Annotated in this window: 72 protein-coding genes (1 of these 72 running past the window's edge); 41 read left to right on the top strand and 31 right to left on the bottom strand. The window is 40.7% G+C overall.

Annotated elements, in window-relative coordinates; genetic code table 11:
* The 5 genes from ACFQZJ_RS13680 to ACFQZJ_RS13700 form a co-directional block, all read left to right on the top strand.
* Window positions 1-818 (top strand): T9SS type A sorting domain-containing protein (locus ACFQZJ_RS13680; protein ID WP_379935318.1); only part of this gene is annotated, 818 nt, incomplete at its 5' end.
* 610 nt (window positions 819-1,428) lie between these two features.
* Complete coding sequence (locus ACFQZJ_RS13685) at window positions 1,429-2,295, top strand: class I SAM-dependent methyltransferase (RefSeq protein ID WP_379935320.1); 867 nt, start codon at window positions 1,429-1,431, stop codon at window positions 2,293-2,295.
* Window positions 2,296-2,623: 328 nt separating this feature from the next.
* Entirely contained in the window at window positions 2,624-9,313 is a 6,690-nt protein-coding gene (locus ACFQZJ_RS13690; RefSeq protein WP_379935322.1) for an amino acid adenylation domain-containing protein, read from the top strand.
* 67 nt (window positions 9,314-9,380) lie between these two features.
* A complete protein-coding gene (locus ACFQZJ_RS13695) occupies window positions 9,381-16,604 on the top strand; it encodes an amino acid adenylation domain-containing protein (RefSeq protein WP_379935324.1) in 7,224 nt (2,407 codons plus the stop codon).
* The gene (locus ACFQZJ_RS13700) at window positions 16,567-17,349 is read left to right on the top strand and encodes a 4'-phosphopantetheinyl transferase family protein (protein WP_379935326.1); all 783 of its coding nucleotides are present in this window, start codon (window positions 16,567-16,569) and stop codon (window positions 17,347-17,349) included. The genes ACFQZJ_RS13695 and ACFQZJ_RS13700 overlap by 38 nt, the downstream gene beginning before the upstream one ends.
* 24 nt (window positions 17,350-17,373) lie before the next feature.
* Here the strand turns inward: ACFQZJ_RS13700 and ACFQZJ_RS13705 are convergent, their stop codons facing one another.
* Both ACFQZJ_RS13705 and ACFQZJ_RS13710 read right to left on the bottom strand, forming a co-directional pair.
* Window positions 17,374-18,162: a glycosyltransferase family 32 protein gene (locus tag ACFQZJ_RS13705; protein WP_379935328.1), complete on the bottom strand. Its 789-nt coding sequence runs from the start codon at window positions 18,160-18,162 to the stop codon at window positions 17,374-17,376.
* Between the two features lie 803 nt (window positions 18,163-18,965).
* A complete protein-coding gene (locus ACFQZJ_RS13710) occupies window positions 18,966-25,322 on the bottom strand; it encodes a PKD domain-containing protein (protein ID WP_379935330.1) in 6,357 nt (2,118 codons plus the stop codon).
* Between the two features lie 468 nt (window positions 25,323-25,790).
* Between ACFQZJ_RS13710 and ACFQZJ_RS13715 the strand changes: the two genes are divergently transcribed.
* Together ACFQZJ_RS13715 and ACFQZJ_RS13720 are read left to right on the top strand one after the other, a co-directional pair.
* Window positions 25,791-27,335, top strand: coding sequence for an FAD/NAD(P)-binding protein (locus ACFQZJ_RS13715; RefSeq protein ID WP_379935332.1), 1,545 nt, complete (start codon window positions 25,791-25,793; stop codon window positions 27,333-27,335).
* 349 nt (window positions 27,336-27,684) lie between these two features.
* Entirely contained in the window at window positions 27,685-31,152 is a 3,468-nt protein-coding gene (locus ACFQZJ_RS13720; RefSeq protein ID WP_379935334.1) for a PQQ-dependent sugar dehydrogenase, read from the top strand.
* Window positions 31,153-31,870: 718 nt separating this feature from the next.
* Here ACFQZJ_RS13720 and ACFQZJ_RS13725 read toward each other — a convergent pair.
* The 9 genes from ACFQZJ_RS13725 to ACFQZJ_RS13765 all read right to left on the bottom strand — a co-directional run bounded on the left by ACFQZJ_RS13725 (window position 31,871) and on the right by ACFQZJ_RS13765 (window position 42,847).
* Window positions 31,871-33,052: an OmpA family protein gene (locus ACFQZJ_RS13725; RefSeq protein ID WP_379935336.1), complete on the bottom strand. Its 1,182-nt coding sequence runs from the start codon at window positions 33,050-33,052 to the stop codon at window positions 31,871-31,873.
* Between the two features lie 121 nt (window positions 33,053-33,173).
* Window positions 33,174-33,647, bottom strand: coding sequence for a hypothetical protein (locus tag ACFQZJ_RS13730; protein ID WP_379935505.1), 474 nt, complete (start codon window positions 33,645-33,647; stop codon window positions 33,174-33,176).
* Window positions 33,610-34,749 carry an N-acetyl-alpha-D-glucosaminyl L-malate synthase BshA gene (gene bshA, locus ACFQZJ_RS13735; RefSeq protein WP_379935338.1) on the bottom strand — a complete coding sequence of 380 codons (1,140 nt, stop codon included), beginning with the start codon at window positions 34,747-34,749 and terminating at the stop codon, window positions 33,610-33,612. The genes ACFQZJ_RS13730 and bshA overlap by 38 nt, the downstream gene beginning before the upstream one ends.
* 17 nt (window positions 34,750-34,766) lie before the next feature.
* Window positions 34,767-37,676: a glycoside hydrolase family 3 N-terminal domain-containing protein gene (locus ACFQZJ_RS13740; RefSeq protein WP_379935340.1), complete on the bottom strand. Its 2,910-nt coding sequence runs from the start codon at window positions 37,674-37,676 to the stop codon at window positions 34,767-34,769.
* A gap of 199 nt (window positions 37,677-37,875) precedes the next feature.
* Complete coding sequence (locus ACFQZJ_RS13745) at window positions 37,876-38,367, bottom strand: ABC transporter ATPase (protein WP_379935342.1); 492 nt, start codon at window positions 38,365-38,367, stop codon at window positions 37,876-37,878.
* 13 nt (window positions 38,368-38,380) lie between these two features.
* Window positions 38,381-39,172 carry a (Fe-S)-binding protein gene (locus tag ACFQZJ_RS13750; RefSeq protein WP_379935344.1) on the bottom strand — a complete coding sequence of 264 codons (792 nt, stop codon included), beginning with the start codon at window positions 39,170-39,172 and terminating at the stop codon, window positions 38,381-38,383.
* Between the two features lie 14 nt (window positions 39,173-39,186).
* Window positions 39,187-40,512, bottom strand: a complete 1,326-nt coding sequence (locus ACFQZJ_RS13755; protein ID WP_379935345.1) for a 4Fe-4S dicluster domain-containing protein — start codon at window positions 40,510-40,512, stop codon at window positions 39,187-39,189.
* A 3-nt stretch (window positions 40,513-40,515) separates the two neighbouring features.
* The gene (locus tag ACFQZJ_RS13760) at window positions 40,516-41,481 is read right to left on the bottom strand and encodes an MlaD family protein (RefSeq protein ID WP_379935346.1); all 966 of its coding nucleotides are present in this window, start codon (window positions 41,479-41,481) and stop codon (window positions 40,516-40,518) included.
* A gap of 46 nt (window positions 41,482-41,527) precedes the next feature.
* Entirely contained in the window at window positions 41,528-42,847 is a 1,320-nt protein-coding gene (locus ACFQZJ_RS13765; RefSeq protein WP_379935348.1) for an N-acetylmuramoyl-L-alanine amidase family protein, read from the bottom strand.
* 81 nt (window positions 42,848-42,928) lie between these two features.
* Between ACFQZJ_RS13765 and ACFQZJ_RS13770 the strand changes: the two genes are divergently transcribed.
* Together ACFQZJ_RS13770 and ACFQZJ_RS13775 are read left to right on the top strand one after the other, a co-directional pair.
* Window positions 42,929-45,709: a putative LPS assembly protein LptD gene (locus ACFQZJ_RS13770; RefSeq protein ID WP_379935350.1), complete on the top strand. Its 2,781-nt coding sequence runs from the start codon at window positions 42,929-42,931 to the stop codon at window positions 45,707-45,709.
* Window positions 45,710-45,726: 17 nt separating this feature from the next.
* Complete coding sequence (locus tag ACFQZJ_RS13775) at window positions 45,727-46,107, top strand: RidA family protein (RefSeq protein ID WP_379935352.1); 381 nt, start codon at window positions 45,727-45,729, stop codon at window positions 46,105-46,107.
* 113 nt (window positions 46,108-46,220) lie between these two features.
* Here ACFQZJ_RS13775 and ACFQZJ_RS13780 read toward each other — a convergent pair whose 3' ends face one another.
* From ACFQZJ_RS13780 to ACFQZJ_RS13795, 4 genes are all read right to left on the bottom strand, one after another.
* On the bottom strand, window positions 46,221-47,072 hold the full coding sequence (locus ACFQZJ_RS13780) for an N-acetylglucosamine kinase (protein WP_379935354.1): 852 nt from the start codon (window positions 47,070-47,072) through the stop codon (window positions 46,221-46,223).
* Window positions 47,073-47,156: 84 nt separating this feature from the next.
* On the bottom strand, window positions 47,157-48,158 hold the full coding sequence (gene gap / locus ACFQZJ_RS13785) for a type I glyceraldehyde-3-phosphate dehydrogenase (RefSeq protein ID WP_379935356.1): 1,002 nt from the start codon (window positions 48,156-48,158) through the stop codon (window positions 47,157-47,159).
* Between the two features lie 24 nt (window positions 48,159-48,182).
* The gene (gene pfkA, locus ACFQZJ_RS13790; RefSeq protein ID WP_379935357.1) at window positions 48,183-49,169 is read right to left on the bottom strand and encodes a 6-phosphofructokinase; all 987 of its coding nucleotides are present in this window, start codon (window positions 49,167-49,169) and stop codon (window positions 48,183-48,185) included.
* A 235-nt stretch (window positions 49,170-49,404) separates the two neighbouring features.
* Window positions 49,405-53,754 carry a translocation/assembly module TamB domain-containing protein gene (locus tag ACFQZJ_RS13795; protein ID WP_379935359.1) on the bottom strand — a complete coding sequence of 1,450 codons (4,350 nt, stop codon included), beginning with the start codon at window positions 53,752-53,754 and terminating at the stop codon, window positions 49,405-49,407.
* 89 nt (window positions 53,755-53,843) lie between these two features.
* Between ACFQZJ_RS13795 and tsaD the strand changes: the two genes are divergently transcribed.
* The 10 genes from tsaD (at window position 53,844) to ACFQZJ_RS13845 (ending at window position 71,056) form a co-directional block, all read left to right on the top strand.
* Window positions 53,844-54,866, top strand: coding sequence for a tRNA (adenosine(37)-N6)-threonylcarbamoyltransferase complex transferase subunit TsaD (gene tsaD, locus ACFQZJ_RS13800; protein WP_379935361.1), 1,023 nt, complete (start codon window positions 53,844-53,846; stop codon window positions 54,864-54,866).
* A 242-nt stretch (window positions 54,867-55,108) separates the two neighbouring features.
* A complete protein-coding gene (locus tag ACFQZJ_RS13805; protein ID WP_379935362.1) occupies window positions 55,109-55,816 on the top strand; it encodes a 16S rRNA (uracil(1498)-N(3))-methyltransferase in 708 nt (235 codons plus the stop codon).
* A 307-nt stretch (window positions 55,817-56,123) separates the two neighbouring features.
* Complete coding sequence (locus tag ACFQZJ_RS13810; RefSeq protein WP_379935363.1) at window positions 56,124-56,774, top strand: DUF4159 domain-containing protein; 651 nt, start codon at window positions 56,124-56,126, stop codon at window positions 56,772-56,774.
* A gap of 3 nt (window positions 56,775-56,777) precedes the next feature.
* Entirely contained in the window at window positions 56,778-57,878 is a 1,101-nt protein-coding gene (locus tag ACFQZJ_RS13815) for an AI-2E family transporter (RefSeq protein ID WP_379935365.1), read from the top strand.
* Window positions 57,879-57,885: 7 nt separating this feature from the next.
* The gene (locus tag ACFQZJ_RS13820) at window positions 57,886-59,076 is read left to right on the top strand and encodes a THUMP-like domain-containing protein (protein ID WP_379935366.1); all 1,191 of its coding nucleotides are present in this window, start codon (window positions 57,886-57,888) and stop codon (window positions 59,074-59,076) included.
* Between the two features lie 306 nt (window positions 59,077-59,382).
* The gene (locus tag ACFQZJ_RS13825; RefSeq protein WP_379935368.1) at window positions 59,383-60,033 is read left to right on the top strand and encodes a TonB-dependent receptor plug domain-containing protein; all 651 of its coding nucleotides are present in this window, start codon (window positions 59,383-59,385) and stop codon (window positions 60,031-60,033) included.
* A gap of 963 nt (window positions 60,034-60,996) precedes the next feature.
* Window positions 60,997-62,220, top strand: coding sequence for a multiheme c-type cytochrome (locus tag ACFQZJ_RS13830; protein WP_379935370.1), 1,224 nt, complete (start codon window positions 60,997-60,999; stop codon window positions 62,218-62,220).
* A 406-nt stretch (window positions 62,221-62,626) separates the two neighbouring features.
* Window positions 62,627-65,836, top strand: coding sequence for a SusC/RagA family TonB-linked outer membrane protein (locus tag ACFQZJ_RS13835; protein WP_379935371.1), 3,210 nt, complete (start codon window positions 62,627-62,629; stop codon window positions 65,834-65,836).
* A 37-nt stretch (window positions 65,837-65,873) separates the two neighbouring features.
* Window positions 65,874-67,628 (top strand): RagB/SusD family nutrient uptake outer membrane protein, encoded by a 1,755-nt coding sequence (locus ACFQZJ_RS13840; protein ID WP_379935373.1) that lies wholly within the window; start codon window positions 65,874-65,876, stop codon window positions 67,626-67,628.
* Window positions 67,629-67,735: 107 nt separating this feature from the next.
* Window positions 67,736-71,056, top strand: a complete 3,321-nt coding sequence (locus ACFQZJ_RS13845) for a VCBS repeat-containing protein (RefSeq protein WP_379935375.1) — start codon at window positions 67,736-67,738, stop codon at window positions 71,054-71,056.
* A 90-nt stretch (window positions 71,057-71,146) separates the two neighbouring features.
* Here ACFQZJ_RS13845 and ACFQZJ_RS13850 read toward each other — a convergent pair whose 3' ends face one another.
* From ACFQZJ_RS13850 to ACFQZJ_RS13865, 4 genes are all read right to left on the bottom strand, one after another.
* Window positions 71,147-72,550, bottom strand: coding sequence for a T9SS type B sorting domain-containing protein (locus ACFQZJ_RS13850; protein WP_379935377.1), 1,404 nt, complete (start codon window positions 72,548-72,550; stop codon window positions 71,147-71,149).
* Window positions 72,551-73,154: 604 nt separating this feature from the next.
* Window positions 73,155-74,255 carry a Gfo/Idh/MocA family protein gene (locus ACFQZJ_RS13855; RefSeq protein WP_379935378.1) on the bottom strand — a complete coding sequence of 367 codons (1,101 nt, stop codon included), beginning with the start codon at window positions 74,253-74,255 and terminating at the stop codon, window positions 73,155-73,157.
* 101 nt (window positions 74,256-74,356) lie between these two features.
* On the bottom strand, window positions 74,357-75,052 hold the full coding sequence (locus ACFQZJ_RS13860; RefSeq protein ID WP_379935379.1) for a carboxylesterase family protein: 696 nt from the start codon (window positions 75,050-75,052) through the stop codon (window positions 74,357-74,359).
* A 638-nt stretch (window positions 75,053-75,690) separates the two neighbouring features.
* Window positions 75,691-84,297, bottom strand: coding sequence for a T9SS type B sorting domain-containing protein (locus tag ACFQZJ_RS13865; RefSeq protein ID WP_379935380.1), 8,607 nt, complete (start codon window positions 84,295-84,297; stop codon window positions 75,691-75,693).
* Between the two features lie 139 nt (window positions 84,298-84,436).
* Here ACFQZJ_RS13865 and ACFQZJ_RS13870 point away from each other — a divergent pair, with 139 nt between their 5' ends.
* Window positions 84,437-85,561, top strand: a complete 1,125-nt coding sequence (locus ACFQZJ_RS13870; protein WP_379935381.1) for a PQQ-dependent sugar dehydrogenase — start codon at window positions 84,437-84,439, stop codon at window positions 85,559-85,561.
* 3 nt (window positions 85,562-85,564) lie between these two features.
* Window positions 85,565-85,966: a c-type cytochrome gene (locus tag ACFQZJ_RS13875; protein ID WP_379935383.1), complete on the top strand. Its 402-nt coding sequence runs from the start codon at window positions 85,565-85,567 to the stop codon at window positions 85,964-85,966.
* 118 nt (window positions 85,967-86,084) lie between these two features.
* Here ACFQZJ_RS13875 and murQ read toward each other — a convergent pair whose 3' ends face one another.
* Window positions 86,085-86,897 (bottom strand): N-acetylmuramic acid 6-phosphate etherase, encoded by an 813-nt coding sequence (gene murQ / locus ACFQZJ_RS13880; protein WP_379935384.1) that lies wholly within the window; start codon window positions 86,895-86,897, stop codon window positions 86,085-86,087.
* Window positions 86,898-86,903: 6 nt separating this feature from the next.
* Window positions 86,904-87,653: a DeoR/GlpR family DNA-binding transcription regulator gene (locus ACFQZJ_RS13885; RefSeq protein ID WP_379935385.1), complete on the bottom strand. Its 750-nt coding sequence runs from the start codon at window positions 87,651-87,653 to the stop codon at window positions 86,904-86,906.
* A 190-nt stretch (window positions 87,654-87,843) separates the two neighbouring features.
* On the opposite strand from ACFQZJ_RS13885, the gene nagB reads away from it, so the two are divergent.
* Genes nagB through ACFQZJ_RS13910 form a run of 5 tightly spaced genes read left to right on the top strand, consistent with a single transcriptional unit; the run spans window position 87,844 to window position 95,286 of the window.
* Window positions 87,844-89,772, top strand: coding sequence for a glucosamine-6-phosphate deaminase (nagB, locus tag ACFQZJ_RS13890; RefSeq protein ID WP_379935387.1), 1,929 nt, complete (start codon window positions 87,844-87,846; stop codon window positions 89,770-89,772).
* 60 nt (window positions 89,773-89,832) lie between these two features.
* Entirely contained in the window at window positions 89,833-91,347 is a 1,515-nt protein-coding gene (locus ACFQZJ_RS13895; protein WP_379935389.1) for a glycoside hydrolase family 10 protein, read from the top strand.
* Between the two features lie 2 nt (window positions 91,348-91,349).
* On the top strand, window positions 91,350-92,615 hold the full coding sequence (locus ACFQZJ_RS13900; RefSeq protein ID WP_379935391.1) for an MFS transporter: 1,266 nt from the start codon (window positions 91,350-91,352) through the stop codon (window positions 92,613-92,615).
* Window position 92,616: 1 nt separating this feature from the next.
* Window positions 92,617-94,191 carry a glycoside hydrolase family 3 protein gene (locus tag ACFQZJ_RS13905; RefSeq protein ID WP_379935392.1) on the top strand — a complete coding sequence of 525 codons (1,575 nt, stop codon included), beginning with the start codon at window positions 92,617-92,619 and terminating at the stop codon, window positions 94,189-94,191.
* Between the two features lie 18 nt (window positions 94,192-94,209).
* The gene (locus tag ACFQZJ_RS13910) at window positions 94,210-95,286 is read left to right on the top strand and encodes an anhydro-N-acetylmuramic acid kinase (protein ID WP_379935394.1); all 1,077 of its coding nucleotides are present in this window, start codon (window positions 94,210-94,212) and stop codon (window positions 95,284-95,286) included.
* 4 nt (window positions 95,287-95,290) lie between these two features.
* Here the strand turns inward: ACFQZJ_RS13910 and ACFQZJ_RS13915 are convergent, their stop codons facing one another.
* Window positions 95,291-96,508: a multidrug effflux MFS transporter gene (locus tag ACFQZJ_RS13915; protein ID WP_379935395.1), complete on the bottom strand. Its 1,218-nt coding sequence runs from the start codon at window positions 96,506-96,508 to the stop codon at window positions 95,291-95,293.
* A 112-nt stretch (window positions 96,509-96,620) separates the two neighbouring features.
* Here ACFQZJ_RS13915 and udk point away from each other — a divergent pair, with 112 nt between their 5' ends.
* From udk to ACFQZJ_RS13960, 9 genes are all read left to right on the top strand, one after another.
* Window positions 96,621-97,235, top strand: coding sequence for a uridine kinase (gene udk / locus ACFQZJ_RS13920; protein ID WP_379935397.1), 615 nt, complete (start codon window positions 96,621-96,623; stop codon window positions 97,233-97,235).
* The gene (locus tag ACFQZJ_RS13925) at window positions 97,235-97,567 is read left to right on the top strand and encodes an FtsB family cell division protein (protein ID WP_379935398.1); all 333 of its coding nucleotides are present in this window, start codon (window positions 97,235-97,237) and stop codon (window positions 97,565-97,567) included. Before udk ends, ACFQZJ_RS13925 begins: the two co-directional genes overlap by 1 nt.
* 182 nt (window positions 97,568-97,749) lie before the next feature.
* On the top strand, window positions 97,750-98,523 hold the full coding sequence (locus ACFQZJ_RS13930; RefSeq protein ID WP_379935400.1) for a ParA family protein: 774 nt from the start codon (window positions 97,750-97,752) through the stop codon (window positions 98,521-98,523).
* Window position 98,524: 1 nt separating this feature from the next.
* Window positions 98,525-99,427 (top strand): ParB/RepB/Spo0J family partition protein, encoded by a 903-nt coding sequence (locus ACFQZJ_RS13935; protein WP_379935402.1) that lies wholly within the window; start codon window positions 98,525-98,527, stop codon window positions 99,425-99,427.
* Window positions 99,420-100,052 carry a DUF5683 domain-containing protein gene (locus ACFQZJ_RS13940; RefSeq protein WP_379935403.1) on the top strand — a complete coding sequence of 211 codons (633 nt, stop codon included), beginning with the start codon at window positions 99,420-99,422 and terminating at the stop codon, window positions 100,050-100,052. Before ACFQZJ_RS13935 ends, ACFQZJ_RS13940 begins: the two co-directional genes overlap by 8 nt.
* Before the next feature lie 2 nt (window positions 100,053-100,054).
* Entirely contained in the window at window positions 100,055-100,756 is a 702-nt protein-coding gene (gene dapB / locus ACFQZJ_RS13945) for a 4-hydroxy-tetrahydrodipicolinate reductase (protein WP_379935404.1), read from the top strand.
* Between the two features lie 100 nt (window positions 100,757-100,856).
* Window positions 100,857-102,617: a signal peptidase I gene (gene lepB, locus ACFQZJ_RS13950; protein WP_379935406.1), complete on the top strand. Its 1,761-nt coding sequence runs from the start codon at window positions 100,857-100,859 to the stop codon at window positions 102,615-102,617.
* 2 nt (window positions 102,618-102,619) lie between these two features.
* Window positions 102,620-103,252, top strand: coding sequence for a WbqC family protein (locus tag ACFQZJ_RS13955; RefSeq protein WP_379935408.1), 633 nt, complete (start codon window positions 102,620-102,622; stop codon window positions 103,250-103,252).
* The gene (locus ACFQZJ_RS13960) at window positions 103,245-103,568 is read left to right on the top strand and encodes a DUF6122 family protein (protein ID WP_379935409.1); all 324 of its coding nucleotides are present in this window, start codon (window positions 103,245-103,247) and stop codon (window positions 103,566-103,568) included. The genes ACFQZJ_RS13955 and ACFQZJ_RS13960 overlap by 8 nt, the downstream gene beginning before the upstream one ends.
* Here the strand turns inward: ACFQZJ_RS13960 and ACFQZJ_RS13965 are convergent.
* The 7 genes from ACFQZJ_RS13965 to ACFQZJ_RS13995 form a co-directional block, all read right to left on the bottom strand.
* Complete coding sequence (locus tag ACFQZJ_RS13965; RefSeq protein ID WP_379935411.1) at window positions 103,542-104,573, bottom strand: endonuclease/exonuclease/phosphatase family protein; 1,032 nt, start codon at window positions 104,571-104,573, stop codon at window positions 103,542-103,544. The two genes, ACFQZJ_RS13960 and ACFQZJ_RS13965, sit on opposite strands and share 27 nt — an antisense overlap.
* Before the next feature lie 5 nt (window positions 104,574-104,578).
* The gene (locus ACFQZJ_RS13970) at window positions 104,579-105,460 is read right to left on the bottom strand and encodes a rhomboid family intramembrane serine protease (protein WP_379935413.1); all 882 of its coding nucleotides are present in this window, start codon (window positions 105,458-105,460) and stop codon (window positions 104,579-104,581) included.
* 3 nt (window positions 105,461-105,463) lie between these two features.
* On the bottom strand, window positions 105,464-106,195 hold the full coding sequence (locus ACFQZJ_RS13975) for a rhomboid family intramembrane serine protease (protein ID WP_379935504.1): 732 nt from the start codon (window positions 106,193-106,195) through the stop codon (window positions 105,464-105,466).
* Window positions 106,195-108,042: a DNA mismatch repair endonuclease MutL gene (gene mutL, locus ACFQZJ_RS13980; protein ID WP_379935414.1), complete on the bottom strand. Its 1,848-nt coding sequence runs from the start codon at window positions 108,040-108,042 to the stop codon at window positions 106,195-106,197. Before mutL ends, ACFQZJ_RS13975 begins: the two co-directional genes overlap by 1 nt.
* Before the next feature lie 2 nt (window positions 108,043-108,044).
* Window positions 108,045-108,314 carry a riboflavin synthase subunit beta gene (locus tag ACFQZJ_RS13985; protein WP_379935415.1) on the bottom strand — a complete coding sequence of 90 codons (270 nt, stop codon included), beginning with the start codon at window positions 108,312-108,314 and terminating at the stop codon, window positions 108,045-108,047.
* Between the two features lie 172 nt (window positions 108,315-108,486).
* Window positions 108,487-108,972, bottom strand: a complete 486-nt coding sequence (gene ribH / locus ACFQZJ_RS13990; protein ID WP_379935416.1) for a 6,7-dimethyl-8-ribityllumazine synthase — start codon at window positions 108,970-108,972, stop codon at window positions 108,487-108,489.
* Complete coding sequence (locus ACFQZJ_RS13995; RefSeq protein ID WP_379935417.1) at window positions 108,972-109,739, bottom strand: tetratricopeptide repeat protein; 768 nt, start codon at window positions 109,737-109,739, stop codon at window positions 108,972-108,974. The genes ribH and ACFQZJ_RS13995 overlap by 1 nt, the downstream gene beginning before the upstream one ends.
* Before the next feature lie 123 nt (window positions 109,740-109,862).
* On the opposite strand from ACFQZJ_RS13995, the gene recF reads away from it, so the two are divergent.
* The 3 genes from recF (at window position 109,863) to ACFQZJ_RS14010 (ending at window position 111,833) form a co-directional block, all read left to right on the top strand.
* Window positions 109,863-110,942, top strand: a complete 1,080-nt coding sequence (gene recF / locus ACFQZJ_RS14000) for a DNA replication/repair protein RecF (RefSeq protein WP_379935418.1) — start codon at window positions 109,863-109,865, stop codon at window positions 110,940-110,942.
* Window positions 110,943-110,944: 2 nt separating this feature from the next.
* Window positions 110,945-111,373: a hypothetical protein gene (locus ACFQZJ_RS14005; protein WP_379935419.1), complete on the top strand. Its 429-nt coding sequence runs from the start codon at window positions 110,945-110,947 to the stop codon at window positions 111,371-111,373.
* A gap of 163 nt (window positions 111,374-111,536) precedes the next feature.
* A complete protein-coding gene (locus ACFQZJ_RS14010) occupies window positions 111,537-111,833 on the top strand; it encodes a DUF721 domain-containing protein (protein WP_379935420.1) in 297 nt (98 codons plus the stop codon).
* Between the two features lie 224 nt (window positions 111,834-112,057).
* Here ACFQZJ_RS14010 and ACFQZJ_RS14015 read toward each other — a convergent pair whose 3' ends face one another.
* Both ACFQZJ_RS14015 and ACFQZJ_RS14020 read right to left on the bottom strand, forming a co-directional pair.
* Entirely contained in the window at window positions 112,058-112,477 is a 420-nt protein-coding gene (locus ACFQZJ_RS14015; RefSeq protein ID WP_379935421.1) for a nucleoside-diphosphate kinase, read from the bottom strand.
* 45 nt (window positions 112,478-112,522) lie between these two features.
* Entirely contained in the window at window positions 112,523-113,542 is a 1,020-nt protein-coding gene (locus ACFQZJ_RS14020; protein WP_379935422.1) for an alkaline phosphatase D family protein, read from the bottom strand.
* Between the two features lie 75 nt (window positions 113,543-113,617).
* Between ACFQZJ_RS14020 and ACFQZJ_RS14025 the strand changes: the two genes are divergently transcribed.
* The 3 genes in view from ACFQZJ_RS14025 to ACFQZJ_RS14035 are tightly spaced (at most 10 nt apart) and all read left to right on the top strand, a layout consistent with a single transcriptional unit that may run on beyond the window.
* Complete coding sequence (locus ACFQZJ_RS14025) at window positions 113,618-114,634, top strand: DHH family phosphoesterase (RefSeq protein WP_379935423.1); 1,017 nt, start codon at window positions 113,618-113,620, stop codon at window positions 114,632-114,634.
* Window positions 114,631-115,182, top strand: coding sequence for a gliding motility-associated peptidyl-prolyl isomerase GldI (gene gldI / locus ACFQZJ_RS14030; protein ID WP_379935424.1), 552 nt, complete (start codon window positions 114,631-114,633; stop codon window positions 115,180-115,182). The genes ACFQZJ_RS14025 and gldI overlap by 4 nt, the downstream gene beginning before the upstream one ends.
* A 10-nt stretch (window positions 115,183-115,192) precedes the next feature.
* Window positions 115,193-115,343, top strand: partial view of a peptidylprolyl isomerase gene (locus ACFQZJ_RS14035; RefSeq protein WP_379935425.1) — the 5' portion only. 986 nt of this gene lie beyond the right edge of the window; the window shows 151 of its 1,137 coding nt (coding positions 1-151); it begins with the start codon at window positions 115,193-115,195; the stop codon falls past the right edge of the window.

The raw sequence follows: 115,343 nt of genomic DNA on the forward strand, positions 1-115,343 counted from the left end.
AACAAGCGGGCAACGATACGGACTGTACCGGAACCCTGGCAGATGTAACGGAGCCGGTAGGAAGCGGAACCATCACCTCAAGGAACGACTTCGTACCCGCGGAGGACAGGTTCAAGGCATTCGACAACAGGCGTACCCGTGGGGACCACAGCAAATGGCTCGACGGAGCAGGCATCCCCACCACCACCGAGCCGAGCTGGATACAGATCGTACTGGAGGGACCTAGGCGCGTGGAGGCCATTACCCTGACAAGCGCAAACGACGATTACGGCCGAGACCCAAGGGACTTCAGGCTCATGGCATCGAACGGAGGGGCGTTTACCCAAGTGGGAAGCTGGAGCGACCAAGCGTTCCCGCTTAGGTACCAGACCAGGACGTTCGAACTCTCCGCACCCGGTTCCTATACCACATACAGGTTGGAGATTACAAGGAACGACGAAGGGGTTGAGCTCACGCAACTGGCAGAAATAGAGCTGTTGGGCTGTGACGCTCCAATACCAGAAAGTGTATCTCTTTCCGCTAGACTTATCCCCAACAAGGATAATATACAAGGAGAAATCTTTAGTTTTTCACCAAATCCAGTTGGTGAAGCACGTAATATTAGGCTTGACCTGCCCAGTTCCCTTCGGGACACGGAAGTAAAAGTTACCCTTTACAGCATGGAAGGTAGGTTAGTTCATTCCACGAAATTTATGTCCGGAATTAAGGGGATATCTCACGAAATCCAACTAGACCAGAGCTTACCAACAGGCATCTATCTACTGGAAGTAAGTAACACGGAGAAAAAAGTTTATCGTAAAAAAATGATAGTAAAATAAGGTTAGGACTACATTGTCCCAAGGGTTTTTAGGTTGGTATTGGGAGCTTTAAATCCGTACTCCTTGTTTAGGTGAAATATGGGCTATAACAGCATTAGTCTATAGGGTGACAAATCTACAACTGTACTCCTATTCCTTATTTACGGGTACCAGGATATATGAAAAAAATAAAATATCATATTCAGTTTCCCTTTATGGGGTTCGTAGTAAAAAATTCTTTGTGATGATCATCTACTTTCCTAGTACGATCATTGTCCAAAATAAAAATCAAATACTGAAGCGGAAACAACGCCAACAACTGAACAGGAAATCGTTAAAAATTAACACCAATACCCCACTAACTAAAAAGCCTATTTTACAACTCAGATATTTCAACTATTTTAGTATGAGACTAGTATTTTGATGGTATCCAATAAAAAATTAAGGTCTTTAACCCTATTTTAAAGCGATTTAAAGAATATACTTTTAAAATTTAACGCGTATGGATTTTCAGCTGTAAATTTGAATAAGATACTTTTATTATGAAAAAGGCAGCTTAATAGTTTACGAGTACAGTTGGCATTATTTAGATATCTATAATGACCGGCCTAAACCTAAATTTACAATACAAATGAAAAGCAAACTAAAGTCGATTTTATACAAGCTACTTGCAGGCACTATAGGCAATTTACTGGTATTTTTACAACCTAAAAAGGCGAAGGAACTATCTAAGGATAGAATAACGCTTATCCATAAAAATAAAAATAGCATGACCATTTCGGAGCGTTTAATGCGTGCGGCCTTGGTAACAAAACTAGATAAAATAGAAGACCATGAAGCCATTCGCGAGGCGAACAGAAACTTTTGGCTGAACAAATCTGCAACCGAACTATTTTCAGAAACCGAAGATGGTTTTGAAAAGGATTTCCTGCCAAACTGTGCGTTCATATTCAAAAAGTTAAAAAAAGAATTGGCAAAGACCAATAGTAAAGAAAAGTTTACTACCGTAGTGGAAGTCGGTACTGGTAATGGTGATGTATTGAATTGGTTGAGCGAAGAATTTCCCAATATCAATCGTTTTGTGGGCATAGACCTAAGTGCTGACCAAATCAATATAAACAATGCTAAATTTCATGCAAACAAGAGGTTGGAATTTGTGGCGGCGGATGCTTTTGAGTGGGTTCAAGAACACGGACAAAGCCATACCATCTTTGTCTCATCTAGGGGGGTCTTAGAATATTTTATTGAATCTAGGTTACAGGAGTTTCTGATAGAAATTAACAACTTGGGCAATACATTCTTTGTTGCCATAGAACCAAATGGCGGTGACCACGATTTTGAAAAAACCTTAAATTCCCAACTTTACGGAAATGAACCCTCATTTTCGCACAACTATCCTCACCTATTCAAAAATGCAGGGTTTAGTTTGTGGCACTTTTCGCAACAACCTTGGCTTGGAGGAAAAGATATGCAAACCTTTGTCGGTGCGAAAAGCTAAGGGTTTTATATATGCTTTATCCGTTTAATCAATTACTTAACGTGACTCCGGTCCTTAGTCTTGATTTTAAACGAGAAAAGAAACGGCTTATCTGATTTTAATTATACAGATATGATTTTTTTATAACTTTCGTCTTAAAAAGTCAGTTTAAACTGATAATTAATCAAGTGAAGTCGAAATTACCGGTAGTATAAAATATCCGTGGTAAGCTTTTGGAATACAATACCATACTAAATATAGCTTACGGTCGTTTCTACCCTAGTGTACGTAAAGTATCTCATTACAACACGATTCGACGGAGCTTTAAGTATTATAAATTGCAAGAAAAATGAGTAACCCAAACAACCTTTACCTTCTTTTTGAAAAATCAGCTAGTTTATATCCCGAAGCTGATTGCATCGTCCTAGAAAACAACAAGCTGAGTTACAAACAAGTACAAGATGAGGTTGCAAAAGTCTGCGGTACAATACTGAACCTGGCTCCAAATGAAGAATTTATAGGTGTACCGACCACCAGGTGCATTCAACAAATAGTTTTTGTGCTTGCAGTTCTAAAAGCTGGTAAAGCCTATCTGCCCATAGATTTTGGATACCCAAAAAAGAGATTGGATAGTATGATCGGGAATTCCAAGCTATCTTTTTGTCTTACGACCAAGGAAGACAAAAAAAACGTAATAGCAAATGGACTTACAACAATTGAAATAAACAATGTTGAAGCACCTAACCCTAATACAGGTACAACATCAAGTACAAAAAATTTAGCTACGTATGTGCTTTATACTTCTGGCTCTACCGGCGAACCCAAAGGAGTTTGCATGGGGGAAAAGGCCCTATTGAACCTGATCGACTGGCAAAACGAAAATTCGATTAGCAAAAACGGCTCACGAACCTTACAATTTGCACCTTTAAGTTTTGATGTTTCCTTTCAAGAGATATTGGCTACGCTAAGTAATGGCGGAACGCTTGTACTGATCAATGATGCACTACGTCTTGATATGGTAGCGCTTTTGGACTATATAAAGAAGCAAGAAATCAATAGGTTGTTTTTACCCTTCGTCGCCTTACAGGCATTAGCGGAAACAGCAATAAGCACCAAGTTATTTCCCAAGTCGCTCAAAGAAATAATGACCGCTGGCGAACAACTTAAAATTACCTCCCAAGTAAATACATTTTTTACCAAGTTAGAAGACTGTGTGCTCTATAACCAATATGGGCCTACGGAATGCCATGTGGTAACGGAATTAAAGCTTCAAGGGAATCCCTCTGGTTGGCCCGCATTACCTACCATAGGAAAACCAATAAAAAATACATCCATCTACATACTGGACAAAAATCTAGAAATTGTTCCCGATGGCACTACCGGGGAGTTATGCATAGCCGGAGACTGTTTGGCAAAAGGGTATCTGAACAATCCTGAACTGACAAATGAGAAATTTGTGGATTGGAACTCACCAGATGGCAACACCTCAAGGGTGTACAGGACAGGGGATATTGCCCAATACCTGCCAGATGGGAATATTGAATTCCTTGGTCGACAAGATGATCAGGTTAAGATTAGCGGACATAGAATAGAATTAGCGGAGGTTGAATTAGCGATCAATACATTACCGGGCATACATCAAACAGTGGTCGTAGCCTCTAACCATCTGGCCGGTCAAACGCAACTAGTAGCTTACATAGAACCCAACCAAGAAAATTTGGATGTAGCGGCTATTCGCCAAAAGGTTTCGGAGATATTACCGGACTATATGCTCCCATCCTATTTTGTAGCTGTTGCTAGTTTTCCAAAAACCTCTAGTGGAAAGATAGACAAAAAGAGCTTGCCCGCACCCGAGTATAGCAGGCCCAGCTCTGCCCCTCTTTTCAAAAAGGCCACCACAAAAATTCAAAAAAACCTTAGTAAGGTTTGGAGCGGTCTATTACACATACCGGAAATAGGAATCGATGACAACTTCTTTGAATTAGGTGGTACTTCATTATTGGCTCAAAAAGTAGTAGCCACTATGTTAATGGACTATCAGTATAAATTACCGATAACAAAACTTTACCAGTTTCCTACTATAGCAGAAATTTCTAGCTATTTAGAACCAACCAAAAAGGCAAAAAGCAGAAAAACCGTTAAAAAAAGTGGTACATCCAAACTATCGAACGATGTGGCCGTTATTGGTATGGCCGGAAGATTCCCCGGTGCCAATACCATTCAAGAATTATGGGAGGTATTAAAGGAAGGAAGGGAAACCATATCATTTTTCTCAAAAGAAGAGTTGGATGCAAGTATCCCCGAATCCTTGCGGAACGACCCACTTTACGTTAAGGCCAGAGGTATTATTTCCTCCGCTCAAGAGTTTGACGCCTCCTTCTTTGGCTTAAACCCAAAGGTAGCTTCTGTAATGGACCCCCAACAACGCTTGTTTTTGGAAATTGCGTGGGAGGTATTGGAACAATCCGGTTACTTACCAAAGCATTATGACGGTAATGTGGCCGTTTATGCAGGAACAGGTACCAACACATACTACAAGAACAATGTGCTAACGAACCAGGATGTACTAACGCAGGTTGGGGAATTCCAAGCCAACACGCTCAACGAAAAGGACTACATCTCCTCAAGAACGGCATATCACCTAAATTTAAAAGGCCCTGCCGTTAGTGTACATTCCGCATGTTCTACCTCGCTACTGGCTATCGCCGAGGCAGTTGAAGCCATCAGAAGTGGCCAATGTGATGTGGCCCTAGCCGGTGGATCAAGTGTAACGGTCCCAATTTATAGTGGTCATTTATATCAAGAAGGCTCCATGTTGAGTCCGGACGGACGGTGCAGATCTTTTGACAAGGATGGTAAGGGAACTATCTTTAGTGACGGCTGTGGGGTTGTGCTCCTAAAGAGTCTTGAGGCTGCAAAAAATGATGGCGATAAAATATATGGCGTTGTAAAAGGAGTTGGAATAAATAATGACGGAGGAGGAAAAGGAAGTTTTACAGCTCCTAGCGTAGAAGGCCAATCCGATGCCATATCCAGGGCTCAGAACGACGCGAATATTTCTCCTGCCGATATTAGTTATATAGAAGCCCATGGCACAGCAACCCCCATAGGAGACCCTATAGAAATGGAAGGTTTGCATGAAGCATTCGGAACGCAATCCAAGAAAAATTATTGTGCCGTTGGTTCCATAAAAAGTAATATAGGCCATCTTACGGCGGCAGCGGGCGTAGCTGGATTCATTAAGACGATTTTAGCTTTAAACCACAAACAGATACCCCCGTCCCTAGGATTTTCGGAACCAAACCCTCTAATCGATTTTGATAATAGTCCGTTCTTTGTAAACAATGTATTACGTGATTGGAATTCCAAAAATTCTCGTATTGCAGGAATTAGTTCTTTTGGTGTTGGTGGTACGAACGTTCATATTGTAGTCGAAGAATTTGAAAACAAGAAGGTACCTTCCGGAGATAGTAAACCTGTACAACTGCTTACATGGTCCGCAAAAACGGAAAATAGCCTTAAAGGGTATCAAACCGCTCTAGGTAATTTCATTACCACTTCGGAAGATATTAAAATAGCCGATGTGGCGTACTCACTTACTGCAACTAGGGACACCTTTAGAAAACGAAGTTTTACATTGGCATGCGATTCGGAACATGCAGTGCAAAATCTGTTAGCAGACGATACAACTTCGGTAAAAACATCCGATTTGAAGTCGGTTCCTACGAATCTGGCATTTCTTTTTCCAGGCCAAGGAGCGCAATACCTTCAGATGGGAAAATCTCTTTACGACCATGAAAACGTGTTCCGTGAGGCTGTTGACCAATGTGCCGAAATTTTAGAGAAGGAATTTAAGTTTGATATCCGTACCATAATTTATCCCGATAATAACGGTGATGAAGAAGAGAAAAAAATAAAGGACACCCAATTTACACAACCCGCTTTGTTTGTTGTGGAGTATGCTCTTTCCAAGCTTTGGATGAGCTGGGGGATTGAACCGACCATGCTTTGCGGTCATAGTATAGGCGAATTCGTGGCAGCGCATTTGGCCGGGATATTTACGCTAAAAGATGCATTGATATTGGTAGCACTACGCGGTAGGTTCGTTAGCGAACTCCCCGGAGGCAGTATGTTGTCCGTAAGAAGCACCTACGATACCGTTTCGGAAATACTTCCGAAAACACTTTCCATCGCTGCCGTAAATTCTGATTTATTATGTGTGGTTTCCGGAGAAGACGCCCCTATCGAAGCTTTTGCCAAACTATTGGAGGAAAAAGAAATTCCGAATAGATTATTGTTGACAAGTCATGCCTTTCATAGCACCATGATGGATCCTGTTTTAGAGAAATTTGAAGCAGAAGTGAGAAAAACAAACTTGAACGTACCCCGTGTACCCATACTTTCTACCGTAACAGGAACATGGCTAACCGACGCGGAAGCAACCGACCCTCTGTACTGGACGGACCATTTAAGGGCTACCGTACGTTTTTCCGACGCTATGGAAACTGCACTTGAATTAGAGGATATTTTATTATTGGAAGTTGGGCCTGGTCGTGCTTTAACCACCTTATCCCAACAAAAAAAGAAGGCAAGGTCAGCCACTTCGATATCCAGTTTGGTAAAGCCTGGAGAAAAAGAAAACTCCTATCATACGGTATTGACCGCTTTAGGCCAACTTTGGCAAAATGGTATTGAGCCCGACTGGCAGGCATTTTATAAAAATGAAATTAGGGAAAAAATCTGGTTACCGGGATATGTATTTGACCGTAAACCATGTTGGATAAATCCACCTATTACCCAAATAGCTTCGGCACCGATTACTACAACTATTGAACAAAACATTAATCCATCTATACAAACTCACATGAATACAGTTACACAACCTGATAGAAAAACGATACTTCTGGAAAAAATTGCTGATATCGTCATGAATACCTCGGGAATGGAATTAGAATCTTCTGAGCACGATTATAGCTTTCTTGAACTTGGTCTAGATTCCCTTGTTCTAACCCAAATGGCAATAACGTGTAAAAATGAGTTCAAGACACCTATAACATTTCGTCAGTTAAACGATGAATTTGGAACGCCGAATCTTTTAGCGAGTTATTTGGATAAAACCTTAGCTCCGGAGCTTTTTGCCCCGGCAACCGTCGCAGCTCCGATAGCAAGCACACCAGCGGCCGCCCCTGCGCAAATTCCAACTCCGAGCCCTGTAGCCGCAAATATGCCGGTGCAAACAACAACTACAAACGTTCCCGTATACAATAACAACGGTTCTGCCATAGACCTTATCGCGCAACAACTACAATTATTGGGCAGGCAATTAGAGCTGATAAAAGGAACGGGGGCGACACCTGTATTGGCACAAGAAAGCAATACGGCACAGGTAGCGGTGCCGGCACCTGCAGCCGCTGTGGTCCCAGAAATGAAGCCACCAGTGGATAGGTCTTCGGATTCACTATCCGAAGAAGAGCTAAAAGAACTCAAAAAACCGTTCGGTGCCTCTCCAAGAATCGAAAAACAATCCACGGAGCTCGGGCACGAACAAAAAGCCTTTTTAGATCAATTAACAGTTTCCTACAACAAAAAGACCGCAGGAAGTAAAGCGTACACACAAAAACACCGCGCTCACATGTCTGATCCCAGAGTAGTTTCCGGTTTTAAGCCTTTAACAAAAGAACTGGTGTATCCGATCGTGGTAGAAAAATCATCTGGAAATAGACTTTGGGATATAGATGGTAACGAGTACATAGATACCTTGAATGGTTTTGGTTCGAGTTTGTTCGGACATCAACCGGATTTCGTAACCAAAGCATTACGTGACCAAATTGAAAGTGGATACGAAGTAGGCCCACAGCATCCACTAGCGGGTGAGGTTTGCGAACTACTTTGCGAATTTACCGGGCTTGAACGGGCCGCCCTTTGTAATACTGGTTCGGAGGCCGTCTTGGGCGCAATGCGTATTGCACGTACTGTAACTGGACGTAACCTGATAGTCGGTTTTTCAGGAGCCTATCATGGAATAAATGACGAAGGCCTTGTACGGGGATCTAAAAAATTAATAACCTTTCCGGCTTCGGCAGGTATCTTAAAGGATTCTGTACAAAATGTCTTGATTTTAGAATACGGTACAGAGGAAAGTCTGCAAATTATACGCGAGCGTTCACATGAACTGGCAGCGGTGCTTGTAGAACCTGTTCAAAGCCGTAGGCCAGAGTTCCAACCGGTAGAATTCTTAAGAGAGATACGGGAAATAACGAAAAAAACGAATACAGCCTTTATTTTTGACGAAGTTATAACCGGTTTCCGAATGCATCCTGGTGGGGCACAAGCCTTGTTTGGGATTAAGGCAGATCTCGCAACGTATGGAAAAGTGATCGGTGGTGGTATTTCTATTGGTGCCATTGTTGGAAGCAAAACCTATATGGATGCACTTGACGGCGGTTTCTGGCAATATGGAGATGACTCTTATCCGGAAATAGGGGTTACCTACTTTGCCGGTACCTTTGTAAGGCATCCTCTTGCACTTGCCGCAGCAAAGGCCTCCTTGCTTCACATGAAAGAGCATGGAGAGGCGCTTCAAAATGGGCTCAATACGGTTACCAAAAATTTTGCGGATAATGTAAACAAAGAATTTTCGAAGCGAGGATTACCAATGGAAATCAACTATTTTGGTTCGCTATGGCGCCTAAAAATGTTGGAAGAAATACCATATTCCGAATTACTTTTTGTCTTGATGCGGGAAAAAGGAATACATGTATGGGACGGTTTCCCATGTTTTGTTACCAGCGCTTTTAAACAAGAAGACATCGATACCCTTACCAATGCGTTTATTTCCAGTATGGACGAACTTATTGCTGCCGGTATTTTACATTCCGGTGGTGTTTCAACGACCGCTGTACATGATTCTGCTCCCAAAAAGGATTTAAATAGTCCGCCGGTTCCCGGAGCAAGACTTGGTATGGACGAATCTGGAAACCCTGCTTGGTATGTAGCAGATAAACAAAAAAATGGATCTTATGTTAAAATTGAAATATAGCAAACAATACTAATTAGCTAAACATTTCGTTACGCATTTAGAACCATTGTAGTCAATATACCAGAATATGCAGAATACCGTTACCGTTGCCCATGATCCTTTTGCAGGACCTGCTATTGAAAAAGTGATTCATATAACGCCTTCTCAGGCTGAAATTTGGATTGGTTGCAAATTAGGCAATGAAGCAGCTAATAGAGCTTATAATGAATCCATTTCCTTGATTCTAAATGGTGAGCTAGACAAAAAATCTTTGGACTATGCCATTCAGAAATTGGTGGGTAGACATGAAGCTCTTCGTTCCAGTTTTAGCCCTGATGGAAGTTTCATGACCATTTTTAAGGAATTACCAATAATCCCTTTTTATAAAGACCTCTCTAAATATCAACCTTCAAAAGTAAAGAACTCTGTTGCCGAATATCTAGAAGGTGATGCCAATTATAATTTTGATTTGGTCAGGGGACCACTATTAAAAGTAGGATTGTTAAAACTATCCAAACTCAAGCATCAACTTATAATTACAGCCCACCATATTATTTGTGATGGATGGTCAATGGGTATCATCCTACAAGACATTGGAAGTTTATATTCCGCACATGTTAAAGGCGTAACACCTAGTTTGCCTCAACCGGAAACTTTTAGTTCTTATGCCGATGAACAACAAGAATTTATTAAGAATGAGGAATTTAAAACCACCCAAAACTACTGGCTAAAACAATACGAAGCTTCCGTTCCAACAGTAAATTTGCCAACAGATTTTCCGCGACCAGAAATAAGAACTTTTAAAAGTAATCGATTAGATTTTCCGATTGATTTAGAACTGGTAGCCGAATTGAAAAAAGTAGGTATACAATCTGGATCAAGTCTTGTAGCTACAATGATGACCGCTTTTGAGATATTCCTTTATTTTCAAACAGGACAAGACGACTTAGTTTTAGGCTTACCAGCTGCTGGTCAATCAATAAGCGGCAAAAGTCAACTCGTCGGACACTGTGTGAACTTGCTTCCATTGCGCAGTAAAATTATATCTAACACCCCGTTTAATAGATATTTAAAACAAAGAAAAGAAGAAATATTCGATGCTTACGACCATCAAAAATTTAGTTTTGGTCAGTTATTAGAGAAACTCAACATCGAAAGAGATACATCTAGGATACCGTTGGTTCCTGTTGTATTCAATATTGATATGGGTATGTCCGATGATGTAGTTTTCAGTGGTCTGAACTATGAATTAAAAAGTAATCCTAGAGCCTATGAATCCTTCGAGCTTTTTTTAAATGCTACAGGAACAGAAAATGAACTCATTTTAGAATGGTCTTATAACGCTGCACTATTTACGCCTAGTACTATAGAGCGTATGATGGCCTCATTTAATGAAGTTTTACAGGGCATTATCGCTAATCCAAGCGTCGAAATCGGCAAAATTATAGACGCAGATGATTCAGCTTATTTAGAACTTAACAATACTGCAGCCGATTACCCGCAATTACCGTTGCATGAACTATTGGCAAACCAGGCTCATATTACTCCTTTAAACCAAGCAATAAAATTTGGAACATCCGAAATCACCTATGAAGAATTAGAAAAACAAGTTCATAAAGTAGCGCATTATCTCAAAGAAAATGGTCTAAGTCCTAGTGATTGTGTAGGCGTTTCATTGCCTAAATCTATAGAATTGGTAGTAACACTTATTGCAATTATGGAATGTGGTGCCGCCTTCCTTCCCTTAGACCCTAAATTTCCAAGTAAGCGACTAGAATTCATGTTAGAAGATTCTAATGCTAAATACATTATTACGGACAACCCATTTTCCTCGGAACTTCCATCAGGAGTAAGACAATTACTTTTAGAAGAAATATTTAAAGATTTATCAAACTACCCTTCAACTCCTCCAAATATTAAGGTAAATAACGACACAACTGCTTATTTACTCTATACTTCGGGATCCACTGGAAAGCCTAAAGGTGTTCCGGTAACACACAAGAGCTTGGTTAATTTATTGTTCAGTGTTTTGGAAAAACCGGGCATAAAAGCGACCGATATTTTGATTTCTATTACTACCATTTCTTTTGATATATCTGTAGCTGAATTATTTGCGCCACTTTTAAAAGGTGCCAAATTGGTCTTGACCGATAAAGAGACAGCAAAAGATACGCGCATTTTATTGAACTTAATAAAAGATGAGGCAATAACGATGATGCAGGCCACACCTACAACGTGGCAAATGCTTTTAGAATCTGGTTGGGAAAATCACTTACCGATACGAGCATTATCAACCGGAGAGGCACTTCCACTAGAAATGGCGAAGACTATCTTGGGAAAAGTAGATGAGCTTTGGAATTTATATGGCCCTACGGAAACAACTATTTGGTCTACTATGACACAAATTAAGGATACTGATAATTTAATTCATATTGGTCGCCCATTGGCCAACACGCAGTTATATATCGTAAATGACCAACTCAATTTGGTCGCACCTGGTATCATTGGAGAGCTTTGCATTGCTGGTGTTGGTGTTGCAAAAGGATATTGGAAAAGACCTGATTTGTCTGCTGAAAAGTTCATAAAAAATAATTTTGACCCAACATCAGAGAATATGTTATACCGTACAGGAGATTTAGCTAAACTACTTCCCTCTGGAGACATACAATGTTTGGGGCGAATTGACGAACAAGTTAAAATTAGGGGGCATCGTATAGAACTTGGTGAAATAGAGTCTGCTATTAACAACTTAGAAGGAATAAAACAATCTATTGTTGTAGCAAGTAATGAATTAGCGGGTGAAACAAGATTGATTGCATATATAAAAGCTGAAAAAAAATTCCAAGATATTAATGATGTTCGCAGTAAACTTAAAGAAACGTTACCAGATATATTACGTCCAACTAACTATATGTTTATTGAGGATTTTCCTGTTACGCCGAACGGGAAAATAGACAAAAAAAAGCTACCAAGGCCGAAATATGTAAGATCCGATTCTAGTAATGATATTAAAACTCCTCAGACTAAACTTGAAAAAGAGATAGCCCAGATATGGAGTGAAATGCTTCAAATACCTGTTATAGATATAAATGACGACTTTTTTGAAATGGGCGGCTCCTCGCTAATCGCTCAACGAGTTATTGGGGTATTAAGAAAAAAATTAAATAAAGAGATACCACTAATCAATATCTTTCAATACCCTACAATTTCTCAGCTTGCCGAATTTCTAGGAGAAAATTTAAAAGTCAAACAGGAAAGTGAAACAGTTGCTAAAATTCAAAACGCAAAAGTAATCGCTGCTATTCGAAATTCCAAGAGAACGGAACCTCAAAGTAATTTTACACTTAAAAGGAAAACAGATCTGGTTATCGACACAACCAAAGCACAATCTGAAATATTAACAGACTGCTTTTTTGGTGGTGATGATGCTAAAAGAGCTTATAATATTTCGCTGTCTTTAAAATTTATCGGCAAATTAAAGTACGATGCTTTAGAGATGGCTATTCAGTCATTAGTAGAACGCCATGAATCTTTAAGATCTTCTTTTAGTGAAGACCTTAATTCAATGAAAATTTATACTGATTTTCATATTGACATTTTGTTTCATGATATCTCAAACCAATCAGAAACGGAGAAGGAAAAGTCTAAAGAATCTTTAATCAAAGATGATGTTAATTTTCTTTTTGACTTGGTTAACGGCCCATTATTAAGATTTAGTTTAGTTAAAACGAATGAGCTCGAACATGAATTAATACTTTTAGTAAATCATGCAGTTTGCGATGGTTTAAGTACTAGTATTATGCTTGAAGAACTTAGTGAGCTTTATACTGCTTTTGGACAAGACAAAATACCAAACCTAAATGCACCTGATTCGTTCAGCTTGTTTGCTAATAAGGAAAATAAATTTACACAAAGTGCTGCGTACAAACGTTCAGTGGAATTTTGGTTAAACATGTATCAGAATTCAATTCCAAAACTTGAGTTACCAATTGATTACCCAAGACCTGAATTTCGAACATACAACAACCATCATCTAGATTTTTTTCTAGATAATGGTCTTTTAAATTCATTAAAACAAATTGGCAATAACGGGGAACCTAGTATGTTCACCAGCATGGTCACCAAATTAATAGCCGCGTTTGAAATCTTTTTGTATAAACAAACAGGGCAAAATGATTTAGTCTTAGGTCTAACAAGCTCAAGGCGTGCTAATTATGACATGATGCAAATGATTGGCCACTCAGTTAATTTATTGCCTCTTCGTAGTAAAATTGATTCAAAGACAAATTTTAAAGACTACTTATTACAGAGAAACAAACAGTTATTCGATGCGTACGAGAACCAATCAATTAGTTTCGGACATCTTCTAAGAAGACTTTCTGTTCCACGAGATGCATCAAGGGTTCCTTTAGTTCCTGTCATTGTAAATATTCAATTAGAAGATGTTCTAGAAAGTGAAAATTCATTTTTTGATTTAAAAACAGAAATAACTTATAACGAAAATAACTTTAGAACTTTTGAGATCGAACTTCAAGTATTTATGTCGGAAAAAGGTCCTTGTTTCCGATGGAGATATAACACGACACTCTTCAAACCGGAAACTATAAAAAGGATGATGTCTTCCTTTAAAGAAGTCCTCCTATCCATAGTTGCTAATCCAAGTATCGAAATAAGCAATATCGTACAAATAGATGATTCAGCTTATTTAAAATTAAACGATACTTCTTCCGCCTACCCTCAATTACCATTGCACGAGTTAATACTAAAACAATATTTAAAGTCGCCAAATAAAAAAGCTATAAGCTTTGGGAATCAAGTGATTTCCTATGGTGAACTAGAAAAAAAGACGCATCAATTAGCTCATTATCTAAAACAACAAGGCATTGCCCCAGGCGATTATATTGCCGTTTCTTTACCACGTTCAATTGAACTAATTACAACGCTACTCGCCATTATGGAGTGTGGAGCGGCCTATGTGCCCTTGGATCCGAGCTACCCTAGCAAACGTTTAGAATTTATGCTTCTGGATTCAGAGGCCAAATACATGATAACCGAAAAATCCTACAAACATTCCTTCAAATCAGACACCAAGATATTGTTTCTAGAAACGCTTTTCGAAGATTTGGCAACCTATCCGGATACGCCATTATCCCTAAAAGTTGGCCCAAACGAAATAGCTTATCTTTTATATACCTCGGGATCTACCGGTAAGCCCAAAGGCGTTTCGGTTACACATAAAAACTTAGTTAACCTACTAAGTAGTGTTTTGCTAGAACCTGGTATCCAACAAACGGACAGAATACTGTCCATAACAACAATTTCGTTCGATATTGCCGGTTTTGAGTTGTACGGTGCCCTACTTGCAGGAGCTGAATTGGTATTGACCAATGAAGAAACTTCCAAAGACCCGCGTTTACTTCTCGATATCCTTAGGTCAGAGGATATTACAATGATGGAGGCGACTCCTGCAACTTGGCAAATGTTACTGGACGCTGGATGGAAAGAAAAACTGTCTATTAAGGCCTTATGTACCGGAGAAGCGTTACCCTTGGTATTGGCAAAGAGAATAATCGGAAAGGTTAACGAACTCTGGAACCTGTATGGTCCAACCGAGACCACGATATGGTCCTCCCTTACCAAAGTTTCAGCATCCGACGAAATAATCACCATAGGAAAACCTATAGCCAATACCCAGCTATACATTGTAAACGAACAAGGAAACCTTGTAGAACCGGGTAAAATTGGAGAGCTGTATATTGCTGGTGATGGTGTTGCCAAGGGGTATTGGAAGCGACCGGACTTAACCGCCGAAAAGTTTATTGAAAACAAGTTCGCTATAGATGCGGGTAAAACCTTATATCGTACAGGAGACCTTGCTAAGTTACTACCAACCGGAGAGGTACAGTGTTTAGGCCGTATAGACCAACAAATTAAGATAAGGGGGCATCGTATTGAACTTGGTGAAATTGAACAAGCCTTGGATTCTCTTGAAGGAATAGAATCTTCAGTAGTTTTATTCCATGAAGATAAGTTAATAGCAAATATTTGTACTACCATAGGAGATACCGCAAGGTATGAAGGCCAGCTTACCAAGTGGAAGGAAATCCTTAGAAACCAGTTACCAATGCACATGGTACCACAACAGTTCAATATGGTTTCTGAATTCCCGACCACGCTCAATGGTAAAATTGATCGCAAAAAACTGGCTGAAACCTTACCAAAAGAGAATCTGAAAACCGGATTTACCGAACCAGCTAGCGCATCTGAAAAAATTATAGCAGAGGTATGGAAAAAATGTCTCAAACTTGATAAAATCGGCGTGGATAGCGATTTTTTTGAGCTTGGAGGTCATTCTGTTATAGCAGTACGGGTCATGACCATGTTGGAAGAAAAAACGGGAAACAGATTGCCTTTAGTAGCATTATTAAAACACCCGACAGTAAAAAAATTAGCTGCCTATATGGACAGTGAGTTTATTGTTTGGGATTCGTTAGTACCCCTTAAACCGGAAGGAACCAAGCCTCCATTATACATTGTACATGGAGCGCACCACAATGTATTGATTTTTAATGAACTGGCGCAAAACCTTGACAAAGACCAACCGGTCTATGGCCTACAGGCAAGGGGTTTAGATGGTGTTGCAGAACCACATGACTCGATGCACGATATGGCAAGAGATTATATTAAGGAAATTCAAATAACTAATCCGAATGGCCCATATTGTTTAGCTGGATTTTCACTAGGTGGTACTATAGCCTTTGAAATGGCAAGGCAACTTAGGGAACAGGGCAAAGAAGTAAAAATCGTTGCAGAGTTCGACACATACGTATTTCCAGATTATTATTTTAAAAGTGCTATCAAGAAAAGAATAGTCGGACTTACATATACTGCTCTAAAGGTAGGTTACGTTCTACTAAATATGTTTACCAGTAAAAAGAACTTTAAACGTAGAACAGGTCTATTTATGTTACACATTAAAGGCCTAATTTTACGTTTAAAACATGGTAAAGAAAAGCAGCATGAAATGCAGTTTCACCGCGTTTTAAAAATGGAACAAAATCATTTAAAAGCTACTGACACATATCACATTCGTCCTCAAGATATCGTAATTGACTTGTTTAAGGCAGAGGAGGAAATTAATTTAGTACATGATAAGAAATATTTAGGATGGAATAAATTTGCCAAAAAAGGTGTTAGAAGGCACATGGTTCCAGGAAATCATATAGACATGTTTGACAAAGGAAACGTAGAAGTATTTGCCAAAAGCCTTCAATATGTGTTGGATAACCATAATTCTGAAAGTGTACAGTAGATTACTTTGCGCAACTATTGATACTCCAACCGAGGAGGTAACCGGTACGTTTACAAACACTTCAAAAATTAGACTATTCCAGGTAAAGCTCGCTGATTATATTGACTTTTTTAATTACTTACAAAATCATTTAAACGAAGCGGAACTAAAGCGGAGCCAAAAATATCATTTTAAAAAAGACGAACATAGATTCGTTATTTGCCGAGCTTTACTAAAAATTTCACTTGCTGCGCATGTTGGACTGTCCGTGGATGAAATCACCATAGCTGCAGGTCAAAATAAAAAGCCCTACCTCCCCTCTCACCCAAAGGTATTTTTCAACGTCTCGCATACCAACAAGTACGCACTCATTGCAATAAGTGATGCCTTAGTTGGTGTTGATGTTGAGAAAATAGATCGGGAATATGATTATTCCGAAGTTGTGCCCACTGTATTTAATGATACCGATAGTCATAAAATAGCATTTGCAGTCGATAAACCATATACCTTTTTTAAACTTTGGACCCGTAAAGAGGCTGTCGTAAAGGCGACCGGAAAAGGTATTGGTGAAAATTTTAAGGAAATCCCTGCCAGTGATGGAAAGCATATTTTACCTTCAGCACTTTTATCCAATGTACAAAATCTATCCGTACTTAGTTTTAATATGGGTAACGACCACCTTGCTTCTGTTGCACTTGAAGGTACTAAAGACTCTTATGAAACGATACACTTTTCTAAATTACCTCAAGTAGATAGTGCTATTTAACAGGAATAGGTGTTATTGTAGTACTTACTTGATATTGGATTTTGCCTCTATCTTTTTAAAGAACTGAAGCATCTTGTTCAACAAGGGATTTTTCACTAGCCTGTTGGTAAACTTGACACCTAAAATATTTTTAATTTTTCTTCGAAATTTTGAAAAAGCAGGCAGCCAAGAACTATTAAAGTGATGTATGGTGTAGGTATTTTTTGTATTGTGTATGATACCCGTTTCCACATCCTTGGGACTAAAGTATTCATAAGGAAACAAGAAGAAACTTGTTTTATCTTGTATTACCGTTTCTACATCTTTTACTTGCTCGGGAGTCATTGAAACTATTTCCCGAACCTTCTGTAACTGTAGTTTTAAAACCGCCGGCAATATGGTAATATCATAACTACCGTCATCTTTGATAAAAGACCTGTTGTTATAATACTCTAAGCATTTGGTTAGCCAGTCCGAGTCTTTTTCAGCTCCAAAAATGGCCGCTTCCATAATATTCTTATGCTCTAGACCTGCAAAATAAGGTAGATGCAGAAGGTCATCGAACTTTTTAAGAATCTGAACATCGGTATCCAAATAAATACCACCATACTTATGTACTGCATAAAGCCTAACAATATCGGATGCAAAGGCATATTTCTTCTTTTCGAACGCTTCTTTTGCAAATGGCCATTGTTCCAAATCAAAACGCTTGGTATCCCATAGCATGAATTCGTAATCCGGTAATATTGCTTTCCAGGTAGCGATATTTCTCTTTATGTCTTGTGGGAATTCTTCACCACTTAACCAACAATAATGAATTATTTTAGGAATCATGAATTACGTTATTAAGAGTAGTATCAATTTATTATCCGTTCTGTAACGAAATTAGTTCAAAATAGTTAAAGCTAATTATTTAATCGGTTAAAACATGAATATGCAAGACGAGAACCTAGTATTTTTAATTTTAAAGCTGCAGCACACCAACCAATTTTAGGCCATATAATTTCAGGAAAAAAACCTTTGCTATTCTATAAGCACTTGTTTTGCCCTAAGCTTATCTGGAAGCCCGTACATGTTTAGTCTTCATCTCTTTTATGGCTTTAGAAAGAGAAGCTAACATGTGATTTTCAGAGCTACAGATAAGTAATACCAATTTAAGTTTTGAATGTCGTATTGAAAATTTGAATTATTTTTTTCTCAGGTTAGGAATGAAATCTAAGCATAGCATTAGCTATGGTTCTATTTTATGACAACAAATGAGTAAAAAAGAAACTTGTTTTATGCGACATCTAGAAGTTAAATTGGTATAACATACCAAACCATATCTTGACAACGATATTCCGGCCAAATTTCCTTAAATCGACCCTTTAAGTTTAGTATCGATAACGATGGTCCTAAAGGTTTTCAAATAGCTTTGTAAATACAATTAAATAATTTTGGATATATTATAGTGAAAAACACAGGAGGTAAGTAACGTACTTCCTATTGGCGTTTAAGCAGTATACCCAGTTAATAATATTGGCAATAGTGTCTATTGGAATATGATTCCTAACATCTATAATTTTGGCAGTAAACCTTACAAAAAAAAGAGTCCCTGTTTACAATACAGGGACTCTTTTTGAAAAATATATAGTTTATCAGTTATTTATAATCAAACGTTTTGAGACCGGTTCATTATTATTGAACATAACCGTTATCACATACATTTCATTCCTATAGACATTGGTCGGTATCGTCATGCTTTGTTGTACAAATTCCTCTCGAGTAAACTGTCTTATCAACCTACCCGCATTATCATGGATCATAACGCCCAAGATATCGTTGGTATCAAAATTATCGCTCATCACCACCTGCACAGCATCGGTTGACGGGTTCGGTGTTAGAATAAACTCAAATGATACTTCATCTGTAGGTTCATTTTCTGTTGCTACTATAATTTGTACCGTACTCATATCTTCCAAGCCTTCTGCATCCGTAACGGTTAGCGTAACATCATAGGTTCCGTCCGCGGTAAACGTATGTGTTGGATTCGCTTCAGTAGCGGTTGCTCCATCACCAAAGTCCCATAAGTAACTACTGATAGCCAAATCATCGGTAGATTGATCACCTGCAAATACAACGATTAAAGGAGCCTCTCCTTCAGTAACATCCGATGTGGCCAATGCTACTGGCGCTTCATTCGGAACTACAGGGTTCGTTACCGTTACCGTAACCATATCGGTTCCTTGTAGGCCTTCCCCGTCCGTAACGGTCAAGACAGCATTATAGATTCCGGCAGTTGTAAATGTATGAACGGCATTTGCCTCCGTAGCACTTGCTCCATCTCCAAAATCCCAACTATACGACACAATTTCGGTATCGTCCGTAGACTGATCACCTGTAAAGCTAACGACTAAAGGAAGGTCACCTTCGATAACACTTGCTTGTGCACTGGCAATGGGCGCTTCATTTGGCGCAGTTACCGTTATGGTCACTGTTTCACTATCAATAAGGTCATCTGCGTCCGTTACCGTTAAAACAACATCGTAAGTACCTGGAGTATCAAAGGTATGTACCGGATTTGCCTCAGAGGAAATACTTCCGTCATCAAAATTCCAAGCGTAGCCAACAACTTCTACATCATCTGTTGATTGATCCCCAACAAAGCTTACCGCTAAAGGTGCCGGGCCTTCCGTTACATTCGCCGTAGCGACTGCAATTGGAGCACCATTTGCCCTAGTGGCTACTACTGTCAAGGTCTCCGTATCTTGTAGACCACCCACATCAGTTACCGTTAACACAACTTCATACGTTCCTGCAACCGTAAATTCATGTGAAGGATTGGCACTCACAGAGCTTGTTCCGTCACCAAAATCCCAGCTATAGGACACAACTACATCATCATCTGTAGACTGATCACCAACAAAGTTGACATTCAAAGGCGCATCCCCTTCTAAAACATCAGCAATTGCTACGGCTACCGGAGCCATATTAGGCGACACAACGATTGTTATGGTATCCGTATCCTGAAGCCCTCCTTCATCCGTTACCGTTAAGACCACGTCATACGTTCCGGCAGTACTAAAAGTGTGCACGGGGTTGGCATCCGTTGAATTTGCACTACCATCAAAGTTCCAGGCGTAGGTAACAAACCCTTCGGCATCGGTAGATTGATCACCGGTAAAGGCGACCTCCAAGGCAGCAATACCGCTAATTACATCTGCACTGGCCACCGCTTCCGGAGCTCCGTTAACTACAATTTCTATTGGATCGCTCTGATCTTCATAACCGTCACCATCGGTTACGGTCAAGGTTACATTATACGTACCACCTTGCGTAAAGCTATAATTAGGATCTGCATCCGTAGCGGTATCCCCGTTACCAAAGTCCCAAAGATATGCTACGATATCGTCTTTATCATCGGTAGACGTACTACCCGTAAATTGAACTTCCAATGGCGCATTTCCGGAATTAACATCGACTGAAGCTACAGCCTCCGGAGCAAAGCCAGTAGGCAAGAACTGCCATTTAAAGAAATCGTTACCTTCATCTGTAGCAGCAATAAGGTTATCATTATTTACAGTCAGATAGTTAGGCGTTGGAAGCGTTTCTAAAGCATTGATGATGTAATACGAGCCATCACCAGCGTTTTGAATTTGAAACAACTGCGCTATCCTACCGGAACCAAGACTCTCAGTGTAAGCCCAAATATTTGTTCCCGGAGCATTGCTTCCTCCTTGATTATCCAAATACAAGTCCCTTCCTAAAGCATCTTGTTGGGTAAATCTGATACTGTAAAGTCCACCAGCTTCAGCAATCAGTTCAAAATGCTGATATTCAGAGGCATCATAGGTATCCGTTAGCAAATTTACGTCCCGTGCTATAATCCCAGCTTCTGGCATGATATTTAGTTGATTCCCTACATTACGGATTTGATAAATACCTGCTACCGGGCCACCGTTATCACCACCATCATTGTCATAGTTAACACCTGCAACCGTATCACCTATACCAGATGTGTAATTTGGATCATTAAAAGGTGCAATTACCACAGCTTCCACAACAAAATCCTGAGCACCATCCGGATCTGGCGTAACATCGTCCAGACCTGTAACCGTTACCACCTGTGGCACGTTCCAATCAGCAGCTGTAAAAACTAGTTGCGCAATGCTCAAGCTGACCTCGGCTACCCCGGTAACAACCTGTAGACCAACCGTTACAGTCCCAGTGGGTGCTTCCCTTAGAGAAACCGTAAATGTATCCGTATCGCCATCTTCGTTTGTAAACAATATGTCCTGACTTACCGCAATACCCGTGTTGCCTAGCGTTAGAATGTCTTCGAAACGCCATCTAAAAATATCAGTTCCATTATCTACGTCTACCAGGATATTTCCGTTGGCATCTATGGTCAAATAATGTCCTCCCAACTCACTTATAATATGATAGGTGTCATTGCCAGCATCTTGTACGGTCCATAATTGTGAAACTGTGCCGTTATTTGCGAACTGCCACACATTCGCTCCTGGATTAATATTCCCCTGCTCTACATCCATTGCTCCCCCGCTGTGGGCAGCTAATAATGAATATAGTCCGTCTCCTTGGTATACCAAATCAAACTGTTGACTGCTAACGCCTTGATATAATCCTTGCTCTACGTTTATACCATTGGTAGTACCTGCATCGGAAACTTCAGCTGACAGACCACTGTCAACGTTGATGATCCGATAACTTCCCGGGGCCGGAGGACCGCCTGCCCCGCCATCGTCATCTTCATTGTAGCCTCCAAAAGTTGCCGTGAAGCCTGCGTACGTGGTATCACTACGCGCATCATCAACTTCTATTTGTATGTCATAGTACTGAACACCGTCGACATCGGCATCATCCACTCCGGTTACCGTAACCGATTGTGGTACATTCCAATTTGTAGCAGTAAACGTGAGTTCTGTTTCTGATAGTGTAAATTCATCCGTAGCACCCACTCCGGTAACCAATAGGACAACATCATCCACCGGTGCGGATTTTAGAGCGACATCAAAATCATCCGTAGTGCCGTCCTCAGAGGTAATCACTAGATTGGAGAGCACATCGATACCAATATCGAAAGGTGCGCTTGTTGGTAAAAATTCCCATCTAAACGTATCACTACCGTCATCGGTTCCTACAACAACGTTACCGTCCGGCTCTAAACCGAGGAAATTCCCGTTTACTCTTGCTATGATATGAAAAGTGTCATCCCCAGCATCAATTATTTCCCATTGTTGGGATGCCGTAGGATTATCCAACCATTGCCATACGTTGACACCTACATCCGGGCCAAAACCAGCTACATCCAAGTAACGGCTGCTACTTGTAGCTCTCAACTTGTAATACCCGACATCCGCAGCATTCTCCAAAGCCCAATGCTGTTGGGCCAAGCCCTCGTAGCCTCCTTCTTGTACATTCGTGCCCTGTACATTGCTGGCATCAGCTACCTGTAAAGTGGCTTTCGTAGCAAAGTTCACCAATCTATAGGTATCCAAATCTGGGGCAGGCGCTATGGGATCCATTCCATTGATCCAAGCCTGTAAGAGCGCTACACCTTCAGCATCCACTATCCCTTTTGCCAAGGGAGGCATCATAATTCCTGGGTCTAAACTTTGTGTCCTGTGGAAGATTTGCGAATTGGCCGCATCCCCCGGTATTAATACACGTTGCGTGGATGGCAAACCAGGTATTGCCTGGTTAAAACCTGCCGATACAAGTCCTGTTTGTGCCAGGGTATTCAAGGAACGAAGATCAAAATTCGCCCTGTTTCCAGTTGCCGGTTGGTGGCAATAGGCACAGTTATTATCTAAATAAGAACGTGCTTGTTCTTCCAAGGTTCCATTGGGATCGTCCATAGCGACATGGGTCAAATACCCAGGGGTATCCGTATCCGTAATTGTTGCGTCCAACATGCCTAGAGCACTTAAGGTCACCAATTGGTTTCCTACCGTACCATCCGGGTCGTGTGTTTGATAATCGTAATCACTATTTAAATATCGGGTCCGAGGGCCTAATGTCCCCCCCAGGGCGGGGCTATGACAAGCGATACATTGGCTATTGGAAGGATACAACCAATTCACGTTACGTTGCCCACCTCCCACTGTGGTCACATCTATATTGGCCGTGTCACCAACTTCCATATCTACCAAGACGGCATCACTTTCATCCGGCAGCCATTTATAGGTTAGAAAATAAAAACTCCCATCACTTCCCTTGATAGAAAATCGAGTTTCGACTTTACGGGTTACATCCGGATCATTATCATCAATGGGATAATCAAAATGTTTGATGATGATGGAGCCGATAGGAAAAATCCAGTCACCGTTCTCGGAGAATTGAATTTGTTCATCGGGAGTGTTATGCGTTCCGTCGTTAGGCAATGCCATCCAACGTTTTTTGTAAGCTCCGTCCGACCAAAAAGGTTCTATCATCTCATAAGGAACAAAACCGTCGGCTACCCTTAATTCCTGTTCATCTGAAAAATCACCTGATGCATCCGTTTCAAATGCGTTTGTTTGGGATAACAAAGCGGGAGCATCATCTAAATCTATGGAAGCCGTTAACCTGTATAAATTACTGTTGTTTCCTAAACGCAATAAATATAATTCCCCTGCAGCATCTTGTCCAAAAGAAATAATGTCCAATGGTTGAAACACTCCTAAAGACTGCTTAGCACCAGTATTTATATCGATTTCATAAATCAAATCAGTTTGACCGTAATCGGCTGCGATGTATTTCCCTACTAGACCGGGTAGATTGGACCCGCGATACACATAGCCCCCTGTGATCGAAGTAGCTTCCGCACGCGAAAATTGCGTCAATGGAGGTGAGTGGGTAGTACCAGGATAAAGACTTACAGGTCCGCTAGGACAGTTAGGGTTAAAAGGCGCATTAGCCTCGAAAAGCGGCCATCCAAAGTTTTTTCTATCAAGTATGGTAGGGTCTAGTACGTTAATTTCTTCATGGGTATTTTCACCCACTTCACCAATATAAAAGATTCCCGTATCCCGATCCTTGGTCATACGGTGAGGACTTCTATTTCCAATTGAAACATACTCTTCAAATACTGCTCCGGAAGGGTCGTTATATGGATTATCATTGGGGATGTAGTACAAATTACCGGACATTTCCAAACCTTGCGTCTGAGGATGGGTGTTCCCAACACCAGTATCCTGCAAGAGTCGAATTGGCGCATGACTAACAGCTCCACCAATCATATCCACATCGATACGAAGCACACCACCGTCCAAATTCTCAGAAATGACCTGAGCGTTAAGATAAGCAGCCTGATCTCCTGTAGACAAATACAGAAAACCATCATCACCAAACTCCATACCTCCGCCACGGTGAGTAGTATTGTACAACTCCCTGTTGATCATGGTAACCCTAGATCCGGCTACCAAGGTCATTGTTACGGGGTCTACTTCAAATCGTTCCAGTTTAAGATAATTTTGTGAAAATGTCTCCACTTCACAAGAAAACCCACTAGGACCTCCTAAAGTGCTACTAGGTGAAGCAGTTGTATAATATATAAAAAAGAAATTTTTGCCTGCCGTACCAAAATCTGGATGAATGGACAGTCCCAAAAAACCTCCATCCCAAACCTGACCCTCGTTGCGGTCGCCCACTTCTGCGGATAGGTCCACAATTTGGGTACTTGTCGTTGTATTATCGTCATCTTCAATCCAATATACCATACCATTAAGCTGGCCAACCACTATCTTCGTTTGATTGGGCACCGGGGTAAATATAATCGGTGAATCAAAAGTAAGATTAGGGAAAGCAATCTCATACGTTGGACTCGCAGTGCCTAAATCTGAGAATGAAGTGTCCACAAACGGATCAAAAGGCTCAATGTCGGTGACCTGAAGTCCCGGACCCATAAACATAGGCCCAAAACTCATAAAGGCCGTAACCGCACCAACAATACCTGTGGTTAGTAATACATTCTTAATACTGGATAACTTTGTGGGGTAATTTTTCTTCATCATAGCATTGTTAAAAAAAAATAGTGTTCTATTTTGAACAGACAAAAAAAGTACAATAGCATTAACAAAGAGATTAATCTCGTTAAATAACCTATATATACGTTATATTTCAATAGTGCAAATTTACTTCAACTCAGGAGTTAACTGAAACAAGGAAACCAAAATAAAAGTAACTTATTAACAATATTATCAAGATAATCACGTTGGTCTTGAAAGAACTGCCTATTTACGTGGGTTTTCCGGGATTTATAAAACTACAAAAGACTATAGTATGTATAAATCCAAAACAATTTCCGAGGATGAAATCGGGGCACTTTGACGTATGATTTTCAGTGTTACCTAACTGCTTGATTTTTATTACTAGTAGATAAACGATAAATCCGTTTACTTGGTCACAAAAAAAAGTAAAAACACGGGTAGTCAGTCTTAATTTTATCATTTTTACATTTTACTAATCAATTTTTCAACTCCATGTCAACAAAAATTGCATTTATCGGCGCAGGAATAGCCACGAGTTACACTTTAATTCCCTTCTTGGAAGCATTGGACAATGACGCCTCAAAAGAAAAAATCACCTTATATATTATTGATAAAAGTGCCGATTTTTTTAAAGGGATGCCGTATGGTGAGCGCTCTGGAAAATCAGTGCTATTGATTCAGGATTTGAAAAATTTTATTTCGGAACCGCACCGAACCCACTACAAAAATTGGTTGAACGAAAACATTGACGAACTGGCCCAGGAATTTTTGGCGAACGGAGGCCGATATGCAGCTAAATGGGTAGCCGATAACAGTCCTCTTTACAAAAATGGTGACTGGGACGATTTGTATGTACCCAGATTTTTCTTTGGCCGATACATACACAGAGAAGTGGTAAAAAGAGTAGATAAATTGGTAGCTGAAGAAAGGTTAACTTTGGAATACCTTCAAAAAGAAACAAAATCCGTTACTAAGGAAGGTGGTACATTTACCCTAACTTTCGATGACAATAGCCACTTAACGGTTGAAAAAGTAGTACTCTCCATTGGTTCGCTTCCCTATAAAAAACTATACAACAAGGAAACCAAAGAAACTATAAACAAACTATATATAGACGCTCCCTACGGTGAAGGAATGGAAGAGAACATGGCAAGAATTGCCTCGTTTATCAAAGCACGTGAAAATAAACATCTTCCTACCAAAATTGCGGTACTAGGAGCCAATGCCAGTGGGTTGGAAATGTTGTACAAGATTTGTGACAAACTTCCCATGGAGGAATACAAGACGACCTTCAAAACGTTATCTTCCCATGGCGTGATGCCCGATGGAACCTTTGACCCGATTAGAGCTAAAGAATTCAAAGCCAAACATTTAGAATCCCTTGCAACATCGGATTCACTTACGGCCAAATTAATTGCGGAGGCGGCCCATAAAGACATAGACATCGCTGAAGAACAAGCTTTGGGCGCGGCCACTACCGTGGGAATAATTTCTAAAGGTTTTGGGAGTTTATTACCAAAATTAAGTAAGGAAGAACTGCTGAATTTTGCCTGCTTTCATGGCAATCAAATAGGAAGGCGACAACGTTGTGCCGGAAACCATTACCTTTCCGTTGTAGACAACCTAATGAAAGAAAATAGGTTTACACACATAAAAGGCAGATTTGTTAGGATTGAAGAAAACACCGATGGCCTTATACTACACTACAAACCTACCGAAGCGGCATCACGTTCCGAGGAGAGTTCCGAACCTTTTAACCTGATCGTAAACTGCTTGGGAAGTGTTAACCTTACTTCCGAAGGTCTAACGCCATTTTTAAAGAATCTCATCAGCGATAAACTTTGCACCCCCAACGCTTCCAATATTGGATTTCAAGTAGACGACCGCATGCAAGCATCCGAAAATCTTTTTGTGGCCGGACCACTTTTGGCAGGGAATCAAATCGAGGATAGAATATTTTGGCACCTGGAACATTGCGTACGAATTATCTGGTCCAGTTCCGTTCTTTCCAAAAATCTTATGTCCAGTTTAAACTAGCTTTTTTACGAAGTTAATTTGTAATTTAAAATCTCTAAATTACTGTTACTTTTTATTGGCCGGTCTAGGATTTTCTTATGTTGTTTTTGCCCACCATTGTAAAAGATATGTTCAACACCTCTGTGGCACCAAGTAAAAACAAGCAGTGTTAACTATTTAAAATGGAAAAACAGCAAGGTGACCTATCAACAGGATAACCACCATAAGAAGTAGCAACATCGCTATATTAAAGTATACCTTTCTTATCTTTTGTTTGTCATTTTTTATGAAATAACTCAAAATTTATACTTGTTAGGAAAATCCAAACTACGTATGATCTACGTATCTTTGTTATGTTTAAATCCCCTACATGCACATATTTTTCCTACGCTGCAAATCAGCTTTTTTTTGCTTTCTATTCTTTTATGGTTTTGTCACCTCCCATGGTCAAATCTCCTATGAAGAAGCATTCCCCAGCCTCAGCTTCAACCTTCCTGTAGAGATACAAAATGCCTCCGATGGTTCCAATCGGCTCTTTGTAGTGGAGCAACAAGGAACCATCAAGGTTTTTCCCAACACTGATCAAGTGACAAGCGAACAAGTTCGAACGTTTTTGGATATTTCCAAAAAAGTATCCTACAGTTCCGGTCAGGAAATAGGCCTATTAGGGTTGGCCTTTCATCCCGAATTTGAAAGCAACGGTTATATTTTTGTGTATTACATTGACAGTCCAAACAATTACAGAATAAATATTTCACGATTTCAGGTAAGCAGTTCCGACCCAAATCTTATAGATCCCAATAGCGAAACTGTTATTGCCCAGTTCATGAAAAATCAGGCGGAATCCAATCATAACGGAGGGAAAATCACCTTTGGGCCAGATGGCTATCTGTATATATCCGTAGGTGACGGTGGCGGTGGCGGAGACCCACTCGGTAACGCACAAAATTTAAATTCGATATTTGGAAGCATCCTTAGGATAGATGTTGACATTAACGGCGACAATCCAGTAGAGCGTAATCCCGAGCTACCCAATGGGAACTATGAAATACCATCAGATAATCCAAGAATTGGACAATCCGGACTCGATGAAATCTATGCTTGGGGTATCCGGAATACTTGGAAAATGTCATTTGATGTAACAGGAAGGCTATGGGGCGCGGATGTTGGTCAAAATGCCAGCGAGGAAATCAATATTATTTCCAACGGAGGAAATTACGGCTGGAACAGGTTCGAGGCAAACGCAAACTACCGAACCACACCAGGCCTTACAACAACCCCGGACATTAAACCTATTTTTTCCTATGATCATACTGCCGGTGATAAATCTATTACGGGCGGATATGTGTATCGCGGGAACCTTACATCGGCTTCCCTACAGAACAAATACATTTTTGGTGATTATTTAACAGGCAGGGTTTGGGCATTAACCTACAACGAGGGTACTGGTGCCGCGAATTCCGAGTTACTGTTCCGAGCCAGCGGGGAATCTATTTCATCTTTTGGCGAGGACGAAGCTGGGGAACTCTACTTTTCCGGTTATGGCACTAACGCAAAGCTTTTTAAGTTAACCGAAACCGTAATGGAACCGGTAAATACGGCCATCAACGGTATTGGAGAATGGACCGGAATTTCCAGCGGAACAGATGGCACGGTAGAAACCATTGCAATAGCCTCCGACAACACTATCTATGTTGGTGGCAACTTTTCGAATGTAGGTGGGGTTTCTGCAGCTAATCTGGCCGTCATTACCCCAGAGAAACAATGGCAACCCTTTGGCACCGGCAGTAACGGACCTATCTACTCGATCGCCATTGCGCCTAACGGAAATATCTTCGTTGCAGGTGAATTCACACAAATTGGAGGTGTTTCCGCCAATAATATTGCATTTTGGAACGGATCGGTTTGGAGTGCGTTGGACGAAGGTACCAATGGCCCCATTCTAGCAATAAGGTTTGACCAGGAAGGGACGCTATTTGCCGGGGGTGTCTTTTCTAATGCAGGCACGGCAAGGGTAAACAACATTGCGAGTTGGCAAGGAGACAGTTGGCTAGGCCTAGCGGATACAGCGACCGGAATCGCCGGTACCAATAATGAAATCAGAAGCTTAGCTTTCGATGGCTCTAACCATCTCTATATAGGTGGTAATTTTGATGCTGCTGGAGGTGTCCCTACTGCGCGTATAGCAAAGTGGGACGGGGCTAACTGGTCCGCGTTGGAAGAAGGAACCAGTGGTTTTGTACAGGCCATTGCCATAACGGATAATTTTTTATACGCCGGTGGCAACTTCAACCTTGCCGGAAATAAAGCCGCGAATAGAATTGCCAGATTTGATTTCACCAACGAGACATGGGAAACACTGGGTCTTGGTCTTAGCGGTAGCGTAAATGCAATTGCCCTTAACGGAAACAATGTGTATGCCGGTGGAAACTTTGAAACGGCAAGCGACATAGGGCAAACTAATAAAATTGTAAACAACATAGCCCGTTGGAGTGCTGAAAAAGGATGGGAAGCACTGGGACAGGATATGGAAGTTGGTGTAAATTCTACGGTAGGAAGCCTAGCTTTCGATTCAGGTGCAAATTTATTGTATGTAGGCGGTATTTTTGACATCGCCGGAGGTGTTCAAAACAATAACCTAGCCATTTGGGGAGAAAGTTTCTGCACACCGAACAGCATTACACCAGTGTATACCGTAAACGGTATTTTGGATAGTGGCAGCAATACGGTCTCATTGAACGAAGGAAGCAGCCTCGTTCTTGGCATGCTGCCCAACACCGCTGATTTTACCTTGACCCTACCCAATGGAGAAACTGTTACGGGCGATTATACCCTCGACTCCGTGACCGCCGACGACGCAGGAACATATACCTACATTACCGCCATAGGTTGTGTGGAACGTTTAGAACTATCCGTGAACAGCGTTCCGGATACCGATGGTGACGGAATAGAAAATGCTGCGGATGTATGCCCCAACAGCCCGACCAATGAAGCGGTAAACGAAAATGGATGCGCTCCCTCCCAATTGGATGACGACCAAGATGGTATTACCAACGACCTTGATCAATGTACAAATACAAGCATAGGAGCGGTAGTGGATAGCAATGGTTGTGCGGCAACCGAGTTTCCAGATGATCGGTTTTCCCTTACCACCACTGCTAGTTCCTGCACTACGAGTCCAAATGGCACATTACAATTGACAGCCTCCGTAACCGGCACATACGTGGCATCCCTTTTAAAAGATTCCCAAACTATTGACACCTTTGAATTTACCGATATACTCGCAATTGAAAATCTGGATAGTGGTAGCTATGAGCTCTGTATTGGGTTATCAACCAATAATTTGGAGCGATGCTATCCCCTAGAAATAGAAAATTCGGTGGTTGACATTGAGGTACGTTCGTCCTTGAACGATGCCGGTACCCTTGTTACGCTGAACCTTAGCGGTGCCACTAAATACTACATCACTTGGAACGGGACGCTTTCGGAAACCGAATTGAACGAGATCACTTTAGAACTGACCCAAGACATAAATCTTTTGGAGGTAAGCTCTGATACGCTATGCCAAGGTGTATACAGAGAAACGATAGCCCAAAAAGACGCGTTTATCGTATACCCAAACCCCATTACCGATTTTGTCAATGTAGACATGCGTTATTTAACAGATGAACGAATAGTAATCTCCTTGTACACCGCATCTGGAAAACTTCTGCATACTGAAAGCTATACTACCGATGATGAAACCATTACAATAGACACCGAACACTTAAGACGAGGACATTACATGTTACACCTTAAAGGAACCAACATCAATAAAGGATTTAAGCTGATAAAATGATAGCCATATTACCCATTTAAATTACGCCGAGAAAACCAAGTAGGTCCTTTAACTCCTTAAACGAATCCCTCCCGTGCGCGACAACTGCATTCGCTCCAATAAAGAAACATAGTTCATAACAGTTAACTCCCCATAATAAAATAGTACTTACAACTGGTCAAGGAGGCAAAAGCGATCGACCATTCCCATTCAACCCAAACGAGAATGAGGTAGTGCAAAGCAAGTGCGTTCAACTGCCTTGGGACAAGCCCACGAGGTGTTAAACCCAGATTATGCCCTAGAAATTCTATTACGGCTGCAAATCCCTGCAAACTCAATCGTTGTACCGTCTTTCGCTCGATCACCTTAGCGATGGCTATGCCTCAATCGCAAAAGTCTTGATTTTATAGGGCTTTGCACCCTTATGACAAAAGACTTATGCATAATACCATTTTTAACTCTAGCTGTCGCATAAAACAAGTTTCTTTTTTACTCATTAGTCGTCATAAAATAGAACCATAGCTAATGCTATGTTTAGATTTCATTCCTAAACTGAGAAAAAAATAATTCAAATTTTCAATACGACATTCAAAACGTAGATTGGTATCATCTGGGTTAGGGGAAAAATCATTACTTACAGTTTCAAACCAATAAAAAAAAGCATTGACCAGAAAACAGATCAATGCTTTTTTAAAATTTAATTAGGTCTCTTCCTCGCCAATCTTTTTTAAGACCGGTATTACAGTTCCAAAACCAGAAACTCGGATCTCCTATTTACCTTATGTTTCTCTTCCGGGCAGTACGTACCATCACTACATTCATTCAATAGCTGCCGCTCCCCATAGGATTCAGTACTTAGTTTAGAAGAGTCTATACCTTTAGAAATCAAATAATCCTTAGTACTTTTTACTCTTCTTTCGGATAGCCAGTCATTATATTTCGAGTCTCCACGAGAATCTGTATGCGATGTTATCTTTAATTCCAAGGTCGGAATTTCCTCTAAAATAGCCGCTAAGGAATTTAAAATATCCTTAGACTGCTTTGTTAGTACCGAAGAATTTAAATCAAAATACACATAACCTAAATCCGCGATACGTTTTTCTATGGCGTCTTTTCGATCCCTTTCTGCCTTTAATCTGGCCTCCTCTGCCGATGCTAGTGCCGCTTCTTCCTTTTCTTTCTTTAAACGTTCTGCCAACAACAGCGCTTCCTTTTGCTTGTTGACCTCGGCGATGGAATCCATTTGTCGCTGCTTCTCTTTTTCTATAGCTGCTAACAATTCAAGTTTTTCCTCTCCCCTTTTAGAAAGTCCTTTTTCAATACCGAACTGATATACCACACCCGCAGCATGCTGGATATGGTTGGTTACACCATTCTCACTTCCAATAGACCATTTTCCAGTTGAATTAAAATCTAAACCCCATCTATCTGAAAACCAGGTTCTAAATCCAACCGCAGCGTTATAGGTTCCCCTACCTAATCTGTTAGCATCCGTATAACCTATACCTACACCTACATAAGGATCAAACCATCCTGTCTGACCAATAATCTTATTTAAATCATAAGTAAGACGAGCATCCATTCCAAAATAGTCTATATTTTCAGGACTAGGAACCCCATCGATAATATTCCCTTCCATATACTGGTTGTAAGTTCCTATGGCTTCGATTCCCAATCCGCTCTTAAAATATCTTCCGATACTTATCCTAGATGGGAAAGGAACCATATTCCATTCGTCCGACACGTTAAACAAACCACTAAAAACATTACCGGAATCATCAACGGCGTTTACTCCTACACCAAAAATCCAGGAGCTTTGAACAATACTGTCCTTTGCGGTAATCTGTAAATCTTCTTGCGCACTTATAGTTGTACAAAAAAGTACTGCGGCAATTAGCAAAGAAAGAAATGGAGCTTTCATAATTTATGTATTATTTGAATAGGCTAAAGTAATTCAATTATCCAATAACATCAAAAATCACCTACGTAATGTAGGAATATTCGTTGGATAGTTAAACACGCTATTTTATCGGTCGTAAGACCTATTCAATGATAATTTTCTTATCGCTTAACGGAAGTCGGTAGATTAAAAAAGGGCTGGTTACCGCTTTATTTTTAGATTTCTTTTTTGGAATTACCTTGCTGACCGTATAGGATTCCGGGGTTTCTTTTAGAAATATAAGACCAGGCCTTGCTTCGGTAGTTTCTCCTGCACACCAAACAAGCAACATATTGGATTTAAAGTCGATTTCGGGAAGAGGCAGCCCAGGTTTTCTGGTTTTATTGATTTTTGCGAAAAATGTTTGTAACGATTTTTGATTTTTGATTATCAGTAACTCCTCAGCGGTTGCTCCGCTATGGTCATCTTGAAGTATAAGTACCATATTCGAAGCCGCTGTTTGCTCGTTAAAACTGTTTTTTTTTGTTTTACATGAAGTAAAAAGCCCCAAGGACATACAAAACAATGGTAGTACCAGCCTAAGCATTAAGAAACCTACTTTTATACGCTCTTTCATAAACTTCCTCGTACAGAGGTAAGACACTATGTATATCGAATTTATGGGATTCACGTACAGCATTCAGCTTAAACTCCTCTAAGGTTTCGTCACTGTCAAGAATAGTAATGGCGTTCTTTGCCATATCGTCTATATCCCCGATTTCACTTAAAAAACCGGTGACACCGTGGATATTAACTTCAGGAATGCCCCCTGCGTTACTTGAAATTACCGCTACCTTGTTCACCATTGCTTCGAGCGCTGCAAGGCCAAAACTTTCAGATTCAGATGGCAATAGAAATAAATCCGAAAAACAGAGGATCTTGTCTATCTCGTGGCTGTTTCCCAAAAATATTACGCGGTCCGCTATACCCAACTTTTCGCACAACTGTTCCGCTCCTTCCTTTTCCGGCCCCTCTCCCACCATAATCAATTTAGCGGGAATTTTTTCTTGTATTTTGTGAAATATTCGAATAACGTCCGGTATACGCTTTACCTTTCTAAAATTACTGATGTGCGTAACGATGCGTTCATTATCCTTGGCCATATTGGAACGTTGGCAATCGGTAAATGTGTTTTTATATTTAGTGGTATCAATGAAGTTGGGAATGACTTCGATGTCTCCCTTAATATCAAAAATATCCAAGGTGCGCTGTTTTAAATTTTCGGAAACGGAGGTTACCACATCGGACTTATTAATGCTAAACGTTACCGCAGGCTTATAAAATGGGTGTTTGCCTACCAAGGTAATATCGGTTCCATGCAAGGTGGTGATCATTGGGATATAGATGCCCTCCTCTTCCAACATTTTTTTGGCCATATAACCAGCATAAGCATGTGGTATGGCGTAATGCACGTGCAGCAAATCTATTTTATGTAGCTTAATGGTATCCACCAATTTACTGGAAAGCGCAAGTTCATAAGGTTGATAATGAAAAAGAGGATACTCGGGTACGTGTACCTCGTGAAAGTAAATATTGTTGTTCAATAACTCTAACCGTACCGGCTGCCTATAGGTTACAAAGTGAACCTCGTGTCCCCTATTGGCCAAGGCAATTCCAAGTTCTGTTGCTACAACACCGCTACCACCAAAGGTAGGGTAACATACTATGGCTACTTTCATCTTGGCAAAATTACATTTTAATTTAGAATTGAATCGTAAATCGCTTGCTGAATCCTTGTTCTTAACCCAGATTTAACTAAAAGCCTATTGGAGGCGCTAGGATAGGTCCTATTGGATAAAAAGACATAGACGATTTCCTCTTCAGGGTCTGCCCAGGTATAGGTTCCGGTGAAACCGCTATGGCCAAAACTCTTTCTAGAAACACAACCACAAGTGGGGCCACTATTTTGTAATTGGGGCTTATCGAAACCGACACCACGCCTTACGTTCTTATCACAGAAATAGCATTTATTAAACTTTTCTACAGTTCTAAAGTTAAAGAATTGAGTGCCACCATAATAGCCCTGTTGCAAATACATTTGCATTATTTTGGCAATATCATTGGCGTTGCTAAATAGACCCGCATGTCCTCCTACCCCACCTTGCATGGCCGCACCCATGTCGTGCACGTAGCCTTGAACGGTCTGGTACCGATAATAGGTATCCTCTTCGGAAGGAACAATTTGATTTTTAGCAAAGCGGTCCAACGGATTAAATCCTGTGTAGTTTGCACCCAATCTGGCGTATAGGAAATTATCGGAAAGAACATCAAGACGTTCCGAATAGGTATCTTCTATATATTTCTTCATTACATAATACGGAACATCGCTATATCGATACCGATTGGACTTCAAATCTTGACGGCCAATACGGTCATAAATGGAGTCCTTATACGAATCTATAATATAAAGGTTATCCGACACCTTATTGGTAAAACCAACCGTTGGTTCTGTTCTGTACAATAATTTGGAGGGTTTTTTATTCTCATCCAAGGTATTGATGTAAAACGGAATCCACGCAGGTAACCTCCCATAATGAGACAGCGCCTTCAACACGGTTACATTTTTTATTTCGGTATCGGTGTATCTTGGTTCCAGTTGCTCAAACGTATCGTTCAATGCTATCTTACCCTCTTCTTCCATTTTCATGACCATAGGCAATGTGGCCAAGATTTTGGTAAGCGATGCCAGATCATAGATAGATTCATTGGAAATGCTGTCTTTGGAGTCGTATGTGGGTTTGCCGAAACTTTTACTATATACGACCTTTCCTTTTCTCGAAACAAGTACTTGTGCCCCCGGGAACATAAGACTATCCAAACCGTCTTGTACCAACCTGTCTACCTCCGCCAATTTTTTGGAGCTCATACCTACCCTTTCCGGATGCGTATAGCCCAACCTTTTCATGGACTTTAACCGTATTCCCGTACCAATAGGAAATTCCGAATTGGTACTCACCGGAATGGTACCCGAAGAACCCACAGCCCCAAAAAGCAGTTCGGCCGTCTTTTTCTGGGCAATGGCGCTATTTTGATATGACATGACTACCGCGTCAATATTTTGAAATGTGGATATCTTTGAAAGTGCATACGGTTTTGCGAACACACATAGCACTAGGTTAGAAGACCTCAAATTTGAAATTTCTTGAAGCCATGAAAGTTCCTTGTTGGAAAAATTATACGACTTCCAAGGACTATCGTTACTTTTATGATGCCCGATTATAATAAGGTTGTAATCTGATAGCTTTTTCTTCAAGGTTCCTATATCACTACCGTTCACCTGGGTTACACTGGCATACTTTTTTAGGGTTTGTACAAAGTCATCGTTAGGAGCATCCCCGAACTTCACATAAGCTATCTTTTTATTCTGTAAATTCTTTATTCCAAGAATATCAAAGTTATTCTTTAAAACAGTTATTGCTTCCTCTATGGCCTCTTCGTATATAAGATCGTCTTCCAGCGAATTTAAATCCTCATATAAGTTTTCAATTTTAATTGGTTTATAATTTTGCAAACCAACCTTATATTTGGCCATGAGTATCTTTTTTACCGATGTAGCCAAGCGTTTTTCGGTAATTCTGCCGGTTTTATAGGCCTTTAGAAGTTTTTCTTTTGCCTGTGCTACATTTTCCGGCATTAACAATATATCGTTTCCTGCAATAAAAGCAGCGAGTTCCACCTCGCCATTGGTGCCATATTCGGTTGCGCCTTTCATATTTAGGGCATCCGTAAAGACGAGTCCTTCAAAACCCATTTTATCCTTTAGAACACCGGATATAATTTGTTCGGACAAGGAAGACGGTAGACCTTTTTTTAGTTCAAGTGCTGGCACCTCCAAATGGGCGACCATAACACTGCTCAATCCATTTTTTATCAATTGCCTAAAAGGATAGAGCTCTAAGCTATCTAAGCGCTCCTTTGAAAAATTAAGAAACGGCAAGGCATGATGTGAGTCAACGGCCGTATCCCCGTGACCCGGAAAATGTTTGCCGCTGGATAAGACTCCAACGCTTTCCATCCCTTTCATAAAGGCTATTCCCTTTTCTGCCACATTCTCCCTGTTTTCACCAAAAGAACGGTTTCCGATAATGGGATTTTTTGGATTTGTGTTGATGTCGATATCCGGTGCAAAGTTGATATGCACCCCTAGCCTGTTGGCATGCTTGCCAATTTGTTTCCCAACCTTTTCCACTACCGAATTATCTGAAATCGCGCCCAAGGTCATATTCCATGGAAACGCATAAGTAGAATCTAGCCGCATGGAAAGTCCCCATTCCGCATCCATTGCTATGAGCAGCGGAAGCTTTGATACCGATTGATATTCGTTACACAGCTGTGCCTGCCTAACAGGACCGCCCCTTGAAAATATTACACCACCTATTTGGTGCCTGGCTATTAAATCTTTGACGCCATCGGTAGCAGCCTTGCTTTGCCTGGATTCGATACTTACCATGAACAATTGACCGATCTTTTGCTCCAAGGTCATACCTTTATACTTAAGATCTACCCATTGCTTTTGAGCTAAGCTATCGGTGGTCACCAGCGGGTTTTGACCACTGACCATAAACATACTTACTAAAGATAAAAATGAAGTTAAAAACGAACGCATGAGTTTTAAATGTATGGAGATAACTTAAAACAACGAAAATTATTGCATTTCATCGATATAACCAAGTAAAATAGGGTATTTAAAGCTGCTTTAACAGGATTGTAAAACTGAAACCCAATTGCCTATAGCCAAGTTGTTTTCACATTGCCAAGGAATTTTTAGCCCATACTTTTGCGAATGCCGGGCGCATGTCCCGAACTTATTTCACTTGAACAAAACGGGCATGCCAACTATCGGAGGCCGGAACCTCCCAATGCTCCTTATATTCCGCTTTGGTAGCCACCAGATTATTAAAAACGATAGTGTTTTTTGAAATAGCTTTTTGTTTGGCCATCGCCTTGAATTCCAACAAGGTTTTGTAAGCCACGAATTCTCCTTGCTTATAGGATACGTTCATTTTATCCAACAGGTCTACCTTGTAGGTTTTTTCCAGTTGCTGAATAAAATGTACAGATGCGTCAATGGAGCAACCTGTAGCGGATTGAGCACTCTGATCTAGGGCAATTACCAAGAACCGCTTGTAACGTATCTCGAACCCTGCCTTTAGATCATTACCATGCGCCGTCCAATGCACTAGAAAATCGCTTAGCTCGGTATTGATAGCTGCCAACTCTTCTGGCGTAAAACTTCGACTGGCCTGATAAATCCATATTCTGGCCGTATCCGGTAATGTATTAAAATCTACTAGCATCTTTGGGGCATGTTTAAAGTTCTTCTGCAGTTGCGATCAATTCCGCAATATCCATCACGGCAATCGATGTCTCTTTTTCCTTGTTCTTTACACCATCGGTCATCATGGTATTGCAAAAAGGACAACCAGCGGCTATAATTTGCGGTTGTGTCTCCAAGGCTTGCTCCGTACGTAGGATATTTACCTCTTTATCCCCTTTTTCAGCCTCCTTGAACATTTGTGCCCCACCGGCACCACAACACAAACCGCGCGACTTACAACTTTTCATCTCTACAAGTTCGGCATCCAATTTTCTGATCAGTTCCCTTGGTGCCTCGTAAACTCCGTTAGCCCTGCCTAAATAGCAAGGGTCGTGAAACGTTATTCTTTTGCCTTTGAAGCTGCCTCCTTCCATGCTTATTCGACCTTCGTCCAACAAATCCTTTAGGAACTGGGTATGATGCACAACATCATAATTGCCACCAAGTCCGGGGTATTCGTTCTTAAGGGTATTAAAACAATGTGGACATGCCGTAACTACCTTTTTTATGCCATAAGCGTTCATTACCTCTATATTTGTGACGGCCTGCATCTGAAATAAAAACTCGTTACCCGATCTTTTGGCAGGATCACCGGTGCAGCTTTCTTCCGTGCCCAATACCGCAAAAGACACTTCTGCCTTGTTCAATATCTTTACAAAGGCCTTGGTAATCTTTTTGGCCCTATCGTCAAAACTTCCTGCACAACCTACCCAGAACAAAACCTCGGGTTGTTGTCCGGCTGCAAATAATTCGGCCATCGTAGGTACTTTCAATTCAGTTGACATAGTGTTCTTTGTATTTATGATTCCTTGCTCCAGTTCAATCTGTCCATTTGGTTAAACGGCCATGGAGCACCATTGTTTTCAATATTCCCCATCATATTGTTCAAATCGGTTGGTGCGGCAGATTGCTCCATCACCAAATACTGGCGCATATCCATAATAATGGACAATGGGTCTATGCTTACCGGACATGCTTCAACACAAGCATTACATGAGGTACATGCCCATAGTTCCTCTTTTGTGATATAGCTGTCCAATAATTGTTTTCCATCCTCCTTAAAAACCCCTTTATTCGCGTCGATGTTCCTGCCAACTTCTTCCAAGCGGTCCCGGGTATCCATCATTATTTTTCTGGGAGACAACTTTTTACCGGTTTGATTGGCAGGACATTCGTCCGTGCATCGCCCACATTCCGTGCAGGTGTATGCGTTCATTAATTGCACCCAATTTAAGTCCTGCACATCCGAGGCACCGAATTTTTCAGGTACCGGGGCATCCGCTGCAGGTGCCGCAAAGGGATCTGCGGACGGATCCATCATCAATTTCACCTCATTGGTAACCGATTCCAAATTCGGCAACTGCCCTTTTGGTCTAAGCTTGCCATAGTAGGTATTTGGAAAAGCCAATAAAATATGCAGGTGCTTACTGTAGTAGAGATAATTTAAAAAGAACAGAATACCTATGATATGCATCCACCATGCGGTTCTCTCGATCAATATCAAGGTAGCTTCGGAGAATCCTTGAAATCCGACAGAAATGAACTGACTGATAGGAAATGAACCTGCTTGTGCGTAATGTGCCGAACCCAATTGTTGCAACTGAAAATCTGCCGCGTTCATTGTTAAGAAAAGTAGCATCAAGACTACCTCTATATAAAGAATGAGGTTTCCGTCTTTTTTTGGCCAGCCTTCCATTTCCGGTTTTATGAATCTTTTGAGACGTATCACATTTCTACGTATCCAAAAAACAACGACGGCTACGATTACCAAGAAAGCCAAAATTTCAAATGAGGCTATCAATGCATCATAAACAATTCCTAGTCCAGAAAATATTCTATGTGTACCTAAAAGTCCATCAATGATAATTTCGAGCACTTCAATATTGATAATCACAAAACCTACATACACTATGATGTGCAGAAAACCGGAAACAGGCCGCACCACCATCTTGCTTTGCCCAAGGGCAATGTTGGCCATATTTTTCCATCGCTGACCCTTGTTATCATTTACCCGAAGCTCCTTTCCCAAAAAAATGTTCCGTTTTAACCGACCCACATTCCGCACAAAAAAGCCGATTCCTAAAATCAGAACAACGGCGAACAAGACATTTGGTATATACTGCATAACTTAATTTTCTATGATTTCTGCCGGATCATCCTCGGGAACAGCATAATCCGTTTGCTTTTTACCAAACACAGAAACATTCACATAACGTTTTGGATTTAAACGAAAGTCCTGTAGGAGCAAATCTAATTCTCTGGAAGCACTGGTTAAATTGGAATAAAGTTCCTTATCGTTCATCAATTTACCAAGGGTACCGTCTCCCTTTTCCAATTTTGACATAATAGTGCTCAAACTGGCCACGGTCGTTTGCAGACTGGCCAAGGTACTTCCAAGTCCTGCATTATTTAAAGAATCCGATAATTTGGCAAAATTTGAGGTAAGCACATCAAAATTCTCCAAGGAACTGCCCAACTTGCCCTGATTATCCTTTAACAACTTGTCCAAGGTAGCTGCACTCCCGTTAAGGCTCACCATAAGATTACTCAAACCGTTAATAGCCTTTCTTAAATCGTTCCTTGTATTTGCATCCAAAACATCGTTTACATTGATCAACACCGAATCGGCGTCCGTAACCGCAGATTCAAATTTCTTGAACAACGGCGTTAGTTTTTGCTGTGCCAGTTCTGTAAGTCCCGGCCTAGTATCCGTTCTTAGGGTGTCTCCGGATTGCACATTGCCCGACCCGTCAAAAACAGGCATAATCTGCAAGCCCTTACCACCTATAATACCGGTGTCATAAAGCTCTACCCTGCTATTTTTAGAAAATTCAAACTCACTGCTTACCGTAAAGGTCACTACAAGATTCCCTTGGTTATCTATAAATCGAATGTCGTTCACTTTTCCCACACCGTACCCGTTTATGGAAACTACGGTTCCGGATTGTAAGCCTCCAACGTTAGGATACACGGCATAAAGGGTTTTACTATTATCAAAAAGCGGAGTAGATTTCAGGTAACTAAATCCCATTATAAAAAGTAAGATTCCGCCAATGACTATTATTCCTGTTTTAAGTTCCCTGGATAGTTTCAAAAAATTGGATTTAAGGTTATCAACAAAAGTAGAATAATTATTATGATTATTGCGAAACCTCCTTTAAGGCTTCACCAATTGAAATCCTGGAACCGTCACGATAAGCAACGATATAAGCCGTGGTAAATCCTCTAGAGGCAGCTTTGGACTTCATCATTTCCGCTTCTCTATGCGACCGTGTTTTGCCGTACAAATACCGGTACATATTCTTGTAAGGCTCTTTAGAAATAAGGTTCAAACCCTTAAAATAAGGAGAATCGGACGGCAGGTCCTTACCGCTTGCCATCAGCTGTACTTTGAACTCTATATTCGATGTTGGCGTTCTAGTTTCTGGTTGGCCGCTATTCGAAGTATCAGTCAAAACAGGGATTTTTTCCTCGTTTTTTGCCGTTGTATTCTCCATGTCCGGTTTTGTATCCGGCACTACATCGGGCATCACCTCTGCCACCTTATCTTCGATTTGCGGTACGACTTCCTTAGTTTTCTCGGCAGATTTCTCAGAAACAGACGCATCTGAAGTTGGCTTAGGAACTTTCACCTCTGCTACCTGGGCCACCGGCTCGTCCTCCTCGTTAAATGTGGTATTCATTTTCACAGCATCTCTGTACTTTAAAATAGCATCTGCAATTGCCGTACCCATCTCTGCCTGTCCTTTACCGGAATTAAGGTAGGCTCCTTCGTTCTTGTTGGTTAAAAAACCGGTTTCCACTAACACGCTGGGCATAAAGGTCTGATGTAATACGATAAAGCCGGCTTGCTTTACTTTTCTATTGTTTCGCTTTAACTTATCCGAAAAGTTATCCTGGATCATTTTGGCCAAGGCTATGCTCTGATCTAAAAATTCTTCTTGCATAATGGTTAGCCCAATTACGGATTCCGGAGAATTAATATCATAATCGGCATACCTGGTCTCGTAATTATCCTCTAGGTAAATTACGGAGTTTTCCTTTTTGGCTATTTCAAAATTCTGCTCGTTCGCATGCAGTCCCAATACAAAGGTTCCCGCCCCATGGGCATCCGAGGTATGTGAATCGCAATGTACGGAAACAAAAAGGTCGGCATTTGCCTTGTTCGCTATTTCACCTCTCACAAAAAGGTCTATGAACGTATCGTCCTTACGAGTATAGATAACTTTGATATCCTTGTGCTCTTCTAGCAGTTTGCCCACCTTTAAAACGATATTCAGGGCTATATTCTTCTCCAAATAACCATTTCCCAAATTACCCGGATCATGGCCTCCATGACCGGCATCCAAGACTACCACAAAGGGATCCACCGATTCTGTTTGACTATAAAACGGTGTAAACGAAAATAAAAGCAAAGAAAACGCTAAAAAGAAAATGGACAGGAGCGATTTAATTTTCATGTTAATGTGGGTTTTTAAAGCCCTTGTTATGGTTAAAATTATGGTAATACCCTACTTAGGGAATAAAAAATATATGTAAGTTTGACAACTGAAACCAATGTCCCATTGGATTGCCATACCTTTACAAAAATAGGATATAAAGCCTTGCAATCAAATAAACACTACGTACTTTTCCTCTGCATTCTTTTTGTTGGCGCATTTACCAGTACAGCTCAGGAGCAAAAAGTTGTACCGCTAACCGTAAAAGCTGTGCAGGATACTATTATAGCGCCTCTTTTTCTTGCGCCTTTAGAAAGCAATGGCGTTGTAAAGGATTCCGTGGCCACCGATAGTTTAAACCAAAAACCACCTTTACTGTTAGACAAAATAACCTACAAAGCAAAGGATTATGTAAGACTAAGCCAAAAAGAGAATAAGATTTATCTGTATAACGAGGCCGAGATCTACTACCAGGATACCGAGCTAAAAGCAGGCGTTATTACCATGGACTACGTAAAAAATGAGGTCTATGCGGGCAGGTTAAAGGACTCCTTGGGCAACTACACACAGCTTCCGTATTTTAAACAAGGTTCCCAAATTGTAATACCGGATTCCATTCGCTTTAATTTTGACACCCAAAAAGCGATTATTTTCAATTCTAGGACAGAACAGCAAGCGGCGGCAGGAGCTCTGGGCAGTGACGCCATGAAAGTATATGCAGAGGTCACCAAAAAGGAAAACGACTCCGTTTATTTTTTAAGTGAAGCTAAAATAACCACTGCAGAAGACACCATAAATCCTGATTATTACATCAGGGTAAACAAAGCGAAATTTGTTCCTAAGAAAAAGGTAATAGCAGGATTCAGCAACATTTACATAGAGGACGTACCTACGCCTATATTTATGCCTTTTGCCTATTTTCCACTTGCCGTTGGGCGGGCCGCAGGCGTATTGATGCCTTCTTTTGGCAACGACCCAAATACAGGCTACTTTTTGCAGGACATGGGATACTATGTGCCCTTAGGCGATTATGCCGATATTACCTTTTCGGGAGATTTTTACACAAATGGCAGCTGGGGCATGCGGGCGGCATCCGTATATACAAAACGTTATAAATACAGAGGGAATATTAATTTCAGGTACGAAAACCAAGTGCGTAGTCAAAAAGGATTCAGCGATTATAGTTTATCCAAAAATTATAATATCCAGATTTCCCACTCACAGGACACCAAAGCAAGTCCAAATTCGAGATTTTCCGCTTCGGTGAATCTAGGGAGTAGTGAATTTTATAGAAACTCCTTACAACAGCGAAATTTACCCAATACGCAAAACAATACCTTATCCTCTTCGATATCCTACTCCAAGACCTTTCCGGCATATCCATCGGTAAATATGAGTTTAACGGCAACCCATTCGCAGTTGACCTCGCCAACGGCCCAAGAAGACAACCCGGATAATATTACCATGACCCTGCCTACATTACAAACCAGTATGGAACGGATCTTCCCGTTTGCAAAGCGGGACGGTATCAAAAAAGGATTTATACAAAATATAAATTTTCAGTACGATTTAAACGCACAGAACAGACTCACCACCAATGACCAGGATTTCCTAACCAGTAGAATGTTCGATAACGCTAGATTCGGCGCTAGGCATCGCATACCTATAAGCACCAACTTTAAGGTTGCCAAGTTCTTTAGCGTAAGTACAAGTGCAAACTATGAGGATGTTTGGACCTTAGAGACCTTTGAACAACGTTTTGATCCGGAGACCAATACAGTTGTGCGAGATACGATCAGTGGGTTTGATCGCTTTAATCAATATAATTTTAGTGCCAGTGTAGGAACAACGATCTATGGTACCTTTGATTTTGGCGAGGACAAAAAGATACAGGCTATACGACATATTGTACGCCCCTCTATAAGCTATGGATACGCACCATCCTTTGACCAATTTTATGATCAATATCTAGATGGTAACGGAAATGTGGTTGAATACACCCGTTTCCAAGGAACTCTAAACGGTGTACCAAGATTGGGACGCTCCAATGCCCTTAGCTTCTCAGTGGCCAACGTTTTGGAAGCCAAAGTAAGGGACAAGGACTCTACCAAATTAGAAGCAAAAAAAATACCCCTTCTAAGTAACCTAAACATTTCCAGTGCCTATAATTTTGAATCGGATTCGTTAAAGCTTAGCCCCTTGAACCTCAATGGAGGCACTACTATATTGAACAACAAAATGTCCATTAACTTTTCTGCCAACTTGGACCCTTATGCTATAGATAATAATGGCACCCGTATCAATACATTGAACATTAACAATGGGGGAAGCCTTCTTAGGCTTACTAGGGCGCAGACCAACATTACCTACTCCATTAGTAGCGATATGTTTGGAAAGAACAAAGATGAAGAAGAGGAGGAAGAAGACCCCTTTGACTATGTAGCGCAAAGTGGTGGTAGAACAGACGACCTTTTTGGTAGGGCGGACAGCTTCCAAGACAGACCAATGGACTCCAAACCGGACGGTGATATTGAAAATCCCAGATACGGAACAAAGATTCCGTGGAATTTTAGATTGGCCTATACCGCCGGATATAATAACAGAGCCCGGGAAAACACCTTTGGCAACCATTCCCTTATGTTCTCGGGAGATATAGAACTGTCTCCAAGATGGAAAGTAGGCGGTTCATCCGGATACGACTTTCAAAACTCTGGCTTTACCCTTACCCAGTTGCGTTTTGAACGAAATTTAGGGAGCTTTAACATGCGTTTCAATTGGACACCTTTTGGCCAGTTTAAAAGATGGTTTTTCTTTATTGGTATAGATGCCTCTATACTTAGCGACCTTAAATGGGAAAATAGAAGTCAACCAATTAGAAATTAATCTAAAAAATCATTAAAATGAAAAAGATAATCAACACCGATGATGCACCAGCTCCAATAGGACCCTACAACCAAGCAGTGCTAAGCGGCAACACCTTGTTCATCTCAGGTCAAATTCCAATGGATCCTAAAACAGGGACACTGATCGAAGGTGACATCAAAAAAGAAACCAACAGATGCATGGAAAATCTTAGCGCCATTTTAAAATCTGCCAACATGACTTTTGAGCACGTGGTAAAATCCACGATTTTCTTAAAGGATATGCATCAATTTTCCGAAGTAAATGAAGTGTACGGATCCTATTTTAACCCTGAAACCGCACCTGCCAGGGAAACCGTAGAAGTAGCAAACCTTCCTAAGTTTGTACGTGTGGAGATTTCTATGATTGCAGCCAAGTAGACGAAAGGCGGCAGAAAGATAACCCACCCTAATAGTTATTTGGTAATTTTTTTTGGGCCCTATACTTCTTGTAGGGCCCAAAAAAAAAACACCTCAACCATAACCGGATTGGGCTACATATTTTCCCTATGGAACTCTACCAAACCTTCGATAGGACGCTGCCTAATAACGCCAACAATCAAATCATTTCGCTCTAGTACCGTTACGAGTTCATCGCGCAAATAGTGAGCGATACTACCTACGAAATTGATCGGCACTTTGGTAGCCAATTCAAACTGCATAATATAGTTGTTTATGAACTGCTGAAAACCCTTATCAATGACTCCTTTGGAGTATGGGTGCTCCTTGTTCTCAATAAGAAAACGGGCAAATGTGGCCAAATAGGTATTGGGATTGGGCTGTTTGTATAAGTTTTCTTTTATATGATCGGCTTCTAGATTGTATTCCTTGGCAAATTTGATACCCAGGTCTTGGGGCATTTTATGGAAATAATAGTCACGTATTAGTTTGCGCCCAAAGAAATTGCCACTACCATCGTCCATAGGAATATAACCCAGTGAGGTCACTTTTTGAAATAGCTGGTGACCGTCGTAATAACTACAATTGGACCCGGTGCCCAAGATACAAACAATGCCCTGCGTACCAATTTTTGTAGTAGCGAAAATAGCGGCATAGGTATCCTCCTTAACATCGGCCTTCGCGTTTGGAAAAAAGTCCTTGAATATTTCCCTTAAGAATATCTTCATCCTATCGGTACCACAACCGGCACCATAAAAATATAGATGTGTAACCTGCTCCCGGTTCTTGGACAGCTCAAAGTTATTGGCCAACCGATCTTCTATCACCTCTTTGGTGAGCACCTCTGGACTTAGCCCCAAGGTCTGTGTTAAAAATAGTTGGTTTCCTTTGTCGTCCAAAGCAATCCAATCCGATTTTGTAGCACCACTGTCAACTATTAAAATCATAAATCTATATATTAAAAAGAATCCTGAAAATAAGGAAAAATACCCTCATTTTCAGGAAAATTTGTGTAAAACCTATGCGGATTCCTATAAGGTGTTTACGTGGTGGATAAGGTCTACCATTTTATTGGAGAAACCTGCTTCGTTATCGTACCAGCAAATCAATTTGAAAAACTTGGAATTCAGTTCGATTCCTGCTCCTGCATCAAAAACACTAGTTCTTGCGTCACCTATAAAATCCTGAGAGACCAAGGCTTCTTCCGTATACCCCAAAACACCTTTTAATTCCCCCTCAGAGGCATCTTTGAACGCTTTCTTTACCTCGGCATACGACGTCTCTTTTTCTAATCTTACGGTTAAATCTACCACGGAAACATCTGCCGTTGGCACTCTAAATGCCATACCGGTAAGCTTTCCTTTTAGTTCAGGAATTACTTTGGTTACCGCAACCGCTGCTCCTGTTGAGGCCGGGATAATGTTTAACATAGCACTTCTGCCGCCTCGCCAGTCCTTTCTGGATGGACCATCTACAGTCATTTGGGTCGCCGTTGTAGCATGAACGGTCGTCATCAAGGCCTCTTCGATGCCAAAAGCATCGTTAAGGACTTTTGCCATTGGCGCCAAACAGTTCGTTGTACAGGATGCATTTGAAACAATAGTGTCGGAAGCTTTCACTTCTTTATGGTTTACCCCCATTACGAACATTGGAGCATCTTTGGAAGGTGCTGAAATAACGACTTTTTTGGCACCGCCGTCAATATGATATTGAGCAGTTTCCAATGTGGTGAAAATACCGGTACATTCTGCAACGGTATCGGCACCAACTGCATCCCATTTAATATTTTTTGGATCTCTTTCCGCGGTAATTCTCACAGTTTTCCCATTTACCACCAAGTGACCGTCCTTTACATCAACAGTACCATCAAAATGTCCGTGTACAGAATCATATTTTAACAGGTAGGCCAAGTGCTCCACATCCAACAAATCGTTGATGGCCACTACATCTACATCACCACGTTTTACCGATGTTCTGAAAACCAGTCTACCAATTCTACCAAATCCGTTAATTCCTATCTTTAAGTTTGACATCTTATCTGTGTTTATAAATTAAAATTATGTTGTCATTATTTCTGAAACCCTAATGAGTTCCTTGTCTATTTTCGTATGGCCCTTGATAGCCTTGTTGATAGGGGTCAAGATCAACTTATTATCCTGTACACCTACCATTAAACTGGTCTTACCCTCAAGGAGGGCTTCTACCGCTTTTACACCCATTCTACTGGCCAGTACACGATCGTAGCAAGATGGTGACCCACCGCGCTGCATGTGCCCCAACACGGATACCCTAACATCGTATATGGGAAGGTGTTCTTCTACATATTGCGCTAGTTCAAATACATTTTTTCCAGATTTATCACCTTCGGCCACTATCACGATACTGGACGATTTTCCGGACTGCTTACTTCTTTTTAAGGATTCCAACAAACGGTCCAAACCTAAATTTTCTTCTGGAATCAATATTTCTTCCGCACCTGCACCAACACCTGCATTTAAAGCAATATGGCCCACATCCCTGCCCATGACCTCCACAAAGAACAATCTGTTGTGGGAGCTAGCGGTATCCCTGATTTTATCAATAGCCTCAACTACCGTATTCAATGCGGTATCGAAACCCAAGGTAAACGTAGTTCCAAAAATATCGTTATCTATAGTACCGGGAATACCGATGACAGGAAAATTGTATTCTTGATTAAAAATCATGGCACCGGTAAAACTACCGTCACCACCAATGACCACAAAGGCGTCAATACCTTCTGTAACCAATTGGGAATAAGCTCTTTTTCTGCCCTCCGGTGTCATAAACTCCTTGCACCTGGCAGATTTAAGCATGGTCCCGCCCTTATTTATTATATTGTTTACGCTTCGCGCATCCATGGGCTTAAAATCACCCTCTATCATTCCTTGGTAGCCTCTGTAAATCCCTACACAGTCCAATTTAAGATATGCACAGGTCCGCACAACCGATCGTATGGCTGCGTTCATACCCGGAGAATCTCCTCCGGATGTAAGTACGCCTATTTTTTTTATTTCTGTAGACATTGAAAAATTTAAGCCAACGAAAGTACTAAAAGTTACCGCAATAATGAAATGCAAACGAAAGCAATTTCAATTCGTATAACGATAACGTTATCGTTGTTACATTTTTATGAAAATTTCACCAAATCCTGTGATTTACTAACACTATACCACACATTTAGGTCGCGTTAAGCAAGGTAATTTGATTTGAGAAAAACGAAAAGGGGGCGGCTAACAGGTTCCTTACCTGCTAAAAACCTCAGAGAGGACTGCTATTTTTGGCAGCCGCTTTATTGAAAATTTTCTTTAATAGCTCACTAAACGTATTAAAATCTACTTCATACGAGAGTCCCGCACCTTGGGTAGAACCTTGCTGGTCCGGCAAGAAAGCTTGAATTTCCCTTTGTCTACTGAAGAACTTTGCACTGAGCGTACCTTCTTCATTTAACAATAATTGAATCTCAAAATCACCGGCAACCAAGTTTTCACTGGAAGCGCCTACTGGAACCCCTACCTTACCATTGAACAAAACACGATCGCTTATTTGCGTAGAAACCGTAAGGCCAATTCGGTTATCGGTTTCAATATCCGCATTACGGTCCAAAATACCCTGCTCATAAGAGAGCCCTACATTAAGCTTATCATTACCTCCTCCTAAAATTGAGTTTAAAATACCGGACGCGCTTTGAATTAAATTTCCGGTTATCGCCTGTTGGTTTATACCACTTTGGTCATTTACAAAGTTACCCTGGGCCAATAAAAATATGGCGTTTTTCTCCTCTATGGTTGGATCTTGCAGCCTATATTCCAGCTCTGACTGCACAATGGAATTCGTTCCCGGAAATTCTATTCCAAAATCAATATCCGGACTCTGTAGTTCCCCAGTCAGTTTTATTACGACATCCGTAGGTATTCTTCGCGCAAAGGATTGATTATCCAATAAAGGGGCCGGATTGGCATCAATGGAGTAAACGGCTTCCATTCTCAGATCGGCCTCCAAGGGTTTCTGGTCCCAATTAATGGTTCCTCCGGGCTTCACGGCAAATGTTTTGTCTATGATACCCCCGAACTTATAATTGAACTCTCCCGTAACCACAACAAAATCCCCGTACATCTCAAACTTGCCGTTGGTATTTATCTGTAAAAGTATGATTCCTACTCCCGTACCCTTTAGAGAACTTCCTGTTTTGGTATCCGTAACGATTTCCACCTCGGCCTCCGGGGTAATATCCAAATCGAATTCTAGCTCTACACCTTGGTAATCTTTCAGCGTTTTCTGCAATTCGATATTGTTTACACTATTCTTTTCAGTAAAATTTATAAAGGAATAGTCGCCTACACTTGTAACATCGCTTAAAGGAATTTTAAGCGAGGTACCCTTAGCGGTTTCCCCGTTCACTTTTATGTTAAGTGCAGTCGTGGGGCCGTATATGCGCCCGGTACCATTGAGGTAACCGGTACCATAATATAAATCCCCTTCCTTAAAATCGGTGTTCAATATTAAGAAACGGTCGTTCTTTGTATCTACATTTAGGTTCAATACCCAATTTTTAAAATAGCTATGACCAATAGTGCCATCCAGATTGGCCTTGGTTCCTTTTGCCACGTCCGTTAGCGCTATGTTTTGAAAATTAAAAGTCTGGTTGGCAAGCAGCACTTTTGACCGCATTCCAAAATCATAGTCCACGTTCAGATACGGCACCGCTATCCCTGCATTGTCCAAGGTAAGAACACCGTTAAAACTTGGATTATCAACATTGCCGGTTATCGTAACACTGCCATCTATATCCCCTCTAATTCGATCTATGATACCTTCGCCCAAAGGACTGAAGGGCTCCAAATTGAAATTACTGAAATTAGCCATCAAATTGGCTTTGGGTATCTTTTCCTTGTTTTCTATGCTCCCCACCACACTAAATTTTTCGACATCATTTTCGGTTAGTTGTGAGTTGACCTGAAACTCCGTAAGATCTCTATTTCCGACGATACTGATCGCCAAATCCCCAAGGCGGGTATCGTTAACTCCAAAATCGACTATGTTAAGACTGGAAGACGGTAGGTAAACCCCATCTATCTGTAAAATATTAAGATTGCCGTTTACTTCCCCTTGTAGCTTTAAGCTATCGATTACGGGGGTAATTTTGTTCAACGAAACTATTTTGAACTGCAATTGCAAGTCTTTATAGGTAGAATCCGCTATTTGACCCCGCAACCGTATCTGCTCTCGCTCGTCATTGTTCATTACAATTTCCTGGATGGTGATGCTGTCCAGCGAACGATTTAAAATCACTTTGTTCTTAGCGTTCCCCTCTTCGTTCAAGACCCACTTATTGCCTTTAAAGTTAACATCCGAGGTCTTTAGACCTATCACAGATTTGTTATCTTGATTGAAGGTGTGATAAAAATTAAGATTATAACTATCATTAAGTTCACTCCCGCCCTTAAATTCGGACCTAAAGAACAAGGTATCCTTTAAAGTCGTATTGATGAGATTAAAATCTTTAAAATTATAATATGGCGTACTAAGATCGCCTACCGAAACAAAGGTGTTGAACAACGGGTTTTTGTTATCGATCGTTACTTCGATATTATCAGCGGCATTACCAAAGGCCTCGATACTGGGCGACTCAAAATTTAGTTTAAAATCACCCTCGTCCGCTACAATCTTTCCCTTTATGAACGTATTGGGGTCAAAGCGCACTTCTGGGAAGAAAATATCTACTATTTTATTGTAAATCTTAAAATTAAAAGAAAGGTTTTGTCCGCTGGAAATATTAAACGGACGGAAATTTGTGTAAATGCTACCCAGTGAGTTCTGCAACAGCTTACCAAGCTCGTTTACCTTAAATTCCCCTTTCATAAAACCTGTAATGATATCGGGAGAATTTATATCTATGGTACGCACGCCTTCTTGGTCAAAGGAGGAGGCGATAGTAAAATCATCGAAATAAAAAATATCGTTTACATTTTCATAATTGGTGCGGGTAAAATTAATGTCCCCTACGATGTTATCCAGGGTTGTACCGGTAACGTCCATCGCAACCTTACCTTTAAAAATGGAAACACTGTCGTTAATGAAGTTTAAGGTCTTAAGGTCCGCATAAGCCACATTGGCGTTAAAATTAAAGGTATTGCGGTCTTTTCCAAAATCTGCCAATCCTTTAAAGTCGAACCTGAAATTCCTATCGTTACTGGTCAGGGAACCATCGAACAACTCATCTTTTAAAACTCCGGAAACTTTAAGGTCTTTATAGGCATACCTGTTAAATTCGATACTGTAGACCTGACCAACTACCTCGGTATTCAGTTTTTCTTTCACAAAACCCCTGCCCTCTACATTAAAATCCAAGGTTGTTTTCCCAACGGTTGAACTTCCTATAAAATCACCTAAATCAAAATCTATCAAGGAAACAAAACCCTTGTAGGTCGCATTATCTATATTGTTAAAATTGGTTAATACGAGATCGGTATAACTGCTCCCTACGGCGGTATTTAAGTTTACCTTAACATCTATGGAAGAATTGGTTATCAAGGCATCTCCCCTAATCGTAAATTGTCCTAGTTTGCTAAACGAGGAAGGTAGGGAATTACCGATTAGATTGGGCAAGAGCGCGTTTAGCTGGTAATAGTTGCTCGTTACATTCTTCATTTTGGCATCCAGCACAAAAGGCTTTTGTTTGTTGAAGAGATTCTTAAAATTAAAATCGCCCCGTATTCCCGTGTTATCGGAAAAAAGAAATAAATCGTTGGTGTTTAAATCATTGAGAACTCCATTTAGATTTGCGCTAAAGGTGGCAAGTTTGCCCTTGCCAAATTCATTGTACAACAGGTTTATCTCATCAAAAGCCACGGTAGACTCTTCAAAATTGGCTTCAAGATTTACTTTGTTCAGAAATTCTATAAAATCTTCCCTGTTATAGTTAAAAACCACATTCCCGTCCAGTTTGGACAAGGGGGTTTTAATTTGCAGGCTGTCAAAACGCATTTGTTCCCGGGTATACTTAAAACGAGTGGCCATCTGCTCTACCCTAATACCCCTTTTACTTAAAAATGACATTTCCCGAATATCGGTAGAGACCTCCGGCCCCAATATCCGAAATTCATTACCGGCAATATTGAGGTGGTTGAACAAAAGCGCCTGTTGATTTTCCAGGTTCTCATCGATATATTGAAACCTACTATCTTTAATATCTACAAAGGAAGAGGAAAAGAAAAATGGTGGAGTGCCGGCTGGCCGCTGCTTTTTATTGTCCAATTTCTCAACAAAAACATTAATATTGGTAGTCCGTTCCCCGGCATAAGTCTTTAGCTTAAAATGGAGACTATCGATTTTTATGGCACCAAACTCCAATCTTCCCTGGACTAAATTCCCCAAACTCAATACCGAAGTTTTTAACTCATTTACATAAAACAAGGTGTCTTTTTGATAGTCTTCTATATAGATCCCTTTTAAGGAAGTGTCCCAAGAAATAAGGGAAAACCGCAACCTATCTATGTTGATATTGGTTCCGAATTGATCGTTGATCGTAGTTGTAGCGTACTGAGCCAACTTTGTCTGAACCAATGGCAAGGAGAGTACCATGGTTCCCAAAACACATATCAATACCAAAACCAAGAGTGTTCTGATCAGTATTTTCCTTAATTTTTTGATAGGGCTTTATGTTTTACCTTTGACATTCAAATTTTATTCCAAAACCGTTGGAAAACGAAACTAATTACATCCTTGCTATCGAATCGTCTTGCGACGACACCTCCGCTGCCGTTCTAAGGAACAATAATGTGCTAAGTAATGTGGTAGCCAGTCAGAAAATACATGAAGAATATGGAGGGGTCGTACCGGAGCTTGCCTCCCGTGCACACCAGCAAAATATTGTTCCCGTAATCAATCAAGCTTTAGCTAAGGCAAATATCGATAAAAAACAGTTATCCGCCATAGCATTTACACGGGGACCGGGTCTTATGGGATCTCTTTTGGTAGGCACCTCCTTCGCAAAGTCCATGGCGCTTGGACTCAACATTCCATTAATAGAGGTAAACCACATGCAAGCCCATATCTTGGCCCATTTTATACAGGATAAGGATATGGCACCCCCAAAATTTCCTTTTTTGGCCTTGACCATAAGTGGGGGGCATACACAGATTTTAAAAGTAAGCGATTATTTTGAAATGCAAGTGCTAGGACAAACCTTGGACGATGCCGTTGGCGAAGCCTTTGACAAAAGCGCAAAAATCCTAGGCCTACCGTATCCAGGAGGGCCTTTGGTAGACACCTATGCCAAGGATGGCAACCCGCTTGCTTTCGAGTTTCCGATACCAAAAGTAAATGATTTAAACTTCAGCTTTAGCGGCCTAAAAACCAGTATCCTTTATTTTGTGCAAAGAAAAACGAAGGAAAATCCAAATTTCATTGCCGAGAACCTTGCGGATATTTGCGCGGCTATACAGCACACTATCGTCACCATAATAATGCGTAAACTCAAAAAATCGGTAAAACTAACAGGTATAAAAACTGTGGCCATAGGTGGTGGTGTTTCGGCGAACTCCGGCATTAGAAAAGCGATATTGGATGCAGAAACGAATCTAGGATGGAAAGTTCATATCCCCAAATTTGAATATTGTACGGACAATGCCGCAATGATAGGTATTGTAGGATATCTGAAATTCAAAAAACGACTCTTCGCAGAACAGGACGTTACTGCAAAGGCAAGATATACGTTTTAGATATAATGTCCGAGTTTTAAGATGCTAGATGATAGATCAAAACGTAAACAATGATACGTTTTAGACGATGGAGCTTTACCAAGTACATCTTGAAACGTAGGAGGAGAAGGTAACGAGCAAATAAATTGGGCATAACTACCCACTTTCGTTAGGGAAAACGCTAAGAAATTTAGATAAGCCTTGGTGCAAACATGTTCAGTAGAATCGCAAACAGCAGTGTTAAACAAACCAAATTCGTAAGTATGCAATTATTTTACAATCCCCAAGTAAACCAAGACACCAAAGTTGTTACTTTCGATACGTTTGAAAGTAAACACATTGTAAAAGTACTCCGAAGAAAAACGGGGGACGAGCTTCAGATCACCAACGGAAAAGGACTTTTTCTATTTGCTACGATTACACAAAACGACCCCAAAGCCTGTTCCGTAGAGGTTTCCCGTTACAAAAAAATACACCCAACCAAACACCGCCTACATTTAGCCGTAGCACCCACCAAAATGAACGACAGGTACGAATGGTTCTTGGAAAAAGCAACCGAAATAGGTGTGCATGAAATAACTCCTATACTTTGCGACAGGTCCGAAAGAAAAACCATAAAAACGGAACGGTACGAAAAGGTGATTCAATCTGCCATGAAACAGTCTTTCCAAGCCTATTTGCCCAAACTAAATCCGCTGACCACATTAACCGAATTTTTAGAACGCGATATAAATGGACTCTTGTTCATAGCGCACTGCGAGGATAGCGAACGTTATGAACTAAAACGTAAAATTGCACCAGACAAGCCCACAACGATTTTAATTGGCCCGGAAGGTGATTTCACAAAAAAAGAAGTAAAAAAGGCAGTTACAAAAGGCTACCTACCCGTGTCTATGGGAAAAACTAGATTACGGACCGAAACTGCCGCAATCGTAGCCTGTACCACCGTTGCCCTTGCCAATAACGGATAATTTAACAGGCTAGTAAAAGTAAACTACCGGGGCAAGCCCACGAGGCATTAAATAAGAAAACGATTTTTAATTTCGAGGCAAGCCTCGGAGTATCAAACCCTTTGGCTGTGCCAATGAAAAAAATATAACGTAAAAATGCGCGAGGCCATAGACCGAGAAATACTTAGGATTACGATATTACGGAGACCAGTGTTAGGATTTTATAAACCATAGGAAGCAAGGCCATTTACAAATGAAACAATACCAGCACAACGGTGCTTTTCATAGTGATATTATGTAACTTTGGATTTTAGCACAACGAAACAATATGAACCGGTTTATTGCTCTTTTTACTTTATGTACATTGCTACTTTGTGTACGGATAAACGCACAAGAAGTAGCAATTTTAAAATATAATGGTGGTGGTGATTGGTATGCCAACCCAACCGCTGTACCAAATCTACTTCGGTTTTGCAATGCCAATATAGGAACACGTTTAAACGATAAGCCCCAAACCGTGGAAGCCGGAAGCAGCGCTATTTTTCAATTTCCATTCGTGCACATGACAGGGCATGGCAATGTGGTATTTTCGCCAGAGGAGTTAGAGAACCTAAGAAATTATTTGCTGTCCGGCGGTTTTTTACACATCGATGATAATTATGGTATGAAACCCTATGTAACGAAACAATTGGAAGCACTGTTCCCAAATACAGCTTTGGAAGAAATTGGTGCGGACCACCCCATTTTCTCACAAGAATATAACTTCCCAAAAGGATTGCCCAAGATACATGAACACGACGGACAACGCCCCCAAGCTTTGGGCATCTTTAAAGAACAACGTTTGGTCCTTTTGTTTACGTATGAATCTGACTTGGGAGACGGCTGGGAAGACCCATCCGTACATAATGATCCAGAAGAAATTCGCAGACAAGCCTTACAAATGGGCGCCAACATTATCTCTTATGCTTTTAAAAATTAAACCATGACCTCAAAAACCATAGCCAACGGCATTTTACGGGCCATTGGCATTATTACGGGCATCTTACTTCTTTTTTATTTCTTGTATGTAATACGATCTGTACTGGCGTACTTGGCCATTGCCGCTGTAATAGCCCTGGTGGGCAGACCTATAGTTTTTTTTCTTAGGGAACGCTTAAAACTTCCCAACGTATTGGCAGTAGTCATTGCCATGGTATTTATGATCGGCCTTATTGCAAGTATTTTTTCGCTATTCGTTCCCCTTATTTCCGAACAAAGTAAAAATCTATCCCTGTTGAATATTGATGGACTTCAACGAAGCATCAACAGCCTCTACAAGGAAATAATCGATTACATCGGTGTATCCCCTAACATAGTTGGCAATGCCATAAACGATAGCCATATCGAACAAAATATCCTTGAGGGTCTCAACCTTAATTTTATACCTAATTTCCTTAACTCGTTTTTAGAGGTATTAAGCACCCTAAGCATCGGGCTTTTTTCCGTCCTTTTTATATCCTTCTTCTTCTTAAAGGACAGCAAACTCTTCCAAAACGGGTTATTGATTTTCGTACCCAACACAAAAGAGAAAGGGACCGTAAATTCCATCAATAAAATAAATAGCCTTTTATCGCGCTATTTCGTAGGCTTGTTGTTACAAATTTTTATACTGTTCGTAATTTATACGATTGTTTTAGCAGTGGTGGGAATAGAAAATGCCATAGTAATCGCCTTCTTGTGTGCCCTGTTCAACGTAATCCCATATATTGGTCCTATTATCGGAGGGGTACTTATGATCTTACTCACCATGACCAGTAATCTGGGAATGGATTTCAGCACGGTTATTTTACCAAAAGCAGGCTATGTACTCATAGGACTCACCATAGGCCAATTGGTAGATAATTTCTTCTCACAGCCGTTTATATTCTCTAACAGTGTAAAATCGCACCCCCTGGAAATTTTCTTGGTCATTATAATAGCCGGTCTCTTGTTCGGGGTCGTAGGAATGATTATAGCCGTTCCCGGGTATACGGCGATAAAGGTTATTTTAAAAGAGTTCTTGGCCGACAATAAGATTGTACGTTCCATCACCAAAAACCTATAAAGGGATCATGAACGATGCCATTTTGCATGCCGATGTCCAAGCTTTCATAAACGAGAATCTGGATACGGACATTCTAAAATTAGTATTTAAGAAATCCCCCTTCGCGCATGTCTCCGCAAAGGAATTGGCAGAGCAGATAGAAGCCAAACGTAAGATAAACAAAAAGTTACCCACGTGGTTCACTACTCCGGGCATTTACTTTGCGAACAAACTCAACATCTCACAAACCTCTTCCGAAGCCACTGCTACCTATAAGGCCAGCCTTGTAGACGGGAATACCCTAGCGGACCTAACTGCCGGTTTTGGCGTAGATACTTATGCCTTTTCAAAAAAAATGAAACAGGTGTATCATGTAGAAACAGAGCTAGAGCTTTCCAATATTGCCCAATCCAATTGCGACGCAATGAAGGTTTCAAATGTTACTATGGTACACGCCAACGGAATAGACTTTCTGGAACAAACAAAAGAAACACTGGACTGGATTTATATTGACCCTTCTAGAAGAACCGATACCCAGGAAAAAGTCTACTTTTTATCCGATTGTGAGCCAGACGTTACCTTATATACAGACCTGTTTCTTTTTAAGTGCAACAACATTCTCATAAAAACAGGCCCCTTGCTGGATCTCTCTATTGGTCAAGCTCAACTTAAACATGTAAAAGAAATACATATTATTGCCCTTAATAACGAAGTAAAGGAAGTCTTATGGGTCTTGGAAAAAGGATTTAAAGGCGAACCTAGTGTAAAAGCCGTGCAACTTAGCAATAGTACGACCGAGGTCTTTGCTTTTTTGCGTTCCGGCGAACAAGCGGCCGTACCAACATTTTCCCTACCACAAAAATACCTCTATGAACCCAATGCCGCGGTGTTGAAGTCTGGCGCCTTTAAACTGCTATGTTCCCGATTTGGGGTAAATAAACTGCATCCGCACTCTCACTTATATACGGCAAGCCAAGCAAAAGATTTCCCGGGCAGGCATTTTGAGATCAAGGCGGTTGTGAATTACAATAAAAAAGAAATTCAAAAACTAGACCTTGGCAAGGCCAACATCTCCACGCGGAATTTCCCGGATAGCGTTGCCACGATACGGAAAAAACTAAAACTCAAAGATGGTGGGTCGGAATATCTCTTCTTTACCAAAAATGTAGATGATAAACTGATTGTGATATCTTGTTCAAGGTTATTGCAAACGAAATAATGGACCAAAGATAAATACAAGTAAAAACCTCCTACGAAAAAGCAAAAGAAAGGTCTTGTTCTAAACAAAGTTTACACGACTAAAAACCGTCACCAAGATTTTCTATTTTTACCGGTCATCACTTCACAACGTTAAGGAAACCAATGAGATAATACATAAAAAAAACCAAAAAGTATTGACCAGGTTGATAATGATACTAAAATGGTTTATCTATCATCAATAAAAAAAGAGTAAGCAGGTGGATACAATAGTAATAATTACTAACTTGATTGTTTTAAAACAGATTAATCATTTATACCCGTTATTATGCGATTTTTTATAGCTTTTCTAATACTTGTTCTGAGTTCGGGGCAGATGACTGCTCAGAAAGAAAAACAAAGAATACAATGGGTTAACGGCACGGTATTGAACGCCGAACAGCAACCAGTAAAACGCGCTATTATTTATCTAGATTCGGTTAAGACTAAAATTAAAACGAATAAGAAAGGTCAGTTCAAAATAGGCTTAAAAGCTTCGAATAAGACAATTTCAGCTTATGCATGGAATTATGGTATAGTCACTGAAGTCTATCAAGGAGACAACGGTATGCTCCTTGTTTTTCCAGAAAGTGAATCTGTAGTGTCAGAGGAGGAACTGCAAGAATTAGGTTTCGAAACGAAGGTTAAAAGAGCCAAAAAAGAACCAAAAGACTATAGTCAATACTTAACCATGTATCAATTGATAGCAACTGAGATTCCGGGAGCAAGAGTAAATGGAACTACCATTCAATTGGTGCCGGTCAACTCCGTTCAAGCCGGGCAAGATCCGTTGATCATAGTGGACGGGACACCTGTAAGTTCCTTGGAGTTCATCTTTCCTAGGGAGGTTGCCTCGGTTAGGGTGTTAAGAGATGACGCTGCTTCCTTTTATGGGTCACGCGGTGCCAATGGCGTCCTTCTTATCAGGATGAAAAACTAATAAACTAAAATAGGCGGATAGTTTTATTTTATGCGATTATGGTATTGAACACCTACGCACAAATCGCTCTTGAAAGGAGCCGTTTTATCAATAACGCAGGGAATAGTAAAGAATGTTTGATTGGAAATGCTAATTGGATTAAAATCCTTCAGGTGCCATTTACAATCAACCAGTCTTTGACGATATATAACGTGAGAAATTGATAATTGAAGTAGGTTTGAATCCTTGCTAAGGTTAAACGAACAAATGAATGATTAAAAGGACCTTGGTCTGAGACTTGTACTAAAACCCTTGCAATAAATTCAATTTAATGGCTCTTTTAGAGCTTGATTCTAATTTATATGCACTTGAGGATTGGTATAAATGACACTGTTTTTTTAGTACAACAGCTTTGGACATTAAAGTTGCTGATTAATAAAAGACACATAAATTTTATACTAACATAGCAAAGAAAATAGGTCCGAGCAACAATTTCGTAATGAACTGGCAGCCTTTGGTTCTTGGGGCGGTTCTCGTCCCTCGAAGGCGGAATCGAACTGTTGCGGCTGTTCTTGGGGTTCTCCTATCCCGGAAGACCATCGCGAAGTTCCGAGTTCTCCTTTTCGAGTTCGAGCACCCGGACCTCGAGCCGTTCCAGGCGCACAATAAGTTCCGATATGATCCCGTCCTTGCTGTCGATATCAAGAAGATCCAACATTAGTATCTTCGATCCAAATTATTCTGTACTTTTATTCACACTGATTAGTTACGGACCAAAATAAAAATGAAAGATATTCATATATTCTTAAAAGCAAGCCATAGAAATCGATACCTAATAGTAAACCCTGTTCACATTGGAATATTCAAAGCTGAAAAAACTTATATCGAACACTATTGATATTTTATGACATACTAACTAATTGTTTCAAGCTATAACAAGGATATGATTTTAACTTAGTAACTTGCTATTCAAAAATTGTCTAAGTGTTAAAGAAATTATTATTTGGGATTTTCTTCTTGGCTGTAATACTACTGGGCTATTTCATATATGATAATTATAAGGATATATCCTTTTCCGAATATCAGGAAATAAAAGCAGAACTACCCGTGCACTTGAGCGGTAAAAAATTTGCTGGCTCGGAGTCTTGCATACCCTGTCATCCATCCATTTACGAAACACATGTTTCTACAGCACATTATAAAACGTCTGCCATTGCAGATTCAGAAAATATTCTTGGGAGTTTTAATGAAAAAGACGCTAAAATAAATTTAGCTGGCAGTCAAGTAATAATGACCCAAGACGAAGAGAACAGTTATCAAATATCGCAAACGTATCACGGAAAAGTACTGAAGAAATCAAAAATAAATATCACCATAGGATCTGGAGTCAAAGGGCAATCCTATCTTACATTTGAAGAGGATTCCTTGTACCAACTACAAGCCTCTTATTTTACCTTGACAGATAACTGGATCAACAGTCCCGGATACCCAAACTATGATTTCAAAAGACCTGTAATGGATAACTGTATCAAATGTCATGTAACCTTCGCCAAGAATAAAGTCATTACAGGAAACTCAAACGTTTACGATAAAAGTTCATTTATTTACGGTGTAGATTGTGAACGCTGTCATGGCCCCTCACAAGACCACGTAGACTATAGAGTTAATAATATTAAAAACATGGATTTTGATCCCATCGTGCGTGCCGAAACATTAAACCGAAAGCAACAGATGGATGCCTGTGCGCAATGCCACGCTGGGCTTCGTACCGTTCAGATTGCTGAAAATCCGTTTTCCTTTATAATCGGTGATAATCTGGAGGAACATTCCAGGAATTATAATTCAGGTAAACCGAGTACCAACTTGGATGTTCACGGAAACCAGTATGGCCTTCTGGTGAGCAGCCCCTGTTTTAAAGAAAGTACCGATATGAGTTGTATTACATGTCACGACCCACATAAAAACCAAAGAAGCAATACCAAGCATTTTAATTCCAAATGTTTGTCGTGCCATACAAAACCAGAAAACCTTCATGAAAAAACTGACACTTCCAACAAAACAGATTACAGTAACTGTATCAAATGCCACATGCCAGAATCTCCTTCGAGTATTATGAGGGTCAAGTCCTCTAACGAGGATAAAGAAGAATCAGTAAATGTTCGATCTCATCTAATCGGCATATATGTTGATAGTATTTTACAAAATTAAGCTACCCGATAATTACTTACTTCGATAGAATATTACTGCTACCAACCGCTGCTTTACTCTACTCTTCACCATCAGCTAAAAAAGTTGCATCATTTTAATCTAGTAGGAACCCTTTGCAGGAATACCACACACCATAAGGTATAATAACCAAGCATCAATATTAAAATAGTTGTGAATCTTAAAACTTTTTTAATGTACTCCATCGTAAATCTCTATAAAACTTATCCTATACCTGACTTATGCAATCCTTATTTTTTGCCAAACTAAATTATTAAATAGCTTATTATTGTTAAAATTTTTATCATATTTTGATATTAACAAGTTTTAACATAATTTCCCTTCTGGGAATGTTTCAAGGTGTTCTTGCATTAACAAACTAATATTAACTAAACTAAAAACTTAGCGCATGAAAAATCTTTTTTTCAAAAAACTGCCTTTTGTAGTTGCCTTATTATTTCTAGGCACTATACAAGCACAAACAATTACTGGGACCGTCTCAGACGCAACCGGCCCCTTACCAGGAGCGAACGTATTGGTTAAAAACACTACCAATGGAACCCAGACAGATTTTGATGGTAATTACACAATTTCAGCAGATAGCGATGCCACATTGGTGTTCAGCTACATCGGCTACAAGTCTGTTACCATTCCTATCAATGGTCAAACTACTATCGATGTTACTTTAGAAGAAGACGCTAGTAAGTTGGACGAGGTTGTCGTAACTGGTTATGGTAGTCAAGCGAAGAAAGATTTGACCGGTGCTGTAGCCGTGGTAGATACTGATGAATTACTATCCGTCCCTGCCACTACTTTTGCCCAGCAACTGCAAGGAAGAGCCGCAGGTGTAAATATCGTTAACGATTCAAGAGCAGGTGGAGCAGCTACGGTGCGTATCCGTGGTTTCGGTTCCGTAGGTAACAACGATCCATTATACATAATAGACGGTGTTCCAACAACCGAACCCGGAAACATAAATCCAAATGATATAGAGTCATTACAAGTATTAAAGGATGCTTCTGCAGCGTCCATTTATGGTTCTAGAGCGGCGAACGGAGTAATTATACTTACCACGAAACAAGGGAAAATGGGTAAACCTTCCATATCCTACAACACGTTTTATGGTTTGCAGACTTCCACTACCTCACCCGATGTCCTTAATGCAGAAGATTTAGGTACCTATTTGTTTCTTGCAGACCGATACGCTGGAAGAACCCCAACCCACGGACAATATGGGTACGGTCCTAATGGAGAAATCACGATTCCAGATTTTGTCTTTCCTAGTGGAGCATTTGAAGGAGATCCGGCAACCAACCCAGATTTGTATGCACTTGAACCAGGGAATATTTATGCTATAACGCGTGCAGCAGACACCGATTGGTACGACGAAATTACTAGAACTGCACCAATTCAACAACATAATATTTCCGCATCCGGGGCAACTGAAAGTGCTCGGTACGCCTTCTCTTTAGGCTATTTCGAACAAGAGGATATCGTAAAATTTGTTGAATACAACAGGGTGTCATTGAGAGCAAATACCGAATTTAAAGCAATTAACAACAAGTTGACCATAGGGGAGAATTTCACTGTTTCCCTAGAGAACAGAAAAGGAGTCAATAACCTTGATGAGGAGCAGGGGCCGATAGCTGGATCGTATAAACACCACCCATTATTACCTGTTCGTGATATTACAGGATTCTTCGCAGGTAGTAGGGGAGCTAATTTGGGTAACAACTTTAACCCTTTCGCAGCCCTATCGAGAAACCAAGACGACCGCCAATACGATTTACGCTTATTAGGTAACGTATATGCGGCCTATCAATTGGCAGAAAATTTGGAGATTCGTACAAGTTTTGGTGTGGATGCCACCACCCAACGTGTTAGAAACATCGGCAGACCACAACCGGAATATGTAGAAGGTAACTTTATCAACAGTTCGGAAGCACGTTCAAATTACGCCTATGCATGGACTTGGACCAACGGATTGTCCTGGAACAAAACCTTTAATGACGTACATAACGTAAAAGCCTATGTTGGGGTAGAGTCCATACAGAGGTATGCAGAAGGATACAATGCAAGCAGACAGCGTTTTGCATTTGATACCAGTAATATAATTAGCTATTTGAACTTAGGAGATGCTACCACGGCACAAAACTCTGGTTTTATTCTTGACGACTTTACCTTGTGGTCACAGTTCACCCAACTCAATTATGATTACGATGGCAAATACTTAGCACAGTTCACTTTAAGAAACGATTCATCTTCTCGTTTCAGAGAAGCTTCTAGAAGTGCTATATTCCCGGCCTTTAGTTTAGGATGGAGGGTATCTGACGAAAACTTTATGGACAATGTGGATTGGTTGGATAATTTAATGGTACGTTACGGTTGGGGACAAACAGGTAACCAAGACATTGGAAACTACAACGCCTTTACTACATATCGTTCGGATATCGTAACCGGTGGTTATCCCATTGATGGCTCAACAAGTTCGCCACAGATAGGTTTTCAGCCAGGTCAATTTGGCAATCCTAATGCCAAATGGGAAACAACGACCTCCAACAATATTGGTATCGATGCGGTAATGTTGAACAATAAGTTCACTTTTGGCTTAGACATATGGGATCGAAAGGTAACTGATATGCTTTTACCGGCACAACCCACTTTTACAGCTGGTCAGGCTAGTCCTCCGTCTGTTAATGTAGGTGGTAATACTTCTAGGGGATTTGATATCGCATTAGGGTACAACAGTAAAATAGGTGAAGATTTCACCTTTAGTATCAATGGTAATTTGTCAGCCTACAGAACTGAGGTTGATGCATTAAGTACTCCGGACGAAAGAATCTTTGGTCGTACGGAACGTATACCGGCCATTACAATAACCCAAGCTGGTGACCCTATTTCTTCCTATTTTGGATATGAAGTATTGGGCATTTTCCAATCACAAGCCGAGGCAGACGCAGCACCCCAGTTTGGGGATTATAATGCACCAGGTAAATTCCGATTTGCAGATACCAATGGTGACGGCGTTATTACAGCCGATGATAGAACAATCATAGGCAGTCCGCATCCAGATTTTACGTATGGCCTTAACTTGGACTTCAACTATAAAAATTTAAGTCTCAATATTTTTGGTAACGGATCTCAAGGTAACGATGTGTTTAATTACGTACGTTTTTTTGCTGATTTCAACACATTCCAAGGAAACAGGTCTTCAAGAGCCTTAAACGATGCCTGGCAACCTGCTAACCCAACCGCCCCTGTAGCCGAGTGGACTGCTGCAAATCCAAATGCAACGTCCCCGATTATGGATGCTGATGACGCTACCAGTAGCCAACCTTCCTCCTACTTAATTGAAGATGGCAGCTTCTTTAGGATTAGGAACGTACAGTTGACCTACAATTTCCCGACAGACATATTAGAGCAGGTAAGTATAGCTAATGCGCAGGTTTATATACAGGCCCAAAATGTTGCTACCTTCACAAAGTATTCAGGATTAAATCCTGAAATCTCTTTAAGAAGAACGGGGGATTCCAACAGAAACCTTACATTAGGTTATGACGGAGGTTTCAACCCAGTACCATTTACCTTAAGTTTAGGACTGAATATCACATTACAGTAAAATAAAAATTGAATATGAAATTTAAATTGAAATGCAAATGAAAACAATCAAAGGAGTATTATTAATTTTCGCCGCCTCACTTTTTTTAGTGACGGGATGTACGGACGAATTTTCTTCAAAAGAGCCCCAAGCGGCTTTTGGTGAAGGTGACGTAGCTACCGCCGCAGGGGTAGAAGGAATTTTATTAGGTTCCTACAATATGTTGCAAGGTGGTGGTCTTACAGGACAAACATGGCGCAACGAGATCCAGAATTGGGTATTTAACCTTCCATCAGATGATGCCTTAAAAGGAACAGATGCGGGAGACCAACCAGAGCAATCGTTTATTGAACAGTATGACTTTCAAAACTTCAATCTACATATACGTGACAAATGGAGAGGCCTATACTTGGGTGTAGCCACTACGAACGATGCCATCAATACTTTGGCGAAAGTTGAAGAGGGAATATCCGATGAAAGACGTGCACAAATCATTGCAGAGGCTCGTTTCCTTAGAGGTCTCTTTCACTTTGAAGCACGAAAAATGTGGGAACGCCCGGTTTATATCGATGAAACCAATTTTGATTTAGGAGACCTTGGGAGTAGTTTGGTTCCTAATGACCGTGAAATATGGCCTTTTATCGAAGCAGATTTTGAAGCTGCGGCGTCAGTGCTTCCCGACACACAAAGTGAAGTAGGTAGACCCACAAGTTGGGCGGCCAAAGCATTTTTAGCTAAAGCTAAGGTATATCAGGGCTTTAACGAAGATGGCTCTGCCAATATCGCCAAGTTACAAGAAGCAAAACCTATTTTGGAAGACATCCTAAACAATGGAGGCTTTTCTTTGGTGCCAAACTTTGAGGATAACTTCAAAGTGGGGACGCGAAACAACTCCGAATCGATTTTTGAAGTACAATATGCAATAAGCCAAGCTAACGGAGATGTTTCCAATCGTGGAATCGGCTTAGCACATCCATACACTGATCCCTGGGGATGCTGTGGTTTCTACCAAGTTAGTCAAAATTTGGTGAATGCCTACAAAACCGAAGGTGGTTTACCGTTGTTAGATACCTTTAACGAATCAAATGTTTCATCCGAAGTAGATGACACTATGGCATCTGTATACGACGGCCCTCTAGACCCAAGACTAGACCATACGGTAGGTCGCCCTGGAATTTTATATAAGGGTTTTAAAATTGCCCAAGTTGATTTTGCACGGGACTTGAATTACGCTGGTCCATTTGTTTCTAGAAAACATGTTGCCGAACAAGAATTTTTTGCCGGCGGTGGATGGCAGAATCTTTCTGCCAATAATTACAGGATTATGCGTTTAGGCATGATATACTTGTGGTTAGCAGAAGTAGAAGTAGAATTAGGAAACTTAGAACGCGCACGCGAGTTAGTAAACGTAATACGCGCAAGGGCATCAAACCCTGCTGGCTTTGTTCCTAAAGCCATCCAAGGCGAAGAGCGTAACGATTTTACCATAGTACCTGACGAGCCGGCTGCGAACTATGAAATAGCACAATACAATGAAGCTTGGACCGATCCCGCAACTGCTCGTAAAGCTGTTCGTTTTGAGACCCGTTTGGAATTTGCGATGGAAGGTCACAGGTTTTTTGATTTAACACGTTGGGGTATTGCTGCCGAAACATTGAACGCTTATGTACAAAGCGAATCTCAAAGCAGAGCTTATCTTGCAGGTAAAACCTTTGTTGAAGGGAAACATGAGTATTTCCCTATACCATTGGAAGCAATTGACCGCTCCGTCAAAGATGGTGTGCCAACATTAACTCAAGACCCTGCTTACTAACGAAGAACAATAAATCTTCATCGAAGATTTTTAATACCAAAAGCAGTGATTATCTTTGTATAATCACTGCTTTTTTATTACCCAATACTTAATAAGCTAGCTTACCCATGAGAATAAAGATATTAGTTTTCCTGTTATTAGTTTTTTTATCTCCCTCTTGTGAAAAGAAGGAGGAAACACTCTTCGTTTTAAAATCAGGACAAACCACCAATATCAATTTTAATAACCGTATTGTAGAAACGGACACCTTTAATATCCTCACAGAGGAATATATATTTAATGGTGGCGGCGTTGCTATTGCAGACTTTGACAATGATGATCGCAACGACATACTTTTTACGGGTAATCAAGTTTCAAATGCATTATACCTTAACAAAGGTGGCTTTAAATTTGAAAACGTATCTGCATATTCAGGTATAGAAGCAAAAGAAAAATGGAGTACAGGTGTGGCAATAATTGATATTAATTTAGATGGCTGGCTAGATGTATATATTTGTGTGGCCATGGGCAGTACCGAAGAAGAAAGAAGAAATATGCTTTTTGTTAATCAAGGTTTAGATTCCAAAGGTATACCTACTTTTAAGGAAATGGCAAAAACCTATAAAATTGACGACGATAGAAATAGCATGAACGCTACCTTTTTTGATTATGACAATGACGGTCTTTTAGATCTTTATGTACTAAACAACGAACAGGTTCACGACCTGTCCACAAATTATAGGCCAAGTGTTAATGACGGATCGGCAATCAGCAATGATCGATTATATAGAAACAACGGAGATGGTACTTTTGAAGATGTTACGATTAGAGCTGGCATTATTTATGAAGGTTTTGGATTAGGTTTAGCGGTTGCCGATTTAAATTCCGATGGTTGGCCCGATATTCATGTTAGTAACGACTATTTAACAAATGATATATTATATATCAACAACCAAGACGGTACCTTCAGGAATGAAATTGGCAAATATCTAAAACATCAGAGCAAATTTTCCATGGGCTCCGATATATCGGACTATGATAACGATGGATTTTTGGATATACTCACTTTAGACATGCTCGGGGAGACCAACCATCGCATGAAAACCAATATTGGAAATACAAATTATGTAGAATACACCCTTAACGAACGCTATGATTATCAATATCAGTATATGCGCAATATGCTTCATAAAGGCAGGGGCGCAGCCGGAAACTATAGCGAAATTGGACTTTTGGCCGGCATATCTAAAACAGACTGGAGTTGGTCTCCATTATTTATGGACGTGGATAACGATGGCTATAGAGACCTTTTTATTACAAATGGTTTTCCGCGTGATATTACGGATAAGGATTTTGGTGATTTTGCTATTGGTGTTAATTCTTTTTTAAGTCCAGCTAAAATTTTGGATTCTATTCCCGAAGTAAAAGTTAACAACTACGCATATATGAACAAAGGCGATTGGACCTTTGAAGAGGAAACTCAAAACTGGGGATTGGACATCCCATCATTTTCCAACGGTGCAGCGTTTGCTGATTTAGACCAAGACGGAGACCTAGACTATATCGTTAATAACATCAACGATGAAGCCTTCGTTTACGAGAATACTTATGGTAAAAATGAAAATGAGAAAAATAACTTTTTACGATTGGCACTCCAAGGCCCTAATGGAAACCCTTTGGGTATTGGCACCAAAATTAAAATAAACTACGGAAAGGATAACATCCAATATTATGAACATTACTTAACACGAGGCTATATGTCCTCCGTAGAACCTATCCCCCACTTTGGGATAGGGACTCACGACTCCATTACAGAAATTAAAATACAGTGGCCAGATGGCACATATCACCTCTTGGAAAATATAAAAGCAAATCAAAAGCTTGCCATCGCTTATGAAAATGGCATCAAATCTGATAGCTCATATACAGTTCGCCCCATTACAGAATCTGCACAAAAAACATACTTTACTAATGTCACCGAACAGTTAAACCTAGACATTGATCTTAAGGATATAGATTTCATTGATTTTGACTTACAACGCACGCTGCTTCATAAGTTATCTCAAAACGGTCCTTGTTTGGCCGTCGGTGACTTAAATGGCGATTCACTGGAAGATGTTATTATTGGAAGTTCTTACAAGTATTCCCCTGTACTCCTATTCCAGAACAAGGACGGAAGTTTTGAACGAAGTACGTTATTTACCAACGCAGATAAAATGCAGTTTGAAGAAGAGGGTATTGAACTTTTCGATATTGATAATGACGGTGACCTTGACATGTACCTTGTGTCCGGCAGTAACCAATTTAAACAAGGAAGTGAGAACTATCGAGATCGTTTTTACCTAAATGATGGTAATGGAAAGTTTATAGAGGATCCAACCAGAATACCGGAAATTAACACTAGTGGTGCGGTAGTAAAAGCAATTGATTTTAACAGCGATGGCTTTGTAGATATTTTTATTGGCGGTAGAACGCCCATGGGCGAATATCCCTTACCGGAAGCAAGCTTTCTTCTAATAAACCAAAACGGTATCTTGAAAGACGTTACGGATAGCTATGCTCCGGATTTACGTTCTGTAGGAATGCTAACCGATGCGGTATGGGCTGATTATAACGGGGACGGACAACCAGATTTAATTGTTGTTGGAGAGTTAATGCCCGTTACAATTTTCAAAAATAAACAAACTTCATTCGAAAAAGTTGAGAATACAGGACTCCATAATTACTCCGGTTGGTGGGAAAGTGTTGATGCGGCGGATATGGACAATGATGGTGATCTAGACTTTATTCTAGGAAATCTAGGCAGGAATAATTTGTTTCAGCCTACGGCAGAACGACCAGTTACCGTTATTGCTAAAGATTTTGATGAAAACGGAAGTATAGACCCAATTACATTTGCATTTTTTAAAGACAAAAAAGGTACCTTACAATCATACCCAGTTAATTTTTGGGGTGATATCAATAAGCAAAGTACGCTATTCCGGTCAAAATTCAACTATTACAGGGAATATGCCAAGGCTACTGAAAATACCTTGCTCTCTGCCACAGAATTAGAAGACGCCTTTATCTTAAGGGCTAATTATGATAGAAGCAGCTATGCTGAGAATTTAGGAAATGGTTCGTTTAAAATGCACGAGCTACCAATTGAAGCACAATTATCACCACTGAACAGCCTTATTTTAAAGGACATTGATGTCGATGGAAATTTAGACATCTTGGGTGTTGGCAACGATTTTGGGAACGAAACCTTTATTGGAAGATATGATGCTCTAAACGGTATTGTTTTAAAGGGAGATGGTACCGGGTCTTTTGAAACAATACCCAATAGTAAAAGTGGTCTCTTAGCACCTAAAGATGCAAAATCAATCGCAGTAGTAAAATGTGCGACGGGAGGTTCTTATTATTTTATAACTCAAAACAAGGATAAATTATTGGTTTTTAAAGATTGAAAGTATTTTAAGATGTGCTAACTAATACATCTAATATTGAACAAAAAAAACAATAGTACAAACTTTTAAATCCTCCGTTACTTTTGTTGCTTATCTCTTGAGCGCAAAATAACCCTGAATAGCCTTATCGTAGACCGAAACGGCTTTAAACCAATAGGTAGAAGATGGCATAGGTTTTCCTTTGTAGGTTCCGTCCCAACCAACAGATTCTGGATTAATTTGGGTTAATAGTTTACCATAACGATCAAAAATAAAAAGAGCTTTTAGGCTCGGAACATTATCATTTATTGGAGAAAGTTGCCAATAATCATTAATTCCATCATTATTAGGTGTGAAGAATTTTGGAAAATCATCTGAGCTTAAGGTCTGTATAAAATCATAGGTAATGGCACCACATCCATTCTTGTCCCTTATAAAAATTTGGTGGTCTCCTTCTTCAACATTGCTGAATACATTGCTATCTTGATAGGTTCCTGTTTCATCACCAAGGGCATATTCGTAGTCCCCGTTACCAATTACAATAATAGTTAAATCTATACCCGATGCATTTACGACAACCTCAACAGTGTCCACCTTGGCCACGTTGGAGCGAACCACTTGGAACTCCGCTATACTAATACACTCGGTGGTTTCACCAAAAATTGCAACATTGATATATGCTTCATATCTGTATAAACCAATCTCCCGAGTATTAAAAACATTAGTTTCCGACACTATTTGTTCGGTAGTATCATCGTTTATTTTAACCCATCTAAAACCATCCGCACGGTCTTCGCTCACAATAGTTACATCAGACTCCCCTTCACATATTCCGATAGTTTCAGGAATATTAATTTCAGGACTAAAAGCCGTGCAATCAATACTGCTATCACCAGTTGTAAATTGTTCTACACGACAGAAACCAGCATCTCCATTTTCGTTATAGGGTGTTATTCTAACATAAATATCAGTGTTAATAGGTAAATTGGCAGGAGGATTATAGGTTAGTACATTACCCACATCGATTTCAGAAAGTATATCATCAACATTTTCAGAAGTACCTATAGCTAGGAGATATCCAGTGGCTGTTGGAGCATACTCCCAGATTAGGTTTTCCCCTAAGCCTACATCTGCACTATTAGGCAAGGGGTTAGTTAGTCCAGTACAATTAGGTACAGCGGTAACGTCGACTGTTGTAAAACTCTCGGAAGGACAGGTAATAAAGGTACCGTCATCCAAAAACAAACTTATGGTGACAAAAATCTCGGTATTATCCGGTAATCCTACAATGGGTTTTAAGCTATTCACCAAAGCCGCAGAACGACTATTGAAGAGGTTGGATGCACCTGCACTCGTACCCAAGGAAACCGAGTAACCATCAATACCAGTTACCGCTTCCCATGAAACGCGGGTATCTACAGCAACATCGACATCTCCATTAACAGGAAACGTAATAGTTGGACAGGTAACTTGCGCATTACCGAGTATCCCAAAAAACAAAATTGTAAGAAACAAAATTAGCTTCAAATACCTTGTTTCCCCAGATATAATCGGTAAACTCATCCCTTATGGCAAAAGTTATTTAACATTTCAAATAGTATAACGCTTAAAAGTAGCACAGACGCATTAATTCCAATACAGCCTAATGAAACCAAAATTCATTGGTATTCATTATCAAATGACACCAAGGAAATTTTATTTTAAGAAAAAATATCATTACTAAAATACCATAATATAGGAAATCTTACAGAAATAATATGTCGTATTCGATATTAAGAACCTTTGCGCATACTTTAATTTTACTTTGAAGTTTATAATGGGGGTGTCCATGGTAAAGTGGTGTTGGATTTTTGCTTAACCTAAGTAACTAATCATATCATAAACTAATCGAAGCTACTATGGTCTACCTTGGCTCTGGTATTGTTATAACAGACCTTTTTCTACAGATATGAGTATGGAAAACCAAATTATTCTATTAGCAGCAGTACATCCCTTTTCCGTAAAAAAAAAAGAAAAATCATAACTATCATTTGGACTTTAAGACAAATTTCGCAATGCATATAAGCTTTAGAAATTGCAATTTATGTTAACTATAATAATTAAATAGGTCTAAGCAATATTACTTAACATATATCGTTTCGCCTTTTTTAGCACTTTGAACCGCCGCATCCAGAATTTCCATCGAAATGATATTATTTTCAAGGCTATAGGGGTCATACGGCTCCAATCGTAATTCTCCTAAAATGACAGCAGCAAATAAAGCAAACGGATCATCAAAAGGCGATCTGCGCTCCTCCAGATTAAAAGTTTCCTCTTTAAAACCATCATAACCCTCGGCCATACGTAATCGAAATTGGTTTCTATCATCTGCATAAACCGCACCCAATGTTCCGTATAGTTCCATATCCTTTCGTCCCATTGGCCAATTCCAAGACGGCTGCAGTATGGCCATAGATTCATCATAGGTAAGAATTATAGTGGCGTCATCATCAACTCTTGGATTGTTCTCAGCTTGCAGCTGCTGGGTGACCGCCGTGACGGAATTAGGTTTTTTTCCCTTGTGCAGCCATGTTAATAGATTGGCCCCATAACACCCAAAATCCATAATGGCGCCCCCGCCATTTAAAACAGGATCCGTTAACCATTCTAAAAACTCTTTGTTTACCCCTATATTTTTTGGGCCCCGATGACCATCTCTTACTATTACCTTCCTTAGCTCCCCTATGGTTCCATTGGTCAGTATTTCTTTCGCTCTTACGTTGCTGGGGTACCAAGATGTCTCATAATTGGTAAGCAAGTGTATTTTATGTTTACGCGCTAATTCTTCCATTTTTTTGGCATGATCCAAGCTTACTGCCAATGGCTTTTCTACCATTACATGGATACCTTTTGGAGCACAAAATTCAACCACGGCCAAATGTTCGTATATATTACCAAATGCAGCAATGGCCTCAGGATTTTTGGCAGCAACCATCTCATCTATGGTTTCAAAAACCAAGTCCATAGAAAAATTATATTCCTTAGCTAAGCGTTTGGCCAATTCCAAATCGGTTTCCACAATACCTACCAAGGCAACATCTCCGAAATCCTCCCTACCTAAAATCCAACCTACATGGCCATGACTAAGACCAACGACCCCCAATCCAACCTGTTTTTGTTGTGCGTAAAATGAAGTTGTAATCATAACAATGAATATAGTTACAAGGTGATTTTTTATCATTTCGGTGTATTTTACAATAATCTATTACAGCAGGGGCAATACATACCTCCTTAAGCTTTCCCTTATCTTATGGGTATTTCTTTATAAAAAAGATTGACCGATTAATCCGACCTTTTTCGCTGTTTCACAAACCAATCGTACAATTCTTCGGTTTCATAAGCCTGTATCCACGAATCATGGCCTACGCCCGGATATCTGGTAAACTTTACATTATAGCCCATCTCCTTTAGCTTGGTTACCATAGTATCCGATTCTGAAACGGGTATGGATTTATCCTCCGCTCCATGAAAAACCCAAATTGGCATTTCTCTGTTTATCCAGGAAGCATAGGGTAATGGCGCCATTCCACATACTACGGCCATAGCCGCAAAACTATCGGGGTATTGCACCGCCATTTCCCAAGCCGCTCCTCCTCCCCTACTTAAACCTGTTAAATATATTCTTTTGGTATCTACCTTGGTAGTGGCAACTATACTATCCAAAAGCTGTTTTACGGCTCTGGTGTTCCACCATTTATTTTGATAAGGATTCTGAGGTGCCAATATTAAAAACGGGAACTTCTTACCTTGGGTAATTAATTTGGGAGGACCATTACGTTTTACGGCTACCAAACTGTCTCCTGATTCGCCGCCACCATGTAAAAAAAGCAATAACGGGAACTTTTCCGGACCATCCGGCTCATACTCTTCCGGCAGGTACAGGTAATAATTCAATTTCTCCTTTACGATGGTCTGCATTTGATCATCTATTAGAACAGGTTCTTTTTGAGCAGAACATCCCTGGGCGAGTATTAGCATAAAGAAAACATAAGCTTTTGTATAAAAACAAAACTTTCGTGCGTATACCGTTTGTAAAAAAGACCTGAAATGTATCATAGCGGAAAACTACAAAATAGTAGGCATTTTTAACCCGACAATCAAGATTTTAATGCTAACGGAGGTTTGCCGCGTGCTTTTTTGGGCCGTTTTGTTGTGAATACCCCTGGGCTTCCCCATAAGTTGTATACGATGACGACACCAAAGCAAAAAGACCTTTTTAAAAAGGTCCTTTTTGACCGGTTAAAAAAAAATCTTGAAACCGACTATCCACGGGGTAAGCCGTAGGGGAATTCGCCAGTTTTATTTTGGCCGAAGGAGCTCAAACCGAAATTTTATATTTTTCCTTACCCGGAACTGCAAAAATACAGTTCCGACCTCTGCCAAGGAGAGGTGCATCGGAAACCCCAAGGCAAAGCCGTTGGGGAACAATACCAATGTAAATTCTAGATGTCGCATAAAACAAGTTTCTTTATTACTCATTTGTCGTCATAAAATAGAACCATAGCTAATGCTATGCTTAGATTTCATTCCTAAACTGAGAAAAAAATAATTCAAATTTTCAATACGACATTCAAAACTTAAATTGGTATGATTTAGATTTAATGAATTCGCTCGGATTATCTATATAGGGTAAAATGTCCTACATACCGCTGTTTGTCCTTATCATTGGCATTTATCACATACCAATAGTCTCCAGTGGGTACTTCTTTTCCTTCATAGGTTCCGTCCCAGCCGGCAACTTCGGTAAGATTGGCCACTACCCTTCCGTAACGGTCGTATATCCTTACTTCGATATTGGGAAAAAACTCCCTATTTTTAATAGACCATATATCGTTTAGATTATCACCATCCGGGGTAAAGAAGTTGGGAATATCCAACATCCCTGTAAATTCGAAAGGAACGGCAACTTCCACAACACAGCCGTTGGCATCTACCACCCGTGCTTTGACAGTCATACTCTCATTCGTCGTAAATACATTAACATCGCCGAAAGAATCCCCATTAAAAAAGTATTCATACCCCCCAAAACCACCTTCCGCCATCACTTCCATTTCATTGGGACCAGTTTTAATTGCCGTCAAGGTCAGAGGTTCGTACGCATCCACCGTAAATTCAACAAATACTGTACATCCGTTTTGATGGTAAACATACACCGTATGATCTCCAGGTGGTAAATCTCCCCAAACATTTTCAACTCCGGCCAAGGCGGTAACAGCATCGGTAGGGTCTATTGGATCCAAGGCGAACATCACATCGTTCATTAAACTATTGTCCTGCAATCTTACGGTTACGGTACTATTTGGAAAAATACCTTCACAACCATACTCCACTATAGGTTCGGCCGTAAGATCAACTCCTATACCTACTGTAAATACTGCCGTTGTTTCACAAAAATTGGCATCCTGAACATAGATAAGGTAGGAAGCTCCACCCTGTAAATTCTCTAACACTTCACCTGTATACGCTGAGAAAGTACCCGTACCCGATTCGTCAATGGGATCGATCATTTCGACTTTATATTCAAAGAATGGGGCAGCACTTATCAATGCATCCGTAAACGGCGTACCACCTGCAATCTCAAATGTTGCGGTACCATCATTAGCCCCTATACAAAGTTCCGGGGTAGTCTGTATATCTATCACCTGTAACTCATCGGGTTGGGACACCGTAATAAAATCTTTTTCAAAACATCCGTTTTCGTCCTGTATTAAAATCTCGTAAGTACCTGCCGCCAAGTCTTCAAAAGTATATACCCCGGGCGTTGCAGCATCGCTAAAGAACTCATTAAAATTTGGCGCTATGGCAAACTGTGTAAGCCCAACGCCACCAGAAAGTACTTCAATGGTTATTGTACCGTCTTCTTCCCCATTACAGGAAACTGGTGTAGGATTTGCATCAAAAACAATAGGGTCCGGTCTTTCTATTACAAAAGGTCCCGCTATATCCATACAGCTTGCACCACTTGTTACGGCAATATAGTAATCAGTACCTTGTGCAAGTGCTTCAAAAGTACCATCTGCTTGGGGACCTCTAACCAATGTAGCGGAAGCGGCCGGGTTGAACGCATCTACCGGATCACCTAAATAAAGGTAAAATAAGTCATCGCCAACACCACCGTTTACAAAGGACTCTATTCTACCGTCCAATTCAGAGGCACAGGAGATGTCGTCCGGGAGGTTAGGTAAAATTGTAATACCTGTAGCATCGGTCATCGTAATACCGTTGGAACGGACCGCAAGACAGGTACTGGAAGCACTTGTTTTACGAACATCGAATTGATAGGTAATACCCTGTACCCCAGGAATTAAAACTGAAGTTCCTACCATATTTGTATAGGTTCCGACCGCAACACCATTTTCAATTCGCATATATTGATACGTGAACGATGGATCAGGGTTTTCAATACTCAAACGCATTTCCCCGTCGCCCCCGCAACCAGGTACACGAGTTTGCACCAACAAGGGCGCTATTGGTGGTGGTGGATCAACAAAATAAGGCTCTGTTACGAATAGACAGTCAAAACTGGACGATACTTCTATCGCATACCAGCCTGCACTAATAAATCCGCCACTAGCCCCAATAAAGGTGGGCGAGTTTTGGAGTCCGCTCGTAGAATTTATATCTGTATTATCGTTTCCATTCAAGTAAAGCAACCTATAGTTATAACCAGCTCCTGCGAAACCGCCTGTTGCACCGGGCATTGCGGTTATAGCATCGCCGGACGATGGGTCATAAGCCTCTAAAACCGCATTATTACCATTTGGACAGTCCAAACCTGTTGGTTGTCTTATACCTGCATCTATTTGCGGTACTTCGTCCAATACGATGTCAAAAGTGTTCGTACAACCTTCTACATCTTGTATCTGCACTTGATAAAATCCAAAAGCAAGTCCGGTAAACTCGTTAGTACCAGAAAAAGATGCTACTTCTGTTGTATATGTTGTACCTCCATCGGTGCTTAGCATCAATCTATATTCATACGGAAAGGTATCCCAACCACCTTGCCCGGTAGCTTCTATTTCGCCGTTTGCATTACCACAGCCCACATTGCCTACCGGCACAGCAGAAACCTGCAAAGCACCGTTCGGTGTCCTAATGTTCGTAACATTACTTTCGTTGGAACAGAAGGGCACGTTTGTAGCAACCACCTCAACCACAAGATTACCGCCGGGCAAACCAGTGATACGGGCTTCTTCCCCATTAATGTCCGGGAAGTTGTTGGTATCAAAACTACCCGTTCTAATGGGTGTGGCCCTTAAAACATCATCGGCCATAAATACGGTAAAATCATAAGCTCCTGTATAGTCGCTTACCTCGATAAAGAGATCGCCGTCACTCGCACCAAAGCAGCTTACCGGTTTTGCCTCTGTAATAAGGACCGTTGGTAATTGAGGCGCCGCCACGGTATGAACGGGCATGGGATAAATACAACCCCCTATATTATCGGTAATTTCAAATAAATAATCTCCAGCGGCCGGTAAAAAGACATCGGCAAAATTATTTCCTGGATCGTTGGTCACAGGAGCTACAGGAGTCGCCGAAATAACGGAAACCGTAAAATTAGTAGTTCCTATAACCTGGATTCTCACCCTTTCGTCATCATTACAATTCAATGGATCTATTTCAATTATACTAGGCACTACATCAGTTGGCGGATTGATAGTTGGCACATCGAATGTGGTTTGGCATCCATTACCATCAATTGCATACACTGTAATATTCTGAGCTGCACCATTATCAACTATCTCAAAAGTAGGCGAGGTTTGATAATTAGAGAATCCAGTAATACTATATTGATATCCGGCCCCAATAGTCCCTGGGTCTACAACAGATACGGTAACAACGGTAGAACTGAATCTATTGGCACCGGGTTCGCAGGCAAAATCAGGAGCTGATGCCGTAATGCTAAAATCCAAAGGGTTATTAATGGTATGTACTCCTGATAATACCTCACAACCCCGTGCCGTTACAACTTGTACTTGATAATCACCTGCCGGAAGATTGGTAAACGAACCCGTATTGTTCCTATCCTGCTCGGCAGCAGTAGTAAGATTGTTTAGAATGAACGTTATAGGATTATCCTCGGAGGTAAATGGAACCAAAGCATTGGCCGGACCAATTGTCACCTCTACGGCACCATTGTTTTCATCGCGGCAGGTAATATCGGTAGCACCTTCTGTTATGATAACCGGTTGTGCTGCTTGATTTAAATTGATGTCGGTGACGTTGAATTCACAAAATCCGCTACCATCGTTCACCACCCTATCCGTGACCAAAACTTCATAATTTCCTGGTTCCAATCCGGTAAAAACTGCATTATTAATTTGGGTAACCGGCCCAACAGTACCAGAATTATAGTCGACCCCTGTAAGGACAAAACTAAAATCACCACTACCACCAAAGGTTGTTATCGTAATTTCACCATCCGCATTATTACAAGTAGTCTCGGTTGAAAAAGTACCTGTTGCGGATAGGAAGTTATACACCGTGGCCGTTCCCTGACTGGTACATCCGTTTGCGTCAATAACATCAACAATGTAATCGCCGGGACTACCTACGGTATACGTATATTCCCAAAATGCTCCTACCAAGGTAGGAAGTTGTTCGTTTCCTCCTAAAGTAAATCTAGGAGTATTCACTGTTCCCGGCATGCGAACCGTAATATCAAAAGCTGTTGACGTAGGATCACATTGATTTACCACCGTAAAAGTTGGCGCAGGCAAATCCGGATCCAATTGTATTACCGTAGCGATATCAAATGAAGTACATCCACTGGCATCCCTTACATATACATCATAATCGCCAGCGGCTCCAACAAATGTAGTTTGAACGTCATAATCGGTTGGGTATACCGGTTCAGGGGCACCATTCGTAACAAATGCATATTCATACGGACCACCGGCACCTCCACGTCCTTGAACGGTAATTTGTCCAAAAGCATTACAGTTTGCAGGTACATCCGAAATAACATCGATTGCCGGTAAATTTTGATCTATGGTAACACCTACTGCATCCCTACAGGTATCAGTTAGATTAACAACAACGACCTGATAATCCCCTGGAAGCTCGGGAAGGCTACCGGTGTACGGTAAAGCCACCGTAGTTACGGACGGAACTAGAACTGTAGTAGTGTTTGTATCATTATTCAAAAGTTCGATACGGAGCTGATCGCCAATAACATATCCTGTAACCTCATAGGTTATTTCCCCGTTTCGGTTTAGGTCACAGGCACCAGGAGTTGAACTGGCCGTAATATCCAATGTAGAAGGAGCATCAACAGGAGGGATTTCCTGCTCATAGATACATCCAGTTCCCGTATCCCTTACCTGTACAGTGTATGCAATACCAAACTGGATACCATCGGTAGCATTACTAAAGGTATGGTCATTAACACCAGGTGTATTGTTTAACCCATAAAAAGAGGGTTGCCCCGCTAAGCGAATCTCATAAGACCCAGAACCTCCGCTAACGCTTACCGCGTAGGTAAAAGCGGTATCATCGCAAGTTGGTGGTAACGGTGGTGGTATTGGCGTTATAACCACTTCATTGGACGTAATGGTTACCATATCAATATCCGTACAGCCATTGGCATCAAGGGTAATTACCGTATAATCTCCCGGTACTAGGTTTACATCCACGATCGTTAGTGGAAACATAGACGGGTCTACATTTTCTTGTCTTGTTATTTCTGTTCCTGTTGCATCCTCTATCCTGAAATCAAAGTTGGCAAGACCATCGGTAACGCCATTTATTACGATGCCGCCACTTAAGGTTCCACTACCGTCGCATACAGCTTGCTGTATGGTAACATTTGCATCTGGAGGCGTAGTATTATCCACTGCTATTACAGCATCAGCTGGCGCGGTCTCACAGCCTCTGGCATCCCTCACCAAAAAGGGATAGGTTCCAACAGGTAAATTTGAATAAACCGTTTGTGAGCTCCATCCTGATCCGTTAAAGTTAACTTCATAGGGCGGTATACCACTTGTGGCATTGGGAGTAATGGTAACAACACCGTTTCCTGTTTCACCGCAGCTTACCGGTCTTGTTACAACGGAAGCCGCAGCAATGTTGATAGGGGGATTTAAAATAAGCGGTGCAGAAGTTGCCTCACAACCGGAATTCGTAACGTTATTGTCCGTAACCCTAAACACATAGGTTCCAGCAACTGCGGTATCAAAAAGGAACGTAGAGGAAGTATAGGCTACCGGAGCGGCAAACGTGGCGCCATTATCGGAACTAACTTCATAGGTTCCTGTTCCCGAAGCATATCCTCCGGTTACTTGTACCTGAATTTGCCCTGGGGCACCACCACAAGGAATTTCGGTGATCAGGCTTGTATTCACCCTTAATTGTGGTGCTATGGTAATAGCAATGGTGTCACTACAATTATTACCGTCTACCACCTCAATAGTGTAATTTCCCGGGGTAAGATTTGTAAAAGTGCCTGTTGGTTGTAAGGTTCCCCCATTTATCCTGTATTCGTGTGTTCCCAATGCTGCCGTACCTGCCGTGGAACTAACTACGGCGGTAGCTCCTGTAGCGGGAACATAGCAGAAATCGGAAGCCGCATTATCCAAGCTCAGAACTGGAGCATCTATGGGATTCAGATTAAATGTGAAGGTATCCGTACAACCTTCGGCATCTTCAACCAATAGATTATAGGTACCTGCCAGCGTAAGGTTGTTAAACGTTCTGCCCGAATTTGGACCGATCGTAGCTCCTGACGGAAGTGTTAGCGTGTATCTATTGCCTCCCCATCCTCCGGTCGTATTTGCTCTTACCCTTCCAACATTGCCATTGGCACAGCTCATGGCCGTTACGTTTGAACCGCTTAAATCCAATACAGCAGCTTGTTGAATGTCAAAAGAAGCCGTATCGGTACATCCTGTGTCGGCATCGGTTACGGTTATGGTATAGGTTCCCGCTCCGGACAAAGGCAGATCTACCTCGGTATCGTTTTGGGGCCCAACTACAGGACCGCCGTTGATCTGATAGGTATAATTATTGGCAAAACCATCGATAATAAAGGTTCCAGTACCATCTGTAGCCCCGTTACATACTCTCAAGTCCCCTCCAGATTTGACCCTGGCACGAACTGAACTTATGACAGCCGGACTAAAGCCTTCCGTATACGTACAATTGTTGGCATCGGTAATCTGAAATATGTAAGAAGTTGATGTGCTTAGACCAACAAAGGTATCGCTTGCTCCATTATCAAAGGCTATTGGACTAATTATGGAATAGTTCACAATGGCTGCATTGCCAGTAGGTGTTAATTGTACATCCGAAGTACCTGCGGCACAATTCACGTTGCTTTGTGCAAAATCCAGATTTGTTGGTGGATCGGCAGGTAAAATGTTTATGGGCGTCAACTCCAATCGGCAACCGCCACCATCACGAATAATTGGGGTATAGCTTCCTGCAGCCAAACCGGCATAAGACGTGGTTCCTGTAAAATTTACACCATCGATACTAAAAACGTAACCGCTCCCCGAACCACCTGTAAAAGGACCCACAAAGTCTATTTGCCCACCATTGGTACCGCCGCTCCCATCACAAGTGATATCCGAAACTTTAGTTGCACTACCTGAAATGGCTCCTACGTTAGTAACGGCTACGGTTGGTAAGGGTAATACACATTCAAAACCGCCTTGTTGGTACCTTACCTCCAAATCCGGATAGCTACCCGATGGGACTGAGATTTGCGGTGTAGTAACCCAAGGATCACCGGAATTAATACGGTAAGACAGATTATACCCTCGTGCATCGTTTACCGTAAAGTCTATTTGTGCGCCCCCATTACTACAGGTACCATCCAATCCACTTACAGTAATATCGGGAGGCAATAATTCCTCTACATTGGATGATGCGGTTATGGTACACCCATTACTATCGGTAATCACAAAGTCATACGTACCTGCACTGGTCACATTAAATGTTGTAGTACCCGAGTTACTTGCTGCATTCCCAAATGAGGGCTGTACGGCTCCTCCATTTACGGTAAACGTGTAAGGCGCAGAACCACCATTCGTATTTAAAATAATGTCAACATCGCTAATAGTGGAACAACCAAAACTACTGTTTACCTCGGTAGATGCATCTAAAGCATTTAAGCCGGCTCCAATGATTATAGGGTTGCCCGATGTATCCAATGATTGTCTGGGCGGATTAATGCCATTTAAGGGATCTCCTGTACATTGTTGTGTCTCTACCTGAACGGTGTATGTCCCAAAACCTACCGCTGAAAACGTGTAAGGATTGTCCGGTACAAAAGCTGTAAATTCCTGAGCTACACCACTGGAATTCAATAAGGTGTATTTATAAGGACCGGGCACATTATTTGCCGTTACCGTAATACTTCCTGTGTCCCCACTACACTGGGCGTCTATAAATGTAGCTTCTATACCTAGATCTAGTTGATCAACGGTAATTGGCTCATAAGGATACTCACAAGTATTTGGCGTATTTTGAAGGCGTGCCAGTATATTATAAGTTCCGGGAGCAAGGTTCGGAAATATAGGTCCTTGCCAAGAAATCCCGTTATCTATACTAAATTCATAAGCACTGGACAGGTTTGTAATTTGTATTCTACCGGGTACCCCACAAATATTATCCTGCTTTACGTAGGTTTGGGTAATTGTACTTTTCTTAACCTTAAAGTAAAAAATTTGACCGTCTGCAACCACCCTAAATTCAGCTCCAGTGGTAGACGGGACCGTACTGGCATCCAAATTAAAAGTAGCACCTGTTGCAACCTGCGTATAGCAAGAGCCCGTATTTGGGCAATCTTCATTAATATCCGGGGTACATGAACCTCCTAAAATTTGCCACGATACCGAACCGTACGGTCCACCGGACAAATTTATTGTACGATCATCAAAATCGCCACAAAGATTAAATCTGGCTACGGTAAACCCCTGTACACTACAGCCTACCTCCTCGTCAGCACCTTGTATTATCGTAGAGAACATAGGCGCAGACAGCGAACTGTTGCTGCTAATGGAACTAGCAGATCTATTCTGTAGGGTACCCAATGAGGTACTTTTTGGTTCAGCAGTGCCAAAGACAGCATCGGCAGTATTAACAACGTTCTGAATTACTACAGTTGCTTCCTCAAAAATCACACGGACATTTGAATTTGCTACAGCCGAGGAACCGATTGCAGATAGTATTATCAACAACAGGGCATACAAGGTATACCACGGTTTTTTAGTGTGCATAGGTTAAGTAGCGTTTTGGCAAGAACTTTATCGATTTGGGATCTTTAAGATTCTTTGGTGTAATTGTTTATACTTATAAATTCTGTTTATCTTTAAAAAATAATTCTAGTACCTTATAACATATTTCTAACGTTGGCTTATGAAAAATAGTATGCTTTCCCTTTGTTTATTCGTTGTAATGCTTAATTCATCTTGTGCTCAAGACCCTGAAAACAAAGCTGTTAGTGCGAGCGTCATCCCATTTACGGCCGAGCTGTTCGTCGATGAACTACAGATTCCATGGGGCTTTGCCTTCCTTCCTGACAACAGCCTTTTAATTACAGAAAAATCTGGCAAATTAATTCATTTTTCGAATGGAAAAAAGTCGATTATTAGTAATACGCCCGAAGTTTATCAACGCGGACAAGGGGGGCTTTTGGACGTGGTAGTCCACCCAAAATATGCTGAAAATGGGTGGATTTATATTTCCTATTCCTCCGAAGATGGCGACGAAAAAGGGGGCAATACTACCCTAATGCGAGCCAAATTAAAAGACAACGCCCTAGTTGAAAACGAAATTCTTTACAAGGCTGGCCCCAATACTACAAAAGGCCAACATTTTGGCTCAAGAATTGCCTTTGATAACGAAGGATATCTTTATTTCTCTGTTGGGGATCGTGGAGCTAGGGACGAAAATCCACAGGATATTACGCGTGATGGTGGTAAAATCTATCGCTTAATGGATGACGGAACTGTTCCAAAAGATAACCCGTTTGTAGGAGAAAATGGCGCAAAAACTGCAATTTACAGCTACGGCCATAGAAATCCCCAAGGATTGATAAAGCATCCGGAAACTGGAAAAATCTGGGACCATGAACATGGACCTAGAGGAGGGGATGAAATCAATATTATTAAAAAGGGTGCTAATTTTGGCTGGCCAATAATTACGTACGGCATCAACTATAGTGGAACAGCGATTACGGATAAGACCCAGATGGAGGGAATGGAGCAACCCATACATTACTGGGTACCGTCCATAGCTCCAAGCGGTATGGCTTTTGTTACCTCTGATAATTACGGTGATTGGAAAGGCAGCCTTTTGGTTGGATCTCTCGCCTTCCAATATCTAGAACGTCTGATCATGGACGGAAACAAGGTTCTTTCTCGCGAGAAACTAATGGAAGGTGAAGGTAGGGTAAGAGATGTAAGAGAAGGCCCTGACGGACTTATCTATGTAGCAGTGGAAGGAAAGGGAATTTATAAGTTAGTACCTAAAAACAACTAAAACTTGAAACTTTTTATCTTTATATACTGTTGTGCGGTAGTGTTCTTTAGCATTTCCCTTTTCCAAGATGCGGAATTAAAGCAGCGTATGGAACGGGGGAAAGCAGTCTATAACGATTTTTGTATTTCCTGTCATTTACCGCAGGGCGAAGGTGTGCCTTACACCTTTCCTCCTTTGGCAAATTCGGATTACCTGATGCAAAACAGGGAAAAGAGTATCAAGGCCATAAAATATGGCTTACAGGGAGAAATTACGGTCAACGGAATAAAATATAATAGTTCTATGGCAGGTCTGGGTCTGGAAGATGAGGAAGTTGCAGATGTTATGAACTACATCTCCAACTCTTGGGGCAACACGTCCGATGCGATCGTTACTACCGAAGAGGTTGCGAAAATTAAGAAGTAATAACCTTTTTAACGACCACTACCACTATACCAGGAAGCATGCTCGATAGAGAAAAACGAGATGGTTACCTGTAGAAACATACAGTTGAAGCAACACTCCAAGTGACTCAAACCAAGCCCTATTTGCCACTCGCCTCTAGGGCCTTTTTTACAGACCCGTGTGTTTTAAGCAACTGCTCCGCCTCTGCATACGTAACTCCCAATCCCTCTACAATATATCGGGTACCGCGATCTACCAACTTATCATTGGTCAATTGCATATTTACCATTTTGTTTCCTTTTACCTTACCGATCTTTATCATTAGGGCCGTCGATATCATGTTCAATACCAATTTTTGAGAAGTTCCACTTTTCATTCTGGTACTCCCGGTCAGAAACTCCGGACCTACGTTAACGGCAATAGGCATATCGCAAGCTTCGGTGATGGGCGAACCCGGGTTGTTGGTAACACATGCGGTAAGTATGTTATGTTCCTTGGCCATTTTTAATCCCCCTAGCACATAAGGCGTAGTACCAGATGCCGCGATACCCACAAGCACATCGTTTGTATCTATGGCATGCTGTTGCAAATCCAACCAAGCTTGCCGCGTATCGTCCTCGGCATTTTCAACGGCTTTACGAATCGCGTAATCCCCACCTGCGATAATACCAACAACGCGCTCATGAGGCATCCCGAAAGTCGGGGGAATCTCAGAGGCATCCAAAATACCCAACCTACCGCTTGTTCCCGCGCCGATATAGAAAAGTCGGCCACCCTTTAAAAAGCGCTCGCTCAAGGCATCAACTAATTTTGAAATCTGCGGAACAACCTCTTCCACGGCTAGGGCAACTTTCTTGTCCTCTTCGTTAATGGACTTCAATATGGTATGCGTATCCATTTGCTCCAAGTCGTTATAATGGGATGGAGTCTCCGTAATTTTTGTGTATTTCATAAGGTTCTATAAAATTTTTATATCATGATTTTTGAACGGGCTCAACAAGACGTTATCGGAATCTAGCTCCGTTATCATCGTATTAATAGTATTTATATCACATGTCTTATAACGATGCTGCGAATTCAATTTTTCCGAAATGGATAAGAGTACCGTTTTTTTTGAAGCTTTTATTACAGCCTTCTTTATTTGTACTATATCCCAATCAAACTCGGTAAGTCCGTACATGGCATCTACATAGCCGGTGCCGATAAAACTAAAATCTACCCTAATTTCGGCCAAGTTATGAATGGTATTGGCCCCGATAGCGATTTGAGCCTCTTTTGCAATTTGCCCGCCTACCATAATCACCGTAACATTAGGTTTATTGGATAATTCCATGGCTACAGGTAAACTGATAGTAAAACAGGTAAGCTCAATATTTTCCGGAATAAGTTGCGCCAGTTCCAAACAAGTGGTACCCCCATCAATAAAGACAACTCCACCATCCTTAAGCATCGTCGCCGCCTTTTGCGCAATTATCCTTTTTTGTGCTAAGGCATAGATATTTTGGTTTCTGGCACTATTGGTCGTAAAACCTAAGGAAATTGCACCTCCGTGAACTTTTCTAAGTTTCTTTTCGGCGTCCAGTTCCTTAACATCTCTCCGTACCGTATCTATGGACACATCTAATGTCTCGGCAATATCGGTCAACAGAATCCTGTTATGTAGCTCCACTTCACTTAAAATGGTCTGTTGTCTTTCTTCTTTTAACATGCTATCGTCTCCGTTTAGACCAAAGGTAATCAAAATATAATTTTGCAGCTTTATTCTGAAATAGGAAATCAAAAGATTTAAAAACTTCAATAAAATGCAAAAAACAGCAATAAAAATTGCAAAAAACAGCAATAAATAAAATACTTGCGTATATTTGCCCGATTTAGAATCCAAACGAAACACACTCTTTATGAAAAGTACTTCTGTCAAAGCCAATGTCGATATCGCCTACAAACCCGTAGGCCAGTTTGAAGAAACACGATACGAAAAAATCCATAACGTCATATTTACGGATTCTAACCATGCCTCTATAAAAGTAGCCGAAGAAATTGCAGCATTAATACGCAAGAAGCAAGGGCAAAACAAGACCTGTGTGCTGGGATTGGCAACGGGCTCATCCCCAATCCGCGTGTATGAGGAATTGGTTCGTCAACACAAAGAAGAAGGCCTAAGTTTTAAAAATGTGGTCACTTTTAACCTGGACGAGTATTTACCCATGGAAAAAAGTAATATTCAGAGTTATCATTATTTCATGCACGAACACTTGTTCAACCATATAGATATTCCTTCAGAAAACATACATATACCGGATGGCACCTTAGCTCCCGAGGCTATAGTGGCGTACTGTCTTGCTTACGATAAAAAAATAAAGGAGTTTGGAGGTCTGGATTTTCAACTATTGGGAATTGGGCGTACGGGACATATAGGCTTTAACGAGCCAGGTTCCCATTACAACTCCGGTACGCGGGTAATTACCTTGGACCATATTACAAGGGTAGACGCCGCACCATCTTTCCTAGGAATAGACAATGTTCCCAGAAAAGCGATTACCATGGGTATTGCAACGGTACGGAAATCCAAACGTATTGTTTTATTAGGCTGGGGACAGAACAAAGCGGATATCCTTAAACAAACTATAGAAGGGGACATTACATCGCACGTTCCTGCTACCTATTTACAAAATCATGACAACTGTACATTTGTACTGGATACCGGCGCAGGAAGCGAGCTTACAAGAAATAAAACGCCTTGGCTGGTAGGTGCATGTAAATGGACAGAGGAATTAAAGGCCAAAGCAATTATATGGCTATGTGAAAACACAGGCAAGACCATCTTAAGCTTAACGGACAAGGATTATAACGATCATGGGATGGCCGAACTATTACTAGAAGAGGATTCCTATGACCTTAACATTTCTATGTTCAACAAACTACAACACAGCATTACGGGTTGGCCCGGGGGCAAACCAAATGCGGACGACACCTACAGACCGGAGCGTGCAACGCCAGCTAAAAAACGAGTCATTATTTTTAGCCCGCACCCTGATGATGATGTTATATCAATGGGGGGCACCTTTGACAGATTGGTTGAACAAGGGCATGAGGTCCATGTTGCCTACCAGACTTCTGGGAATATAGCAGTTTCGGACACGGATGCCAGAAAATATGCGGAAATAGCCATGCAGATCCAGCCATCGGACAAAGCGCAACAGATTATAGATGCCATAGCCCATAAAAGTGAAAGTGAGGTAGATGCCTTACCGGTGCGAAAACTTAAGGGCAACATAAGAAGGGGAGAATCGTACGCGGCAACGAGATATGTAGGATTACAGGACAGTAATGTTCATTTCTTAGACCTTCCGTTCTATGAAACCGGAACCATAAAGAAGAATAATCTTTCGGATGCGGACATCGCCATTATGAAAGATATTATTACAAAGGTTAAACCGCACCAGATTTATGCAGCGGGCGACCTTGCCGATCCACATGGTACGCACAAAGTATGCTTAGATGCCGTTTTCGGGGCGTTAGAAGAATTGAAATCCGAACCTTTTCTAAAAGACTGTTGGGTTTGGCTGTACCGTGGCGCATGGCACGAATGGGATATACATGAAATTGAAATGTGTGTTCCCATGAGTCCTGCACAAGTACTAAAAAAGAGAAATGCCATATTCTGTCATCAGTCACAAAAAGATGGTGTCATGTTCCAAGGAGACGATGCCCGTGAGTTTTGGATGCGTGCAGAGGAACGAAACAGGGGCACCGCCAATAAATACAAAGCTCTAGGAATGTCTGCCTATGCCGCTATGGAAGCTTTTGTGAGATACAAGTTCAATTAAATTTCAATCTAATATAAAAAGGTCTATTTTAGTACAAAATAGACCTTTTTTCAGTTACGGATGCGACACTTTTTACTCCTTTTACTCCCCGTGTTATTATTTAATTCCTGCGGAATTCTTCAATCAAACATCCCGCAACCCAAAAGGGAATTCAGAGGGGTTTGGGTAGCTACGGTCGTAAACATAGATTGGCCAAAAAATGGAATGGATACCGCAGAAAAACAAAAAAAGGATTTTCTGGACATTCTTAATTTTTACGATGACCTCAACTACAACGCCATCATAGTCCAGGTGCGTGCCGCGGGAGACGCTTTTTACAAATCCGATTTTGCTCCATGGTCACGCTTTTTAACAGGAGAAGAAGGAAAGCCTTCCGATTGGGAGGAAGACAACTTGGCATGGATGATACAAGAGACCCATAATAGAGGAATGGAGTTCCATGCATGGCTAAATCCATATAGAGCCACGTTCGATATGAATATCGATATCCTGAGCAGTACCCATGACTACTGCACAAACCCTGAATGGATGATCCAATATGGCAAAAAATACTACTACAATCCGGGACTACCAGAGGTAAGAAATCGTTTTTCAAATGTAATAGCCGAACTGGTTACCAATTACGATATAGATGCCGTTCATTTTGATGATTACTTTTACCCGTACAAAATCAAAGATCTGGAATTTGCAGATACCGCAGCTTATGAAACCTACGCCCAAACCGGACAATCTTTGGATGATTGGCGAAGAAGCAATATTGATTCCTTGGTACAGGACGTAAACCGCACTATCAAATCCATAAAACCATGGGTTCAATTTGGTATTAGCCCGTTCGGTGTTTGGAAAAATAATACCACAGATCCTCGAGGCTCGGATACACAAGCGGGACAAACAACTTATGAGGATCTATATGCAGACCCTTTACTTTGGATGCAAGAGGGATGGATAGATTACTTGGCCCCACAAGTCTATTGGAGCATGGACCTACCGGTGGCATCCCATAAAAAAATAGTGGATTGGTGGGCCAACAACAGCAACAATACCAATCTTTATATTGGCAACGGAGCGTATAAAGTAAGGAATAATAGCGATACGGCATGGGACCGTAAAAAAGAACTGCCAGACCAAATGAAATTAGCCAGGAAGACTCCGGAAATTTCTGGAAACATTCTATTTAGTGCCAAATCCCTAATGAACAATAATCCTGATGTAGTGGCTCATTTAAAGAAGAAATACTATCGTTTGCCGGCGTTAACACCAGAAGTCCAAAGAAAGGAAATAGTAGCTGAGAAGAAAATTGAGCTACTTTCCAGCACCAAAACAACGAACGGCCTGCAGCTCTCGTTTTCTGGAATTGATGAAAGCTCTTATATACTTGTTTACAAGTCTGGAAAAAAGGTTAAAACAGCCTATCCTATGAAGAAATTGGTAGAAAAAGTGAAAATTGAGAATAGCTCGGGTCAAATCGTTGTTCCAACCAATCTAGCTTCCAATCGCTATCTTGCCATTACATTTTTAGACAACTACGGAAAAGAAAGTAGTGCAATCGTAATCCAACCAACCAAAACCGACTAAACATGATTCAAAAAAACAAATGGGCGTGGGCCTGGGTACCTACACTCTATTTTGCACAAGGGCTGCCCTATGCCTTGGTAGTGACGGTATCGGTAATCATGTACAAAAGATTGGGATTCAGTAATTCGGATTTGGGCCTCTATACCAGTCTGTTATATCTGCCCTGGGTGATAAAACCCTTATGGAGTCCGTTTGTTGATCTAAAAAGCACCAAACGCAATTGGTTTCTAGGGATGCAGCTACTGGCCTCCGTAGCGCTTTTGGCCATAGGTTTAAGCCTACCCACCAACGTTTTTTTCGTAACCAGTCTTGCTTGTTTCTGGATGGTGGCTTTTGCATCGGCCACAAATGATATTGCAACCGATGGCTATTATATGATCGGACTTACAGAAGATAGACAGTCCTTTTTCGTGGGAATGCGAAGTGTATTCTATAAGCTGGCGAATGTCACAGGACAGGGTTTATTGGTGGTGTTCGCAGGATTTCTGGAAAACAAATATGGAGACAATACCAAAGCGTGGTCCTATACAATGATCTGCGCGGGTACCCTAATGTTACTTATGACACTGACCAACTTTTTTGTTACCCCAAAATTTGAAAGTTCAGAAGCAATTACACTTGAAAAGCCAAAAGGATTTCTAGAGGTTTTTGTTTCCTTCTTTAAAAAACCGGGAATGGTAATGGCCATAACCTTCATTCTATTTTTTAGATTAGGGGAATCACAATTGGTAAAAATGGCCTCTCCTTTCTTACTAGACCCCACCTCCGTGGGCGGTTTAGGATATAGCACATCGGAGGTCGGCACCATTTACGGCACCATTGGGGTAGTGTTTTTGACTATTGGAGGTATTTTAGGTGGAATTCTAATATCCAGGGACGGACTAAAAAAATGGATGTTGCCCATGCTTATTTCCCTTAACGCGCCCAATGCACTATATGCATTATTGGCCATTACCGGCAATACCGAAGCATGGGCCGTAATAGGAACCGTAATTATAGAGCAATTTGGCTATGGATTCGGTATCGCAGGCTTCATGGTTTACCTAATCTACATCGCAGAAGGAAATTCCAAAACCTCCCATTATGCATTGGCCACCGGATTTATGGCATTAGGGATGATGTTACCAGGTTTAATCAGTGGATTTATGCAAGAGTGGTTGGGCTATGACGGTTTCTTTATTTGGGTTGTATTAGCCGCATTGCCCGCATTCATTTTACTAAGATATATCGAATATCCTGCGGATTTTGGCAAGGGAAAAGAAAAATAGTATGATAGATTTAGAGTCAGTAAAAAAAACACTCACAATACACCAAAAAATTGGGCAACTATTTATGCCCGCCGCCTTTATCAACGATACCGAAGACGAGATACTTCGATTGGAGAAGTTGATAAAAACCCATAACATTGGAAGTCTGTGCTTTTTTCATTCCCGAGCCAGTGCAGCTACCAATTATGAGGGCAAGAAAAAGGTCGTTTACAACAAAAATAGTTTTGAAACCCTAAGGAAACTCATAGAACGTTATCAATCCGTTTCCAAGATACCATTGTTAATAGCAATAGATGCGGAATGGGGTTTGGCAATGCGGATTGAAAACACGCCGCAATACCCCTATGCTATTACCCTAGGGGCAATTCAAAACGCAAATGACTTGTTATTTGAAGTGGGTGCGAACATTGCAAAAGACTGCAAAGCGGCTGGTATTCACTGGAATTTAGCTCCTGTGGTGGACATCAACAATAACCCCGATAATCCTGTAATCGGTTACCGTTCTTTTGGAGAGGACAGGGAACAGGTAAGTCAAAAGGCCATTGCATTGATAAAGGGTATGGAAAGCGAAAATATACTCACCAGCATCAAACATTTTCCAGGCCATGGGGATACCGATACCGATTCCCATTTGGGGCTTCCCGTTATCGGAAAATCTAAAGAAGAATTGGTGGAGAACGAGTTATACCCATTTCAGCAAATTATAAATAAAGGTGTAGATTCGGTTATGGCAGGTCATCTTTCCGTACCGGGCCTAACTACGAAAGATAGTCGACCGTCAAGCATCAACAAAGACATTATTACCGATCTGCTTAGAAACGAAATGGGTTTTACCGGTGTCGTGATTTCGGACGCACTTAACATGCATGCCGTATCCAAAAACTATCCTGAAAAAGGAATGTTGGAATGGCTGGCTTTTGACGCAGGGAACGACGTACTTTGTTTTACCGAACATACCGCCGAGGGCATAGAATCTATTTTTAACAATGCAACGGAAGAACAGATAGATGATAGTTTCCAACGAATATGGGAATTGAAAGAAAAAGCCTTTCGGAATTCAAACTCAAATACAAACGTAAACTCAATTACACATTTAGAATTAGATTTTCTTTCGTGTTCCCATCTTAACAGGAAACTAGCGGAAAAAAGTTTGACCTTGCTTCAAGGCGATAAAAAGGGAATCGCAACATTTAGGGATACCGATTACTGTACACTAACGATAAAACGATTTTCAGAAGGGCAGGATTCCCATGAAATTCTAAACGGGTTAGAGACTTCGAAAAAAGAAGTGGCGAATGAAACACATATTCTTTTACTTTTAACACCTCCTAACGTAAAGCCAACAAATCATTTTGGATTTCTAGACCAAGAGCTGGATTTCATTAACCAATTGATCGCTACCAAAAAAGTAGTCCTGTACCATTTTGGAAATCCTTTAGCATTGAGAAATATTTACACAAAAGATACCGTAGCAACTGTAATTGCCTACCAAGATTTTAAGGAATTCCAAGATGTGGCCACGGAACATTTTTTGGGAAAGTTGGAAGCAAAGGGAAAAATACCGGTAACACTATAAATCAGTAAAATCCAAGTTATGAAAATTCATAAAATTTTAGGATTGATGTCCGGTACCTCTTTAGACGGACTGGATTTAGCATACTGCCATTTCACGGAGGAAAAGGGCGTATGGACCTTTGACATACAAAAAACAAAAAGTATTACTTACGCTGCCATCCAACAAAATGAGCTCAAAGATGCGATACGACTAAGCGCAGAAGACCTGTTACAATTACACAACAGCTATGGCACTTGGTTAGGTGAAAAAGCATCCGAATTTATAGAAAAAAATGAACTTACGGTAGATTATATTGCCAGTCATGGACATACAACGCATCATAGGCCCGAACTCGGTTTCACCTTTCAAATCGGTTCGGGACAACATCTAGCAAATACCAGCGGCCAGCACGTAATCAGCGATTTTAGAACAAACGATATAGCCCTTGGCGGACAAGGCGCCCCTCTAGTACCTATAGGAGATCATTTGTTGTTCCATGAGTATGATTTTTGTTTGAACCTTGGCGGAATTAGCAATATTTCCTTTGAGGTAAAAGGAAAACGAATTGCTTACGATATAGGTCTGGCCAATATGATCTTGAATTATATTACCCGCAAAATAGATTTAGAATATGACAAAGGCGGTGCATTGGCACGCTCTGGAAATATTCATAAAGAGATGCTCCAAAAACTTAACAATTTAAAATACTACCTCCTACCCCATCCAAAATCTATTGGATATGAGTGGTTTTTGGAAGAAGTGGTTCCTATAGTAGAAGCTACGGAAGCAGCAACAGAAGACTTACTACACACCGCTATACATCATATTTGCGAAAAAATAGCGCAACAAATACATCAGAACACAATAAAAGAGGGACAAAAAGTCTTGCTTACGGGTGGTGGTGCCTTAAATACCTTTTTAATAGAGACACTGACAGAAAAACTAGGGACAGCAACCCAAGTAGTGGTACCCGAAAAAAAAATAATTGATTTCAAAGAAGCTATGGTTTTTGCCTTTATGGGTGCACTCAGGAGCCAGAAACTGATCAATGTTTTGAGCTCGGTAACGGGTGCTCGTCAAAATTCATCGAGCGGTATACTTTATTTACCCAGCTAACTCTTTAGAAAGTAACCCTATTACTATTTACGGGTTTCGTACGGAACAATAGAAAAAGAATAATAGATAACAAACCACAGGTACCCAAGCCTACAAATAATGGCCATACAGTGTCCTGAACAAAACTACCTACGTACAGCGAAATGGGTATGGACAAGATCGTGGAAATAAAGCCGGTAATAGCTGCTCCAATACCTGCAATATGACCAATGGGCTGCATAGCTATGGAACGCATATTACCCCACACAAAACCCAAACAGAAAAACAAAGAAGACAGAAACAGTAATAGAATAGGCAATCCTGGATTGGGTTTGCCAAAAAAAAATAGCGCATATAAGAGCGCAATTAAGGTAAAAAATACAAGCGCATACAAGGCCAATTTTCGCATTCCAAAACGTACTACCAAGGTTCCGTTCAAGAAAGTTGAACACCCAATGGATATTGCCAAGCCCGCGAAAATATATGGAAAAGATTCTTTTAAATCGTATTGATCCTCAAAAACATGCTGGGCAGAGCTCAAATATACAAGGAAGGAACCGGTAATAAAGCCCGAGACCATAGTACAGGCTACCGTTTCCTTAAACTTAAAAATTTCTTTAGTGCCCTTTATAAAAATTGCTAGGGAAAATGGAACTTTGTACTCAGGTTTTAATGTTTCCGCTTGTCGCTTCCAAAACCATATTCCCACTACCAGTGCGAAAAAGAGCTGCATATAAAAAATAGCCTGCCAGCCCATTGTTTCCAATACGACTTTGCCAATAGCAGGGGCAACAACCGGAACCAAAATAAAAAAAGCCGTAACAAATGACATGATCTTGGCCATGTAATCCCCTGTATAGGTATCGCGTATAATAGAAATACTGATCGTTCTGGGCGCGGAAAGACCAATGCCTTGAAGAATTCTACCAACTACCATCCATTCCAGCGAAGGTGCCAAGACACAAATCACGCTTGCAAATGCAAAAAGGACAAAGCCAATATATACCACAGGTTTTCTACCATAACTATCGGAAAGTGGGCCAAAGAAAAGCTGCCCAAAACCCAGTCCCAAAAAAATCATGACGATCAACAATTGATTATCTGTCGGGTCTAAACTATTTATACTTATACCAATTTCAGCTATGGCAGGCAGTAAGGCGTCTATTGCCAGAGCAACAATAGACATTAAGGATGCCATAAGGGCTATAAATTCAAAGTTCGGTTTTACCTGCTCATTTCGCATGGGTGCAAAAGTACTTTTAATTGTGTAGGCATGATACTATTAGCAGGTTGATTTTTAAGTTTAGCTGTATATTGCTCTTCAAATATGTATTTTTGAAATAAATTTTAAAAGTATGCTCATTATTGGAATCGCCGGCGGCACAGGATGTGGAAAAACTACGGTGGTCAATCAGATTATCAATGAACTACCTAATCAAGAAGTAGGGGTTATTTCACAGGATTCCTATTACAACGATCTTTCACACCTAACCCTGGAGGAACGTAGAAGAACAAATTTTGACCATCCCAACTCCATAGATTTCAAATTATTGGAACATCATTTAACTGCTTTAAAATCAGGAAAATCTATAGAACAACCCGTATACTCCTTTTTAGAATGTAACCGTACCGATAAGACCGTACCCACCCATCCTACCAAAGTGATGATCGTGGAGGGCATCTTAATTATGGCAAATCCCGAAATAAGGAAAATGTTCGATATTAAAATATTTGTGCATGCAGATAGCGATGAACGCCTAATCCGAAGAGTAAAACGAGATGTAAACGAGCGGGGTTGGAACTTGGACGAAACCTTGGAAAAATACCAAACCGTAATAAAACCAATGCACGACCAATTTATTGAGCCTACAAAAGAATACGCGGACATTATAATACCGAACAACAAATACAACACCGTTGCCGTTGACATAGTAAGGAGCATTATCAACGAAAGATTAGCAGAAAACTAATGGCACTCAAGAAACTGAGACAACAAAAATGGTTTAAGATCATGACGAATATGTACGTTATGGTGTTGACCGCTTTCCTAATTTGGATGATTTTTTTTGATACCAATTCCCTACTCATTCACAATGAACTAAAAAAGGAAATAGAAAAACTGGAAAAAACTCAAGACTTTTTAAAAAAAGAAATCGCTAAGGATAAAGCAATTATTGACAAATTATCCAGTAAGGACGAGTTAGAAAAGTTTGCAAGGGAAGAGTACTATCTTAAAAAAAAGAACGAGGAAATATACCTTATTGAATATGAGGATAGTTTAAAGACCACTAAAGAAAAATAGCCCCATTAATACGAGCTTCTAAACTGGGAAAAATATTAATAAACAAAAGAGTAACCCTTTAGCCCTTATATAGTTTAAGCTAAATTTATGGTACAAGGTATTGATTATTCACCTAGTGTTAACAAAATCCTTTCATTAGCGCCATAAATAATTGTATTTTTACGCCTTAATTTACGATGTTTATGGGCAAGATTATTGCTATTGCAAATCAAAAAGGAGGGGTAGGTAAAACAACAACTTCCGTGAACTTGGCGGCAGCGCTTGGCGTGCTAGAACAAAGAGTTCTGTTGATAGATGCAGACCCCCAAGCAAATGCTACATCTGGCTTAGGAATTAATGTAGATGAGGTCCAGATCGGCAGCTACCAGCTATTGGAACATACCAAAACAGCCAAGGAAGCTATTATTACGACTTCCTCGCCAAATGTAGATTTGATACCTGCACATATAGATCTTGTAGCTATAGAAATTGAATTGGTAGACAAGAACGAGCGGGAATATATGATGAAAAAGGCCATAACAGGTCTAAAAGAGGACTACGATTATATTCTGATAGATTGTGCCCCCTCTCTAGGTTTAATCACTTTGAACGCCCTCACAGCGGCAGACTCGGTAATCATTCCTATTCAATGCGAATACTTTGCCTTGGAAGGACTTGGCAAATTATTGAATACGATTAAAAGCGTTCAGCGCATTCATAATGCAACCCTTGATATCGAAGGTATGCTATTGACCATGTACGATTCCAGATTACGACTGTCCAACCAAGTTGTAGAAGAGGTTAAAAAACACTTTGGCGATATGGTCTTTGAGACTATTATCCAACGCAATGTTAGACTTAGCGAAGCCCCTAGTTATGGTGAGAGCATTATTAAGTACGATGCTTCAAGTAAGGGAGCTACCAACTACCTAAACTTAGCGAACGAAGTGGTCCAGAAAAACAAGCAGACAGTTTAAAATGGCAAAAGCAGTAAAAAAACAAGCACTGGGTAGAGGTCTTTCGGCCTTATTAAACGACCCTGAAAACGATATTAAATCCGCATCCGATAAAAATGCGGACAAAGTTGTGGGCAATATCATAGAATTGGACTTAGCGTATATTGAGGTAAACCCTTTTCAGCCTAGATCTAATTTTAACGATGAATCTTTACAGGAATTGGCTACTTCTATTCGCGAATTAGGTGTTATACAACCAATAACAGTAAGAAAATTAGGGTTTAACAACTATCAACTGGTATCTGGCGAAAGACGTTTTAGGGCTTCAAAGCTACTTCAACTAAAAACCATACCCGCCTATATACGAATAGCGAACGATCAGGAGTCGCTAGAAATGGCCCTGGTAGAAAATATTCAACGACAAGATCTTGACCCCATTGAGATTGCACTTTCATATCAGCGGCTTATAGACGAGATCAACCTTACCCAAGAGAAATTGAGTGACCGTGTAGGAAAAAAGAGATCTACCATTGCCAATTACATGCGGTTGTTAAAGCTGGACCCAATTATACAAACAGGCATGCGAGATGGTTTCTTGAGTATGGGACATGGCAGGGCCTTGGTAAATATTGAAAATAGGGAAGACCAAATTGCTTTGTACGAAAAAATCATTGGGCAAAACCTTTCTGTAAGAGAAACCGAAAATGCGGTAAAAGCTTTTAAAGAGTCGGCAACAGAAAAACCGCTTAAGAAAAAAGAAAAGGAAACACCAGCATTTATAAATGACGGTGCCCAGGAACTGGTAGAACGGCTTTCTGTAAAGGTTGCCATCAGTACCACCGGAAAATCGAAGGGCAAAATAACAATTCCGTTTCATTCAGAAGAAGAATTTAAGCGAATAAAAAAGCTGATTACAGGTGCATAAACTCCTTACGTTTTTTTTTATCTGCCTGTTTTCCGTATTCCTTGGCAAAGCACAAGAAAACAATGAAAATCCCCCCCAGAAGGTAGATAGCTTATCAATAGCCTTGAAAAGCGAAAATATAGTCCTCATCGATTCTTTAATAATCAGTACGGAATCCATGGACCCATTAGCCCCAAGTAAAGCGGCCTTCTATTCTACCGTACTTCCAGGTTTGGGACAGATTTATAATAAAAAATACTGGAAGGCACCTATTGTTTGGGGCGTCATAGGCGGTAGTATCTATCAATATAAATTGAACAACGACAGATACCGACAACTACGCACGGCCTTCAAAAGAAGACAAGCGGGTTTTACAGACGATGAATTTAACGGTGAGGGCGATTTTCCCTTACAAACCAATAGTGTTTTAGAAAATCAACAGGAACGCTTTCAAGAACAGCGGGATTTGTGGCTTGTGGCCGGTATAGCCATTTACATTTTAAATATCGTAGATGCCAACGTAACCGCACACCTAAAACAGTTTAACGTAGATGACGATTTGAGTTTGGATTTTCAACCTTATTTGGATCTAAATCCCATTACCAATAATCCTAATTACGGAATGGCCCTAACCATTAAATTTTAACTATGAAGATCGCCCTTTTCGGCTATGGAAAAATGGGACAGATGATCGAGCGTACCGCGCTGGACAGAGACCATACAATCGTTGCCAAAATTGATATCGATTCGCAAGAAATAGACTTTTCCAATATCGATGTAGCTATAGACTTTAGCCTGCCGGAAGCTGCTTTTGGCAATATATCCAAGTGTTTAGATAATAACACCCCAATCATATCCGGAACTACAGGATGGTTGAACAAGTATGATGATGCGGTTACACTTTGCAAAGAAAAACAGGGCGCTTTTATTTACGCCTCAAATTTTAGTCTAGGCGTAAACATTTTTTTTGAACTAAATGCGCATCTGTCTAAAATGATGCAAGGTCTTGAACAATACCAGGTAGCCATTGAGGAAATACATCATACCCAAAAATTGGATGCACCAAGCGGAACAGCCATTACCCTAGCGGAGGATGTTATAAAAAATTCACATTACAATGCATGGAAATTAAACCAAAAAGAACAGGGGCATATCCCAATTACATCCAAAAGAATAGGGTCTACACCCGGCACGCATACCGTGGCGTATAACAGCCTGGTAGATGACATCACTATAAAACATACTGCACACAACAGGGCAGGTTTTGCCCAAGGTGCCGTGATAGCGGCCGAATGGATTATTGGAAAAACAGGGGTTTTTACGATGCGCGATGTGTTAAACCTTGGTTAAATAAAGTAACAAATTAAAGATCGTGCTACCAATTACACATAGTTCTAATTTTGATAACCAAACGCGAACCTTATTAGTTTAAATAAAAACAACAGTAATTATGAACGGTACACAATGGATTCTTTTTATACTCCTGGTACAGGTCGTCCATTTTTTAGGAACTTGGAAGTTATATGTAAAGGCGGGCAGAAAACCTTGGGAAGCTGCCATACCCATTTATAATGCTATAATTTTAATGCAAATCATCAATAGACCTAAGTGGTGGGTGATACTGCTTTTTATTCCCATTATCAATTTACTTATGTTCCCTGTGATTTGGGTAGAAACAATTCGCAGTTATGGCAGAAACAGCACCTTGGAATCCTGGTTGGTGATTTTCACATTGGGCTTTTATATCTACTACGTAAATTATGCCCTGGATGTGACCCATATAAAAGACAGAAGCCTTCAGCCCAAAACGGCTATGGGAGAATGGGTGAGCTCCATCGTATTTGCCGTGGTTGCCGCTACCTTGGTCCACACCTACTTTATTCAACCCTACGTAATTCCTACAGGTTCTTTGGAACGTACCTTGCGCGTTGGGGATTTCTTGTTCGTAAGTAAATTTCATTATGGGGCAAGAACACCCATGACAACTGTTGCCGCTCCTATGGTGCATGACACCTTGCCTATTCTTGGTACGCCTTCCTATTTGGCGGAGGTTGATAAAAACAAGTACAAAACCTCTTGGAAAAACAAACTACAACTCCCCTATTCCAGACTCCCTGGATTTACAAAAGTAGACCGAAACGATATTGTAGTATTTAGTTGGCCTGCAGATACCGTTCGCTACTTTTTTAAAAAAGAAGAAGGAATACGAAAGCCCATAGATAAAAAATCGAACTATGTAAAGCGTTGTGTAGGTATTCCCGGTGATTCCTTAGAGGTACGCAACGGTTATGTGTTTGTAAACGGAAAGCAATTGGAGCTTCCTGGCAGCGCCAAACCACAGTTCGACTATCTGATCTATAGCTCAAAGGGGGTTTCCTCCAGATTATTGAATAAAATTGGCGTAACGGATTTTACCAGAAAATACCTATCCAACCCATTGAATCAACAACAGGCACAGGCCGTAAATCAATACTTAATCGGATACAACCAAGGAGAAAACGGACAGCTGGAGCTGTACACAAAAGGTACCGGTATTCCTGCCGCGACTATTAAAAAAATGGGACTCTCGTTACGCGAGGTAACCGAGAGGGAACGTCTTGCCCCGTTAACGGCCGCTATGGTAGCGGCACTCAAGAATGATGCAAGTATAGATTCTGTAGTACAGCAGGTTAATCCGAAAGGAAGAAGAGGGGTAAATCTATTTCCACAGAGTCCGGACTATCCATGGAATTATAGTCAACTAGGTCCCATTTATATTCCTAAAAGAGGAGCTACGGTACCGTTAGACCTTAAGACATTGCCCTTATACAAAAAAATTATTCGCGAATATGAGCAAAACAAGCTCAGCGTTTCGGGCAACCAAATCAGTATCAATGATAAAATTGTGACTTCCTACACCTTTAAACAGGATTATTACTGGATGATGGGAGACAACAGGGACCACTCGGAAGATAGTCGTGCTTGGGGCTATGTACCCGAAGATCACATTGTGGGCACCCCTATTTTTATCTGGATGAGCTTTGATAATTTTGTAGATGCCAACGGAAATAGCAATAGTCCATTAAAGTGGAGACCTCGTTGGGATCGCATCTTTACTACCGTAAACGGTGAAGGAGAACCACAATCCTACTTCAAATATTTTCTTATCCTTCTAGCTGCCTACTTTGTAGGAAGCTGGCTTTGGAAACGCAAAAAATCGAACGAAGCCTAGTTATGAACATTCTTTATCCTGCCTATTTTCCCAATATCGCATTTTTTACCGTTTTCGTACAAAGCGATGAAATTGTTTGGGAAGTACAGGGAAACTATCAAAAACAGACCTTTAGGAACAGAACCTATATCTGCAATGATCGTGGCAAGCACATTCTTAGTATTCCTATTACCCACGTGGGCCAGAGCAATGGAAAACAGCTCAACCGAGAAGTGAAGATAGACAACAGCTATCCGTGGCAGCGTCAACATTGGCGAACCTTGGAAACCGCCTATCGAACGTCCCCGTTCTTTGAATTCTACGAGGATGACATACAACCGCTGTACGGTACAAAATTTGAATACTTAATGGACTTTAACCTTAAAACCATTGAGATTATTTGCGAGTGCCTACAACTAAGAATGCCTACTGCAAAAACGGAAGTCTTTACACTTGGCCATGAATCCGAACTGGACTATAGGCATTTGGTAAGCGTGAAGAATGTGATTGATCTAGTACAAACCGATTATGTTCAGGTCTTTGGAGACAGGCACGGGTTTACACCCAATTTGAGCATATTGGACCTTTTATTCAATTTAGGGCCTCAAGCTACGGCCTATCTACAAGAGACAAAACTTATGCTGCGCAATGCTTAGGTTTTTTCTACACTATGGCATTCACTTTATAGTGCCTTTGGGCATTGCTTATTTCTTTTTCAAGGAACAACGTTTAAAAGCGGCGCTCATCTTATTGGCCGGTATTGTTATTGACATAGATCATAGTATAGCAACACCAGTTTTTGACCCCATGCGTTGCAGTATCGACTTCCACCCGCTACATACCTACTGGGCAATAGGCGTATATCTAATACTAACAGCAGTAAAGAAGACCCGAATTTGGGGCATTGCCTTTCTTGTCCATATTTTGGCAGATACGGTAGATTGTTTATTTATTCCGGGGAATTTTGATTGATGCCATAATAGGTTCATGATCGGAGAGGTTGATAGTATAGTTTTGATGTGAAAGCACTTCTAAGGATGGGTCTACCAGAATAAAATCTATTCGAAAGGGGAATTTCCAAAAATTAATTGTCGCCCCGTACCCGTTACCTTTTTCAATAAATGTATCCTTTAAATCTCTTTTTAAGTTAAAATATACACTAGAATATTGATTGTTATTGAAATCACCCACGACAATGTTCGTATACGGACTGGAATCCATGTGTTTTCTAATAATCTCGGTTTGTTGCTGTTGTTTTTCGAACGACCTGCGCAATCTAGCAAAAAGTCTGTCCGATCGCTCGCTTTTAAGATTCCAAGGTCTAATATTCAAGGACTGAAGATGGACGCTATATAGTCTTAGCGTATCACTTTTAACCAGTACATCCGCATAAACACTACTATTATAGGTATTGCCAAATTCTAGGTAACCCACATCTATTATCCTGTGTTTAGAATAAATAGCTTGGTATAGTCTTGTATCATTCTTTCCAAACTCGGAATCAACAGAACTGTACGGGTAGCCTTTAAAACTATCCTTGTCCATTTTCATATAATCATACTCTTGAAAACATACAATATCCGGTTTTTCCGTATTTATAAAAGCAACGATACTGTCACCGGCAGTACTTTCCCAATCATCTTCCTTACCTCTAAAACCCAAGGTATTATACGTCATAATATTTAGTGAAGTGTGCTCGCCAATAGGTTTTGGTGAAATATTGAACGTTATAAAAGAACCTAATGTTATATACCAATACAGGTAAACCGCAATGGGAATTACAACTAACGCTCTCTTACGTAATAACCAATACAAAACAAAGAAGAGATTGATAAGAACCAAACCCGGCACCGCTAAACTAAAAAATGCCAGACTTGCAGAATTGGTATAGGGCACGATACAAGCTAGCAATAGTGCCAATGAACTAACAAGGTTCAGATAAAACGCTATCCGATTAAAAAAAGAGAGTTTCTTCATAGATGCTAATCCTCCTTACCGGCTTGGAACAAAAAATCTTTCTCCGCTTTGGATAGGCTCTCATAGCCAGATTTACTTATTTTGTCTAAAATAGCATCAATTTTCTTTTGGTTTGTTTGTTTATCATACTGCGCTTTGGCAGTTGCACTAGCCCCACTTTTCTTACTTTTATACACCGTTTTTAACGGTGCCTTCTTTTCACTTCGCTTAAAGAGATTTACCGTAGCGTCTAGAAATCTTGAGAATCCTGCTCCTATATCGGTTCCATTAACCAGTTGTCTTGCGTACCAATATCCTAGTAACGCGCCACCCAGATGGGCCAAATGTCCGCCAGCATTATCACTTCCAGGCAACTGTATCAAATCTACCAGCACCACGAACACCCCTATGTACCAAAGCTTAACATTAAAGAAAATCAAGCGCACCTCTTGGTTGGGTATGTAGGCACATATAAAAATCAATATGGCACTGGCACCTGCAGAAGCTCCTATTAAATAAGCGTTCACATCAAAGAAGGCAGGAAAAATATTATACCCTAAAAAAAAGAACAGCCCTCCCATAATTACGCCAAGGAGGTATACGTTTAAAAAGCGCTTGGCATCAAAAAGGTTCAAAAATATCCTACCTACAAAATAAATAAGCAACATATTCCAAAATAAGTGACCAAAGCCTCCATGGAAGAAAGAGTAGGTAATAATAGACCATGGTTGCAACAAAAAGTCGAAGAAGTCCTTTGGCAGTTCAAACCACTTTACAATACTATTGTCGGTTAACCGTAGTAAAAATGTAGTTAAGCGCTCCACGATGAACACCACCACATTTATGGCGATGAGCTTCTCGGCAATCGATAATCTACTAAACTGATATTTTAAATTTCCTTGCGTCATCTTCTAGTCCCACCTATTATCGTTAAACTGATTTTTTTTCCAGTACCACATCATCAAAAATCCAAAGAGTGCTCCACCAATATGGGCGAAATGCGCAATTCCTTGACCAAACATACTATATCCCGTAACTCCCGAAAACAAATCCAATCCTATTAATACAGGAATAAAATACTTTGCTTTTACAGGAACGGGAATGAACATTAGAAACAGCTCACTGTTCGGATATGACATCCCAAAGGCCACCAATATCCCATAAATAGCACCAGAAGCACCAACGGCAGGGGTATTGTACGCATCATAAAAATCTAGAAACTCGAAATACTGAGCTTTTACTAAATCCCTAGGTAATCTTAAAAAATTTTGTATTTGGTCATCTACTAGGCCTGTTGATAAAAGCTCACTCATACCCTCATTAAAATGATAATAATTTACACCGGTATGTATGAGTGCGGCACCTAAACCTGCCGAAAAATAAAAGAAAAAAAACTTATTCCTTCCCCACATTTGTTCCAATGGTGAACCAAAGGCCCATAAGGCATACATATTGAACATAATATGCCAAAAGCCACCATGCATAAACATATGGGACAGTATTTGCCAAAGTCCAAAATTTTCGTTCTTAGGGAACCAAAGCGAGAACCATTGGTACATCATATCCCCATACAACTGGGTAGCAATAAAAAATAAAACATTAATAATCAATAAATGCTTGATCGCATCCGTTAGTCTACCCATCATATAAATTTTCTATCAATATCATTTTCTGTAATCGTTACGTAGGTACGTTTGTTAAACGGGCTCAACGTAGTTTCCTTACAGGCAAACAAATTGTTTACCAAGGCCAACTGCGATCTATCGTCCAGTAATTCCCCCGTTTTCACGGAGAGGGTCTTGGCCAAGGTTTTGGCCAACATGTCGCCCTGCGAAAAACTATCCGTAGAAATCTCCAGTTGAAAATCTGAAATCAACTGCTCCATAACCATCTGCACCTCACTTTCTACAACTACCACGGGAACCCCTTTTACCTCTACAATTTCGGTGTTAATTTCACCAAATACAAAACCTACGGCACTTAGGCTATCCTTAATTTCAATCAAAATATCCAATTCGGTCTTAGAAAAGGACAAGCAAAGCGGAAATAACAGTTGCTGGCTAACCGCCTCTTTTACCGTAATATTTTTGAGGAACTTTTCGTAAAGTACACGTTGATGTGCCCTACTTTGATTAATGACCACCATACCGGATTTGATCGTGGTAATAATATATTTTTTACGCAACTGAAACGTGGTAGTTGCATGTTCTCCCTGATCCCTTTCCGAATCAAAAATAGTACTATTAATTTCTTCGGATTCAAAAGCTATGGTGCTGGGCCTAAGCTCTTGATTATTTACTTGTAATCCTTCATATAAGTTTTCCCAACCTTTGGCACTTGTCTTTGTATAGGTTGCGCCATGGGATGTTTTGTGAACCTGTTCCTTAAAAGGATTAAAACCGGCATCCACAGCGATATTTGGTGTGGGTGCATGCCTGTTTTGATAGGCATAAGGAGTTTCCAAATTCTGGTCCTGTTCAAAATCCAACGCAGGGACCACGTTAAACTGACCCAAACTATGCTTAACGGCAGATTTTAGGTAAGCGTACAACGTATGCTCATCATCAAACTTAACTTCGGTCTTGGTGGGGTGAATATTGATATCTATTGTACTAGGATCCACTTCCAAATTTAAGAAATAACCGGGATGGGTTCCAGGCTTGACCAAGCCTTCAAAAGCACCAAGGATAGCATGATGCAGGTAGGGACTTTTGATAAACCGGTTATTAGCGAAGAAAAACTGTTCTCCCCTACTCTTTTTAGCAAATTCAGGTTTTTGCACAAAGCCCGAAATACGCACCACTTGCGTATCTTCTTGCACGGGCACTAATTTCTCGTTCGACTTTCTACCGAATATACTAACGATACGCTTTCTAAAATCATTGGCGGACAGTATGAATACTTCACTCCCGTTATTATAAAAATGAAAGGCGATTTGAGGATGCGCCAATGCTACCCTATGAAATTCATCGGTAATATGACGGTATTCTACCTGATCTGATTTTAAGAAATTTCTCCTTGCAGGAATATTAAAAAAAAGATTCTTAACCAGCATGGACGTGCCTTTAGGAACCACTGCCACTTCCTGACTACTGATCTTACTGCCTTCTATTTTAATGTGGGTACCAACCTCATCTGCCTCTGTTTTGGTCATCATCTCTACATGGGCAATAGCGGCAATTGAGGCCAAGGCCTCTCCACGAAAACCTTTGGTATTCAGGTTAAAAAGATCTTCCGCCTTTTCAATTTTTGAAGTGGCATGGCGTTCAAAACTCAAGCGGGCATCGGTAATGCTCATTCCTTTTCCATTATCCACAACCTGGATAAGGGTCTTGCCGCCGCCCTTTACGATAAGTTTGATTTCGGTTGCACCGGCATCGATTGCATTCTCCAATAATTCTTTCACCACCGATGAAGGACGTTGCACCACTTCACCTGCAGCTATTTGATTGGCCACGTGGTCCGGTAAGAGTCTAATAATATCCGCCATTATTAGGTAAAGAATATGGTGAGATCAAAATCAATGATATACAGAAAGATCAAGATCAGGATCGCTAATATTATGGCCATTCTTATTTTTAGACTACGGTCTCCCGCTCTGCGGGTATCTTCAACTGCATTGGTTATCTTGTTCTTTAAGCCGCGTTGGTTGGTTAAGGTACTCCTAAACTGGTCAAACTTGGGTTCCAATTTGTAAGGATTCCCCTTACCCTTATCATCATAGTATCTAGGACTATAGTCGTACCGTCTATTTTTACGCAATCGCGTTATTTTACTCAGCATTCCCATAGCTTCAAAGTTACTTAAAAAGCAAAAACCGACCGTATAAAGAAGTGCCAAAATTTGTTAACAGTCCTTTTGATGGAATTGTCCGACCAACGTAATGCTTAAAATACTGAAAAAACAGAGGGAGATTTTTAAAAATTTAGCCGGCCTACCCGTTGCCTAAAGCGGCCATCTTAATAGCGGCTATAGCAGCCTCAGCACCTTTGTTCCCATGCTTACCCCCACTACGATCAATCGCTTGCTGTAAGGTATTGTCGGTAAGCACACAGAAGATAACAGGTACATTGGTCTGCACGTTCAGGTCCATGATGCCCTGCGCGGTCGCACTGCACACAAAGTCGAAATGTTTAGTTTCACCTTGTATAACACTCCCGATCGCAATTACAGCATCAAAACCTCCTTGCGCTATCATTTTCTTGCATCCAAACGTAAGCTCAAAACTACCGGGAACGTTCCAACGTGTAATATTTGCTTCTAATGCGCCACAATCCTTTAGCGCTTCAATTGCCCCAGTATACAAGCCTTCGGTAATCTCATGGTTCCATTCGGAAACAACGATCCCAAACCGAAATTTATTCGCATTTGGGATCGTTGTCTTATTATAATCCGATAAATTTTTGTTCGCCGTTGCCATTACGCACCGCCTTTTGCCATGCCAATGAAAGCATCGATAGATGTTGCGGCCTCAGAAGCTGAAAATTCATCTTTTATACGTTGAAAAAAACCTAAGGCTTTGGATTTATTGCCCATTTCCAAGGCTGTAACACCGGCTTTGTATAAAAACTTGGGTGTTGTATATGCGTTTGTGCTATGTGCCGCTGCAGACTCATAGTAGCCTAAAGCATCGGAGGGTTGGTTCAATTGCATAAACGCGTCCCCTAGACCGCCTTTTGCCAAAGCTCCAAGAATTTCATCGTCAGAACTAAAACCTTCCAGATAATCAATCGCTTCTTGATACTTGTTCATATTGAGGTAGGCCATACCAGCAGAATAGCTTGCCAAATTAGCAGCTTTGGTGCCACTGTACTCTTCCATGATGTCCAGGAATCCGTATTTACCTTCCGCACCTTCCAAGGCCAACGTAAACAAGGAATCCTTGGCCGTTGTACTCGCCAAGGCCTGATCAAAATATTGTTGTGGATAATACATTTCGTTAGCTGCACTGGTCTCTTTTGGTTTTTGTACAAATTGTACATAGGCCAGGTAACCCAATACGCCAATAGCTACGACGCCAATGAAGCCCAAAATATAATTTTGGTTCTTGGAAACCCACTCCTCTGAGCGCGAAGCGCCTTCATCCAAGCTACTGAACACCTCTGCCGTTGTGCTCTCTTGCTCGTCAAACTCCTGCTTCTCAGTCTTTGTTTGTGGTTTAAATCCTCTTTTCTTATATGTTGCCATCTCAAATTTTATTGGTCGCGCAAAAATAAAGTTTTTATTGAAATCCAATGGCGTATTTATTCGTTATTTTTGAATTATTCAAGGGAATAGTACCTATCCAAATCAAAAAATCAACGAATTTTAATGTTTCTTAAAACGGTGTCGCTTCTTAATTATAAAAACTTCGAATCAAAAGACTTGGTTTTTGATTCGAAGATCAATTGTTTCGTAGGCGATAACGGCAGGGGAAAAACCAATATTCTGGATGCCATTTATCATCTCGCATTCGGGAAAAGTTATTTTAACCCCATTGCGTCCCAGAACATTAAACACGGTTCGGATTTTTTTGTTGTAGAAGGGATTTTTGAAAAGCAGGACCGTGAAGAAAAAATTGTTTGTAGCTTAAAACGAAACAACAAAAAGATTATAAAAAGAAACGGGAAAGCTTATGACCGTTTTGCAGATCATATAGGGCTATTGCCACTGGTTATCATCTCTCCCGCCGATCGCGATTTAATTTCCGAAGGCAGTGAGGTTCGCCGCAAGTTTATGGATGGGGTAATTTCGCAGTCGGACAAAGCTTATCTACAGTCCCTAATCAATTACAACAAAGTACTATCCCAACGCAACGCCCTTTTAAAATACTTTGCCGCAAACCATACCTTTGATAATGCAACATTGGCAGTTTATAACGAACAGTTACACACTTATGGTTCGGAGATATTTGCCAAACGAAGTGATTTTTTAGAAAGATTCATCCCAATTTTCAAAACCCAATACAGAGCCATTACCGGAAATACGGAGGAGGTACATTTAAAATACGACAGCAAACTTCATTTAAACGATACCGCAAGTCTCTTGGCAAAAAACCTGGATAAGGACAGAGCGTTACAATATACCAGTGTTGGTATTCACAAAGACGACCTTAGCTTTACCATTACCGATTATCCGATCAAAAAATTTGGAAGTCAGGGCCAACAAAAATCTTTTCTTATCGCTTTAAAATTTGCACAGTTCCAATTCATGCAGGAAATTTCGGGGATCACCCCTATTTTGCTGTTAGACGATATTTTTGATAAGTTGGACGAACACCGTGTGGCACATATCATTACCTTGGTAAATAACAAAAATTTTGGACAAATATTCGTTAGCGACACCCATGCCGATAGAACCGAAAACGTGGTAAAAAAAATACATCAATCCTATAAGATCTTTAAACTATAGCTATGAACCGTTCACTCATTTTCTTAAGTTTTACCCTTATATTTATATTTAGTTGTACTTCTATCAGCGAGGACAAACTCGACCTACTTAACGGGTACTGGGAAATAGAAACAGTAGAATTTCCAAACGGAGGAAAGAAGGAATATAAGATGAATACCGATATTGAATTCATACAACTGGACGGTTTAAAAGGATTTAGAAAAAAAATGAAGCCAAGATTCGATGGTAGCTACGAAACATCCGATGATGCGGAACCCTTTGAACTAATTAGTAATGAAAAAGTGTTCTCCCTACACTACAAAAACGATCTTAGCGAGTGGAAGGAAACACTTACGTCGTTGACAGCGGATAATTTCACCGTTAAAAATGAAGACGGCATCCTATATCACTATAAACGATTTGAACCCATTAACATAGAGTCCACTCCATAAACTGTCCCAAGGATTCCGGATAATCAGAAAGAGCCTTACTAAGGCATTTATTACCCGCCTTTTAAACAACTTAAAATGAAGATCTAAAAACTATTAAAATCCATTTTATACAAACATAATCCTAAGCAGCTTTTCGGAGCGGACCCAATAGCACACCCTAAGTATGGCCAAGAGAGAAAATGACAACCTTAATATGAAGCAAGCGTTATCCGCTTTTATCCAAAAGAACAAACTACAGGGCGGAATGGATAAAGTAGACGCCCGTGCCGCTTGGGCGCGTCTCATGGGAAACGGTGTAAACAATTACACAACTGCTATTGAACTACGAAACAATACCCTATATGTCTCTTTATCCTCATCTGTACTTAGGGAGGAACTTAGCTTGGGCACCTCAAAGATTATTGCAATGCTGAACGAAGAGTTGGGAAAAAATCTGATCAAAAAAATTGTACTTCGTTGAGTACCTAGCAACGGCGGTTGTTGGTCAAAACTATAATACTGGTAGCCTACCCCTTTTTACTTTTAAATTTATATTGTCTTTTTTTTCCGATAGTTTGCGCTTTACATAACCATAAATAAAGTAAACTTTGGAATCGCCAAAACGGTTTAACCCTTTAGAACAAACAAAAAAAGACCGACTCACATCTAGCGAATCGGTCTTTACTCTATATTTTGGCAGTCGACTTAGTAGATTTCCCTACCCGAAAAATGAAAAGAACCTTCTATTGCGGCATTTTCATCACTATCGGAACCATGAACCGCATTCTCCGAAATATCTGTAGCGAACATCTTACGGATCGTTCCCTCCGCGGCTTCCGCAGGGTTTGTAGCACCTATTAACGCTCTAAAATCTTCAACAGCATTTTCCTTTTCTAAAATAGCAGCAACTATAGGACCTCTAGTCATAAATTCTACTAGCTCACCAAAAAACGGACGCTCCTTATGAACAGCATAAAACTCTTGCGCATCCCTAAGGCTCAACTGCGTATATTTCATAGCTACGATCTTAAATCCGGATGCGGCTATTTTCTCTAATATAGCCCCTATATGTCCGTTGGCAACGGCATCTGGCTTAATCATTGTAAACGTTCTATCTGTACTCATATTTAAAATTTTGCGCAAAAATACGATTTTCTAAACAACCAACAACTATTCATAACCTTGTCGTACTTCTCCAAGTACAGTCCCATTATCTCCTACTATTTGTAAAACGGCTGTTTTTGTTCTAAAATTCAACAGCACAGAACCAAAGCTTTCGGTACTTACTACCTCACCTACCCTAAACGGATTAGGTTCACCTTTAAATTTGCTATAGGCATGTGTTAGCCCACTGCTTGTAAAATCGACTAAAGGATAGGCAAGGCCTTTGACCTTAGCACTGGATATTTCAGAAATATGCCGGTCACCTGAGAGGATGAGCACGCCCTTTGCCCCAGAATCCGCAATAGTCCGTTTTAAACGGTCTACCTCATGCGGAAAATTGCCCCAACACTCAAAGCCATGTTCGTTGGACAGCACCTGAATACTGCTGACTATAATGTTGAAATCTGCATCGGAATCCGACAATTGCTTTTCCAACCAAGTCCACTGCGTATTCCCTAGCACGGTACCTTCTCCGTATGCATTAGGTTTGATTCGTTTTTTTGTTTCGGTATCGGGTGTTAGAGCCGTTCTGAAATAGCGCGTATCCGAAACAATTATTTTAACCTTGCCCGCATCCTGTTTGTATTCATGTGAAGTATAAATACCTTCCTGTTGCCTTCTTGGACTACTGGCTGGCACATCCATAAAATCAAGAAATTCTTGCTGACTTTCCCTTTTGGCCGCAAATTCTACACCTCCGTCATTAAGACCGTAATCATGGTCATCCCAAGTACCTATTACATCGACCGTATTTATTAACTTACTATATCCCGGTATTGCCTTTTGTTCGGTATACATGCGTTTGAGCTTTTCCATATCATCTGTATCGGCATAAATGTTATCACCTCCCCATATCCATACATCGGGGTTCCTGCGTTGAATATCGTCCCAAAGTAAATTTGGCAGCGAAGCCTTGTTACAAGAACCAAAAGCAATGGTAAACTCATTGGAATCTTTCGAAGTCTTTTTGGTAGACCCGCAAGAATAGGCCATGGTGAAACAAAGAAATAATAGTATTTTTTTCATCTGTCAAGGATATTGGTGACACAAAAATACACTTTCATTTTTAGCTTTATGGTATTAAATCGTATCTTTGCCGCCATGAATTTAGAGCACATAAATGCCCTTAAAACGCTACTTTCCCTACCCAAGAAAATAGCGATAATACCGCATAAAAATCCCGATGGCGATGCCATAGGTTCTACACTGGCCCTTTGGCATTATCTAAAAGGCAAGGGGCATAATGCCATGGTGGTAGCTCCAAACGATTTTCCAAAATTCTTAAAATGGATGCCGGGGGCAGAAAGTATTCTGAATTTTGAAAAAGAAAACACCCAAGCAATGGACCGTATTTCCAGTGCCGAAGTAATTTTCACCTTGGATTTCAACCACTTGGGACGGGTAGGACAAATGACCGCTAGTCTAGAGGCGGCCGAGGCCACCTTTGTTATGGTAGACCATCACCAAGAACCGTCCGACTATGCTCAAATCATGTATTCCGATGTGCGCATGAGCTCCACCTGTGAAATGGTATATCACCTGTTGACTTATCTGAATGCGGAAGACGAGGTTACCTCGGAAATAGCAAACTGCATCTACACGGGCATCCTTACGGATACCGGCTCCTTTAAATTCAAATCTACCACGAGTACAACACATAGAATCGTGGCCAAACTTATAGACAAAGGTGCGGACAACACAGCGATCCATAGCCGTATTTACGATACCAACTCTCCCAGCAGACTGCACCTCTTGGGGTGTGCGCTTAAGAACATGGTAATTTTATCCGAATACAATACTACTTACATTACCCTAAGCCAGGAAGAACTGGACCAGTATAATTTTAGCAAGGGCGATACGGAAGGTTTCGTAAATTATGGCCTCACTTTGGAGCATATTCGCTTTGCAGTGATCTTTATAGAAAATAGAGAAGAAGGTATTCTGAAAATTTCCTTTAGATCTGTGGGTGATTTTGACGTAAACCATTTTGCCAGAAAATTCTTTGAAGGTGGCGGACACACCAATGCGGCAGGAGGGAAAAGTGATGCCTCTATGGCTGAAACTACGCGTTATTTCGAATCCCTTTTACCACAATTCAAAAAAGCCCTTACCCTATGAAAACAAGATTCGGGGCTATACTACTACTGCTAGTTCTTAGTTGTTCCGGACCGGAACCCAGAAGACCGGTACAGACCAAAAGTGGTAGTTTTTTCAAAGCATCTATAGAGCGTAGCAAGAAATTACTGCAACAAGAAGAGGAAAAAATTCAAGAAATCATCAAAACAGACTCCTTAAAGCACTACAGTCACACGGCGTCCGGTTCTTGGTACCATTACCTAGTCGTAAACGACAGTACGGACTATACCCCAAAAACAGATGATTTGGTGGTACTTACCTATAATCTGCTTACCTTGGAAAATGATACCTTATATTCAAAAGAAGATATAGGAATCCTATCCTATAAAGTAGATAAACAAGAACTGTTCATAGGACTTAGGCACGCAATAAAACTCTTGAAAGAAGGAGAAAAGGCTACATTTTTATTCCCTTCGTCCCTCGGCTTTGGCATACACGGAGATGGTGACAAAATAGGGATTAACGTTCCTCTAAAATCTACGGTAGAATTATTGAAAATTGAAAAACAACAACTAAAATTAGATGATTAAAAGTACCATTATGTTCAAAAAAATATATGTAGTAGCTGCTTTGACAATAGCTTTGGCCAGCTGTAAGACTAGTCAGAACCCAGAACTTGGAGAGGGTCTGTTCGCCAATATCCAAACGAGCAAAGGTGATATCATCGTGCGCTTGGAGCACGAAAAAACAC

It is taken from the genome of Maribacter chungangensis (assembly GCF_042676845.1).
GTDB lineage: Bacteria > Bacteroidota > Bacteroidia > Flavobacteriales > Flavobacteriaceae > Maribacter > Maribacter chungangensis.

Excerpts from the sequence above, each read along its gene's own strand:
- ACFQZJ_RS13840 (WP_379935373.1), top strand. The coding sequence starts at position 65,874 with ATGAAAACAATCAAAGGAGTATTATTAATTTTCGCCGCCTCACTTTTT.
- ACFQZJ_RS13905 (WP_379935392.1), top strand. The coding sequence starts at position 92,617 with ATGATAGATTTAGAGTCAGTAAAAAAAACACTCACAATACACCAAAAA.
- ACFQZJ_RS13780 (WP_379935354.1), bottom strand. The coding sequence starts at position 47,072 with ATGATTTTAATAGTTGACAGTGGTGCTACAAAATCGGATTGGATTGCT.
- ACFQZJ_RS14020 (WP_379935422.1), bottom strand. The coding sequence starts at position 113,542 with ATGAAAAAAATACTATTATTTCTTTGTTTCACCATGGCCTATTCTTGC.
- ACFQZJ_RS13740 (WP_379935340.1), bottom strand. The coding sequence starts at position 37,676 with ATGCGTTCGTTTTTAACTTCATTTTTATCTTTAGTAAGTATGTTTATG.
- ACFQZJ_RS13815 (WP_379935365.1), top strand. The coding sequence starts at position 56,778 with ATGACCTCAAAAACCATAGCCAACGGCATTTTACGGGCCATTGGCATT.
- ACFQZJ_RS13970 (WP_379935413.1), bottom strand. The coding sequence starts at position 105,460 with ATGACGCAAGGAAATTTAAAATATCAGTTTAGTAGATTATCGATTGCC.
- lepB (WP_379935406.1), top strand. The coding sequence starts at position 100,857 with ATGAACGGTACACAATGGATTCTTTTTATACTCCTGGTACAGGTCGTC.
- ACFQZJ_RS13750 (WP_379935344.1), bottom strand. The coding sequence starts at position 39,172 with ATGTCAACTGAATTGAAAGTACCTACGATGGCCGAATTATTTGCAGCC.
- ACFQZJ_RS13855 (WP_379935378.1), bottom strand. The coding sequence starts at position 74,255 with ATGATAAAAAATCACCTTGTAACTATATTCATTGTTATGATTACAACT.
- ACFQZJ_RS13685 (WP_379935320.1), top strand. The coding sequence starts at position 1,429 with ATGAAAAGCAAACTAAAGTCGATTTTATACAAGCTACTTGCAGGCACT.
- ACFQZJ_RS13860 (WP_379935379.1), bottom strand. The coding sequence starts at position 75,052 with ATGCTAATACTCGCCCAGGGATGTTCTGCTCAAAAAGAACCTGTTCTA.
- ACFQZJ_RS13710 (WP_379935330.1), bottom strand. The coding sequence starts at position 25,322 with ATGATGAAGAAAAATTACCCCACAAAGTTATCCAGTATTAAGAATGTA.
- ACFQZJ_RS13705 (WP_379935328.1), bottom strand. The coding sequence starts at position 18,162 with ATGATTCCTAAAATAATTCATTATTGTTGGTTAAGTGGTGAAGAATTC.
- ACFQZJ_RS13825 (WP_379935368.1), top strand. The coding sequence starts at position 59,383 with ATGCGATTTTTTATAGCTTTTCTAATACTTGTTCTGAGTTCGGGGCAG.
- ACFQZJ_RS13820 (WP_379935366.1), top strand. The coding sequence starts at position 57,886 with ATGAACGATGCCATTTTGCATGCCGATGTCCAAGCTTTCATAAACGAG.
- ACFQZJ_RS13725 (WP_379935336.1), bottom strand. The coding sequence starts at position 33,052 with ATGAAAGCTCCATTTCTTTCTTTGCTAATTGCCGCAGTACTTTTTTGT.
- ACFQZJ_RS13895 (WP_379935389.1), top strand. The coding sequence starts at position 89,833 with ATGCGACACTTTTTACTCCTTTTACTCCCCGTGTTATTATTTAATTCC.
- ACFQZJ_RS13865 (WP_379935380.1), bottom strand. The coding sequence starts at position 84,297 with ATGCACACTAAAAAACCGTGGTATACCTTGTATGCCCTGTTGTTGATA.
- ACFQZJ_RS13745 (WP_379935342.1), bottom strand. The coding sequence starts at position 38,367 with ATGCTAGTAGATTTTAATACATTACCGGATACGGCCAGAATATGGATT.
- ACFQZJ_RS13775 (WP_379935352.1), top strand. The coding sequence starts at position 45,727 with ATGAAAAAGATAATCAACACCGATGATGCACCAGCTCCAATAGGACCC.
- ACFQZJ_RS14010 (WP_379935420.1), top strand. The coding sequence starts at position 111,537 with ATGGCCAAGAGAGAAAATGACAACCTTAATATGAAGCAAGCGTTATCC.
- ACFQZJ_RS13715 (WP_379935332.1), top strand. The coding sequence starts at position 25,791 with ATGTCAACAAAAATTGCATTTATCGGCGCAGGAATAGCCACGAGTTAC.
- ACFQZJ_RS13690 (WP_379935322.1), top strand. The coding sequence starts at position 2,624 with ATGAGTAACCCAAACAACCTTTACCTTCTTTTTGAAAAATCAGCTAGT.
- ACFQZJ_RS13755 (WP_379935345.1), bottom strand. The coding sequence starts at position 40,512 with ATGCAGTATATACCAAATGTCTTGTTCGCCGTTGTTCTGATTTTAGGA.
- ACFQZJ_RS13960 (WP_379935409.1), top strand. The coding sequence starts at position 103,245 with ATGCTTAGGTTTTTTCTACACTATGGCATTCACTTTATAGTGCCTTTG.
- ribH (WP_379935416.1), bottom strand. The coding sequence starts at position 108,972 with ATGGCAACGGCGAACAAAAATTTATCGGATTATAATAAGACAACGATC.
- ACFQZJ_RS13910 (WP_379935394.1), top strand. The coding sequence starts at position 94,210 with ATGAAAATTCATAAAATTTTAGGATTGATGTCCGGTACCTCTTTAGAC.
- ACFQZJ_RS13900 (WP_379935391.1), top strand. The coding sequence starts at position 91,350 with ATGATTCAAAAAAACAAATGGGCGTGGGCCTGGGTACCTACACTCTAT.
- pfkA (WP_379935357.1), bottom strand. The coding sequence starts at position 49,169 with ATGTCTACAGAAATAAAAAAAATAGGCGTACTTACATCCGGAGGAGAT.
- mutL (WP_379935414.1), bottom strand. The coding sequence starts at position 108,042 with ATGGCGGATATTATTAGACTCTTACCGGACCACGTGGCCAATCAAATA.
- dapB (WP_379935404.1), top strand. The coding sequence starts at position 100,055 with ATGAAGATCGCCCTTTTCGGCTATGGAAAAATGGGACAGATGATCGAG.
- ACFQZJ_RS13995 (WP_379935417.1), bottom strand. The coding sequence starts at position 109,739 with ATGGCAACATATAAGAAAAGAGGATTTAAACCACAAACAAAGACTGAG.
- murQ (WP_379935384.1), bottom strand. The coding sequence starts at position 86,897 with ATGAAATACACAAAAATTACGGAGACTCCATCCCATTATAACGACTTG.
- ACFQZJ_RS13720 (WP_379935334.1), top strand. The coding sequence starts at position 27,685 with ATGCACATATTTTTCCTACGCTGCAAATCAGCTTTTTTTTGCTTTCTA.
- ACFQZJ_RS13965 (WP_379935411.1), bottom strand. The coding sequence starts at position 104,573 with ATGAAGAAACTCTCTTTTTTTAATCGGATAGCGTTTTATCTGAACCTT.
- ACFQZJ_RS13885 (WP_379935385.1), bottom strand. The coding sequence starts at position 87,653 with ATGTTAAAAGAAGAAAGACAACAGACCATTTTAAGTGAAGTGGAGCTA.
- ACFQZJ_RS13810 (WP_379935363.1), top strand. The coding sequence starts at position 56,124 with ATGAACCGGTTTATTGCTCTTTTTACTTTATGTACATTGCTACTTTGT.
- ACFQZJ_RS14015 (WP_379935421.1), bottom strand. The coding sequence starts at position 112,477 with ATGAGTACAGATAGAACGTTTACAATGATTAAGCCAGATGCCGTTGCC.
- ACFQZJ_RS13835 (WP_379935371.1), top strand. The coding sequence starts at position 62,627 with ATGAAAAATCTTTTTTTCAAAAAACTGCCTTTTGTAGTTGCCTTATTA.
- ACFQZJ_RS13955 (WP_379935408.1), top strand. The coding sequence starts at position 102,620 with ATGAACATTCTTTATCCTGCCTATTTTCCCAATATCGCATTTTTTACC.
- recF (WP_379935418.1), top strand. The coding sequence starts at position 109,863 with ATGTTTCTTAAAACGGTGTCGCTTCTTAATTATAAAAACTTCGAATCA.
- ACFQZJ_RS14005 (WP_379935419.1), top strand. The coding sequence starts at position 110,945 with ATGAACCGTTCACTCATTTTCTTAAGTTTTACCCTTATATTTATATTT.
- udk (WP_379935397.1), top strand. The coding sequence starts at position 96,621 with ATGCTCATTATTGGAATCGCCGGCGGCACAGGATGTGGAAAAACTACG.
- nagB (WP_379935387.1), top strand. The coding sequence starts at position 87,844 with ATGAAAAGTACTTCTGTCAAAGCCAATGTCGATATCGCCTACAAACCC.
- ACFQZJ_RS13695 (WP_379935324.1), top strand. The coding sequence starts at position 9,381 with ATGCAGAATACCGTTACCGTTGCCCATGATCCTTTTGCAGGACCTGCT.
- ACFQZJ_RS13805 (WP_379935362.1), top strand. The coding sequence starts at position 55,109 with ATGCAATTATTTTACAATCCCCAAGTAAACCAAGACACCAAAGTTGTT.
- gldI (WP_379935424.1), top strand. The coding sequence starts at position 114,631 with ATGAAAACAAGATTCGGGGCTATACTACTACTGCTAGTTCTTAGTTGT.
- gap (WP_379935356.1), bottom strand. The coding sequence starts at position 48,158 with ATGTCAAACTTAAAGATAGGAATTAACGGATTTGGTAGAATTGGTAGA.
- ACFQZJ_RS13975 (WP_379935504.1), bottom strand. The coding sequence starts at position 106,195 with ATGGGTAGACTAACGGATGCGATCAAGCATTTATTGATTATTAATGTT.
- ACFQZJ_RS13765 (WP_379935348.1), bottom strand. The coding sequence starts at position 42,847 with ATGAAAATTAAATCGCTCCTGTCCATTTTCTTTTTAGCGTTTTCTTTG.
- ACFQZJ_RS13915 (WP_379935395.1), bottom strand. The coding sequence starts at position 96,508 with ATGCGAAATGAGCAGGTAAAACCGAACTTTGAATTTATAGCCCTTATG.
- ACFQZJ_RS13730 (WP_379935505.1), bottom strand. The coding sequence starts at position 33,647 with ATGAAAGAGCGTATAAAAGTAGGTTTCTTAATGCTTAGGCTGGTACTA.
- ACFQZJ_RS13925 (WP_379935398.1), top strand. The coding sequence starts at position 97,235 with ATGGCACTCAAGAAACTGAGACAACAAAAATGGTTTAAGATCATGACG.
- ACFQZJ_RS14025 (WP_379935423.1), top strand. The coding sequence starts at position 113,618 with ATGAATTTAGAGCACATAAATGCCCTTAAAACGCTACTTTCCCTACCC.
- ACFQZJ_RS13700 (WP_379935326.1), top strand. The coding sequence starts at position 16,567 with ATGTGTTGGATAACCATAATTCTGAAAGTGTACAGTAGATTACTTTGC.
- ACFQZJ_RS13930 (WP_379935400.1), top strand. The coding sequence starts at position 97,750 with ATGGGCAAGATTATTGCTATTGCAAATCAAAAAGGAGGGGTAGGTAAA.
- ACFQZJ_RS13845 (WP_379935375.1), top strand. The coding sequence starts at position 67,736 with ATGAGAATAAAGATATTAGTTTTCCTGTTATTAGTTTTTTTATCTCCC.
- ACFQZJ_RS13870 (WP_379935381.1), top strand. The coding sequence starts at position 84,437 with ATGAAAAATAGTATGCTTTCCCTTTGTTTATTCGTTGTAATGCTTAAT.
- bshA (WP_379935338.1), bottom strand. The coding sequence starts at position 34,749 with ATGAAAGTAGCCATAGTATGTTACCCTACCTTTGGTGGTAGCGGTGTT.
- ACFQZJ_RS13935 (WP_379935402.1), top strand. The coding sequence starts at position 98,525 with ATGGCAAAAGCAGTAAAAAAACAAGCACTGGGTAGAGGTCTTTCGGCC.